This window comes from Mycobacterium sp. DL592 (assembly GCF_011694515.1).
Taxonomy (GTDB): domain Bacteria; phylum Actinomycetota; class Actinomycetes; order Mycobacteriales; family Mycobacteriaceae; genus Mycobacterium.
In genome coordinates this window covers 1,505,779-1,619,298 of the sequence record NZ_CP050192.1, presented here as the reverse complement: position 1 = coordinate 1,619,298, position 113,520 = coordinate 1,505,779, and the positions used below count along the sequence as shown (strand labels likewise).

General features: G+C 66.7%; 88 protein-coding genes, 2 tRNA genes, 3 pseudogenes and 1 riboswitch. Of the genes and pseudogenes, 44 read left to right on the top strand and 49 right to left on the bottom strand.

The window, feature by feature from the left end:
- Nucleotides 1–41: 41 nt before the first annotated feature.
- On the bottom strand, nucleotides 42–1,217 hold the full coding sequence (locus HBE64_RS07805) for an IS481 family transposase (RefSeq protein ID WP_243841529.1): 1,176 nt from the start codon (nucleotides 1,215–1,217) through the stop codon (nucleotides 42–44).
- A gap of 571 nt (nucleotides 1,218–1,788) precedes the next feature.
- Between HBE64_RS07805 and HBE64_RS07800 the strand changes: the two genes are divergently transcribed.
- Nucleotides 1,789–2,781 (top strand): hypothetical protein, encoded by a 993-nt coding sequence (locus HBE64_RS07800; protein ID WP_167099958.1) that lies wholly within the window; start codon nucleotides 1,789–1,791, stop codon nucleotides 2,779–2,781.
- A 492-nt stretch (nucleotides 2,782–3,273) separates the two neighbouring features.
- Here HBE64_RS07800 and HBE64_RS07795 read toward each other — a convergent pair whose 3' ends face one another.
- Entirely contained in the window at nucleotides 3,274–3,759 is a 486-nt protein-coding gene (locus HBE64_RS07795; RefSeq protein WP_167099956.1) for a peroxiredoxin family protein, read from the bottom strand.
- 86 nt (nucleotides 3,760–3,845) lie between these two features.
- A complete protein-coding gene (locus HBE64_RS07790) occupies nucleotides 3,846–4,319 on the bottom strand; it encodes a hypothetical protein (RefSeq protein WP_167099953.1) in 474 nt (157 codons plus the stop codon).
- Nucleotides 4,320–4,509: 190 nt separating this feature from the next.
- Between HBE64_RS07790 and HBE64_RS07785 the strand changes: the two genes are divergently transcribed.
- A complete protein-coding gene (locus tag HBE64_RS07785) occupies nucleotides 4,510–5,157 on the top strand; it encodes a TetR/AcrR family transcriptional regulator (RefSeq protein WP_208300585.1) in 648 nt (215 codons plus the stop codon).
- Here the strand turns inward: HBE64_RS07785 and HBE64_RS07780 are convergent.
- Complete coding sequence (locus tag HBE64_RS07780) at nucleotides 5,146–6,258, bottom strand: HoxN/HupN/NixA family nickel/cobalt transporter (protein WP_167099950.1); 1,113 nt, start codon at nucleotides 6,256–6,258, stop codon at nucleotides 5,146–5,148. The genes HBE64_RS07785 and HBE64_RS07780 overlap by 12 nt on opposite strands.
- A 31-nt stretch (nucleotides 6,259–6,289) precedes the next feature.
- Nucleotides 6,290–6,437: riboswitch (cobalamin riboswitch) on the bottom strand.
- Nucleotides 6,438–6,550: 113 nt separating this feature from the next.
- Between HBE64_RS07780 and HBE64_RS07775 the strand changes: the two genes are divergently transcribed.
- Entirely contained in the window at nucleotides 6,551–7,228 is a 678-nt protein-coding gene (locus tag HBE64_RS07775; RefSeq protein ID WP_167099946.1) for a YcnI family protein, read from the top strand.
- Nucleotides 7,225–7,728, top strand: coding sequence for a copper resistance CopC family protein (locus HBE64_RS07770; RefSeq protein ID WP_167099943.1), 504 nt, complete (start codon nucleotides 7,225–7,227; stop codon nucleotides 7,726–7,728). Before HBE64_RS07775 ends, HBE64_RS07770 begins: the two co-directional genes overlap by 4 nt.
- 44 nt (nucleotides 7,729–7,772) lie before the next feature.
- Here HBE64_RS07770 and HBE64_RS07765 read toward each other — a convergent pair whose 3' ends face one another.
- From HBE64_RS07765 to HBE64_RS07735, 7 genes are all read right to left on the bottom strand, one after another.
- Nucleotides 7,773–8,099: a hypothetical protein gene (locus HBE64_RS07765; RefSeq protein ID WP_167099940.1), complete on the bottom strand. Its 327-nt coding sequence runs from the start codon at nucleotides 8,097–8,099 to the stop codon at nucleotides 7,773–7,775.
- 470 nt (nucleotides 8,100–8,569) lie between these two features.
- A complete protein-coding gene (locus HBE64_RS07760; protein WP_167099936.1) occupies nucleotides 8,570–9,061 on the bottom strand; it encodes a hypothetical protein in 492 nt (163 codons plus the stop codon).
- The gene (locus HBE64_RS07755) at nucleotides 9,058–10,308 is read right to left on the bottom strand and encodes a DUF58 domain-containing protein (RefSeq protein WP_167099933.1); all 1,251 of its coding nucleotides are present in this window, start codon (nucleotides 10,306–10,308) and stop codon (nucleotides 9,058–9,060) included. The genes HBE64_RS07760 and HBE64_RS07755 overlap by 4 nt, the downstream gene beginning before the upstream one ends.
- Nucleotides 10,305–11,270, bottom strand: a complete 966-nt coding sequence (locus HBE64_RS07750) for a MoxR family ATPase (RefSeq protein ID WP_167099929.1) — start codon at nucleotides 11,268–11,270, stop codon at nucleotides 10,305–10,307. Before HBE64_RS07750 ends, HBE64_RS07755 begins: the two co-directional genes overlap by 4 nt.
- Nucleotides 11,267–11,743: a hypothetical protein gene (locus tag HBE64_RS07745; RefSeq protein ID WP_243841528.1), complete on the bottom strand. Its 477-nt coding sequence runs from the start codon at nucleotides 11,741–11,743 to the stop codon at nucleotides 11,267–11,269. Before HBE64_RS07745 ends, HBE64_RS07750 begins: the two co-directional genes overlap by 4 nt.
- Before the next feature lie 113 nt (nucleotides 11,744–11,856).
- Nucleotides 11,857–12,063, bottom strand: coding sequence for a hypothetical protein (locus HBE64_RS24460; RefSeq protein WP_208300584.1), 207 nt, complete (start codon nucleotides 12,061–12,063; stop codon nucleotides 11,857–11,859).
- A 330-nt stretch (nucleotides 12,064–12,393) separates the two neighbouring features.
- The gene (locus HBE64_RS07735; protein ID WP_167099922.1) at nucleotides 12,394–13,812 is read right to left on the bottom strand and encodes an SDR family oxidoreductase; all 1,419 of its coding nucleotides are present in this window, start codon (nucleotides 13,810–13,812) and stop codon (nucleotides 12,394–12,396) included.
- Between the two features lie 56 nt (nucleotides 13,813–13,868).
- On the opposite strand from HBE64_RS07735, the gene HBE64_RS07730 reads away from it, so the two are divergent.
- Complete coding sequence (locus HBE64_RS07730; RefSeq protein WP_167099919.1) at nucleotides 13,869–14,306, top strand: nitroreductase/quinone reductase family protein; 438 nt, start codon at nucleotides 13,869–13,871, stop codon at nucleotides 14,304–14,306.
- A gap of 29 nt (nucleotides 14,307–14,335) precedes the next feature.
- Here the strand turns inward: HBE64_RS07730 and HBE64_RS07725 are convergent, their stop codons facing one another.
- The gene (locus tag HBE64_RS07725) at nucleotides 14,336–15,433 is read right to left on the bottom strand and encodes a diguanylate cyclase (protein ID WP_167099916.1); all 1,098 of its coding nucleotides are present in this window, start codon (nucleotides 15,431–15,433) and stop codon (nucleotides 14,336–14,338) included.
- A gap of 120 nt (nucleotides 15,434–15,553) precedes the next feature.
- Between HBE64_RS07725 and HBE64_RS07720 the strand changes: the two genes are divergently transcribed.
- Nucleotides 15,554–15,907, top strand: a complete 354-nt coding sequence (locus tag HBE64_RS07720) for a VOC family protein (RefSeq protein ID WP_167099913.1) — start codon at nucleotides 15,554–15,556, stop codon at nucleotides 15,905–15,907.
- A 12-nt stretch (nucleotides 15,908–15,919) separates the two neighbouring features.
- On the opposite strand, the gene HBE64_RS07715 is transcribed toward HBE64_RS07720, so the two are convergent.
- From HBE64_RS07715 to HBE64_RS07690, 5 genes are all read right to left on the bottom strand, one after another.
- Complete coding sequence (locus HBE64_RS07715; protein WP_167099910.1) at nucleotides 15,920–16,960, bottom strand: FkbM family methyltransferase; 1,041 nt, start codon at nucleotides 16,958–16,960, stop codon at nucleotides 15,920–15,922.
- 259 nt (nucleotides 16,961–17,219) lie between these two features.
- On the bottom strand, nucleotides 17,220–18,587 hold the full coding sequence (locus HBE64_RS24455; protein ID WP_208300583.1) for a carbamate kinase: 1,368 nt from the start codon (nucleotides 18,585–18,587) through the stop codon (nucleotides 17,220–17,222).
- A gap of 2 nt (nucleotides 18,588–18,589) precedes the next feature.
- Entirely contained in the window at nucleotides 18,590–19,999 is a 1,410-nt protein-coding gene (locus HBE64_RS07700) for a DUF1116 domain-containing protein (protein ID WP_167099907.1), read from the bottom strand.
- Entirely contained in the window at nucleotides 19,996–21,555 is a 1,560-nt protein-coding gene (fdrA, locus tag HBE64_RS07695) for an acyl-CoA synthetase FdrA (RefSeq protein ID WP_167099904.1), read from the bottom strand. Before fdrA ends, HBE64_RS07700 begins: the two co-directional genes overlap by 4 nt.
- Nucleotides 21,556–21,560: 5 nt before the next feature.
- A complete protein-coding gene (locus tag HBE64_RS07690; protein WP_167099901.1) occupies nucleotides 21,561–22,220 on the bottom strand; it encodes a cysteine hydrolase family protein in 660 nt (219 codons plus the stop codon).
- Between the two features lie 131 nt (nucleotides 22,221–22,351).
- Between HBE64_RS07690 and HBE64_RS07685 the strand changes: the two genes are divergently transcribed.
- Together HBE64_RS07685 and HBE64_RS07680 are read left to right on the top strand one after the other, a co-directional pair.
- Nucleotides 22,352–24,466 (top strand): acyltransferase family protein, encoded by a 2,115-nt coding sequence (locus tag HBE64_RS07685; RefSeq protein WP_243841621.1) that lies wholly within the window; start codon nucleotides 22,352–22,354, stop codon nucleotides 24,464–24,466.
- Between the two features lie 33 nt (nucleotides 24,467–24,499).
- Entirely contained in the window at nucleotides 24,500–25,246 is a 747-nt protein-coding gene (locus HBE64_RS07680; RefSeq protein ID WP_167099898.1) for an enoyl-CoA hydratase, read from the top strand.
- A gap of 2 nt (nucleotides 25,247–25,248) precedes the next feature.
- Here the strand turns inward: HBE64_RS07680 and HBE64_RS07675 are convergent, their stop codons facing one another.
- Nucleotides 25,249–26,532, bottom strand: coding sequence for an HNH endonuclease signature motif containing protein (locus tag HBE64_RS07675; RefSeq protein ID WP_167099895.1), 1,284 nt, complete (start codon nucleotides 26,530–26,532; stop codon nucleotides 25,249–25,251).
- A 73-nt stretch (nucleotides 26,533–26,605) separates the two neighbouring features.
- Between HBE64_RS07675 and HBE64_RS07670 the strand changes: the two genes are divergently transcribed.
- Entirely contained in the window at nucleotides 26,606–28,657 is a 2,052-nt protein-coding gene (locus HBE64_RS07670) for an Ig-like domain-containing protein (protein ID WP_167099892.1), read from the top strand.
- On the opposite strand, the gene HBE64_RS07665 is transcribed toward HBE64_RS07670, so the two are convergent.
- The 8 genes from HBE64_RS07665 to HBE64_RS07630 all read right to left on the bottom strand — a co-directional run bounded on the left by HBE64_RS07665 (nucleotide 28,654) and on the right by HBE64_RS07630 (nucleotide 37,953).
- Complete coding sequence (locus tag HBE64_RS07665; protein WP_167099889.1) at nucleotides 28,654–29,754, bottom strand: dihydrolipoamide acetyltransferase family protein; 1,101 nt, start codon at nucleotides 29,752–29,754, stop codon at nucleotides 28,654–28,656. The two genes, HBE64_RS07670 and HBE64_RS07665, sit on opposite strands and share 4 nt — an antisense overlap.
- The gene (locus HBE64_RS07660; protein WP_167099886.1) at nucleotides 29,751–30,767 is read right to left on the bottom strand and encodes an alpha-ketoacid dehydrogenase subunit beta; all 1,017 of its coding nucleotides are present in this window, start codon (nucleotides 30,765–30,767) and stop codon (nucleotides 29,751–29,753) included. The genes HBE64_RS07665 and HBE64_RS07660 overlap by 4 nt, the downstream gene beginning before the upstream one ends.
- Before the next feature lies 1 nt (nucleotide 30,768).
- Nucleotides 30,769–31,821 (bottom strand): pyruvate dehydrogenase (acetyl-transferring) E1 component subunit alpha, encoded by a 1,053-nt coding sequence (gene pdhA, locus HBE64_RS07655; RefSeq protein ID WP_167099882.1) that lies wholly within the window; start codon nucleotides 31,819–31,821, stop codon nucleotides 30,769–30,771.
- Between the two features lie 104 nt (nucleotides 31,822–31,925).
- Entirely contained in the window at nucleotides 31,926–32,744 is an 819-nt protein-coding gene (locus HBE64_RS07650; RefSeq protein WP_167099878.1) for a CoA ester lyase, read from the bottom strand.
- A complete protein-coding gene (locus tag HBE64_RS07645; protein WP_167099875.1) occupies nucleotides 32,744–33,223 on the bottom strand; it encodes a MaoC family dehydratase in 480 nt (159 codons plus the stop codon). Before HBE64_RS07645 ends, HBE64_RS07650 begins: the two co-directional genes overlap by 1 nt.
- A complete protein-coding gene (locus HBE64_RS07640; protein ID WP_167099872.1) occupies nucleotides 33,220–34,383 on the bottom strand; it encodes an acyl-CoA dehydrogenase family protein in 1,164 nt (387 codons plus the stop codon). The genes HBE64_RS07645 and HBE64_RS07640 overlap by 4 nt, the downstream gene beginning before the upstream one ends.
- A complete protein-coding gene (locus tag HBE64_RS07635) occupies nucleotides 34,376–36,400 on the bottom strand; it encodes an acetyl/propionyl/methylcrotonyl-CoA carboxylase subunit alpha (RefSeq protein WP_167099869.1) in 2,025 nt (674 codons plus the stop codon). The genes HBE64_RS07640 and HBE64_RS07635 overlap by 8 nt, the downstream gene beginning before the upstream one ends.
- Before the next feature lie 2 nt (nucleotides 36,401–36,402).
- A complete protein-coding gene (locus tag HBE64_RS07630) occupies nucleotides 36,403–37,953 on the bottom strand; it encodes a carboxyl transferase domain-containing protein (protein ID WP_167099866.1) in 1,551 nt (516 codons plus the stop codon).
- A gap of 95 nt (nucleotides 37,954–38,048) precedes the next feature.
- On the opposite strand from HBE64_RS07630, the gene HBE64_RS07625 reads away from it, so the two are divergent.
- On the top strand, nucleotides 38,049–38,684 hold the full coding sequence (locus HBE64_RS07625; protein WP_167099863.1) for a TetR/AcrR family transcriptional regulator: 636 nt from the start codon (nucleotides 38,049–38,051) through the stop codon (nucleotides 38,682–38,684).
- Here the strand turns inward: HBE64_RS07625 and HBE64_RS07620 are convergent.
- The 3 genes from HBE64_RS07620 to HBE64_RS07610 all read right to left on the bottom strand — a co-directional run bounded on the left by HBE64_RS07620 (nucleotide 38,672) and on the right by HBE64_RS07610 (nucleotide 40,977).
- Nucleotides 38,672–38,827, bottom strand: a complete 156-nt coding sequence (locus tag HBE64_RS07620; protein WP_167099861.1) for a DUF6131 family protein — start codon at nucleotides 38,825–38,827, stop codon at nucleotides 38,672–38,674. The two genes, HBE64_RS07625 and HBE64_RS07620, sit on opposite strands and share 13 nt — an antisense overlap.
- A gap of 44 nt (nucleotides 38,828–38,871) precedes the next feature.
- Nucleotides 38,872–39,081, bottom strand: coding sequence for a hypothetical protein (locus tag HBE64_RS07615; protein ID WP_167099858.1), 210 nt, complete (start codon nucleotides 39,079–39,081; stop codon nucleotides 38,872–38,874).
- A 63-nt stretch (nucleotides 39,082–39,144) separates the two neighbouring features.
- The gene (locus HBE64_RS07610) at nucleotides 39,145–40,977 is read right to left on the bottom strand and encodes a S9 family peptidase (RefSeq protein WP_167099855.1); all 1,833 of its coding nucleotides are present in this window, start codon (nucleotides 40,975–40,977) and stop codon (nucleotides 39,145–39,147) included.
- A 137-nt stretch (nucleotides 40,978–41,114) separates the two neighbouring features.
- Here HBE64_RS07610 and HBE64_RS24980 point away from each other — a divergent pair, with 137 nt between their 5' ends.
- Nucleotides 41,115–41,462 carry a hypothetical protein gene (locus HBE64_RS24980; RefSeq protein ID WP_371744113.1) on the top strand — a complete coding sequence of 116 codons (348 nt, stop codon included), beginning with the start codon at nucleotides 41,115–41,117 and terminating at the stop codon, nucleotides 41,460–41,462.
- Between the two features lie 93 nt (nucleotides 41,463–41,555).
- Entirely contained in the window at nucleotides 41,556–41,882 is a 327-nt protein-coding gene (locus HBE64_RS24975; RefSeq protein ID WP_371744173.1) for an MmpS family transport accessory protein, read from the top strand.
- Here HBE64_RS24975 and HBE64_RS07600 read toward each other — a convergent pair.
- Complete coding sequence (locus tag HBE64_RS07600) at nucleotides 41,879–43,183, bottom strand: MFS transporter (protein WP_167099852.1); 1,305 nt, start codon at nucleotides 43,181–43,183, stop codon at nucleotides 41,879–41,881. The genes HBE64_RS24975 and HBE64_RS07600 overlap by 4 nt on opposite strands.
- 72 nt (nucleotides 43,184–43,255) lie before the next feature.
- Here HBE64_RS07600 and cmrA point away from each other — a divergent pair, with 72 nt between their 5' ends.
- On the top strand, nucleotides 43,256–44,062 hold the full coding sequence (gene cmrA / locus HBE64_RS07595; protein ID WP_167099849.1) for a mycolate reductase: 807 nt from the start codon (nucleotides 43,256–43,258) through the stop codon (nucleotides 44,060–44,062).
- Here cmrA and HBE64_RS07590 read toward each other — a convergent pair.
- Complete coding sequence (locus HBE64_RS07590) at nucleotides 44,059–45,639, bottom strand: helicase HerA-like domain-containing protein (protein ID WP_167099846.1); 1,581 nt, start codon at nucleotides 45,637–45,639, stop codon at nucleotides 44,059–44,061. The two genes, cmrA and HBE64_RS07590, sit on opposite strands and share 4 nt — an antisense overlap.
- Nucleotides 45,640–45,753: 114 nt before the next feature.
- On the opposite strand from HBE64_RS07590, the gene orn reads away from it, so the two are divergent.
- Together orn and HBE64_RS07580 are read left to right on the top strand one after the other, a co-directional pair.
- On the top strand, nucleotides 45,754–46,389 hold the full coding sequence (orn, locus tag HBE64_RS07585) for an oligoribonuclease (RefSeq protein ID WP_167099844.1): 636 nt from the start codon (nucleotides 45,754–45,756) through the stop codon (nucleotides 46,387–46,389).
- Nucleotides 46,390–46,417: 28 nt separating this feature from the next.
- A tRNA-His gene (locus tag HBE64_RS07580) sits at nucleotides 46,418–46,493 on the top strand.
- An 82-nt stretch (nucleotides 46,494–46,575) separates the two neighbouring features.
- On the opposite strand, the gene HBE64_RS07575 is transcribed toward HBE64_RS07580, so the two are convergent.
- Nucleotides 46,576–47,430 carry a hypothetical protein gene (locus tag HBE64_RS07575; RefSeq protein ID WP_167099842.1) on the bottom strand — a complete coding sequence of 285 codons (855 nt, stop codon included), beginning with the start codon at nucleotides 47,428–47,430 and terminating at the stop codon, nucleotides 46,576–46,578.
- Nucleotides 47,431–47,698: 268 nt separating this feature from the next.
- On the opposite strand from HBE64_RS07575, the gene HBE64_RS07570 reads away from it, so the two are divergent.
- Complete coding sequence (locus HBE64_RS07570) at nucleotides 47,699–50,062, top strand: MMPL family transporter (RefSeq protein ID WP_167099839.1); 2,364 nt, start codon at nucleotides 47,699–47,701, stop codon at nucleotides 50,060–50,062.
- Nucleotides 50,063–50,138: 76 nt separating this feature from the next.
- Here HBE64_RS07570 and HBE64_RS07565 read toward each other — a convergent pair whose 3' ends face one another.
- Nucleotides 50,139–51,356 (bottom strand): Ig-like domain-containing protein, encoded by a 1,218-nt coding sequence (locus HBE64_RS07565; RefSeq protein WP_167108863.1) that lies wholly within the window; start codon nucleotides 51,354–51,356, stop codon nucleotides 50,139–50,141.
- 170 nt (nucleotides 51,357–51,526) lie between these two features.
- On the opposite strand from HBE64_RS07565, the gene HBE64_RS07560 reads away from it, so the two are divergent.
- The 8 genes from HBE64_RS07560 (at nucleotide 51,527) to HBE64_RS07525 (ending at nucleotide 61,395) form a co-directional block, all read left to right on the top strand.
- Nucleotides 51,527–51,599 (top strand) — tRNA-Lys (locus tag HBE64_RS07560).
- Nucleotides 51,600–51,718: 119 nt separating this feature from the next.
- The gene (locus HBE64_RS07555; RefSeq protein ID WP_167099836.1) at nucleotides 51,719–52,645 is read left to right on the top strand and encodes a hypothetical protein; all 927 of its coding nucleotides are present in this window, start codon (nucleotides 51,719–51,721) and stop codon (nucleotides 52,643–52,645) included.
- A gap of 40 nt (nucleotides 52,646–52,685) precedes the next feature.
- Complete coding sequence (locus HBE64_RS07550) at nucleotides 52,686–54,842, top strand: acyltransferase family protein (RefSeq protein ID WP_243841527.1); 2,157 nt, start codon at nucleotides 52,686–52,688, stop codon at nucleotides 54,840–54,842.
- 343 nt (nucleotides 54,843–55,185) lie between these two features.
- Nucleotides 55,186–55,872 carry a rhamnosyl O-methyltransferase gene (locus tag HBE64_RS07545; RefSeq protein WP_371744112.1) on the top strand — a complete coding sequence of 229 codons (687 nt, stop codon included), beginning with the start codon at nucleotides 55,186–55,188 and terminating at the stop codon, nucleotides 55,870–55,872.
- 123 nt (nucleotides 55,873–55,995) lie between these two features.
- On the top strand, nucleotides 55,996–57,096 hold the full coding sequence (locus tag HBE64_RS07540; RefSeq protein ID WP_167099830.1) for a ferritin-like domain-containing protein: 1,101 nt from the start codon (nucleotides 55,996–55,998) through the stop codon (nucleotides 57,094–57,096).
- Between the two features lie 81 nt (nucleotides 57,097–57,177).
- Nucleotides 57,178–58,644 (top strand): APC family permease, encoded by a 1,467-nt coding sequence (locus HBE64_RS07535; RefSeq protein WP_167099827.1) that lies wholly within the window; start codon nucleotides 57,178–57,180, stop codon nucleotides 58,642–58,644.
- Nucleotides 58,628–59,995, top strand: a complete 1,368-nt coding sequence (locus HBE64_RS07530) for an FAD-binding oxidoreductase (RefSeq protein ID WP_167099824.1) — start codon at nucleotides 58,628–58,630, stop codon at nucleotides 59,993–59,995. The genes HBE64_RS07535 and HBE64_RS07530 overlap by 17 nt, the downstream gene beginning before the upstream one ends.
- A gap of 23 nt (nucleotides 59,996–60,018) precedes the next feature.
- On the top strand, nucleotides 60,019–61,395 hold the full coding sequence (locus HBE64_RS07525; RefSeq protein ID WP_167099821.1) for an FAD-binding oxidoreductase: 1,377 nt from the start codon (nucleotides 60,019–60,021) through the stop codon (nucleotides 61,393–61,395).
- Here the strand turns inward: HBE64_RS07525 and HBE64_RS07520 are convergent.
- Nucleotides 61,392–61,751: an Rv2640c family ArsR-like transcriptional regulator gene (locus HBE64_RS07520; RefSeq protein WP_167099818.1), complete on the bottom strand. Its 360-nt coding sequence runs from the start codon at nucleotides 61,749–61,751 to the stop codon at nucleotides 61,392–61,394. The two genes, HBE64_RS07525 and HBE64_RS07520, sit on opposite strands and share 4 nt — an antisense overlap.
- 57 nt (nucleotides 61,752–61,808) lie before the next feature.
- Here HBE64_RS07520 and HBE64_RS07515 point away from each other — a divergent pair, with 57 nt between their 5' ends.
- Entirely contained in the window at nucleotides 61,809–62,237 is a 429-nt protein-coding gene (locus tag HBE64_RS07515; RefSeq protein WP_167099815.1) for an ArsI/CadI family heavy metal resistance metalloenzyme, read from the top strand.
- Nucleotides 62,237–62,404, top strand: a pseudogene (locus HBE64_RS24655) (arsenical-resistance protein); the annotation flags it as partial. The gene HBE64_RS07515 and the pseudogene HBE64_RS24655, both read left to right, overlap by 1 nt.
- A gap of 396 nt (nucleotides 62,405–62,800) precedes the next feature.
- Here HBE64_RS24655 and HBE64_RS07505 read toward each other — a convergent pair.
- A complete protein-coding gene (locus HBE64_RS07505) occupies nucleotides 62,801–63,028 on the bottom strand; it encodes a DUF3618 domain-containing protein (protein ID WP_167099811.1) in 228 nt (75 codons plus the stop codon).
- 93 nt (nucleotides 63,029–63,121) lie between these two features.
- On the opposite strand from HBE64_RS07505, the gene bcp reads away from it, so the two are divergent.
- Both bcp and HBE64_RS07495 read left to right on the top strand, forming a co-directional pair.
- On the top strand, nucleotides 63,122–63,595 hold the full coding sequence (gene bcp / locus HBE64_RS07500) for a thioredoxin-dependent thiol peroxidase (RefSeq protein ID WP_167099808.1): 474 nt from the start codon (nucleotides 63,122–63,124) through the stop codon (nucleotides 63,593–63,595).
- Between the two features lie 101 nt (nucleotides 63,596–63,696).
- Entirely contained in the window at nucleotides 63,697–64,164 is a 468-nt protein-coding gene (locus tag HBE64_RS07495) for a cupin domain-containing protein (protein ID WP_167099805.1), read from the top strand.
- A 217-nt stretch (nucleotides 64,165–64,381) separates the two neighbouring features.
- Here HBE64_RS07495 and HBE64_RS07490 read toward each other — a convergent pair.
- Nucleotides 64,382–65,924 (bottom strand): annotated as a pseudogene (locus HBE64_RS07490) (IS1182 family transposase).
- A 64-nt stretch (nucleotides 65,925–65,988) separates the two neighbouring features.
- Complete coding sequence (locus HBE64_RS07485) at nucleotides 65,989–66,339, bottom strand: helix-turn-helix transcriptional regulator (RefSeq protein ID WP_208300582.1); 351 nt, start codon at nucleotides 66,337–66,339, stop codon at nucleotides 65,989–65,991.
- Nucleotides 66,340–66,489: 150 nt separating this feature from the next.
- On the opposite strand from HBE64_RS07485, the gene mgtA reads away from it, so the two are divergent.
- The gene (mgtA, locus tag HBE64_RS07480) at nucleotides 66,490–69,159 is read left to right on the top strand and encodes a magnesium-translocating P-type ATPase (protein WP_167099801.1); all 2,670 of its coding nucleotides are present in this window, start codon (nucleotides 66,490–66,492) and stop codon (nucleotides 69,157–69,159) included.
- Between the two features lie 329 nt (nucleotides 69,160–69,488).
- Here the strand turns inward: mgtA and HBE64_RS07475 are convergent, their stop codons facing one another.
- The 6 genes and pseudogenes from HBE64_RS07475 to HBE64_RS07450 form a co-directional block, all read right to left on the bottom strand.
- Nucleotides 69,489–69,971, bottom strand: coding sequence for a TetR/AcrR family transcriptional regulator (locus tag HBE64_RS07475; protein WP_243841526.1), 483 nt, complete (start codon nucleotides 69,969–69,971; stop codon nucleotides 69,489–69,491).
- A gap of 108 nt (nucleotides 69,972–70,079) precedes the next feature.
- Nucleotides 70,080–70,499, bottom strand: a pseudogene (locus HBE64_RS07470) (cytochrome P450); the annotation flags it as partial.
- 226 nt (nucleotides 70,500–70,725) lie between these two features.
- On the bottom strand, nucleotides 70,726–72,063 hold the full coding sequence (locus HBE64_RS07465) for a dipeptidase (RefSeq protein WP_167099798.1): 1,338 nt from the start codon (nucleotides 72,061–72,063) through the stop codon (nucleotides 70,726–70,728).
- A 118-nt stretch (nucleotides 72,064–72,181) separates the two neighbouring features.
- Entirely contained in the window at nucleotides 72,182–72,574 is a 393-nt protein-coding gene (locus tag HBE64_RS07460) for a holo-ACP synthase (protein WP_167099795.1), read from the bottom strand.
- An 11-nt stretch (nucleotides 72,575–72,585) separates the two neighbouring features.
- The gene (locus HBE64_RS07455) at nucleotides 72,586–81,843 is read right to left on the bottom strand and encodes a type I polyketide synthase (RefSeq protein WP_167099792.1); all 9,258 of its coding nucleotides are present in this window, start codon (nucleotides 81,841–81,843) and stop codon (nucleotides 72,586–72,588) included.
- Nucleotides 81,844–82,361: 518 nt separating this feature from the next.
- A complete protein-coding gene (locus tag HBE64_RS07450; RefSeq protein WP_167099789.1) occupies nucleotides 82,362–83,084 on the bottom strand; it encodes a DUF1906 domain-containing protein in 723 nt (240 codons plus the stop codon).
- Between the two features lie 118 nt (nucleotides 83,085–83,202).
- On the opposite strand from HBE64_RS07450, the gene HBE64_RS07445 reads away from it, so the two are divergent.
- From HBE64_RS07445 to HBE64_RS07430, 4 genes are read left to right on the top strand one after another with little or no spacing between them, the layout of a single operon-like run.
- Entirely contained in the window at nucleotides 83,203–84,234 is a 1,032-nt protein-coding gene (locus HBE64_RS07445; RefSeq protein WP_167099786.1) for an ABC transporter ATP-binding protein, read from the top strand.
- Between the two features lie 27 nt (nucleotides 84,235–84,261).
- Nucleotides 84,262–85,452 (top strand): ABC transporter substrate-binding protein, encoded by a 1,191-nt coding sequence (locus HBE64_RS07440; RefSeq protein WP_167099783.1) that lies wholly within the window; start codon nucleotides 84,262–84,264, stop codon nucleotides 85,450–85,452.
- Nucleotides 85,431–86,282, top strand: a complete 852-nt coding sequence (locus tag HBE64_RS07435) for an ABC transporter permease (RefSeq protein WP_167099780.1) — start codon at nucleotides 85,431–85,433, stop codon at nucleotides 86,280–86,282. Before HBE64_RS07440 ends, HBE64_RS07435 begins: the two co-directional genes overlap by 22 nt.
- Nucleotides 86,282–87,082: an ABC transporter permease gene (locus HBE64_RS07430; RefSeq protein WP_167099777.1), complete on the top strand. Its 801-nt coding sequence runs from the start codon at nucleotides 86,282–86,284 to the stop codon at nucleotides 87,080–87,082. The genes HBE64_RS07435 and HBE64_RS07430 overlap by 1 nt, the downstream gene beginning before the upstream one ends.
- A gap of 3 nt (nucleotides 87,083–87,085) precedes the next feature.
- Here HBE64_RS07430 and HBE64_RS07425 read toward each other — a convergent pair whose 3' ends face one another.
- Nucleotides 87,086–87,709 (bottom strand): MerR family transcriptional regulator, encoded by a 624-nt coding sequence (locus HBE64_RS07425; protein WP_167099774.1) that lies wholly within the window; start codon nucleotides 87,707–87,709, stop codon nucleotides 87,086–87,088.
- Nucleotides 87,710–87,948: 239 nt separating this feature from the next.
- On the opposite strand from HBE64_RS07425, the gene HBE64_RS07420 reads away from it, so the two are divergent.
- Complete coding sequence (locus HBE64_RS07420) at nucleotides 87,949–89,235, top strand: nitrate/nitrite transporter (RefSeq protein ID WP_167099771.1); 1,287 nt, start codon at nucleotides 87,949–87,951, stop codon at nucleotides 89,233–89,235.
- Nucleotides 89,236–89,729: 494 nt separating this feature from the next.
- The gene (locus tag HBE64_RS24650) at nucleotides 89,730–91,496 is read left to right on the top strand and encodes a PE family protein (protein ID WP_243841726.1); all 1,767 of its coding nucleotides are present in this window, start codon (nucleotides 89,730–89,732) and stop codon (nucleotides 91,494–91,496) included.
- Between the two features lie 187 nt (nucleotides 91,497–91,683).
- Here the strand turns inward: HBE64_RS24650 and HBE64_RS07410 are convergent, their stop codons facing one another.
- On the bottom strand, nucleotides 91,684–92,814 hold the full coding sequence (locus HBE64_RS07410; protein WP_167099767.1) for a hypothetical protein: 1,131 nt from the start codon (nucleotides 92,812–92,814) through the stop codon (nucleotides 91,684–91,686).
- Entirely contained in the window at nucleotides 92,811–94,319 is a 1,509-nt protein-coding gene (locus HBE64_RS07405; RefSeq protein WP_167099764.1) for an NAD(P)/FAD-dependent oxidoreductase, read from the bottom strand. Before HBE64_RS07405 ends, HBE64_RS07410 begins: the two co-directional genes overlap by 4 nt.
- Before the next feature lie 194 nt (nucleotides 94,320–94,513).
- Here HBE64_RS07405 and HBE64_RS07400 point away from each other — a divergent pair, with 194 nt between their 5' ends.
- Together HBE64_RS07400 and HBE64_RS07395 are read left to right on the top strand one after the other, a co-directional pair.
- Nucleotides 94,514–95,524: an AraC family transcriptional regulator gene (locus HBE64_RS07400; RefSeq protein ID WP_167099761.1), complete on the top strand. Its 1,011-nt coding sequence runs from the start codon at nucleotides 94,514–94,516 to the stop codon at nucleotides 95,522–95,524.
- A 114-nt stretch (nucleotides 95,525–95,638) separates the two neighbouring features.
- Nucleotides 95,639–97,051: a wax ester/triacylglycerol synthase family O-acyltransferase gene (locus HBE64_RS07395; RefSeq protein WP_167099758.1), complete on the top strand. Its 1,413-nt coding sequence runs from the start codon at nucleotides 95,639–95,641 to the stop codon at nucleotides 97,049–97,051.
- On the opposite strand, the gene ppsA is transcribed toward HBE64_RS07395, so the two are convergent.
- Nucleotides 97,052–99,331, bottom strand: a complete 2,280-nt coding sequence (ppsA, locus tag HBE64_RS07390) for a phosphoenolpyruvate synthase (protein WP_167099755.1) — start codon at nucleotides 99,329–99,331, stop codon at nucleotides 97,052–97,054. It lies immediately after the preceding gene.
- Between the two features lie 25 nt (nucleotides 99,332–99,356).
- Nucleotides 99,357–100,859, bottom strand: a complete 1,503-nt coding sequence (locus tag HBE64_RS07385) for an AAA family ATPase (RefSeq protein ID WP_167099751.1) — start codon at nucleotides 100,857–100,859, stop codon at nucleotides 99,357–99,359.
- Between the two features lie 144 nt (nucleotides 100,860–101,003).
- On the opposite strand from HBE64_RS07385, the gene HBE64_RS07380 reads away from it, so the two are divergent.
- From HBE64_RS07380 to HBE64_RS07355, 6 genes are all read left to right on the top strand, one after another.
- Complete coding sequence (locus HBE64_RS07380) at nucleotides 101,004–101,987, top strand: NAD(P)H nitroreductase (protein ID WP_167099748.1); 984 nt, start codon at nucleotides 101,004–101,006, stop codon at nucleotides 101,985–101,987.
- A 79-nt stretch (nucleotides 101,988–102,066) separates the two neighbouring features.
- On the top strand, nucleotides 102,067–104,106 hold the full coding sequence (locus HBE64_RS07375) for an erythromycin esterase family protein (RefSeq protein WP_208300581.1): 2,040 nt from the start codon (nucleotides 102,067–102,069) through the stop codon (nucleotides 104,104–104,106).
- A 16-nt stretch (nucleotides 104,107–104,122) separates the two neighbouring features.
- On the top strand, nucleotides 104,123–105,094 hold the full coding sequence (locus HBE64_RS07370) for a 1-phosphofructokinase family hexose kinase (RefSeq protein WP_371744111.1): 972 nt from the start codon (nucleotides 104,123–104,125) through the stop codon (nucleotides 105,092–105,094).
- A 118-nt stretch (nucleotides 105,095–105,212) separates the two neighbouring features.
- Nucleotides 105,213–106,073 (top strand): universal stress protein, encoded by an 861-nt coding sequence (locus tag HBE64_RS07365; RefSeq protein WP_167099745.1) that lies wholly within the window; start codon nucleotides 105,213–105,215, stop codon nucleotides 106,071–106,073.
- An 83-nt stretch (nucleotides 106,074–106,156) separates the two neighbouring features.
- Nucleotides 106,157–106,804, top strand: coding sequence for a response regulator transcription factor (locus HBE64_RS07360; RefSeq protein WP_167099741.1), 648 nt, complete (start codon nucleotides 106,157–106,159; stop codon nucleotides 106,802–106,804).
- A gap of 24 nt (nucleotides 106,805–106,828) precedes the next feature.
- Complete coding sequence (locus HBE64_RS07355) at nucleotides 106,829–108,562, top strand: GAF domain-containing protein (protein ID WP_167099738.1); 1,734 nt, start codon at nucleotides 106,829–106,831, stop codon at nucleotides 108,560–108,562.
- Between the two features lie 5 nt (nucleotides 108,563–108,567).
- Here the strand turns inward: HBE64_RS07355 and HBE64_RS07350 are convergent, their stop codons facing one another.
- A complete protein-coding gene (locus tag HBE64_RS07350) occupies nucleotides 108,568–109,455 on the bottom strand; it encodes a universal stress protein (RefSeq protein WP_167099735.1) in 888 nt (295 codons plus the stop codon).
- Nucleotides 109,456–109,585: 130 nt separating this feature from the next.
- Here HBE64_RS07350 and otsB point away from each other — a divergent pair, with 130 nt between their 5' ends.
- On the top strand, nucleotides 109,586–113,518 hold the full coding sequence (gene otsB / locus HBE64_RS07345) for a trehalose-phosphatase (protein ID WP_167099732.1): 3,933 nt from the start codon (nucleotides 109,586–109,588) through the stop codon (nucleotides 113,516–113,518).
- Nucleotides 113,519–113,520: the final 2 nt, after the last annotated feature.

Genomic DNA, 113,520 nt, shown 5'->3' with positions numbered 1-113,520 from the left:
GGGCGCTGTGTGATGTCTCAGGACATCGGCGACAGCCGGACCTACGAATGTAGGTTCGGCTGTTGTTTATTTGGGGGTTTTCGGGTGGGTCCTTTGGGTGCGCCGGTGGGTTGGTAGTCGCGGGTGGGGTCGAGGATTAATGCGCGGAGGAGGTCTCCGGTGGCGGCGTTGACGACTCGGATCTGGAGGTCGTGGATGAGCACGATGACGCAGGTTCCTGCGTGGGTTCGTCCGATGCCGATGTGGTGCAGGCGGCTGTTGTGGCGCAGTGTCACTGATCCGGCCTTGTCGATGATGTCGTGTCGGATTCGGTCGTGGGTTGTGGGGTTGGTGAGCGGGCCCGGCAGCGCTGTGGGCATCGAGTCGTAGAGCGTGGCTGGGGTGGCCCGGTGGGGCAGGGATCGGTGTGGTCGGCGGTGGTTGTATTCGTCGAGGAAGCGGTCGATGAGGGCTTGGAGTTCGGCGATCGTGGAGGGCTGGGCGGGTTGGGCGCGCAGCCATTTCTTCATCGTCTGCTGGAATCGTTCGGCCTTGCCGCATGTTGTGGGGTGGCTGGGGCGGGAGTTCTTCTGAACGACGTGGTGGCGGCGCAGCTCTGCTTCGAAGTTGTTGCGGCCACCGTGGCCGCCGGAGAGTCTGACGGTGTAGACCATCCCGTTGTCGGTGAGCGTGGAGGCAGGAATCCCGTGTTGGGCAATGGCTTTGCGGAAGGTGGTGACAACGACCGGCGTGGTCACCCGGGTATGGACGCTCACGTGCAGGGCATAGCGGGTGCAGTCGTCGAGCCAGCTGATGATCTCGACATCGGCGCCAGCTCGCCCGTCGGGGCGAGTGAGTCGGTAGTGAGTGAAATCCGATTGCCAGGTTTCGTTGGGCATCGAGGCCTGCAACCGGATGTAGGAGGACTTCGGGCGCTTCTTGGGCTCAGGGGTGATAAGCCCGGCTGCGCGCAAATGTCGGCTGATCGTCGAGCGCGACACGTGGTGGCCGTGGTGGTGGTGCAGGTGCCAGGCGATGGTGTCAGGGCCGGCGTCTAAGCCGGCAGCGGCCAGCTCGTTGCGCAGTCGCACGATCAGCTCGACAACGTCGGGTGCTACAGCGCCCGGAGAGGTCTTGGGCCGCCGTGAACGGGGCTCGAGCGCAGCCTGGCCCTCGGCTTCGTAGCGGGCTTTGAGTTTGTAGACCCAGGCGCGGTGCACGCCGTACCGGGCGGACACTTCAGCGGGACTCTGGCAGTCGACGAATAACGCGGTGATGACCAGACGGGCTTTCGAAGCGGTTGCGGCATGGCCGAGCATCACGCCCGGTCGCGGTGTCGCCGATGACCTGGGACATGTGTCGCCTATGTCGCGAGACATCTGTCGCCGATGTCCTGAACCAGCACACTGCCGGGGGCGCTGTGTGATGTCTCAGGACATCGGAATAGTTGTGAACCTGCATTAGGTTCACAGCTTTTCGGTTTGGGGCCGGGTGGGACTCCGCGTGGTTGGTAGTCCCTGGTGGTGTCGATGGTCAGTTCGCGGATGAGCTCTCCGGTAGCGGCGTTGATGATTCTGACGTTGAGGTCCTCGATGAGCATGAGCACCGGGGTGCGGGCGTGGGTTCGGCCGCCGGGGCACATCAAGGAGTCAACCAAACTGGGGGCAGTCCCCATCTGCTTGACAGGCTACTGTCCTTCCCCCGGTCACCATTTGGGTGCCCGGGGGTGTTGTGCGTTCGCCTCTCACCCGGTCTGGGTGTAGCACTGAAAGGCGGCCCCGACACCGCAGCACACCCACTTACTAGTGCGTGAATAATCCGCCGAAAAACCTTGGACCTCGCGATACCGGAGTAGCTTCCGATTCAGATACCCACCAGTGGTCGGGAGAAACCATGGTCGATCAGATTCGGGTAAAGGGTGGCGTGTTGCTCGGGGCGTTGGTGTCCGGTGCGCTGGCCGCCGGAACACTAACCGGTGCCCCCACCGCCAACGCCAACTGCGCGTCGTTCTTCGGCATCGGTAACACCGCCGACTGCACCAGCACCCTGACCACGATCGCGATCGCGATCGGCACCGGAGCGCAAGCGCACGCCGACGGATTGTTCGGCAGCGCGTTCGCGGTCGGCACCGGAGCTAGAGCCTTCACTGACGACGCCTTTACCTTCGCGACGGCGGTCGGCGACGGTGCGGTGGCGAATACTGACGGCTTGTTCGGAATCACCGCGGCACTAGGCCAAAATGCCTATGCCCTAACTGCTGGGTCCCACGCACTACCTGGTGGGTCGGGCCAGCTCGGCCTGAATATCGCCATCAATATCACCCCCGCCAGCCCGAATCTCGATGTGGTAGAGGCCACCGGTATTGCCGACATCGCCGTCAACCTGTTCGGCCCCGCGAGTAAATCCAACCCTTACGTTATAGCGAGTGGTTACTTCAATACCGCCGTGAACGTGCTGGGAACCGACAACACTGTTCTTGCCGGTGACAACAAAGCAACCGTGGCCACAGGCAGTTTGGCGTTCAACGCGTTCGGCAGCGGCAACGTTGTATCAGCGCAACCGGGTCCGTTCGCGATCGCAGGAGCGATCGGAGAGACTGGTCAATCCGTCACTAAGGCAGGCCCAGGCATCGCCATCGGAACAAGGGTCGGCGGGGCGGCAGCGGTCAAACCCAAGAACTCCGCTCCGACCGCGGCGGCGACACCCACCGGCAACACAACAGCCGCCCCAGCGACAGCCGCACACACCCCCACGCAGAAGAAAGCCCCCGCAGCGACAGCCACAAGTCGCGGGAATAGGTAAGACCGCGCCAGAGGACACGCGAAGGGTCCGGCGGCCAAAGGAACACACAGCGGTGGCCCGGCGGCTACAACCCAGGACGACTCCCCGGGGAACCATCGAGCCACCTCTCGCGGGCACCCCACCACACCAATAGAGACCCGCGAGTTTTCTTCCACGGATTGAAACCGCCGCATCCGTACTCAAGCGGTGACCACACTTCGGGCTGTGTGCGTGACCGTAGGTCAACGTCCTCCGCGACCAACATCGCGGCAACCTCGGAAACCTGTTCGCGTATGTCCCGCCCCGCGGTCGTCGCCTGACGGAGGTCGTAGACGAAACTGCATTCCACGCAGGGGATTCATCATCGCGCCATCATTTCAGGGTCGCCGCCCGGTCAGGGGCAAGAGGGCCCGCGCCGGGCTTCACCGGGTTGGCACGTTCGTCCGCCACCGCCGAAAGAGTTGCGTCCCAAGCCGATCGCATGGCTTAGCACGCAGCGCTAAACGAAGTCGCTCACCGTGTGTCCGGATGTGCGGACACATATTTGACGAAGCCGGCTACGTCTTCGGGGACGAGCCGTCCGATTGCCCCGCTCGAATACACAGCCAGACACACCGTCTCGTCCGGTGCGAGGATGACGCCGGTCGACTGCAGATAGTGCGGATCATCGTTGACGTAGGCACCTATCGCGGCGGCGACCTGGTCGACGTCAGCACCGTATCCGACCGGGAAATGCAGCTTGCGCTTGGCGACGAGTTCCGTGGAGGTGTCCTCGTCGTCGACAGAGAGGGCGACGACTTTGACATTGAGCTCGTTGAGGGTGTCAAGTGCGCGCGAGAACGAGCCGAGTTGTGCGTTGCAGTAAGGGCACCAGGACCCGCGATAGATCAGGATGACGCCGTAAGAGCCGGCGAGGTCGCCAGGCAGGCTGATCGTGCCGCCCCCCACGGCGGGGACGTCCAGAGGGGGGAACCGTTGGCCATTCTCGAGGCGCGACATAGAGGTCCTTTCATCGTGTTTCGTTGACAGCTGAGTGGCATGTCCGACCGCGAACTCATCGGAGTGAATCGAGCGCGATCACACCGTCATGACGAAGCCGATTGCGGTTGCGTGGTCTCGGTATGCCCTTCGAGCCGGCGGCTGTGGCCTCGATAGGCTTGATAGAGATTCACGACCGCCAAGAACATGACGAACAGCGGGATGTACGGGGTTTTGATCCCGAGGGGCAGGACGTTGGCTGGGACATTGGGTTGTAAGTGCACGTAGGTCGCAATTCCCATGTTGACCACGAGCCCGGCTGACGCGACAAACACGATTGGGCGGTAGAGGTTTGGGATCTTGTGGCTGAACCACGCCGGCAACAACAAGCCAAAGCCGATGGCCATTTCGCCGACTTTGCCCAGGGGGATGCTGAGTCGGGGCAGGCCACTTTCGGTGATCTGCACGTCGAACATGGTGCGAAAAGGCTCGAAGTATTTCAAGAAACCGAACATGAACATGAACAGGCCGAGAAACATCGAGTTGTATTTCAATATCCTGGCATCTTCGGTGCGAGTCACAATCCCTCTCAAATGTGTTAGCTACTAATTCAGACCGGTGATGTGGCAGTGGTTTTTGCCTCTCACCGGATTGACCGGGTGGGAACGGATCGCGCGATGTCGAACTCCGTCGCGGATGATGCGTTGACCACACTGGGATCATGCTGGGCGAAAAGTGGACTGACAATTCCAATTCGGCTACTGTCCGGCCGTGGTGACAAACGAGCGTCGTTCCGCCCCGCGGCTGACGGCCCGCGGAGCGGCCACCAAGGCTCGCATCGTGGCTGAAGCCACATCTCTGGTCCGAGAGCGCGGCGTGGCAGGGACGAGCCTCGACGCGGTGATGACGGCCAGTCACACCAGCAGGTCGCAGCTCTATCACTACTTCGCCGACAAAGACGCCCTTATCAGCGAGGTAATCAAGACTCAGCTCGGGCGAGTCATCGCCGCACAGGAGCCGCGCCTACGTGAGGTGACATCCTGGAGCGGCCTGCAGCGTTGGTGCGATCACCTCGTCGTTATGACGCGCACAACACAAGGTATCGGCGGCTGCCCCCTCGGCTCCCTCGTGAGCGAGCTCGCCGACAGATCCGACTCCGCGCGCATCGAGCTCGCGCGGTCGTTCGCCGAATGGCAGTCCTATCTATCCACCGGCTTCGCCATCATGCGCGACAACGGCGAACTCATCGTCGAAGCCGACCCGGACGAACTGGCGCTGACGATGATGAGCGCACTGCAGGGCGGCCTGCTCATGGCGCAGACCACACGCAGCGTCCGCCCCCTCGAATTGGCCCTCAACATGGCACTTGGCTATATCGGCGGATACCGGCCCAACCCGATCCGATCATCACCGGGCTGATGGACTGATTTCCCAACGCTTTTCGACTCCGGCGACCTTCCAGTAGGTGACGGCGCACAGCCAGGTAGCCGCAAACAGCCCGACGATCGCGAACCCGGCATTATTCAGGTTGATGGAGCTGACCCAAGTGGTCACCGGGTCAATCAGGCCGAGATCGTCATGTAGCACCGATACCAGCTCGATGGTGCCGATCAGCAGCGCGACCGCGACCGACAGCCCGGTGATCGTGAAGTTGTAATAGATCTTGCGAATCGGGTTGGCGAACGCCCAGTCGTAGGCCACGGTCATGAACAGACCATCGGCGGTGTCCATCACACTCATACCGGCAGCGAACAGCACCGGCAACACCAGCACGGCGTACCAGGGCAGACCGGCAGCCGCCCCCGATCCTGCGAGGGCGAGCAGCGCAACCTCGGTCGCGGTGTCAAAACCCAATCCGAAGAGCAGACCGACCGGAAACATGCCGATCGGGCGTTTGATGCGCTGCATGATCGGCCTGAGAACCCGTGCCAGGAACCCACGATTACCCAGCGCGGCGTCGAGTTCGCGCTCATCGAACGTCCCATTGCGCAGCGCAACGAACACCCGCCAGATACCGATCAGCGCCACGATATTGATGGCGGCGATCAGGTAGAGAAACCCACCCGATGCCAGCGTCCCAGCCAGGCCCAGGCCGTGGCGCGCCGGCGAGTCCGCATCAAGCAGCGTACTGACGGCCTTGGTTCCGGCGATCACCAACACCGCCATCACGAGCACCATCGCCGAATGCCCCATGGCGAACCAGAACCCGACCGATTTCGGCTTACTGCCGTCGGCCATCAGTTTGCGGGTGGTGTTGTCGATGGCCGCGATGTGATCGGCATCGAACGCGTGGCGCAGACCGAAGGTGTAGGCGGTGACACCCAGACCGACCCCGAAGACTTCCGCGCCAACCTGGTAGTGGTTCGGCGCGACGAACAGGATCAGCGCGCCGAAACCGACAACGTGAAGGGCGCCGATCACCGCAGCGAGAGCGCCGACCTCCAACCAATCCTGTCTGCTCCACGCGCCGAGTCGCCGTCGAAGCGCTGTGCTGCTGGCGGTGGGAAGTGCTTCCGGCATCAAACGCCCCTTCGAGGGAACTGCGCCCTGTCGTGGTTGATAGCGAGCGGCCGGGTCTGGCTCCCGCGGGCTCCGAGAAATCTCTCAGTTCCGACGGACACAGTGGCGCGACCGCACCGGAATAGCACCGGTTTCCGCAACCGCTCGCAATGAACGACAGCAACATATCCGACGGCGACCACAAAGCGGTAGCACACAGGTGATTGACAGGGAACCCCGCGCTCGGTTGGGCCGACTACTGATGCGGGACCTGAAACTCTCCACTGACCCAGGGAAGGCCAGCGCAACCGATATGAGAAGCAACAGCATCACTGCCAGGGCAGTGCACGTGGTCGCGTGCGCCTGCACTCTGGGCGCCGTCGCTGCAGCGGCCGCGGCACCTGCGTGGGCACACGTTCACGTCGATGCCGACCACACCACCCCGGGTGATGACGCCATTCTGACTTTTGAGGTCCCCAACGAGTCCGACAAAGGAGCGTTGACGACTGAAGTCACCGTCGCCCTCCCCGATCTGACCGAGGTAAGCGTCGAACAGATCCCTGGCTGGGCGGCTCGCCTAGACCGCAATATGGCGGCAGGGACCGTCAAGTCCATCACCTGGACTGCGGCGCCCGGCGCCGGCATTCCGCCCGACCAGTTCGCCCTGTTCCGGGTGGCGGCCACGCTGCCAACCGGTGCTACTGCCAGCTTCCCCACCACTCAGACCTATAACGACGGCACCGCCGTGCGCTGGGATCAGCCCACTCCCGCAGGCGGCGCCGAGCCCGAACACCCCGTTCCGACGCTGACTCTAGGCGGAACTCCGCACGCCGCAAACGAGCCGTCTCCAACCGTGTCAGCGAGCCCCGCGCCCGCGGCACCCACGGCGGCGCCTGCTTCGGACAACACCTCACGTTGGCTGGCCGGGTCCGCTCTCTTGATCGCCGCGGCAAGCGTGGCCATCACCTTGGTGACGCGGCGCCGATCATGAAATCGGCCGCGGCGTCGGTGTTCGCGGCGTTGGCGATCATTGCGCTCGCCAGTGCGCCGGCAGCTTCAGCGCACGCCGTGCGCATCGCCACCGACCCCGCCGTCGACGCGGTACTGACCACCGGGCCTACCCAGGTAAGCGCGACGTTCAACGAACCCCTTCAGACGACCTTTGCGGCGATGACGGTCGTCGGACCCGACGGGAATCTGTGGTCCACCGGGCAACCTCATCTACAGGGGGCCGTCATTTCCCTCGAAGTGCTGCCCCTTGGTCCGGTCGGCACCTACACCGTCAACTATCGGGTGACCTCCGCCGACGGACACGTCGTGTCCGGATCGTGGCCCTTCCACCTCAGCGTTGCCGGAACCGGTAAGCCCGGCCCACCCGCTGAGGCGGCTTCCCCTGCCTCCCAAGGCATTCCAATGTGGTCCTTCTTCCTCGCCGCCATCCTCGTCTTGCTCGGAGAAGGAACTTGGTGGGCCCTGAGAAGGCGGGACTGACTTCAACACCGGGACCGAAAGGCGGGCGACAGGGAGAATTCACGTCACCGGTCGATTCCATCCTTGTAGTAGCGGATGGTGCGGTGCGGTGCCGTCCGTCCGCGGGGCCAGACGGTGATGGCGACGAAGGAGTAGCCGTCCTGACTCCCGGGGTACGCAGTCGGTTGCCAGTCGAAATCCACGGTCTCGCCCTCAAACGCTTCACGGAAGCCGCCGGAGACCTCTACGAGTTCGCCGGAACCGGGCGCGGCAATGTCCTCGTGAAAGAGGTGGCTGAAGTGGACCCAGCAGCCCCCCGGGGTGTCGGGACAATCGACGACACCCCACCCTTCATCTGTATGCCACTCCCGGACCGTTCCTACCGACTGCACACCCCCAACCTAGCTTCATCCATAGGACGTCCTGCCTATTGAGCCAATCAGCGATTTTCTGCTCGCTCAACGATGACCATTGAGTGAAAGCATCCATCCGAGAGTGCATTCGCACAGAGGCGCTAAAACCAACTGGCTTATGGCGGATACCTTCTTCGCCGATCGAAGGCTCGCGGACTTGCAAACCCCTCGCCAAGGCAGGTAAATCGGTTGTGGCACAATGTAATCAGTGCGGCACAATTGTCTCTACCTGACGAGGATGCCACAGCACGCCCCGACCATGAACGCGACGGTTGCCGCCAGTGCGACAACCGCGACCAACAAACCCGTCGGGTGCACACCTTGCGAAGATAGGGCCGAACCCTGAGCTGTGACTGAGCCGGCTATTTGAATCGCCAACGACGCGCGATCTCGATAAACCTGGCCGCATACAACTGAAGTTAATGGCTACTGGTCGACTTCAGGACGGCTCATCTGGTGGCCACCGGGAGCTTACGTAAATCCGTGTCCCTCTTCGAACGTGCGACGGCTCCGTGGAAGAACGGTCGGACCGCCACTACGTAGGCCACAAACATGATCGGTGCGGCAAGGGTCGTCAGCCACGGGACATGGATCGGTAATGATGCGATAGCCACGGCAACGACGCTGGCGCACACGGCAGCAATGATCGGGGATCGGCCAACGCGTCCTCGCTCGGTGTGACGCAGCAACAGATAGCAGGCGCCGCACAGCCCTACCAGTCCTGCTTGCAGGGCAGATACATCGCTGAGCATGATCGCTGCGGCGGCGAGCAAAACGGCAAGCGTTGCAGCGTGCCGCTCACGAGTACCCACGCCCACAGCGAGAGCGCTGAGTAGAGCGGCGATGGTTGCAATTCCGGTGGTGTGGATTCCCCCAGTTGCTGCCATCATCAGCCCGACCAGGAGCGAGAGCAGACGCGTCTTGCTGTGGATGTACTTCATCGTGACCTTCGGCGTGGCCGTCGATGTTGTGGAACCAGCGCCATGGCTTGATCGAGGGTGTACTCCGGTGTCCAAGGCACGACGTCCACGCCGACGGTGGACATATTGCGGTGCATGAACGATCGTTGCAGCGCCCACAGGCGGTCGACCAACGGGTCATGGTCGTCGGTGAAGGGAGTTCCGACGAGCATGTCAATGGCCACGACCGCGTACCCGCGCTTTCGCAGGTCGATCAGCGCTAAGGCGAAATCGGTCTCCAGTAGCGTGGAGAACGCGATGACGATCCCTCCAGCGGGGACCGCCCCTGCGGGAACCAGTGTGCTGGTGCCAGTGTCGGGCCCGGGGCCCGTCGCGTCGAGAATGGTGTCGATGATCCGGTAAAACTGGGCCTTACCCATATCGGCGCCGAGCCATTGGATTCTCCGATTGCCGAGGGCGACGATACCGGCGCGGTCGCCGTGCCGTAACGCGGTTTGAGCCACTTGGACTGCGCCGCGCGCCATCCGGTCGGTGGCCTCTGCAGCGGGGCCGAGAGGTTGTGCATGGCTGTCGATGAGCACCACCACGTCAGCGGCACGGTCAGTGAGCCGTTCAGTCACGTGCAATGTGCGGCGCCGGGCGCTAACGGGCCAATTCACCGTGCGCAGTTGGTCGCCCGGCACGTAGGCGCGGATGTCGGCGAACTCGACACCAGGACCGCTTCGGCGGACGAGGTGGCTGCCGAGGCGGTCAGGCAGTTCCGTGATGGGCAGGCCGGTATCTTGCGGAGGCGCAATCGGAAACACACAGCAGTCCGCGGCTTCCACGATCGCCGCTCCGCGCAATAGCCCACCGGCAGCCCCAACCTCGACGTGGGCGTACACCACATACCGTCCCCAGCGCCGGGCCGAGACCGCGACTCTCCGCTGAGACGGCGTGCAGTCGAGGATCTCGACGCCCATTCCGTCTGTTGCCGAGATGGTCAGTGCAGCAACAGCATCGGATGCCAACGTCAAGGTTATCTGCGCTTGCTCGGATTCGAAGAAGTATTGTCGAGCTGCCGAGCTGCGAACCGAGACTGTGGGCTTATCCGACTCCAAGTAGATCGAGCACAACACGCCGAGAAGCGGCGCGGCGAGCGTAATCAGTTGCCAGCGTGCGCTGAACGCCGCTCCCGCGAGAACCACCGCCAAGCAGGTGGCGATCGCAAGTGTCAATGACGATGCGCGCCAAACAGGTTGGACGGCGATTTCGCGAGCTTCGCTCACGGCGTACCTCGATTGGGCAGGACGGGCATTTTCTCCAGAAGTTCGGCCAGAACGTCACCGGCCTGGATCCGCCGCACCCACATCTCCGGACGCAGAATGACACGATGAGCCATGGCTGAGACAGCGAGGGCTTTGACATCCTCGGCGATCACATACCCGCGTCCACGCAGCAGCGCGTGAGCACGGGCGAGTTGGACCAGGTCGAGTTCCGCACGCGGACTAGCCCCCACTGCGACCTGCGGGTGATGGCGGGTGGCGTCGGCCAGCGACACCACGTAATCCAGCACGTCGTCATCGACGGCGATCTGCTCCACGGATTCCTGCATGGCCAGAAGCTGATGCCGGTCAACGACCTGGCGGAGCTGTGGTTCGGCAGAGCCGCGATCGAGGCGGCGGCGCAACATCGACCGTTCTTCCGGTCTAGACAGGTAATGCAGTTCGAGGCGGATCGCGAACCGGTCCAACTGAGCTTCCGGCAGCGGATAGGTTCCCTCGTACTCGATGGGATTCTCGGTCGCCAGCACGATGAACGGGTCCGGCAGCGGATGCGTGGTTCGGTCGATGCTGACCTGCCGCTCGGCCATGGCCTCCAACAGGGCTGCCTGCGCCTTAGGAGGTGTCCGATTGATCTCATCGGCCAGCAGCAGATTGGTGAAAACGGGTCCTTGGCGGAACTCGAAACGCCCCGATTGCATGTCGTAGATGGTCGACCCGAGCAGATCGGCCGGCAGCAGATCCGGAGTGAACTGCACGCGCGTGAAATCCAAGCCCAACGTCGCGCCGAACGACCGGGCGATCAACGTCTTCCCCAAGCCCGGGAGGTCCTCGATGAGCACATGCCCCCGGGCGAGCACGGTGGTCAGAATCTGCGTCAGCGCCTCGCGCTTACCCACCACGGCGCGTCCGATCTCATCGAGAATCGCTTCGCAGAGGTTTGCTGTCGACTTCACCGGCAGTGTCACACGCGCTCCAGACGCTCGATAATGTGTACGAACACCTCCCGGCCTGGCCCGCGTTCCTGGGCGCCGGTGCGCGAAATGTTCTCGGGATCGACCCAGCGCCACAGGTCATCTCCGAACAGGATGCGGCCTGTGTTCGCGAATGCTGCTGGGTTTCTGTTCCGTGGTTGCCTGGTGGCGATTTCGAATTGCCGGGCCAGCGCGGGCCGAAGACGGCGATCCCAGTCCGCCCGAGTGGAGTCTGACCACGCGATCTCAGACTCGGTCCGCTCCACCCATCGTTTGATCGTCGTCCCGGTCTCGTCGGCGCCGCCGTCTGCTGGTCTGGATTCTGGTCGACGGCCCAGCGACCATCGGACTGCGACGAGCGCCATAGCCAGCGCGACACCTGAAAACCAGGACATCGCATGCCGTTCGGGTATCAACAGCGAAGACGCCTCTGCGGCCAGCACGCCGCATACCCCAATCAGACCCACGACAACTGTCCTCATGGCGAAGCCAAGGCCTGGGGGCGCAACCGTCGCATCACCCGAAGCAGCACCACGACACCCCCTGCCGATCAGATATGTCCGAGGTGCATTCTCGCGTATCAACCTCGCTGGCCGGCGCGTTCGGCGAAAGCATCGAGGGTGGCGAGTACGTCGGGAGAACGCCACACTCGGTTGCGGGCTCCGCTGGTCACCTCGACGAGGATGCCCGCCTCGGTGAGCGGTTCGAGGTAGCGGTGCGCATTGGCGGACTTGAATCTCAGTTCCTCCGCCCGCAGTGCGGCGTCCCCGTCGCCAAAACTCGTCAACGCAGCGACGTAGGCATCGGTGTCGGCCAGGAGCCCGCCGACACCGACACCGTGAACCGGCGTGTCAGTTCCTTGTTGCGCAGCACTGCTTGCACGAGTGCCACGCCCGTGCGTCCATTGCCCTCCCAGCTCTGGTAGCCGCTACTCGGCGAGGCTCTGCAGGCGCCTAATCGATTGTGTCGTCGAATTTTTGGCGCAATGTTTTAATCTCGTCCCACGTCAGGTCGGGAAACACCTCGTCGCTAGTTTCCTGCACCCAGGCCCGCGTTTCCGGGCCAGCAGCCACGCCTCGGCCGCAACACCGAAATCCATGCACGACAAACACACTTGCTACCAGTTACTCGGCGCGTAGTCCTTCAGGAAGCAGCCGTACAGATCCTCGCCGGCCTCGCCACGCACGATCGGGTCGTACACCCGCGCGGCGCCGTCGACCAGATCCAGCGGGGCGTGGAAGCCCTCGTCGGCCAACCGCACCTTGGTGGGATGCGGCCGCTCATCGGTGATCCAGCCGGTGTCCACGGCGGTCATCAGGATGCCATCGGTCTCGAGCATTTCGCCAGAACTGGTGCGGGTCAACATGTTCAGCGCGGCCTTGGCCATGTTGGTGTGTGGATGCCCCGGCCCCTTGTAGCGCCGGCTGAACTGGCCTTCCATCGCCGACACGTTCACCACATACTTGCGTCGCGCCGGCGAGGCCGCCATGGCCGGGCGGAGCCGGCTCACCAGAATGAACGGCGCGGTCTGATTGCACAGCTGCACCTCGAGCAACTCCATCGCATCGACTTCGTGGACACGCTGCGTCCAGCTGTTCACCGCGCTGGTGTCAGGCAGCAGTCCCCCCGCGTCGATGGCCGTCCCGGCGGCGATCCGCTCCGGTGAGGCACTGCGGGCCTGCAGCGCCAGTTCGGTGACGGCGTGCGCGTCCGGATGCTCGCCGAGGCTGCCAGCCAACGCATGTGGATGCGCATCGCTGACGTGGTCGAAAGTGATGACGTCCACGAGTTCCGGCGGTGCCGCACGCTCGGCTTCGACCAGGGCGCTGTACGAGCCCGGCGGCCGGCGGACCGTCTGCGCGGCGTTGTTGATCAGGATGTCCAGCGGTCCCCGGCCGGCGACCTCGTCGGCCAGCGCGAGCACCTGGGCTGGGTCGCGCAGATCGATGCCAACGACGCGCAGCCGGTGCAGCCAGTCGGCGCTGTCGTCCATCGCTGCGAACCGGCGGACCGCGTCGTTGGGGAATCGCGTGGTGATCGTGGTGTGCGCGCCATCGCGCAGCAGCCGAAGCGCGATGTACATGCCGATCTTGGCGCGACCGCCGGTGAGCAGCGCGGTGCGGCCGGTCAGGTCGGTGCGGGCGTCGCGCTTGGCCCGGTTCAGCGCCGCGCAGTCCGGGCAGAGCTGATGGTAGAAGGCGTCGACGACGGTGTAGTGGTTCTTACAGATGTAGCAGGCCCGGGATCGGATCAGGGTGCCGGCACTGGCGCCGACGGCCGTGGACACCAGCGGCAGACCCTGGGTTTCGTCGTCGATCCGCCCGGGCGCCCCGGTGGCTGTGGCCGCGACGACGGTTCGGTCGGCGGCGGCCACGGCGTCCCGTTTGGCGTGCCGGCGGGCCAGCTTGACCGACTTGAAGATGCCCGCGGTGGCGCGGCGGACCCGCACCGCGTCAGGATGCTCGGGTGGTAGGGACCGGACCTCTTGGAGCACCTGCAGACAGGTGGCGAGCTTGTCCGGGTCGATCTCAGTCACCGTCAAAGGGTACGGGCCGCTTGTCCCTGCTCCACACCGCAGCGCAAGGTGGTCCCATGCAGAAATCCGATCGCGTCGCCGAGGCCGGCGCCTGGCTCCTCGAAAACGGTCACCGCCTGGTGCTGGCCCTGACCGGCGGACGGTTCCCGCGCACGGTGATGGGAATGCTTCCCGTCGAGTTGCACACAGTGGGCCGCAAATCGGGCAAGCCGTACGCGAACTTGTTGACCAGCCCGATATACGACGACAAGCGCATCGTCGTCGTCGCCTCCAAGGGCGGGCATCAGGACCATCCCGACTGGTACAAGAACGCCGTCGCCAACCCGGACGTGAAGGTGACGGTGAACAACACGACGACACCGATGCGAGCGCGCACGGCCACCCCCGAGGAACGCGCCGAGCTGTGGCCAAAGGTGGTGAAGGCCTACAAGGGATATGCGGGATATCAGCGCAATACGCCGCGCGAGATTCCGTTGTTGATCCTGGAGCGATAACGACAGAATCAGGCGATCGAGACGGGCCGCTACACCGCGGGCTGAGCATCCCCGGCATGCGGCGGCGCAACAACCACGGCCGTCCCGCCGCCGACCCGCTTGGCGCTGTACATCGCCTCGTCGGCGCGGTGCAGGGTGGCGGGAAAATCGAAGTCGGCGGCGCCACCGGGCTCCCAGGTGACGCCCACGCTGGACCCCAGCGCCACCCCCACATGGTTTCGTAGCGTCAACGCCCGCACCCGCTCGACAAAGCTGTCGAGGTCGACCTCATCGGAAAGTGCCGCGACAAGCACGAATTCGTCGCCTCCGAAGCGGCCGACAAGATCGTTGGGCCGGATGGCCTCCGTCAGTTGGTTGGCGACCGCGCACAACGTCGCGTCCCCCACACCGTGTCCGTGGTCGTCGTTGAGTTGTTTGAACCCATCGAGGTCGATGACGACGACCGCGATCACCGCATCGCGCGGACACCGGGCGAGCATCAGACCGGTCTCGGCGTAGAGCCCGCGCCGGTTCAGCAGCCCGGTCAACGGATCCCGATTGGCTGCGTGCGCGGTGGCGCTCAGCCCGCGGCGAGTGCCTTCGACGACCATCCCCGCGATCACCGGCATGACCACCACCGTCGTCAGGGCCGGCAGAAAGTACAGCGACAGCTCCGCCAACGGGGCACCGTCGTAACGGACGCCGACCCAGGTGAAGGCCACGATGGTCGCTGTCGCGAAGGCGCAATGAACCATCAGCAGCCGATACCCCAGCAGCACGGCGACGAACACGCCGATCAGGCACATGTAGACGGTGGCCGACAGGCGCGCTTCGGGCGCGGTGAGCGTGGCGGCCGACGCCGCCAGCGCGACGTCGCCCCAGATTGCGAACGCGATGGCCCGCCGGTACCCAGGCCATGGCGTAACCAGCCACCACACGCCGATGATCAGAGCCGATACCAACAGTGTCAGATGGATGGCCCGGGCCACCGATCCGTCCGGCCCCAGCGGCTGAATGCTGTGGAACTGTTCGATAGCACTGAGCAGTCCCAGACCGATGCAGGCCAGACCGGAGAAGATCCTGAGGGCCTCCAGGTAGCCGGTGGCACGCAGTACCGCGGTAGCGATGGCGAACTCGCGTTCCCCCATGCGGCTGCCTCAGATCGTGGACGGTACGAGTGGGGATGCTAGCGGGCGCCGCCGACACCGGCCTCATTGCCCTGCGCGACGAGCCTACGATGAATCCACCCATCACACCGGAGGCACGAAGTGAGCGACCACGAAGTCAAGATGATCATCCTGTCGACCGATGACCTGGATGAGTCCATCGCCTTCTACAGCGACACCCTGGGGATGGCGGTGAAGTTCCGCGACGGCACGCATTTCGCCGCGCTCGACGGCGGTGCGGTCACCTTGGCCCTGGCCACCGAGATCGACCATCCCATCCCCGGGCAGGTCGTGGTCGGGATCAAGACCGCCGATGTGGACGCCGCGGCCAAGGCCGTCGAGGAGAGTGGCGGAGGCATCGTCAAGGGCCCGTACGACGACGCCCACGAACGCCGCGCCGTCGTCTACGACAACAAGGGCAACGGCCTGGTGTTCTACAGCCCGCTCAAGCGCTGAGCCGGTTCGGCGTCAGCCGAACAGCCGCACGAAGCGGTGCGAGTCGATCGGCAGGCTGTCCGCATCGACGCGCGAGAGCACCAGGTCCAGGCGCGCGACCCGCTTGGTCAACGGACGCCGGACTCGAACGGCGTCGCTGACGTCGTTGGGCCACAGGTAGCGCCACACCGTGTAGCTGTTGCGCATCTTGTAAACGTGAAATCCCGCGTCGAGGAACGGGCGAAGCACGTCGATCGGACGTAATGTCTTGTCGCCCCACCACTTCGGCGACAATTCGATGACGACCTCGGCGTCGGGGCGCAGCGCCGGTATCAGTGGCGCCATCCCGGCCACCACGTCGGGTTCGGCACCCTCGACGTCGATCTTGATCAGCCGGGTGGCCGCGATGTCATCGGCCGACAGCATCGAATTCAGCGGCAGCGCTTCGATTTCCGCCTCGGCATGCATACCGTGCGATTGCACGGTGGTGGTCATTCCCACGTTGTGGGCCGGACCCGCATAGATGGTCAGGGTGCCCGGTTCGGCGGAGGCGGCTTTGTTCAGGACGCGGATCCGGTTCTCAGTCTGGTTGATCGCCACGTGATGACGCAGATCGGCGGCGACCACGGGCGACGCCTCGACCGCCACCACCGTGCCGCTCGGGCCGACGCACTCGGCGGCCAGCAGCGAGTAGTAGCCGACGTTGGCACCGACGTCGACGAACGTGTCACCGTCGCGCAGCCGTCCGGCAATGAACCGGGTGAGATCCGGCTCCCACTCGCCGAACATCCAGATGTAGGTCTGGACGAGGTCGGGTAGCCGGCAGGTGAACAGGGCACCGAAGTCCGCGCGGCCGCTCACCACCGTCGGCCGGCGCAGGAGGACCCGCGGAGCCAACAGGATCACGTAGGCCAGGTAGGGCGGCATGAGCAGCACGGCCCGCAGCAGTTTCTCCAGCACGAACAGTCGGCTCTTGGTTGACCGAAGTCGACGGATCGCTCCGCGCATCCGCGCCGCGGACGGCGCAGCCGTCTCATCGAAGCTCGGTGCGGGCAGCTCATACCGAACAGCCATTGGTTCCCCCCAAAACCTGTTGCAAACGAGACTAAATATTCTGACCCTCGCGACAGTTTACGGCCTCGGCGGCCATTAGTTCCCGACCAGAGGCCGGAATCGGGTCGACGCTGAACGCGACTTAGCCTGTGCTAACAGTGTTTTTGGGCGATCACACCGTCGTGTGCGTCCGATACTGGCTACTGCAGAATTCCATCCAGCAAATTGGATTCCATCGCTGTTCGGTCCGCGCATCCGGCTTCAGCAAACCAGGAACAGATCAGGACGAGATGCCCTCCGCGGCGATATAGGCGCGCCAGCCGCCGTGCCGGCTGATCTCCCGCTGACCCTCGACCAGAGCAGGCTCGCCGAGCACACCGAGAACCGTCGACCCGTCAGCGAGGTTGACTTTGCCGATCGACAACCCGGGTGGCTCGTTCAACAAGATTCCGGCCAGCCCGGCGGCGGGTACCGACCACACCTCGACCGCGACGGCCACTCCCGACCCGTCGGTGACCCGGATCATGGCGGGGTGGTCGTCGTTGATGGTCCAGATCCGGTACACCGGTTCGGTGGTGGTCTCCTGGACGAACGTGGCACCGGCGGCCGCCATGTTGGGCGAGAGTTTGAGTCCGCGCATCAGGGTGCCGTTGACCGCCAGCAGCACGGCCCCCGAGCCGCTGCGCGCCGGCTGCGGTGCTGCGGCTGCGCCGACGATCCGGGTGCCCGATGTGCCGGCCAGGATCGCAGGGATCTCCTCGGCTGCCCCGATGATGCCGGTGCCTCCGGGAGTCGTGGCGGCGAAGTCGGCGACGGCCTCGACCTTTGGTTCCATCGACCCCTTGCCGAATTGGCCGGAGGCGATGTACTGCCGGGCTTGTTCGACGGTGATGGTGTCGAGCCACTTCTCCTCGGGTGTGCCGAAGCCGATCGCCACGCGCGGCACCCCGGTCGGGATCATCAACAGATCCGCGGCCAGGTCGTGGGCGAGTAGACCCGAGGCAATGTCCTTGTCCACCACAGCTTCCACGCCGGTGAGCGTCCCGTCGGCCGAGACGCTCACCGGGATGCCGCCACCGCCGACCGCGACCACGATCGCCCCGTCGTCGAGGAGCTTACGAATCAGATCGGTCTCCAGGATCGCCGTCGGCCGCGGCGATGCGACGGTGCGGCGCCAGCCCCGCCCGGCGTCCTCGGCGATCGTCCACCCCAGCGCCGCAGCCATCTTCGTGGCCTTGGCTTCGTCGAGGAACGAACCGACCGGCTTGGTCGGGTTCTCGAAGGCCGGATCGTCGAGACTGACCACCGAATGGGTGACGACCGCCACCACCGGGTGCGACAACCCCCTGCGGGCCAGTTCATTGCGCAGCGCCTTGACGAACATGTAGCCGATCGCGCCCTGGGTGTCAGCGACAGCGTAGTCGACGGGCACCGGGTCGACCTCGTCGGAGGCCAGCTCCGAGCGGCGCAGGATGAAGCCGACCTGGGGTCCGTTGCCATGGGAGACAACGAGTTTCCAGCCCTGCTCGACCATGTCGATCAGGGGTGGGACGGTCCGCCTGACGGTGTCGTACTGCTGCGGGATGGAGTCGTGCTCGGCGTCGGTGACCAGAGCATTGCCACCGAAGGCGACGATTGCGGTTCCCACGCTCACTCCAGTCCCGCCGCGAGCGCGGCCAGTGCGTCGTTGAAGCATTCCATCGGCGCGGTGGTGATACCCGCTCCGATCTGACCGACACCGGCTTGGCGGTGGGCGATTCCGGTGTTGATGATCGGCAGGACTCCGGAGTCGACCACCAGCCGGGCGTCGATTCCCGCCGGTGTGCCGCCGAAGTTCAACGGCGGCAACGTGAATGCGGGGTTGGCGCCCAGTGTGATGGCCAGCATGCGGCGGCTGTTGGCCGTCGCATCCGCAGGGGTGCCGCCGACGAACTGCACGATCGCGGGCGAGGCCGCCATCGCAAACCCACCGAGGCCGTTGGTCTCGGTGATTGCCGAGTCGCCGAGGTCGGCGGCCGCGTCGTCGACGGTGTAGCCCGGGAAGTACAGTCCGTCAACAGGATTGGCTGGTGCCTGGAACCACTGGTCGCCGGTGCCGCTGAGCTTGATGCCGAAGTTCACGCCGTTGCGTGCCATCACCGTCACCATGCTGCTGCCCGGCACATTGGCCGCGGCGTCGGTCATCGACTTGCAGGCCGCCATCGACACGTTGAGGAAGAAGTGGTCGTTGCCGGCCACGAACTCCAACGCGCGGCGCACCGCATCCGAGGGCAGATCAGCGCCCATCAGCGACAACGTGAGGCGCTTGAACAGCAGCGCGGAGGCGGCGGCGTTGCGGTTGTGCAGTTCGTCGCCCATGTGCAGCGCCTGTGCCATCAGGGGTTTGAGGTCCGGGTCGACCAGCCCGCGCACCGCGACCTGCATGGTGTCGAAGAAGTCGCTGCCCAGCCAGCGCAACCGGTCGAGGACCTCGGGCGAGTTGGCGCCGAACCGCAGCACCTTGCCCAGCCCCTCGTTGAGGTTGCAGTAGGCCCGGTTTCCGGCGGCGGTGTTCTCCACCACCCACACCGGCATCGACGGGCTGATGATGCCGGCCATCGGCCCGACCGCGCTGTGCTCGTGGCACGGTTCCAGTGACACCGCACCACTTTCGGCGAGCTTCTCGGCCGCGTCGAGATCGTCGGCCCAGCCCTCGTAGAGGATCGCCCCGGCGATCGCGCCGCGCTGCGGTCCGCACATGTCTGGCCACGCGATCGGCGGACCCGAGTGCAGAATGCGCCGCTCCCCCGGACCCAGGCCGGCGATCGCTTCACTGGCGCGGACGAGGTCGATCAGGCGGGGTTGGGCAGCCAGGTAGCGGTCGTAAGCCGTTCGGTTGGCATCCTCGATACGCGGGTCGCCCACCAGAGTGGCCAGCGTCCAGCCCAGTGCCGCATCGGCTCCCGCCGGGGGTGCCCACGTGAGATTGGTGACCTGCCCGCCCGCCGCGGTGACGTTGTTGGCGAAGCCCTGCAGGCCGATGTTGACGACCTTGATGTCTTCGTCGAAGAGTTTCTTCACGCGGTGACTCCTTCGCGCTCGGCGATCAGCGCCGCCGACCAGACGGCCGCCTCGGCATTGCTCGACGCGACCAGGACACCGGCCGCCTTGAGACCGGCGACGGCCTTTGCACGGTCCTGGGGATCCAGATCGGTGCCGCACACGTAGCCGATGAACGCGACGGTGCGGCCTTCGGCGCGGGCCTTGGCCTTCGACGTGCCGATGACCGAAATCAGTTCAGCGGTCGGATCATCGGCGGATCCGTAGCCGAGCACCACGTCGAACAGCACGACCGCCGTCGTCGGATCGGCCACCTCGTCGCGGATGCGGGCGTCCTTCTGGGACGGGTCGATCATGGGATGCGGTCTGCCCTGGGTGAATTCGTCGTCGCCCATGTCGACGATGGTGTTCTGCAGGCTGATCCGGATGTCGTCGAGTGCGCTGTTGCCCGTGACCGGGGTGTTGGAGTAGGCGGAGATGCCGCGGGCGCGGTGCACCAACTGGGCTTCGTAGCAGAAGGTGCCGCCGGAGAAGATGCCCCGCACATAACGTTGGCTGGGCGCCATCGAGCCGGCCAGATCGCCCAGGACCCGGCGCATCTCGTTGGAGATGGTGATCTCCCCGCTCTGCGGCTTCTGCCCGCGCGCCAGTTCGACGGCCATGTCGGCGGCTTGCGCGAGATAGGCGGCGCCGTACACACCGTTGCGGGTGATCGAGGCCGGGTCGGCGCCGAGGAAGATGACGACGACGGGTTTGTCGCTGGCTTCGGCGGCAGCCAGCACAGTGGCCGCGACATCGGGTGACGGTGGTTTGGAGACCAGCACGATCACCGACGTCCCGGGATCGCCGTCGAGGGCGGCCAGGCCGTACAGCATGGAGATGCCGCCGATGGCGTCGGCCAGGTCGTGGCCGCCGGTGCCGAGTGCCTGCGAGATACCCGAACCGTTCTGGTGCACCCGCACGGTGACCTCCTGGGTGCCCGTGCCCGAGGCACCGACAACACCAATCGGGCCGCGCCGCACCACATTTGCGAACCCGAGCGGGATGCCATTCACGATCGAGGTGCCGCAGTCCGGGCCCATCACCATCAGGTCGACCTCGCGGGCGTATTGCTTGAGGGCCAGCTCCGCTTCCGGGCTGACGTTGTCGCTGAACACCATCACGTCCAGGCCCAGCCGCAGCGCCTTCATCGCCTCGGCGGCGGCGTAGTCGCCGGGTACCGAGATCAGCGCCAGGTTCAGCGCCGGGTCCTTGGCGACGGCCATCTGGATGCTGGTGACCGGTGCGGCCGAAACGGTGTCGTCACCGCCCCCGGGTGCGGCAGACAGCAATGAGTCGGCCAGGGCCAGCGCTTCTGCGCAGGCGTCCTCGGTGCCTGAGACCGCGACGACGAGGTCGTTGGGCCGGACGTCGAAGGTGCCCAGGCCGGCCTGGGCGAGGTTGTCGACGTTGGTGGCCGAGGCCATTGCGACCGAGGCGGCTTCGATGCCCGGTACCGACGTCAGCTGCGCCGACACCGTCATCAAGGACACCGAGTCCTTGTAGAGGTTGGGGTAGAACCGGGAGTTCGTGGTCATGCTGACTAGGACACCGCGGCCAGGAAACGCTCGGAGTCCGAGACCCAGCCGAAGATGCCGCCCTGGGCCTTGATCATGTCCAGGGCGACGCGCTGGAACACCGGGAAGTAGGACGCCACCCCGTCGGACAGCACCACACATTCGTAGCCGCGATCGTTGGCCTCGCGGACGGTGGTGTGCACGCACACCTCGGTGGTCACCCCGCACACCACCAGGGTCTTGATGCCGCGATCGGACAGGATCTGGCCGAAGTCGGTGGCGTGGAAGGTGCCCTTGCCGGGTTTGTCGATGACCGGCTCACCCTCGATCGGGTACAGCTGGTCGATGATGTCGTGGCCCTGCTCGCCGCGGATCAGGATGCGGCCCATCGGCCCGGGCTCACCGATGAAGGTCTGCCCGCCGCGGTGGAGTTTCGCCGAGGGACAGTCGGACAGGTCGGGACGGTGTCCCTCTCGGGTGTGGACGACGAACATGCCGATCTCGCGCGCACGGTTGAGTACCCGCTGAATCGGCTCGACGGCGGCCAGCAGCAGAGAGGTGTCGTTGCCGAGCGCCTCACCGAAGCCGCCGGGCAACACGAAATCCCGTTGCATGTCGATGATGACCAGCGCTGTGCTGTCCACATCGAAGTTCAGGGGAAAAGGCTCTGCAACGATCGTGGGCATCAAACGTCCCTTCTGACGAGCACGGGGCGGGGCCGCTCAATTGAATCGCAACAATCAAATCTGCGCCTGTCGTCGACTTTTGCCTGGCGTGGCACCACGGCCACCGGGCGGCTGACGGCAACAATGAGCCCATCCTGTCCCCCACTACGACCAGAACGCGACGACGCACGTCGCGCGCTGACTTTCGCCCTGACATCGAAGGATTGCGGGCCGTCGCGGTGGTCGCCGTGGTGGCCTTTCACGGCCACCTGGGGCTGGGCGGCGGGTTCGTCGGCGTCGACGTCTTCTTCGTCATCTCCGGGTTCCTCATCACCCGCCTGTTGATGGCGGAGGTGTCGGGCACCGGCGGGGTGAGTCTGTACCGGTTCTACGCGGCGCGGGCCAGGCGGCTGTTGCCGGCGGCGGGCACGGTCCTGGTGATCACGGCGGTGGCGGCGGCCACCCTGTTACCTCCGCTGCAGGCCCGCTCGGCGTTGGGTGACGCACTGGCCAGTGCGCTGTATGTCGGCAATTACCGATTCGCGATACACGGCACCGACTACCTCGCCGACAACCTGCCCTCGCCGTTCCAGCACTACTGGTCGCTGGGGGTGGAAGAGCAGTTCTATCTGGTGTGGCCGCTGCTGATCCTGGCGACCGCATGGGTGATTCGCCGCCGCCGGATCAGGTCGCGGTCGCCGTACGTCGTGGCCCTGCTGGTGGTCGCGGGCGCGTCGTTGGCCCTGGCACTGACGTGGACGACGTCCGCGCCGCCGTGGGCGTTCTTCGCCCTGCCGTCGCGGGCGTGGGAACTGGCCGTCGGCGGTCTGGTCGCGCTGTCGGTGCGGGTGTGGCGGCGACTCGGGCCGGGATCGTCGGCGGTGGCGGGGTTCGCCGGGCTGGCTCTGGTAGTCGTCGCGTCTGTGCAGTTCGACGAACGCACGCCGTATCCGGGCACCGCGGCGCTGCTTCCGGTGCTCGGCACCGCGCTGGTGATCGCCGCAGGCTGCGGCACCCCGGTGCGCGGCGTGGGCCGCTGGCTTGCCTCGCCGTGGCTGCGGGACCTCGGCCGGCTGTCGTATTCGTGGTACCTGTGGCACTGGCCGGCGCTGGTGTTCGCGCCGCTGCTGGTCGGTCATGAGCTGGGGCTCGCCGGTCGCATCGTGGCGGTGTCGGCGTCGTTCGCGCTGGCGGTGCTCACCTTGCGCTACGTCGAGCGGCCGGTGCGGCACTCGATTCGGCTGCGCCGGTCTGCGGGCCGCAGCCTCGTGCTCGGCAGCGCGGTGACCGCGGTCGCGGTCAGCGCGGCCCTGCTGTTGCCGATGTTCGTGCCGACCTCGGTCGGGCATGGCAACCCCGCTCCGGCGGCGCTGACCGAGGCGCGCGGGGTCACCGCAGCCGATCCGCTGGCCGATGCGATCGGGAAGATCGCCGCCGCGGTGGCCGCCTCCGCGCAGCGCCACGACGTTCCGTCGAACCTGACTCCCCCGCTTTCCGAGGCCGCCACCGACAAGCCGGCGGTGTTCGTCAACGGGTGTGTGCGGTCCTGGCGCGACGACGGAGTCCCGGACTGCGCATCCGGGGACCTGTCGAGCAAGACCACGGTGGCACTCGTCGGTGACTCGCACGCCGCGATGTGGCTACCGGGGTTGGAACCTGCTGCCCAGCAACGGCATTGGCGGCTCGAGACGATGGCCAAGATCACCTGTCCGCTGCAGGACGTGGGCATCAGCAGCCCGTACCTGGGCCGCGAGTACACCGAATGCCAGACCTGGCGCGCGCAGGTGATGGACCGGTTGCAGGCCGAGCGCCCGAAACTGGTGGTGCTCGACATGTCGCGGCGCTACGGCGCGGACTTCGGTTTCACCGCCTACGACCGGGCCTGGCTGGACAGCCTCAAGGCTTTGGTCATGGAACTGCGCACGGCCACCGGTGGCCGGGTGCTGGTGCTGGGACCGGTGCCCGACCCGCACGCCGTCGTGCCGGTGTGCCTGTCCGATCATCTGGCCGATACCCGCGACTGCACGCCGGCGCGTTCAACAGCCCTCAACGCCAACGGTATTGCGACCGAGTCGGCGGCGGTTCGCTCGGCGGGCGGGTGGTATGCCGACCTGTCGTCGTTGTTCTGCACCGACACCGTCTGCCCGGTGATCATCGGCAACGACCTGGTGTTCCGCGACGACAACCACGTGACCGTCAGCTACGCCCGCACCGTGGGGCCGGTGCTGGCGATGCTCGCCGACGAGGCGATCTCGCCACGCAGCTGAGCTGGGCCGGCCACCATTGCTAGCCTCAGTTCCGTGCCAGATTTGGTCCTCTATGAGGTGCGCGACCGTGTCGCGCTGATCACCGTCAACGATCCGGACCGCCGCAACGCGGTCACCGATGCGATGTCCGAGCAGCTGCGGGCCGCTGTCGAGGCCGCCGAAGCCGAGGCCCACGCCGTCGTCGTCACCGGGGCAGGTAAGGCGTTCTGCGCGGGAGCCGACCTGTCGGCTCTCGGGGCGGCCGCCCGCGAAGGCCTCGAACGGATCTATGCCGGCTTCATGGCGGTCGGCCGGTGCACGCTGCCGACCATCGCGGCGGTGAACGGCGCCGCCGTGGGGGCAGGCCTCAACCTGGCGCTGGCGGCCGACGTCCGCATCGCCGGACCACACGCCCTGTTCGACCCGCGGTTCCAGAAGCTCGGCATCCACCCCGGTGGCGGGGCCACCTGGATGCTGCAGCGAGCCGTCGGCCCTCAGGTGGCGCGCGCCGCGCTGCTGTTCGGCATGCGGTTCGACGCCGAGGCCGCGGTGCGCCACGGGTTGGCACTGGAGATCGCCGATGATCCCGTCGCGGCCGCGCTGGAACTGGCCGCCGGCCCTGCGTCGGCGCCGCGCGATGTCGTGATCGCGACGAAGGCGTCGATGCGCGCCACGGCGATTCCCGGATTCCTCGACACCGACCATCACGCGGCCGCCAAGGACATCGAGCTCGGACCGCAGGCCGACTCGATCGAGGCCCCCGAGTTCAAAGCCCGGCTGGCTGCCGCTCAGCGCAAATAGCGTCAGGCGACAACCAGCTCAACCAGCCGATTGTTGAGCCACACCTCGACCTCCGTGGGCTCCGTCTTGGGTGTGCCCGGCACCGGCGGGGCCACCGAGTGGTAGTGCGCACCGGTAGGAGTGGTGAATTCGGCAGTGTGCCTGCCATTTTCACTGATTCCCGTGCCGACCTTCCAACCTGCGGCTTCCTTGGTGTAGTTGCATCCAGCACACGTTCCCAGCCCGTTGATCGCACTGGTCCGCCCACCCCGGCGGTGCGGCTTGGCATGGTCGCGGTGCCGGATCGGCGCGTCGCAGTACGGCATCCGACAGCGATGGTCACGCACCTCGATAAGGTCGGCCAGCCCCTTGGGAAACAACCTCGACCGCGACTCCATCGCGACCAGCGCCCCTCCCGCGGGCCGGGCATATAACCGGCGGAGCGTGGCGCGCGACCGCTTGTCCGCCACGGCGTCCAAGACCAACTTCTGCGCAACGGCCGAAGGCACCGAGCCGTAGCCGACGATTGCCGCGGACCCGCACTCGGCACCGAGCAGTGCCTGGTCGGAGATCACCACATTCACCGATACCGGTACGGGTACGTCCGCAGGCCGCCCGGTCACCCGCTCGACGAGAGTGTCGGCCATGACCTGCCCGCGGGAACGCCCGTCGAAGCAGACGTCGGCCTCTCGCTTGAGAGCGGCATACACGGCCACACCCTGAGCCACCGGCAATAGCGCGGTCAGATACGTCATCGTGTCCGGCGCGGGCCGGATCGTCACCGTGCGCTCACCGGCCGCCTTGGCCGCCCGGTCCACCACTGCGTGCGGGTCGAGGCGATAAGCGATCGCCCTTGCGGCGGCCGTCAGTGCCGCATCCCCGACACCGTCCAGCGTGGTCGGGTCAGCGCACAGTTCCTCGTCGAGCCGGTTTCTGTCCTCGACGGCCAGGCAGGCCGACTCCCGCACAATCAGAGTTGCCCGCCACTCTGACAACACACCGCTTTCCAGCGCTGCCAGGGTGTGGGGCATCTCGTTGACCAGCGCCTTGGCGAAGCCCAGATGCCGGCCACCACGAGCCGGCGAGTCCCGCCGCGCCAGCGCCACCTCGGTAGCCACACCCTTACCTCGTCGTGCGGCCGGAATTCCGGCGGCCTCCTCGGCGTTTCGACGCGCCGTATCCAGAGCGACTGCCAGACGAGCCTGCCTGGCGGCGGCCGCCGCCTTGAGCCGCTCGAGGGCGGCAATACGCTCGACCAGCGCCGACTCCTCGACGGCAGGGCCGATATCCCACATTGATTCGCACATATGTTCGATACTAGTCGGCACCCCAGACAATTCGGGGCCGCACGGTCATCTGATCCCCTACAGTCCGCATGTGATGCAGAACACACCTGGCCGATGTTCTCCCACTATCGGACGGGTCGGGGCGCTCGCCTTCGCCCTCGGCATCGGGCTGGCCGTCGCCAACGCTCCCGGAATCGCGGCTGCCGACACCGGAAGCTCCACAGCGCACTCCGCGCGGCAGCCCGCCAAGTCCACCGATAACCGGGCAGCACCCAACCGCACCCGTGTCATTCAGGTGACCGCGCGCCCGAGCGCCGCCGTCGCCAGCCCGGGCCGCCCGGTGGTCCCGACGACCGCGACATCCTTGACCGATCTCGTCGGTTATGCGCGCCGAGAAGTCGAACAGGCCCAGACCGCCAGCCAACCCCCTCCGAGCATCGGCAACACGTTCTTCGCGCAGACCCCGGTGCTCGCCTACAACGCGGCCCAGAACGTCCAGGCCCCCGACGGCGTCATCACCGGCACCCTCAACGCATCCCAGGCCAACGGCTACGCCCTGACCTACACCGCCAGCGGCGCTCAGCACGGCAATGTCCAAATCCATGCCGACGGGACGTTCACCTACTCCCCCGACCCGGACTTCACGACACTCGGCGGAACCGACACCTTCACCGTGACCGCTGACGACCGCCCGGGCAACGCGCCGCATTGGCACGGGCTGGCAACGCTTTTCGCACCCGGCGGCGGCGCCACCGCCACACAACAGGTGACCGTGCTGCAGAACCCGGGAAGTACACTTCCGAACACTGTGCTCGCCACCGCCGATCAGCTCCAGGCTGAGAAACTCGTCGCCCAGATCGCGAATTCGCCGATCATGCAGGTGGCCAAGATCGTCCTCAAAGCGGGGTGGTGGCTGGCGGCTCGGAAGAACTTCGCCGCCGTGGGCGGTGCTGATCAGGTCAATATGGCCCAGCTGGACCAGGCTGTCACCGAGTACGCCAACCAGGCGGCTATCGAAGTGCTGCTGCTCAATTCGAACAGTCCGAAGATCCTGCAGCAGGTCAATCCGCCGCACGACTGGTACATGCAGAGCTTCTCCGGTGCGCGGATCTGGTACGACAACCCCGACACGATCTACCGCTTCGTCGGGGTGAACAACGCCTCGAAGTACGTCATCACCGGACGGTTCGACGGGTCGCTGCCTGCCGACACCAACTTCAGCGTGCTGACCGGATTGAGCGGGACGACCGCCGACAACCTCAATGGTAAAGACCTCGTCGTCGGTTCGGACGGTTCGTTCACCATCACCGTCGATTCCACGCCCACCGCCCCGGGCCAGACCAACCATCTGTACCTGCCGCCCGGCACAACACTCATCACGACCCGAAACACGTTGGCGGACTGGAACAACGAACAACCGATGAGCCTGTCGATCCTGCGGGTCAGCGGCCCGCCGGACAGCCTGTTCAGCCAGATCGGCGGCTTCGCCATCCCGGGGATCGGACCCTTGGTATCGTCCAACCCGCTTCTGACACAGCTGGTTTCACTCATTCCGCCGCTGTCCGCACCCCGCATCCTGCAGTCCGTGGAGGCCGCCACGATCATGCTGCTGCTCGGGATCAGCGGCGAGGACAAGTACATGGGGGTGGCCACCCAGAAGGCGCCGAATGTGCTCACCGATCCCGCCCACAATGCGGAGTTCCTGTCCACTCAGTTGCAGAGCACCGGTTACTTCCAGCTCGGCAACGACGACGCGTTGGTGATCACCATCAAGCCCAACAACGCGAAGTACTTCGTGGTGCCGGTGACCAACGACTGGACGATCACCAACAACTACTGGGACGAGCAGACCAGCCTCAACGCCAGCCAGGCGGTCGCCAACGGCGACGGTAGCTACACCATCGTGGTCTCGCCCTCCGACCCGGGCTTCGTCAACTGGGTGTCCACCGGCGGCCTGAATCAGGGGACGATCTCCATCCGATTCCAGGACTTCGACCCCGCCAACACCACCGACCCGAACGTCAGCTCATACGTCGTGCCCATCAGCGCGCTCAACCTGCCGGCGATCCCGTACGACCGCCAGGCCCAGATCGCGGCGCGTCAGCTCGGCTACAACAAGCGCTACTGGCCGTATCCGCAGGCCTAACAATCCAATAGCGCGGTCTCCGGCGCTTCGATCAGTCCGCGCAGATCGGTGAGAAACGCCGCGACCTGAGCGCCGTCGGCGACCCGGTGATCGAAGGCGCACGTCAGCGTCATCGTCGGGCGGGCCACCACCTCGTCGTCGATCACGACCGCGCGTGGCCGCAGGGAGCCGACGCCCAGGATCGCCGCCTCGGGATAGTTGATGACCGGCACTCCTTCGTCGAGGCCCAGGGCGCCGAAGTTCGACACCGTGAACGTCGAATTGCCCAACTCGGCCGGGGACAACGACCCGCTTCGCGCGTTGTCGACGAGCTGTTCGACGGCGGCGGCAAGCCGGCGCGTGGTGAGCCGGTGCGCATCCGCGATCACCGGCACCACCAAGCCCCGCTCGGTAGCCACCGCGACCCCCAGCCGGATATCTGAGTGCAGCCGGATCTGCGCGCCACCATCACCGTCCACCCAGGTCGCATTGAGCAACCGATGCCGGCTCAACGCGATGAGCAGCATCCGCAGTGTCAGCACGAACGGCGTCACCGCCAGCCGGTCGCGCAACCGGAGCAGCGCCGAACACTCCACCTGCACACTTGCGTGCGCATCGGGAATTCGGCTGCGCGACAACGACATCTGCGTGGCCATCCGCGCCCGAACACCCTGCACTGCAACCGTTTCCGCACCCACAGCGGCTTCGATGTCGTCGCGGGTGACGATCCCATCGGCACCTGATCCCGGTGCCAGGCTCGCCAGGTCCACAGCAAGTTCAGCCGCCAGCTTGCGCACCTTGGGCGCCGCCCGTACCCGCCTGCTGCGATCCATGCCATTGTCGGTGCCGTAACCGACGAGGACCGGTGTGCGCGGCTCCGGCGCACCGGTGTCGATGCGGACCAACAGCGTTCCCACGGGCAGTGTTTCGCCTTCGGCACCGCCGAGAGCGACGATCCGGCCCGAGTATGGGCTGGGTATCTCGACCTCGGCCTTGTTGGTCTCGACGGTGCACAGGGTCTGGTTGAGTTCGACGACGTCACCCACCGAGACCGCCCAGCCGGTGATCGTGGCGTCCGGTAAGCCTTCGCCGAGGTCGGGAACCAGGAAGTCGCTCATGGCCGTCGCGTCGCTTTCTCGACACAGTCCAGCAGCCGGTCGACGCCGGGCAGCCACACCTTCTCCATCCGGGCCGGCGGGTAGGGGGTGTCGAATCCGGTGGCCCGCAACACCGGAGCTTCCAGGTCGTAGAACAACTCCTCGGAGATCCTGGCGGCCAGCTCGGCCCCGAAGCCCAATGTCCGCGGCCCTTCGTGCATGATCACCGCGCGCCCGGTCTTGGTCACCGACGCTGCGACGGTCTCGAAGTCCAAGGGGTTCAACGACCGCAGGTCGATCACTTCCAGATCGGCCTCGGCGATCTCCGCGGCACCAAGTGCGGTGGCGACCAGCCCGCCGTAGGTCAGCACCGTGACGTCACTACCCGCCCTGCGCACGACGGCGCGCCCGATCGGGGGCGCCGGTTCGACGAGGTCGACGGCCTCGCGGCCCCAGTAGCGGCGTTTGGGTTCCAGGTAGATCACCGGGTCGCGGGACGAGATGGCATGGCGCAGTAGCCAGTAGGCGTCCGACGGAGAAGACGGCACCACCACTTTCAGCCCCGCCGTGTGCGTCCAGTACGTCTCGGTGGACTCCGAGTGATGTTCCACCGCACCGATACCGCCGAACGACGGGATACGAACCGTCACCGGCATGTCCACCTCGCCCCTGGTGCGGGTGCGGTACTTGGCGAGGTGACTGACCACCTGGTCGAACGCCGGGTAGGAGAAGCCGTCGAATTGGATCTCGGGCACCGGGACGAACCCGCGCAGGGCCAGGCCGACCGCCATTCCGATGATCGCCGACTCGGCGAGCGGGGTGTCGAAACACCTCTGTGCTCCGAAGGTTTCGGTCAAACCCTCGGTGATGCGGAAGACCCCGCCGAGTTGGGCGACGTCCTCGCCGAAGACCAGGACGCGGTCGTCGGCCGCCATCGCATCGTGTAGTGCACGGTTGATCGCCTGCGCCATGGTCAGCGTGGTGACCTCGGGCAAGGTGCTCATGAACGCCGGCGGCTCGATGATCTGGGTCATCTCAGTTCTCCTTCGCCATTTCGGACAGCAGTTGCGCGCGCTGGGTGGCCATCAGCGGCGTCGGCTCTGCGTAGACGACGTCGAAGAGCTCCCCTACATCCGGCTCGGGAGCATCGACCACCGCGGCACGAAGCTCGGCCCGCAGCCGCGCCGAGCGGGCCGCCACCCGGTGTTCCAGCCGCTCGTCGAGCACTCCGAGGCACTCGAGGTAGATGCGGTAGCGAGTGATCGGATCGCGGGCCGCCCACAGGGCGACTTCTTCTTCCGGCCGGTATCGGTCGGCGTCATCGGAGGTGGTGTGCGGGCCCATCCGGTAGGTGATGGCCTCGATCAGGGTCGGTCCTCCGCCGGTGCGGGCACGTTCAGCGGCCTCGCTCATCACCCGGTAACAGGCCAGGACGTCGTTGCCGTCGACGATCACCCCCGCCATCCCGTATCCGGCGGCGCGATCTGCGATCGACGGCCCGGCGTACTGCCTGCTGGCCGGCACCGAGATCGCCCACTGGTTGTTCTGGACGAAGAACACGCACGGTGCGTTCTCGACGGCGGCCAGGTTCATGGCCTCGTGGGTGTCGCCTTCACTGGTGGCGCCGTCACCGAGGAACGCCACTGTGACGGTCTTCTCGCCGAGTCGCTGAGCGGCCATCGCGGCACCGACGGCATGCGGGGCGTGGGTGGCGATGGGGATCGTAATCGGCGCACAACATTTCGCCGTGAAGCCGAGGCCGCCGTGCCAGGATCCTCGCCACACCGCCGCGACCTGCCCCGGTGCGATACCGCGCACCAGGAAGACGCCGAGCTCACGAAATTGCGGGAACAGCCAGTCGGTCTTGCGCAGGCACGCCGCGGCACCGACCTGGGCGGCTTCCTGCCCGCGACATGAGGCATACAGCGCCAATTCGCCCTGGCGCTGCAGGTTGACGAACTCCCCGTCGAGGTCGCGGGTGAGGACGAGGTGTTCGTAGAGCCAGGCCAAGGTTTCTGGCGGCAGCCGGTAGTCGGAGTCCGCCGTAGCGGTTCCGTCGGGTGCGATGAACTGCACCAACTGACCCATGCCGCCTCCTTGTGGCCACGCGGACGGCATGTTCGGCCGTCACGACCTCAGGTCTGCTCAGCGCGGAGGCGGTCAGAGCAAAATCCGTTGTGGCGGAGTGCCAGCTAACGGCCGGGTTCGGGCGAGAGCTGGACGATACGCTCTGCTCGCCGCAGCACCGGGGCATCTACCATTATGCCCTCGTACTGGAAGACACCGCGCTCATCGCGCGCTGCCGCCAATACGTGTCGCGCCCAACGTACTTGCTCGGCGGTGGGATGGTAGGCCTTCCGTATCTCGGCAATCTGGCTAGGGTGGATCGCTACCTTTGCGTCGAATCCGACGGCGACGGCGTCATCGGCCTCGGCGCGCAGCCCGTCGAGGTTCTTGATGTCGAGGAACACCGAGTCCAGCGCGAGCTTGCCGTAGGCCTTGGCGGCCAGCAGGCTCTGCGAGCGCACATGGCGGGCCACCTCCCGGTAGCTACCGTCCGGGTAGCGGTTGTCGGTGCCGCCGAGGACCGCGAACAAGTCCTCGGCGCCCCACATCACCGCGTAGGCGTTGTCGACCCGGGCGGTCTCGGTAACGGCGAGTGCACCGATCGGGGTCTCGACGAGGACCACCACGTCCAGCGGGGCCAGCGCTGCGACCTGCTCGGCGGATTCGGTTTTGGCCAGCATCACGGTGGTGTACGGGGTACGGGCTAAGACTTCGAGGTCGCGTGCGTGATCGGCGGTGGTCGACGGGTTGATGCGCACGACGGTGCGGCCCGGGTCCAGCAGGGTGCTCACCAGCGCCTCCCGCGCGGCCTCGCGGTCGTTGGCCGCGACACCGTCCTCGAGGTCGAGGATGACGACATCGGCTGCAGCCGCTGCCTTTTCGAAGCGTTCGGGGCGGTCGGCGGGGCAGAACAGCCAGCCCGGCCCGGGTTCGGTCAGCGTCATCAGACCGGCCTCTTACGGACCATGGTCTTGCGGGCAGCCGTCGCGACGATGTCGCCGTGCTGATTACGCCCCGTGTGCGCAAAGGTCACGATGCCTTCACCGGGGCGGCTTTTGGACTCCCGCTTGTCGGTGATCACCGTCTCAGCGTAGAGAGTGTCACCGTGGAACAGCGGTTTGGGGAAGGCGATCTCGCTGAACCCGAGGTTGCCGACGATGGTGCCCTGGGTCAGCTGCGCCACCGACAGGCCCACCAGCGTCGACAGCGTGAACATCGAGTTCACCAGCCGCTGATGGAACGGCGGCAGCGCATCGGAGAACGCGGCGTCCAGATGCAGCGCCTGGGTGTTCATCGTCAGCGTGGTGAACAGCACGTTGTCGGCCTCGGTGATGGTGCGCCCTGGCCGGTGCAGGTAGCGCACCCCGAGTTCGAATTCCTCGAACCACAGCCCGCGCTGTTCGACGATCCGTTCCTCCGTCATGCCACACCCAACTCCCGGGCGATCAGCATCAGCTGCACTTCGGTTGTCCCTTCACCGATTTCGAGGATCTTGCTGTCGCGGTAGTGGCGGGCGACGGGATACTCGTTCATGAAGCCGTAGCCGCCGTGGATCTGGGTGGCGTCGCGCGCGTTGTCCATCGCGGCTTCACTCGCGACGAGCTTGGCGATCGCGGCTTCCTTCTTGAACGGCTTGCCCGCGAGCATCAGCGCGGCGGCGTCGTAGTAGGCGGTGCGGGCGGCATGGGCGCGGGCCTCCATGCGGGCGATCTTGAACTCGATGGCCTGGTAGCGGCCGATCGGCTGGCCGAAGGCGCTGCGTTCCTTGGCGTACTTGACGCTCTCGTCGACACATCCCTGCGCCGCACCGGTGGACAGCGCGGCAATGGCGATCCGGCCTTCGTCGAGGATGCGCAGGAAGTTGGCGTAGCCGCGACCGCGTTCACCGAGCAGGTTCTCTGCGGGCACCCGGACATCCTCGAAGGTCAGCGGATGGGTGTCGGAGGCGTTCCAACCGACCTTGTCGTAGGCCGGTTCGGCGGTGAATCCCGTTGTGGGCACTGGCACCAGGATCGAGGAGATCTCGCGGCGATCGCCGACGGTTCCGGTGACGGCGGTGACGGTGACCAGCTTGGTGATCTCGGTTCCGGAGTTGGTGATGAACTGCTTGGAGCCATTAATAACCCAGGTTGACCCATCCAACCGGGCGGTGGTCTTGGTGGCACCGGCGTCGGTGCCACCGCCGGCCTCGGTGAGACCGAACGCACCCAGGGCCTGCCCACTGGTCAACTGCGGCAGCCATTCCCGCTTCTGGGCCTCGGTGCCGAACCGGTAGACGGGCATCGCGCCGAGCGACACCCCGGCCTCCAGGGTGATGGCGACGCTCTGGTCGACCTTGCCGAGTTCCTCCAGCGCCAGGCACAGGGCGAAGTAGTCGCCTCCCATGCCGCCGTACTCCTCGGGGAACGGCAGGCCGAACAAGCCCATGTCGGCCATCCCGGCGACGACCTCATAGGGGAAGGAATGCTCGGCGTCGTGTTTGGCCGCCACCGGTGCGACGACGTTGCGCGCGAAGTCGCGGACCGTCTTGGCCAGTTGCTGATACTCGTCGGGAAGGGTTCCCGTGGACAGGAAGTCACTCATCGGACGTGGCTTTCTCTTGTGTGGTGGCTGTGATCGTGGCGAGCAGCTGACCCACCTTCACCTGGTCGCCGACGGCGACCAGAAGTTCTACGACGCCGTCGACCGGGGCGGTGAGCGAATGCTCCATCTTCATCGCTTCGACGACGACCACGACGGTGCCGGCGGGCACAGTCTCACCGTTTCCGACGTTGACCGCGACGACGGAACCCGGCATCGGGCTGACGAGTTCGGCGTCGCCGCTGTGCGCGTCGTCGGCGCGGACCGAGGCCTCGCGCATCTCCTCGACCGCGACCGTCCGGCCCGCACCGGCCAGCCAGATCCGGTGACCGTCGACGGCGGCGAGGTAGGTGGCGCGGATGCCCCCGACCGTCACGGTGAGCTCGTCGCCGTCCAGTTCGGCTGCAAGCGAGACACTTTCACCGTCCTCGACGCGGGCGGTGGCGGCCCCTGGTGTGCCGGTGATGTGGACGTGGTCGGTGCGCGGCCCCGAGCGCAGCCGGATTCTCGTGGGGGCAGGTTCACCGGCCCGCCAGCCGGACGGGACATCCCAGAGGTCTGCCGGTGTCGCAGGCCATCGCTGCAGCCAGCGGTAGGCCGCCGCGGCGATCAGGACCGCGTCGTCGACGGGTTCGGCGGTATAGACCAGCCGGTCGATCAGCCCGGTGTCGAGGCGGCCCGCGGCCACGTCGCCGTCGGCCAGCAGGAACCGGAGGAACTCGACGTTGGTGCCCACCCCCAGCACCGCTGTCTGCGACAGCGCCCGGTCCAGGGTGCGCAGCGCGGTCGAGCGGTCCGCCCCATAGGCGATCACCTTCGACAGCATCGGGTCGTAGTCACTGCCGACCGTCGTCCCGACCGCCAGGCCCGAATCCACTCGCACGCGTGAGTTGAACCCCGAGTCGCTTCGCTCCTGCCCGCCGACACCGGCCGGCTCCCGCAGTCCCAGCACCGGCCCGCCGGTGGGCAGGAAGCCCGCCGCCGGGTCTTCGGCGTACACCCGGGCCTCGATGGCGTGGCCGGTCATGGTGATGTCGTCCTGGGTCGCGTGCAGCTTCTCCCCCGCAGCGATGCGGATCTGCCATTCGACCAGATCCCACCCCGTGACCAGTTCGGTCACCGGGTGCTCAACCTGCAGCCGGGTGTTCATCTCCAGGAAGAAGAACTCGTCGGGACGGTCGGCGGAGACGATGAACTCGACGGTGCCCGCGCCGCGGTAGTCGACGCTTCGGGCGGTGTTGCACGCCGCGGCGCCGATGCGTGCGCGGGTGGCAGCGTCCAGCAGTGGCGACGGGGCCTCCTCGATGACCTTCTGATGGCGGCGCTGCAGGCTGCACTCCCGCTCACCGAAATGCAGCACGGTGCCGTAGCTGTCGGCGAGCACCTGAACCTCGATATGCCTGGGCCGCAGGACGAATCGTTCGAGGAACAGGGTGTCGTCGCCGAACGCCGCGGCCGACTCGCGCCGCGACGCAACCAGCGCGGCAGGCAGATCGGCGGCGTCGTCGACGCGGCGCATCCCCTTGCCGCCGCCGCCCGCGGACGGTTTCACCAGGATCGGGTACCCGATGTCTTCGGCGGCCTCGATGAGCTCGGCGTCGGCGAGCCCGGGCCGGGCGATTCCGGGCACCACCGGCACGCCGAACGCCGAGACCGCCGCTTTGGATGCGATCTTGTCGCCCATGGTGCGGATGGCGCCACTGGGCGGCCCGATGAACGTGATGCCCGTGCTCTCCAGCGCTGCGGCGAAATCGGAGTTCTCCGAAAGGAATCCGTAGCCGGGGTGAACGGCCTGGGCGCCGGTCTGCAGCGCAGCACCAACCACCGCGTCGATGTCCAGATAGCTCTGCCGGGCCGGCGGCGGGCCGATGCGGACGGCGACGTCGGCCTCGGCGACGTGGCGTGCACCCGCGTCGGCGTCGCTGTAGACCGCCACCGATTCGATGCCGATGGCCCGCAGGGTACGCATGACCCGCACCGCTATCTCGCCCCTATTGGCGACAAGGACTCTGGTAAACATCGTCACATCCTGAAGACGCCGTAGGACACCGGTTCAACGGGAGCGTTGGCGGTGACCGAAAGTGCCAGCCCCAGAACAGTTCTGGTGTCAGCCGGATCGATCACGCCGTCGTCCCACAGCCGGGCGGTCGAGTAATACGGGTTGCCCTGGTGCTCATACTGTTCGCGGATCGGGGCCTTGAACGCCTCTTCCTCTTCCGGCGTCATCTCGCCGCGGACGGTGGCCAGCACCGAGGCGGCCTGCTCGCCCCCCATCACCGAGATACGAGCGTTGGGCCACATCCACAGGAACCGCGGCGAATACGCGCGCCCACACATCGAGTAGTTGCCCGCCCCGTACGAGCCGCCGATGACGACGGTGAGCTTCGGAACCCGCGCACATGCCACCGCGGTCACCATCTTGGCGCCGTGCTTGGCGATGCCGCCGGCCTCGTAGTCCCGGCCGACCATGAAGCCGGTGATGTTCTGCAGGAACACCAGCGGCACCATCCGCTTGTCGCACAGCTCGATGAAATGTGCTCCCTTGAGGGCGGATTCGCCGAACAGCACACCGTTGTTGGCGACGATGCCCACCGGGTGGCCGTGGATCCGGGCGAATCCGGTGACCAGCGTGGTGCCGTACTCGGCTTTGAACTCGGTGAACTCGCCGCCGTCGACGATGCGGGTGATGACCTCGTGGACGTCGTAGGGCACCCGGGCATCGACGGGCACGACGTCGTAGAGCTCGTGCTGATCGGCGATGGGCTCGACGGTCGGGCGGACCTCCCACGGCCGCGGCTCGCGCGGGCCCAGGGTGTCGACGATGCGACGCACGATGCGCAGCGCGTCGCGGTCGTCGTTGGCGAGATGGTCGGTGACACCGGAGGTTTTGGAGTGCAGGTCGCCGCCGCCGAGCTCCTCGGCGGTGACGACCTCGCCGGTCGCCGCCTTCACCAGCGGGGGGCCGCCGAGGAAGATCGTGCCCTGGTTGCGCACGATGACGGCTTCGTCGCTCATCGCCGGAACGTAGGCGCCGCCGGCGGTGCACGACCCCAGCACCGCGGCGATCTGGGCGATGCCCGCGGCGCTCATGGTGGCCTGGTTGAAGAAGATCCGCCCGAAGTGATCGCGGTCTGGAAACACCTCGTCCTGGCGTGGCAGGAACGCTCCGCCAGAGTCCACCAGATAGATGCAGGGCAGCCGGTTCTGCAGCGCGATCTCCTGGGCGCGCAGGTGCTTCTTGACGGTCACCGGGTAGTAGGTGCCGCCTTTGACCGTCGCGTCGTTGGCCACGATCATGCATTCGCGCCCGGCGACCCGGCCGATGCCGGTGATGATCCCCGCGGCCGGGCAGTCATCGTCGTACATGCCGTCGGCGGCCAGCGGTGCGATCTCCAACAGCGGGCTGCCCGGGTCGAGCAGGCCGTCGACCCGATCTCGCGGGAGCAATTTGCCGCGGGACACGTGCCGTTCGCGAGCGCGTTCGGGGCCGCCGAGCGCGGCAGCTGCCAGCTTCGCGCGGAGCTGCTCGACGAGCTGCGTGTGCGCCTCGCGGTTGGCGGCCGGTGAAGTCATCGTCGAGGTCCCGTCGCAATTGAGTTAATGACGACTAACTCGTGTTAGGTTAGTGAAGATTAACCGAAACGTCCAGACGTGTCCCGGAGGGTTCCATGCCCGAGGCGCCAAGCCGCCGCAGCAGGCAGAAGTCGGATCGACGCTCCGCTCTGCTGGCGGCCGCCGAACGACTGATGGCCGAGAAGGGCTTCCTGGCGGTGCGGCTCGAGGACATCGGCTCGGCCGCCGGGGTCAGCGGCCCGGCGATCTATCGGCACTTCCCCAACAAAGAAGCGCTGTTGGTCGAGCTCCTGGTGGGCATCAGCACCCGGCTGCTGGCCGGCGCCCAAGCGGTGGTGGCGGGGGCCGATACCGCGGCAGGGGCGCTGGAGGGTCTGATCGAGTTCCATCTCGACTTCGCGCTGGGCGAGTCGGACCTGATCCGAATTCAGGACCGCGACATGGCCAACCTGCCTGCGGCCGCGCAGCGACAGGTGCGCCGGGCCCAGCGCAGCTACGTCGAAGTGTGGGTGTCGGTGCTCCGCGAACTCGACCCGGCACTCGATGAATCCGAGGCGCGCCTGATGGCGCACGCGGTGTTCGGTCTGCTCAACTCCACCCCACACAGCATGAAGCCCCTGGCGGCAAAGGCCGACCCGGGGCGTTCACGCGATGTCCTGCGGGCGATGACGGTCGCCGCGTTGTCAACAACGGGCGACCGTCAGCGCCGCGCAGTCGGTCAATACCAGTAGCGGCGACCCGCGACCGGCCGTCCGACGGCACCCAACAGCCACAGGACCGCACCGACAACGAGCAGGATGATGCCGATGGTCCACAGGATCTGGATCTTCAGCACGAATCCCAGGATGAGCAGAATCGCTCCGAACACAATCATTGTTTCTCCTTCAAAACGTTGCTTGCTGAACTTCTTTCGCCCTACTACTGGCTGGGCTGCGGCAGGTTGCAGTCCGCCACTTTGGGATTGACGCCGCCGTAGTTCAACGGTCCGGCAACGACAGTCAAAGCGATGGACCCTGCCGTAGCGCAGTTGGCTTGGGTGTTCGAAAAGTAGCCGCGCTGCCAGGTAGCGAATACTCCGATCAGCAGCCAGACGATCACGATCACTCCCAGAATTCCGCGGCCTCGCATGGTGAGCCTCCCTCGATAGTCCGCACCACTTGGCGGACAGGGGTTTACCCGTCCGACAGTTCCCTAAACATTTGAGCCAAAAGAGGTCTTCAGCCAGTCGGCCACCGCGCCGGCCAGGACAGTGTGGTTCTCGCGTCGGGTGATCTCGTGCCCGTCATCGGCGAAGAGCAGATAGCGCACCTTTCGGCCGAGTCTGTGCAGCGCCTCGACCATCTGCTCGGACTCGCTGACCGGCACGTTGGTGTCGTTGGCGCCGTGAACGACCAGCAACGGCGCGGTCAATGACTGCACTCGGCGCAGCGGGGAAAGTGCCTCCAGAAGCGCGCGATCGGCAACCGGATGCCCGTATTCGGCATAGGAGGCGGCGGCGATCCACGGTTCGGTATTGCGGTAGAACGTCGTCAGGTCACTCATTCCGCAGATGCTGACCCCCGCGACGAACAGTCCGGGATGAAACGCCAATGCTGCCATCGTCAGATAGCCGCCGTAGGACCAACCGGCACACGCGATGCGACCGGGTTCGGCATGGTTTTGCGAGACAAGGTATTGGGCGCAGTCGGCGACGTCGTCGATCGCGGCGAAGCGCTTGTCCCGGTCGTCGGCGTGGCAGAACTCGCGGCCGAAACCACCCGAGCCCCGCACGTTCACGGCGAACACCGTCACTCCCTCGTCGAGCAGGTGCGGGAAGATCTCGCTGTAACCCGGCCGCGCCTGCCCCTCCGGTCCGCCGTGCAAGTAGACGAGCGCACCGATCTGTTCGACCTGCGGCGCCGGGCGATACAACCAGCCCGACAGTCGGCGGCCGTCGCGTGCCATCAGGGTGTGCAACGCCGGTGCGGACGAGACCGGGCCACTGCTGGGCTTGCGGTCGATGCGCTCCCACTGCCGTGACCGGGGGTCCACCACTTCGACAGTGCGCGGCAGATCCGGTCCCTGCACCGTCATCGCGACCAGTGACCCGCCCGCGCTGATGGAGAGTTCACCGGCCACCATGTTGGGTAGCGGGATCGGTTCGGTCAGCGTGTTGTCGGCGTACTCCAGAATCTGTAACTCACTGCAGCCGTTGATGTTCCACAACAGGGCCACGGTCGACAGGTCGTCGCTGACGACGAACTCATCGAGATCGTGCCCGGCCCGTTCGGCGACGACGTGGTAGGCGACGCCGTCCGGGGTGACAGTGACCTCGAGCAGGCGGGCGTGCGAGGCACCGTTGTCGCTGCGAATCAGAGCGCGCACGTATTCGCCCGGCGGGTAAAGGGTGGTCAGCTCACCGTCGGGACCCGAGCGGAGCCGACGGGGTACGTGGTCGTCGAGAATGACACCCGACTCGGTGCTCGATCCGGGATCCGAAGGGAGCAAAGCGATTTCGGTCGTCCCGCGCAGCATGATCAACTCGCGGTAGCCGCGCGGGCCGACTCTGATCAACGCCGAATCGGCCCACGCGTCGATCAGCCTGCCCCCGGAGCGGCGATCCAGCACGCTCACCGCACCGTCGGCCGGGTCGATCAGCGTGGACTGGCCCACTCCGTCCTGCCCGGTGAGGATCGCGCACACCCGGGTGCCGTCCCAGGCGATCAGCTCGGCGGTGCCGGTGTCCATCCGATCGATCCGCCGCGCCATCCGGTCGTCGGGGTCGGTGGTGACCACCCAGATCTGGGTGCGGGTGCCACCGTCGGGGGCAACCTGGCAGGCCAGCCAGTGGCCGTCGGCGGAATGGATCACCTTGGTCACCGGCCCGTCGACAGGCAGCTCAACGTCCCGCGAGGCGCTGGCATGCCTGCCGCGCAGGAACCGCTGGACTGCGCGCGGGTAACCGCCGTCGTCGACGAGATGGGCGAAGGCGGTGCCATCGGGTGAGACCGAAGCGCCGTATGTCGCCCGAACGTCCCGCTCCACGTCACCTCACTCGTCGCTGACCACGCAGTTACCCGGTACCACGTTCCACGCGGCCCACCGGTGGTAAACACGGTGCTGAGCTTTCGGGGGAAACCAGGGGCTGCCGAGACTCGGTACCCTGCAGGCATGAGGTGGCAATGAGCGATCCGCGTCGAACAGAGTGGTCAGACCCGACGCAGCAGGCGGGTACCGGCTACCCGCCGAACGGCGACCCCGCCTACGCGGGGCAGTACTACGGCTACGGGTCGGGATACGTTCCGCCGGCGACGCAACCCACCGAGCAGCTGCCCACATACTGGCAGCCCGGCACCGGCTACCCACCTGCGGACCCGCCTCCCCCGCAACCGCCCAAGTCGCCGCGCTGGTTGTGGATCCTGGCCGGGGTGGCCGTGTTGCTCGTGGTCGGGCTCGTCATCGCGCTGGTGATCGTCACCAGTTCGTCGAGGGAGTCCACGGTTGCGGTGCTGTCTCTTAGCCACATCTGACGCTGCCGAAGAAGATGATCGTATAGATCTCGGTGTGCTCCGTAACATTCAGAACAGAAAGAAGTAGAGCAACGTGTAGATGTAGTCGCCACGCTGCCGACACCCAGCGGCGCCCCGACCGCGCCGCTTCCCGGCGAAACCACCAGCCCGACGGGCACCGATACCGTCGTCTACAAGGTCGACGGTGACGGCCGGGCCATCAACATCACCTACGTCGACACCGGCGGGGTCATGCAGACCGAGTTCAACGTGATGCTGCCGTGGAGTAAGGAAGTCAGCTTGTCCTCACCGGCGCGCGGGTCCGCCAGCGTCGCGGTGGTCAACGTCGGGCGTGACGTGACGTGCAGCGTGTCGGTCAACGGCGTTCAGGTGCGGCAGCGCTCCGGGCGGGGGCTGACCATCTGCACCGGCGCCGCCTAGCGCGGAACCTTCACCGCCAGCATCCCGATCAAGCCGGCGGCCAGCACCACGCAGATGCCGCCCAACCCGGCGCGGTCGGCGTTGAAGGCATCGACGAAGACGAAGAACAGCCACGGGGCCAGGAAGGCCGCGGCCCGCCCGGCCATGGTGAACAGGCCGAAGGCGACCGCCTCCTTGCCGTGGCTGGCCATCCGCAGCAGCAGGGTGCGCGACGCCGACTGGATGGGTCCGATGAACAGGCACAGCAGCAGCCCGCACACCCAGAAGGCCACCGGGCCGGACAGGCTCAGCAGGGTCAGCCCGACGACGATCATGGCCGCCAGCGAGCCAACGATCACCCGCTTGCCGCCGATCCGGTCGTCGAGCAGGCCGCCGACCACCGCGCCGGTGGCCGCGACCGTCGAGGCCACCACGCCGAAGATCAGCACGTCGGACTGCGAGACTCCGTAGACGCCGACACCGAGCACCGCGCCGAAGGCGAAGACACCGGCCAGCCCGTCCCTAAAGACGGCGCTGACCCCCAGGTAGTAGACCAGGTTGCGGTCACGGCGCCACTCCGACTTGAGGTCGAGCCACAGCTGCCGGTAGCCGCCCAGCACGCTGACGGGTGCAGGCTCGGGCTCACCGACCGGGTTGAGCGTGTGCGCGGTCCGCAGGAGCGGCAGTGCCATGACCGCGTAGCAGCCAGCCGTCACGAGCATGGCCACGCGGATGTTCTGGCCGTCTTCGACCGGGACACCGAACAGGCCGCGGGTGGGGCCGGTGCCGCCGACGAAACCAACGTAGACGATCGCCAGCAGAGCCACGCTGCCGAGGTACGCGGCGCCGGCGCCGAAGCCGGAGATACGCCCGGCGTTCTGCGGGGTGGTCAGCTGCTTGAGCATGGAGTTGTACGGGACGCTGGCGATATCCCCGCAGGCGCTGGTGAACGCCAACAGCAGCAGTCCGGCGGCGAAGTAGGCGGGCTGCGCCCGGATCAGGCTCATCGCACAGGTCGATAGCACCACCAGCGTGGTCAGCAGGGTCAGCGCGGCCCGGCGTCGGTTCGGAGCCTGAACCAGCACCCCGGTCAGCGGCGCCAGCAGCGCCACTGTTATCCCGGCGATCGTCAGCGAACGGCCCAGCCAGCTGGCCGCCGAGGTGCCGCCCGGCAGGTTCGCGCCGACCGTGCTGGTCAGGTAAACCGGATAGACGAAAGTGGCCACGATGGCGATCAAGCCGACGGCACCGAAGTCCCACAGTGCCCACGCCACGATCTTGGACCGCCCGGCAATCGGTGAACCCAACGCGGGGGTGCTCATGCGGGCCAGACTAGCGACCTCCCCAAGTCGCTCCGCTCCTGCCCGCCGGGCCTCCCCCCTTACGATGGCCGCATGCCAGTCCCCGCACCCTCACCGGACAGTCGCGCCGTCGTCACCGGAGCCTCCCAGGGCATCGGTGAGGCGCTGGCCACCGAACTCGCCGCCCGCGGCCACAGCCTGATCGTCACCGCCCGCCGCGGCGAGGTGCTCTCCGAGCTGGCCGCCCGGCTGACCGATCGCTACGGCGTGACCGTCGAAGTGCGGGCCGTAGACCTCGCCGACCCGGCGGCACGGGGCGCGCTGGCCGACGAGCTGGCCGCCCGGGACATCTCGATCCTGTGCGCCAACGCGGGCACGGCGACATTCGGTCCGGTGGCCAAGCTCGATCCCGAGGGCGAGAAGGCCCAGGTGCAGCTCAACGTGCTTGGCGTGCACGACCTGGTGCTCGCGGTGCTGCCGCAGATGGTGGCCCGCAGGTCCGGCGGCATCCTGATCTCCGGGTCGGCGGCAGGCAACTCCCCCATCCCGAACAACGCGACCTATGCGGCGACCAAGGCGTTCGCCAACACGTTCAGCGAGTCGCTGCGCGGGGAGGTCAAGAGTGCCGGGGTGCACGTCACGTTGCTGGCGCCCGGCCCGGTGCGCACCGAGCTGCCCGACCCGGCCGAACAGTCATTGGTGGAGCGGTTGATCCCCGACTTCCTGTGGATCGACACCGAGTACACGGCGCGGATTTCACTGGATGCCTTGGAGCGCAACAAGATGCGCGTGGTTCCGGGGGTGACGTCCAAGGCGATGTCGGTGGCTTCGGGGTATGCGCCGCGGTCGATCGTCACGCCGATCGTCGGCGCGGTGTACAAGAAGCTGGGCGGGGACTAGCGCCCCCGGCGGCCCGTTCCGAAGATACTGCGGGTGATCTCGCGCCCGATGACCGTGCCCGCCGAGCGCATGGCGCTCTTGAACGCCGGGCTGTTCATCACCTGGTCGAGCACACCGGGCTCGGCCTTCTGAACCGGCGCGGGCATCGGCGGAAGGTCGATGCCGGTCGGCAGGATCGGCGGCAGGTCGGTGCCCACGGACTCCTCGGGCGGCGGGGCCATCTTGGCTGCCAGCATCTCGTAAGCCGACTCGCGGTCGATGGTCTGGCCGTACTTGAGGAACAGCGGGCTGGCCTGGGCGCTGGCCTTGATGTAGTCCGGGCCGATGCTGGCCATCAGCGACTGCGGCGGGCGCAACCGGGTCCACGCTACCGGCGTCGGGGCGCCCCGCTCGGAGAGCACGGTGACGATCGCCTCGCCGATGCCGAGTGCGGTCAGGTCCGTCGCCAGGTCGTAAAACTGGGTCTTGGGGTAGGTGCGGACGGTCTTGGTCAGCGCCGCCTGGTCGTCGGGGGTGAAGGCGCGCAGCGCGTGCTGGATGCGGGCGCCCAGCTGGGAGAGCACGTTGTTGGGCACGTCGGTGGGCAGCTGGGTACAGAAGAAGACGCCGACGCCCTTGGAGCGGATCAGCTTGACAGTCTGTTCGACCTGCGACAGGAAGGCCTTGGAGGCGTCGTTGAACAGCAGGTGGGCCTCGTCGAAGAAGAACACCAGCTTGGGCTTGTCGACGTCGCCGACCTCGGGCAGATAGGTGAACAGGTCGGCCAGCACCCACATCAGGAACGTGGAGAACATCACCGGCCGGGCCGCCTGGTCGCCCAGCTCGAAGAGCGTGATCACGCCGCGGCCCTGGGCGTCGACCCGCAACAGGTCGGCGGGGTCGATGGCGGGCTCACCGAAGAAGGTGTCGCCGCCGTCGGCTTGCAGGTTGACCAGTGCGCGCAGGATGACGCCCGCGGTCTGCGAGGACACCCCACCGATGGTCTTGAGCTGTTCTTTGCCCTCGTCGCTGGTGAGGTAGGTGATCACCGAGCGCAGATCCTTCAGGTCCAGCAGGGGCAGGCCCTGCTGGTCGGCCCAGTGGAAGATCAGCCCGAGCGTCGACTCCTGGGTTGCGTTGAGCCCCAACACCTTTGACAGCAGGATCGGACCGAACGCGGAGATCGTCGCGCGCACCGGAACCCCGATGCCTTCGGTGCCCAGGGACAGGAACTCCACCGGGAACGGTGCGCCGACCCAGTTGTCGTCGCCGGTCTCCGTGGCGCGCTGCGACGTGCGCTCACTGGCTTCGCCGGGCCGGGACAACCCGGAGAGGTCACCCTTGATGTCGGCCATCACCACGGGAACGCCGGCGGCGGAGAGCTGCTCGGCGATGACCTGAAGGGTCTTGGTCTTGCCGGTGCCCGTCGCGCCGGCCACCAGGCCGTGACGGTTCATCATCGACAGCGGGATGCGGACCTGCGCGGCGGGATCGACGACGCCGTCGACGACGACGGAGCCGAGGTCGAGCGTCTGCCCGGTGCTGGCGTAGCCGGCGGCGATCTGCTGGGCAGGTGTCGCTGTCGATTCGCTCGTCATGGCCCGAACCTCCGTCATTTCTTGCGTGTTAGCCGGTAAGACACTACTTGCCATCGGAGCTCCGGGGCGGGTGGAACCGCGCCGCGATGCGCCGTGGGCTTACTGTGGATCGCTGTGCGTGAAGAATTGGTGTGGATCGACTGCGAGATGACGGGCCTGGACCTGCGGACCGACCGTCTCATCGAGATCGCTGCTCTGGTGACCGACGCCGACCTCAACGTCCTGGGTGACGGCGTCGACGTCGTCATCCACGCCGATGACGAGGCACTGGGCGGCATGGTGGAAGTCGTCGCCAAGATGCATCACCGGTCGGGGCTTACCGAAGAGGTGCGGGCCTCGACCATCGACGTGCCCGCCGCCGAGCAGCTGGTGCTCGACTACATCCGCACGCATGTGAAGTCGGCCAAGACCGCGCCGCTGGCCGGGAATTCGATCGCCACCGACCGCGGTTTCATCTGCCGGGACATGCCCGCGCTGGACGAGTATCTGCACTACCGGATGATCGACGTCAGTTCCATCAAGGAACTGTGCCGGCGCTGGTATCCCCGGATCTACTACGGGCAGCCGGAGAAGGGGCTCGCGCATCGCGCGCTGGCCGATATCCGCGAGTCGATCCGCGAGCTGAAGTACTACCGGCGGACCGCCTTCGTGCCGCTGCCGGGGCCGACTACCAGCGAGATCGCCGCCGCGGCGGCCGAGATTGACAAGGTCGGCGATACCGATTCGGCTGTCGAGGGCGAAAGCGGCTAGTATCGACGACGCCGGTTTTCCGGCAATGGTGGCTGTAGTTCAGTTGGTAGAGCACCAGGTTGTGATCCTGGCTGTCGCGGGTTCGAGTCCCGTCAGCCACCCCAACTAGGTCAGGGGCCCTTTCGAGGGCCCCTGACTTTTTTCGTGGGCGCGTTACCGCCTCGCATCGCCGATCGGTCTGAGCGGCTACACCGTCGGGCGGTCCACCGCGACGGTGACGACGGCACCGTTGGGGCGCTGCGGCTGCCCGGTACGGCGGTTCATCGGTAACGGCAACGGCGCCAGGGGATGGCGCCGGATCTCGAAGATTTGGTAGACCACCAGCACCACCAACGCGGCGATGAGGATCGCGGAGGCGCCAGCGTTGCCCAAGCCCAGGCCGCCGCGATCGTGGCTCCTGCTCAAGATGTTCCCCACCTCGGCGCCCCAGGGCCGAGTGAGGATGAAGGCGATCCAGAACAGCAGCATGGTGTTGATGTTGGTGAAGTAGTGCGCGGCCAACAGCACCAGCATGGCCGCGGTGAGCATCAGTGCGGCGGGTCGCAGGCCCGCACCCAGGCCGCCGGCCAAGTAGTCGCCGGTGGAGGTGCCGAGGCTGTTGGAGAAGACGACGGCGATCCAGAACAGCACCTCACCGGTGAGGGTGGCGACGTTCTCGACGTTGAGGGTCTGGCCGCTGCGCCACCAGATCAGCATCACCACAGCGAGTCCACTGCCGAGGATCGTCACGCCGGCGAGCTGCCCGAGGTGCGACGTGTAGTTGATGTAGTCCGAGATCGTGGTGCCTGCCGTACTGGTGAGGACCACCACGATCCAGAACAGCGCCGGATTAAACCGGCTGGCGCGCAACTGAATTGTCACCGCGACAAGAAAGATGGCGAGCAGCAGCCCAGCGGAGAGAAGGGTGCCCAACCCCAGGGTCTGGGAGAAGTAGTCGCCGGCCGTCTCCCCCAGTGTGGTGGCCAAGATCTTCTGCGCCCAGAACAGCGCGGTGATGTGCGGCAGCTTGCGCAAGACGTATTGACCGGGAGGCAATGGCATGTCCGAAGTGTCTCAGGCTCCAGGCGCGAGCACCGTGCGGAAGCGGCGCACCACCGCTGAACACAGGGAGTTCCCAGCATGTCCCAAGCAACTCCTGCCCGGAGTGGGCCACCCGCTGCGGCGGAATAGCTTCCGGGAGAACGCACTTGAGCGGCGATGGGGCCAGCCGCGGCTGCCTGTGAGCGCCGGGGGCGCCGCCTCGCATAAGCCTCGGAACACTGCGAAGTACTGATACGTTGGCCGGGTTCAAACCGAAAGGGTCTGCGAGGTGTTGCACCGCATTGCCCGACTGGCGATCGCAGCTCCCCGGCGGGTGTTGCTGGCAGCAGTGACGTTAGCCATCGTCGCAGCGATCTTCGGGATTCCCGTCGGAAAGGCCCTCTCCGCTGGAGGCTTCGACGACCCCTCCTCGGAATCCTCCGAAGCCGACGGGCTGCTCGCCGACAGGTTCCATCAAGGCGACATGAAGGTCCTCATCGCTGTGACCTCTGATCGCGGTGTCCAAAGTGACACCGCCCGCGCCGCGGGCGCGGACATTGTGGCGAAGTTGGAACAGTCCCCCCACGTGGCCGACGTGACCTCACCGTGGACGGTGTCCTCCGACGCGGCCGGTTCGCTGATCAGCAAAGACGGCAAGACCGGCCTGATCATCGCTGGTATCACCGGCGACGACAATGCGGCGCAGCGGTACGCGGAAACTCTCGATGAGGAGCTGACGCAGGACCGAGATGGCGTCACGGTGAGGTTCGGCGGACCCGCTGCGGTCTACGCACAGATAAGCCGCCAAACGGAGCATGATCTGCTCAGCATGGAGGCGATCGCCATTCCGCTGAGCTTCCTGGTGTTGGTCTGGGTCTTCGGCGGTCTGCCGTGCGCGGCGGTGCCGTTGATGGTCGGCATCCTGGCGATCGTCGGAACGATGGCCGTGTTGCGGGCCGTTGCTTCATTCACCGATGTATCGATCTTTGCGCTGAATCTCAGCGTGGCTATGGGGCTTGCTCTAGCGATCGACTACACCCTCCTGCTGGTGAGCCGATTCCGTGACGAGCTGGCTGCCGGCGAAGAGCGTGACACCGCATTGGTTCGCACCATGGTGACCAGTGGCCGGACTGTGGTGTTCTCTGCCGTCACGGTCGGACTGGCGATGCTGCCAATGGCACTGTTTCCGATGTACTTCCTGAAGTCGTTCGCCTACGCCGGAGTTGCGGTGGTGTCCTTCGCCGCGCTCGCGGCCATCGTGGTGACTCCCGCGGCGATCGTCGTCTTCGGGCCGCGGCTGGATGCGTTGGACCTCAGGCGGCTCACCTGGCGTTCCCGCAAACGAACTGCGCTCCCGCCGGCGATGGTTCGCTGCGGCCGCCATCGCATCCCAGACCGCTCCTGCCCCGATCCGGCAGTCGAAGACTCGTTCTGGTTTCGATCGGCCAATGTGGTCATTCGGCATTCGGTGCCGATCACCATTGTCGTCGTCGCCGTTCTCGTGCTGGCCGGCACGCCGTTTCTCGGGCTCAAGTGGGGCTCGCCCGACGATCGGGTACTGGCGACGACCGCTTCGGCGCGGCAGGTCGGCGACCGGATCCGGGACGACTTCGCCATGGACGTGGCGGACAACGTGACTGTCGTGATCCGCGATGCCGCGCGGGTCGGCGATCAGGAACTGGCAGATTACGCGGCACGGCTGTCTCAAGTGCCAAACGTGTTGTCGGTCTCGGCGCCCGCAGGTGCGTTCGCCGGCGGAACCTTGGTCGGTCCGGCAACCGGACCCACCGGAGTGGCCGACGGCAGCGCGTTCCTGACCGTCGCGAGTAGCGCCCCGCTGTACTCGGCGGCCTCCAACCGTCAGCTCGACCAGCTCCACCAGGTGCCGACGCCGGGCGGGACGAGAGTGGTTCTGACCGGGGATGCCCAGACCAATCGCGACAACGGCGACGCGGTCACGTCACGGCTGCCACTCGTACTTGGCCTCATCGGTGCAGTCACGTTCGTTCTGCTGTTCCTGCTGTCGGGCAGTGTGGTGATACCGCTCAAAGCGATACTGCTCAACGTCGTGTCTCTGACCGCCGCCTTCGGCGCGATCGTATGGTTTTTTCAAGAGGGCCATCTGGGCGGCTTCGGCACCACCGCCACTGGAACGCTGTCGGCGGCGATGCCAGTTTTGTTGTTCTGCATCGCATTCGGGATCTCGATGGACTATGAGGTATTCCTCGTTTCGCGGATCCGGGAGTACTGGCTGGCCTCCGACCAGACGCCGGCGGCGAACGACGAAAGTGTGGCGCTGGGGCTGGCGCGGACCGGACGGGTCATCACCGCGGCCGCAGTCATCATGTCTATTTCATTCGCCGCGTTGGCCGCGGCAGACGTGTCGTTCATGCGGATGTTCGGTGTCGGGCTGACACTCGCTATCTTGGTTGACGCGACAATCATCCGAACCATCCTCGTCCCGGCATTGATGCATCTGATGGGCAAGACGAATTGGTGGGCGCCCAAACACCTTGTCAGGTTGCATGATCGGATCGGGTTGAGTGAATCAGCGCCGAGACGGAATGACGAAATCGGTGCGAGCCGAGATGTTTTCGGGCAGATGAAGGACTGCAACCAGGCCGCGGCGGGTGCTGCTGAACCCCGCCGATGAGTGTGCTTAGTCCTGACCACGCCACTATCCCCGATGCGCAACACCCATCAGGGCGAGGAGCGCTTAGTCTCGCAAGTCACGCGTTGGCGTTGCCGGTTTTCCACTGCTTCCAGGGGATGTTCCAGTCGCCGAGGCCGTCGGTACCCGGCAACGTCGAGCCGACGGTGTTGCGGACTTCGACGATGTCGCCGCGCTTGGTGTTGTTGAAGAACCACTGCGCGTTACTCGGGCTGACGTTGAGGCAGCCGTGGCTGACGTTGGAGTAGCCCTGGCTGCCGACCGACCATGGCGCGGAGTGCACGTAGATGCCGCTGTAGGACATCTGGGTGGCGAAGTCGACCTCGGTGCGATATCCGTTGGGCGAGTTGGACGGAACACCGTAGGTCGACGAGTCCATGATCATGTGCGAGAAGTGGTCACCGATGATGTAGACGCCGTTGTTGGTCGGCGTGCTGTTCTTGCCCATCGAGATCGGCATCGTCTTGATGACCTCGCCGTTCTGGCGGATCGTCAGGGTCTTGGTGTTGTCGTCGGCGGTCGCGATCACCTCGTCGCCGATAGTGAAGTGCGATTTCAGGTTCTCCTGGCCGAACAGACCGTCACCGAGATCCACACCGTAGGTGTTGACCGCGACGTCGATCTTGGTGCCCGGCTTCCAGTAATTCTCTGGGCGCCAACGTACTTCACGGTTGTTCAGCCAGTAGAACGCGCCCTCGACGGGCGGGTCGGTGGTCACCTTGATCGCGCGCTCGGCGGCGACCCGACTGGGAATGTTCTCGTCGAACCGCACCGCGATCGGCTGACCCACACCCACGACCTCGCCGTCACCGGGCAGCAGGTAGGGCATCGTCAGGTTCTCCGGCGACTGCGTCTCGAAGGTGAGCTTTTCGGTGGTGACGCCGCCGAGGCCGAGCGAGCGCGCGCTGAGGGTGTAGCTCTTGTTGTAGCCCAGCGGCTCGGTGGTCTTCCACGTCACGCCGTCCGGACTGAGCTGGCCGGCCACTTCGCTGCCCGCGTCGTTGACCATCGTCACCGAACCCAGTACGCCGCCGGTGGCTGTGATGGTGACCGGCTTGTCGACGGGGACGTCGACAGCTCCGTCCTTGACCGAGGCCGCCAACTGAGGGATGAGGAGGTCGCCGTAGGGCGTGCCCTTGTCGGCGATCACCTTGACCGGCGCCGGCGCCGGATCGCTGCCGCATGCGCTCAGGACGAACAGCAGAGCGGGGATGAGAGCCAGCACCGCCAGCCGAACTCGCGACCGTTGCCGGGTTGCCGAGCCGACCTGCCTCATCACCGGGACTACCTCACTAGCTGTGTAAATGCTGGGAATCCCCAGTCTAAGGGCAGCCGCACAGTGGTGGCGAGCGCACAGGTCAGCGGCGTCACGACGGCAATCTGGCCGTCTTCGAGGGGATTTCTCACTACGGCGGGTGGCCTGTTAAAGTCATCGACGCAGTTCACGCGCCGTTAGCTCAGTTGGTAGAGCAGCTGACTCTTAATCAGCGGGTCCGGGGTTCGAAACCCTGACGGCGCACAGGTAGAGGGTGGCATTTTGCCACCCTCTCTTTTTGCCCATCTTGTGTTCATCGGCAATGGTGCGGTGGTGCCGCCGGAGATCTGTACAGGTGAGTTGCGTTGGCTACGCTAGCCGCCGTGAACCCCAGCCTGCGGATCGCTGCCGTCCTCGCGCTGCTATGCAACGCGCTCGTGTGCTGCTCAGCACCGGCCCAGGGGGCGACCTGCAGCCACGGTGAGGTTGTGGGTTGGGGCGACTCGCTGACCTACTCGTTGACGAAGACCGGGGACCAGTGGACCCAGGCCGATCCGACGTGGCTGCAAACCCTCGGCACGGATCTTGGGGTGGAGACGAAGAACTTCGGTGCGATGTCGCAGGGATCAGCGGAGATAGCGGTCCGCCAAGGCGGGCTGAAGCCAACGGTGACTTTGGCCGGCAACCAGCTGCCGGAGGGAACCACCGCCGCTTCCCAGGTGGTCGACATCAGCCCGAAGGACGGGTGGAGCCAATATCAGCAGGCCGGGGAGTTGAAGATGCACGGCACCCTCGGTGATATCCCAGGCACCCTGATCCACGACTTGGATGCGGGCGCCGAGAGTTTCTCCTTCACACCGGACACCGCACCTGGCACGAACCGCCAGGTCCCCCCTGGCACGGCCTTCAGCGGCGACGAGAGCGACGGCTACCGAGACTGCATCCAGATCATCTGGGCGGGCACCAACAACAGCGCCCAGCCGGCGGCGATTGTGCGGGATATCGCGGCAATGGTGAAGTGGGTCCCCGACCCCAAACGATTCCTGATCGTCGGCGCCACACCGGAGACCACCGCCGAGCTCAAAGCCGCCTACGGCAGAAAGTTTGTGGACCTGCAGGGCTGGCTGGGGTCGGATGGGCTTACCGCGGCGGGCATCACCCCCACCGCGGACGACACGAGAGCGATCGCGGCCGGTGAAGTTCCGCCTTCACTCCGGGTGGACGGCGCTCACCTCACACAGGCTGCATACACGGCTATCGGACACCATCTCGCCTTAATCGTGAAATCTGAATATTCAACAAAGCCCTGATAGTTTTGGCGGCGGGTTTCCAAGGTAGGGGGTATTTATGGTGTCCGTCCTGGACCGCTATGAGCGGATTTCCCATCGCCATCGCCGGCGCGCCCGACAAGCGCACAAACGCCTCGATATCCAGGGCCTACGCATGGTGGCGGTATTGACGGTGTTTGCCGACCATCTCTGGGGATGGCCCAACGGCGGCTATATCGGTGTCGACGTGTTCTTTGTGATCTCCGGATTCTTGATCACCGGCAACCTGATGCGGATGGCTGAGACCGACGGCAATGTGTCGTTCACCGCGTTCTATTGGAACCGGGTTCGGCGTATCGTGCCGGCCGCGACCGTCACCCTGGCAATAACCTGCGTGGCCGCTGTGTTTATCTTCCAGCCGTTTCGGGCGAAACAAGTCGGGCTGGACGCGTTCTACGCGTTCATATTTATGTCTAACTGGCGCTTCGCAATTCTGGGCACCGACTACTTCAGCCAGGGCGTCGCCGTGTCCCCGATCCGCCACTTCTGGTCGCTGTCGATCGAGGAACAGTTCTATTTCGTCTGGCCCGCACTCATCTTTGCAATCGGGGTGTTGGTAGCGCGGAAAGCGTGGCCGCATTCCAAGCGGATGTTCATCGCCGGCGTGGTCATGGCCGCGGTGGTGACGGCATCTCTCGGCTGGTCCATCTTCCAAACCGCAACAGCCCCGGCGTGGGCGTACTTCGACACGTTCGCCCGAATCTGGGAACTTGGCGCCGGCGCACTGCTGGCGACATCAACGGGCCTGTTGGCGAGGATCCCGAGCGCTGCCAAGCCGATCCTGTCGTGGATGGGGCTCGCTTTGATCGCCGCCAGCCTGTTCTTGTTGCACGACGCGACCGTCGGCTTCCCCGCACCGTGGGCGCTGCTCCCGGTTGTCGGGTCGGGATTGGTGATAGCCGCCGGTATCGGCCGGGAACCCCGCTACCAGGACTTTCTGCGCAATCCGATCAGCACCTACATCGGTGACATCTCGTACTCGCTGTACCTGGTCCACTGGCCGATCATCGTGTTCGTCGGTTCGCTGATGGAGCCCGGCGCCTATTACTCGGTTGTGGTCGTGGCGCTGAGCTTCGCGCTTGCGATCACCTCATACCACTGCGTGGAAAACCCTCTGCGACGGATTGATTCAGCGAAAATCCGGCAAACATTCAAGGATGTCAGACGGGGCCGCTACAGCCCGACACGATTCAGCCAGAAGATGATGGCCGCCGCGATGGGCCTACTGACGGTGGCAGTGCTCGCAATCGTGATGCAGCCGGCGAAACCATCGGCCGCACCACCAGATCTAGCGATCAACGACAACCCACTCACCCAATCTGGTGGCCATCAGCTTGGGCCTTCGGCGACTGCGCTGCAAGGTGACATCCTCGCCGCGTTGAAGGCCGAGCAGTGGCCGCAGTTCGCCCCACCCGCTGACACCATCATCAATGGCGACATTGTTGAAGCCGACGTGAAGGCTTGCGGGGCAGCGACATCCGACAAGCCCTGCACATGGGGCAACCCTGCCGCGCACACTCATGCCGTGTTAATCGGCGACTCCATCGCCATGTCCTATCTAGGCCCGCTGCATGACATCGCCAACACCACCGGTAGCCAACTCCAGGTGCACAACGAAGCTGAATTCTTCTGCTATTTCATTGACGTGGCCATCACCGGGAAAGACGAGAAACTGGCCGACGCCTGCCCAGCACGCAAAAAGCGCGCGGTGGACTACATCAACGCAAACAAACCCGACGTCGTGTTCATCTCCCACTCCTACGGCGCGAAACAGATCGCTGGAACTGACCGAAACATCACGGCCCAGGAGTGGGCTAAATCGATGCGGACGTTCATTGATTCGTTCCGGGGAAGCGTTAAGAAAATTGTATTCCTCGCTCCACCACCAGCCGACATCGTCATGAGCAAATGCTATGGAGTGGCAGCGAATAAGCCTCCCGACTGCATAGGCAAAGTCCTGAAAGACTGGAATCAGATGGCTGAGGCCGAACAGGATCTCGCCGCGGCTCTCGGCGGAACATGGGTGGATTCCCGACCGTGGTTCTGCGTTGAGGGACGCTGCCCCAGCTTCGTCGGCACCATTATCACCAAAGCCGACTGGGCACACATGTCGCCGCCCTACGCGAAACGCATAACACCGGTGATCGACGAATCACTGAAAAGCGCGGGCGTCTACTGACGCAGAAACTCGCCCCGCCACGCCCGAAAAGCCAAGTGGCCGATTCCCGCGAGGATGTCGGGCTACGAGGCGGCATGGCAGCGCGCTGCGCAACTCCTCGGGCTGCGTGACTCCCAACCCCACCTGAGATCCGCAATGCGGCTCGAACCCGGCTTGCCATTTATCCAGTTTGGACAGAACTGGCAAACAATGAAGGGCACAATATGGCCGTATGGTAGGAATCAGGACGTACAGGCCGACCAGTTGCCTGAAACCGTGCTTCCCGGGGAGGAATTCGCAGTTGACAGTGCTAAACAGGACCAGCAGTCCGCGGCCGAACGTGCTCAAAACGACGTTGGCGTCGGTGCGGAGCGTCGCCCGGTCAGCCCTGGCGGTCTTCGTGTATCAGCCGACGGGCGCAGAGCCCGAGGAATACAACAAGTGGTACTACAACACGTTCGTCTGGCGGAATACCTCATGGATGGGTGTGACCACCTGGAAGTCCGTCAGCGACATGTGGAACTACCAAGAGATTCTGTGTGAGCTGAAACCTTCCCTCGTGATCGAGTTTGGTAGCAACCAAGGTGGCTCAGCACTTTTCTTTGCCAGCGTGATGCGTCAGATCGGCCGGCCGTTCAAGGTGCTGTCCGTGGACATCACCCACAAACCGCTCGATCCTGCCGCACGCAAGGACCCGGACATCCTGTTCGTCGAGTCGTCGTCGACGGATCCGGCAATTGCCGAGCAGATCGAGCGCCTCAAGCGCGAGTACCCCGGCCCCATCTTCGCCATCCTGGACAGCGACCACACCAAGGACCATGTCCTCGGCGAGATGAAACTCCTTCGCCCACTGCTGTCCTCGGGTGACTACCTATTGGTCGAGGACTCGATCGTCAACGGTCACCCGGTCCTCCCCGGCTGGGGCCCGGGACCGTATGAAGCCATCGAGGCCTACGAAGCCGAATTTCCCGACGACTACGCCCATGACGTCGAGCGGGAGAACAAGTTCGGCTTCACCTTCGCGCCGAATGGATTCCTCATCCGCAAGTAACCCGTGTGGCGCTCCGATGCCACGCCCCTAATTGACGTACCCGTCAGGCTTGACCCCACCCCCCGGCACTGAAAGCATTGTGACGTCCGTCACGTGACGACGCCACAGCTTGAGGGGGCAGCCATGACCACAAAAGACCAGTACACCGAGGTCCCCGACCCCTACTTCTGGCAAGTGCCCAGCGCCGGCGACGCACGCTTCACCTGGGAGTACGACGAGGGACGCGCGCGGCTGCTGTCGCTCTACCAAAAGGGCAAGGACAAGCAGTGGGACGCCCAGTCGCGCATCGACTGGAGCCAGGACGTCGATCCGATGAATCCGGTCGGCCTGCCCGACGAGTTCCACCCACTCTTCGGCAGCCCGATGTGGGAGTCCGCCGACGAGGCACGCCGGGCCGAGATGCGCCAGCACGCCCAGGCCTGGCAGTTCTCCCAGTTCCTGCACGGCGAGCAAGGCGCAATGGTGTGCGCCGCCAAGATCGTCGAGGTGGTCCCGGACATGGACGCCAAGTTCTACGCGGCCACCCAGACCATGGACGAGGCCCGCCACGTCGAGGCGTTCTCACGATTCCTGCAGGACAAGGTCGAGCTGGTCTACCCGGTCAACAAGAACCTCACCGCACTACTGGAAGACACCCTGCACGACTCACGCTGGGACATGCCGTACCTGGGCATGCAGGTACTCATCGAGGGGCTGGCGCTGGCGGCCTTCGGCACGCTGCGCGACCTGGCGGCGCCAGACTCGCTGGCCAAGCAGCTGCTGGCCTACGTCATGCAGGACGAGGCCCGCCACGTCGCCTTCGGACGAATCTCCTTGAAGGACTACTACTCCGAGCTCACCGACGCCGAACGCGACGAGCGCGAAGAGTTCGTCGTCGACGCCTGCTACCTGATGCGCGACCGGTTCCGCGGCGAGGAGGTCTTCGACACGCTGGGCCTCGACGTAAAGGCGTGCACCGAATGGGTGGACACCTCGCCATTGATGGTCCAGTTCCGCTCGCACCTGTTCAGCCGCATCGTGCCGATCGTCAAAGACATCGGCCTGTGGGGTGACAAGGTGCAAAAAGCCTTCCGCGACATGGGTGTTCACGAACTGGGCGGTCTGGACATCGACGTGCTGATGAAGGCTGACGAAGACCAGGCCGAGGAACTGGACAAAGCACACGCCGAGATGGCGAGCCGCGTCATCGAGGTGGATCAGGCGATAGCCGCGGGCACCGGCTAGTCGAAAAAATCCATAAGACGATAAGTCGTCACACCGGTCGTTAAGGTCACACGATCTGACGCGACTATGGCGGGACCCGATATGACGGAAGTTTCGCCGGACGCAAACGACGCCGACGAGTTATGTGAAGACTGCGGCTACGAACCCGAACTGCAGCGAACACTCGGATCGTTTCAGGTGTTCGCGATCTCCTTCGCGTTCATCTCGGTCGCCGTAGGCATCTTCGGAACATACGACAATGTCTTGCAGAACTCCGGTCCGGTCGGCATCTGGCTGTGGCCGGTCGTAGCCGTCGGCCAGACGTTGATCGCACTGGTGATCGCCCAGTTCGCCGCCCGCATCCCGCTCAGCGGCTCGTCCTACCAATGGGCCTCGCGGCTGGCCAACCCGAAGATCGGCTGGTTCTTCGGGTGGTTGAGCTTCTGCTACTTGGTCATCGGCGTCGTGGCGGTCGACAATGCCCTGGCCAACACCGCACTCATGCCCCTGTTGGGGATGGCGGAGGACCAGACCACCGCCCGAGTGATCACGGTCGTGATGCTGCTCGCCCAAGCCGTCCTCGTCATCGCCTCCACCCGCATCGTCGGTCTGATCACCTCGGCTGCGGTAGGCCTCGAACTGATCATCGTCGTGGTGCTGGTAATCGCCCTGCTCATCGCCGTGGCCGTCACCGGTGATGGCTCGGTCGGCAACCTCACCTCACGCGGCGTCGCCGGCGGCGCCACCGACTACTTCGCCATCGGTGGCGGGTTGATGGCGGCGATGATCATGGGAATCGCCACGCTGGTCGGCTTCGACGCGGCGGCCAACATGGCAGAGGAAGCCAAGGACCCCTTCCGCAGCGTCCCGCGTGCCATCGTGGGATCCGTTGTCGCAGCTGGAGTTTTGGGCCTGGTGTTCGCGATCGCACTCACCGTCGCGATCAAGGACATCCCCCGCGTCACCGCCACCAACTCACCGGTCGCACTGATCCTTCGCGAACAGCTCGGTGTCGTCATGGAGCGCTCGCTGCTCGTCGCGATCGTCATCGCATTCTTCGGCGCCGGACTGGTGACGCTGGCCACCTGCGCCCGCATGGTCTTCGCGATGGCGCGCGACGACCGCTTCCCCGCCCCGAAGCTGATGCAGCGGGTCAATCCGCGCACGCACACCCCGATCCCGGCGACCATCCTGATCGTGGTGCTGGGTGTCGCGCTGATGGCCGCGGTACCCGGTGACGCTCTACTCGAACTGTTGACGGTGGGCGGCCTCATCGGGGCGGTCCTCTACGGCGCGATCATCGTCTTGTATCTGGCGGTGCGAAAGCGGTTGGGCCGCCAGGAGGACGCCTTCGACATCGGCCGCTTCGAGGTTCCGGTCGCCATCGGCGCGCTGGTGTGGTCGGCGATCGTTGTGTTCATCCTGGTCTCGCCACGGGAGGCCCGCACAGCGGTGTTCCTGGCGATCGGCATCCTGCTCGCCGGCGGCGTCTACTTCGCATACCTGTTCATCACCAATCGCGAGGTACTCGATACCGAGCCCGGGGACGCCGATGTCTTCAAACACTGACACTCTGACGGGTCATGTTGTGCGGCAGGGTGATTCGGAGTACGACACCGCCCGCACCGGCTGGAACCACTTGTACTCGAGCGTCCCTGAGGCGATCGTGTTCTGCGCCGACACCGCAGACGTGGTCAACGCCCTTGCCTGGGCGCGGCGCAACGACGTGCCGATCCGGGTGCGGAGCGGCCGGCACAGCCTGGAGGGTTGGTCGAATGTCGACGGCGGACTTGTCATTGACGTGAGCGGCATCAAGTCGGCCGAGATCGACGCCGCCGCAGGAACTGCCACCGTGGGCGCGGGACTGAATCAGCTCGAAGCGGTGACCGCACTGGGCGGGGCCGGTCTTGCCGCACCGACCGGCACCGAGGGCGGCGTGGGACTGGTGGGAGCCACCCTCGGCGGCGGCTTCGGCCTGCTCACTCGTAAGTTCGGGATGGCCGCGGACAATCTGCTGGCCGCCGAAGTGGTCGTCGCCCCCGCCGGCGGCGGTGCGACGGTGCTGGTCGCCGACGCATCGCAGAACACCGACCTGCTGTGGGCGCTGCGCGGCGCGGGCAACGGCAACTTCGGGATCGTCACGTCGCTGACCTACGCGGTGCACCCGTTGGCGCAGGCCACCTACCTCACCGCGACATGGCCCGGACTGGGCGAGCTGCCCGGTGTGTTCGAGGCCTGGCAACGCAGCGCACCGCACGCCGAGCACCGGCTCACCAGCCAACTCGAGATACGCCCGCACGAGATCATGCTGGTGGCCGCGCTGGCCCCGGGCACCGAACCCGAGGCGATGCACATGCTGGCCTCGATCCTCTCTGTCGGCGCACCCGTCGTCGCAACCCGTGACGCGAGCTGGGCTGACATCTACACGGGATTCCAGATCCCCACCGAGAACGAACCGGCGAACTGGAAGTTCCTGTCGCAGTTCATGACCGAACCCTTTCCCGCCGAGGCAATCCGGGTCGTGTGCGACTTCATGTCCCGTGCCCCGACCCCGGAGTGCAACTACTTCACCACCGCTTTCGGTGGCGCAGTCACCAGCAGCGAGCCCGCCGGCGGGTCAGTGTTCGCCCACCGCGACGCGCTGTTCTACGCCGAGCCCGGCGCAGCGTGGGGCCAACGCGGCGGCACCCCGGCATCCGCCGACCCTCTCACGGCACCGTGCCAGGCCTGGATCGCCGAGTTCGGTGAAGCGTTGCGCCCCTTCGCCAATGGCGCCTATGTCAATGTTCCCAATGCGGGCATGCCGCGCTGGGAGGCGGCCTACTGGGGCGCGAATGTCGATCGGCTGCGCACGATCAAAGCGACCTATGACCCTGACGGTGTTTTCAGCTACGAACAGGGATTGACCCTGCCGGCCTGAGGTTCGGACTATGCTGGGCGCACATGGGTGATCTCGCGACGAAGCTGTCGCACATCGTCGGCCCGTCGCACCTGCTGACCGGGGAGGCGATCTCCGAGGATTACTGCCACGACGAGGCGCTCAACGTCGCTCCGCAACGTCCTGGCTTCGTCGCCAAACCCGCGTCCGCCGAGGAGGTCGCCGCCCTGCTTGCGGTGGCCGCCGAGCAGCGGCTGCCGGTGACCGCCCGTGGGTCAGGCTGCGGCCTCTCGGCGGCGGCACGACCGATCGAAGGCGGCCTGTTGATCTCCTTCGAACGGATGAACGCCGTCCTGGAGGTCGACGCCGACAACCACGTCGCGGTGGTCCAGCCCGGTGTGACGTTGACCGAGTTGGACGCCCGTACCGCTGAGGTGGGCCTGAGCTACACGGTGTATCCCGGCGAGCTGTCCTCCAGTGTCGGCGGCAACGTGGGCACCAACGCCGGCGGCATGCGGGCAGTCAAGTACGGCGTCACCCGCCACAACGTGCTGGGGCTGCAGGCCGTGCTGGCGACCGGGGAGATCATCCGCACCGGCGGCAAGATGTCGAAGATCTCCAGCGGATACGACCTGACCCAACTGATCATCGGCTCGGAAGGCACCCTGGCGCTGGTGACCGAGGTGACGGTGAAGCTGGTCCCGCGGCTGGCGCACGGGGCCACTGTGCTGGCCCCGTTCGGCGATTTCGACCAGGTGATGGCGGCGGTGCCGAAGATCATCTCCAGCGGCCTGGGACCGAGCATCGTCGAGTACATCGACCGCGCGGTGATGACGGCGATCTCCGCCGCCGAGAATCTGGAACTGGGCATCCCCGAAGACATCCGGCAGTCATGTGAGGCCTACCTGGTGGTTGCTCTGGAGAACAATCACACCGACCGCCTCGACGAGGACGCCGAGCAGCTGTGCCAGGCACTCAGCGAGTGGGGCGCACTGGATGCCTATGTTTTGCAGGGCAATTCGGCCCGGCGGTTGATCGAGGCGCGGGAGAACGTGTTCTGGACGGCCAAAGCGCTGGGCGCCGACGACATCGTCGACGTCGTGGTGCCACGCGGCCTGATGCCGGAGTTTCTGCGGCGGGCGCGTGATCTGGCCGTGGCCTCCGGCGCGGCCATGAGCGGTTGCGGGCACGCGGGCGACGGCAATGTGCACGGTGTGCTGTTCTGTAAGGATCCAGAGGTGCGCCGCCGTGTGCTCACCGAGATCTTCGCGATGGGAATGGATCTCGGCGGTGCGATCTCCGGCGAGCACGGGATCGGGCGGGCCAAGGCGAGCTACTTCACCGAACTGGAGGACCCCGCGAAGCTGGCTCTGCTGCGCCGCATCAAGGACAGTTTCGACCCGGCGGGCATTCTGAACCCGGGCGTCATGCTGCCGGCTTAGCTGCAGCAGTTGGGGTCCAGCGCCGCGCACAGTGCCTGCAGCGCCTCGGGGCGGACCCGGTGGAAGACGTTCATGCCGCGCCGTTCGGAGTGCACCAGACCGGCCTTGCGCAGCTGGGTGAGGTGGTGACTCATCGTCGACTCGGTCAGATTGAGCACTGCGGCCAACTCTCCGGAGGATTCCTCCCCAGTAGCCGCGCTGAACAGGTGCGACACGATCTTGACCCGGGCGGGATCAGCCAGCGCCTTGAGTCGCAGCGCAACGTGCAGGGCGTCGTCGTCGCTCATCGGGCCGGCGGCCACCGGCGCACAGCACACCGGCGCGGTGGTGTCGATGACGGGCAGAGCCTTGGGCATGAAGACCAGTATGCACCAAAGATTGACATATATCGAAAAGGTGGCATGGTGTGTTCCATGTCCCGTGTACAGCTCGCGCTCAATGTTGATGACCTCGACGCCGCAATCGCGTTCTACTCCAAGCTCTTCGGCGCCAGGCCGGCCAAAGTGAAGCCCGGTTACGCCAACTTCGCCATCACCGAGCCGCCGCTGAAGCTGGTGCTGCTCGAGAACCCCGGTCAGGGCGGCACGCTCAATCACCTCGGCGTCGAAGTCGAGTCCAGCGACAAGGTGCGCACCGAGATCGCTCGACTCGCCGGCGAGGGGCTGTTCACCGAGGAGGAGATCGGCGCCACGTGCTGCTTCGCCACCCAGGACAAAGTGTGGGTCACCGGGCCCGGCGGCGAGCGGTGGGAGGTCTACACCGTGCTCGCCGACTCGGAAACCTTCTTCGGCGCGATCCCCGCCGACCAGCCGACCGAGACCGCCACCGGGTGCTGCGGGTAGTGACCACGTCGAAAACGGCCGACGATCCCGTCACAGCACGGCTGTCGACCGTCGACCGGTTCCTGCCGGTCTGGATCGGCGCGGCCATGGGCGTGGGACTGCTGCTGGGACGGCTGGTCCCCGGCCTCGGGAACGCGATCAGTGCCGTTGAGATCGACGGCATCTCGTGGCTGAACTCACCGAATCCTGAGAGCTGTCTCCGAGGTCGCTGCACGCTGCGGCAGCGACCTCCCGCAATGCCCGGCCCACCAAAGATGTGTTCAGTACATTCGATAACCGACCGACTACCGGAGTTTGAATATCACGGCAGTGGGCTGCGCCGATGTTAAGAATACTGTTATAGTCCTAGTTAGCTGATTCGTTCCGGGCGTTGGATCCGGGCCAGCATCCGGTGACGTAGTGAGGAATTTGCCAATGGCGACGGAGGGGCCCGCCCGCCATCCTGAGCGCGATGCCGCTTCGCCGGCCCCCGCACCACTGGTGCAGGTGAGCTGCAGCAGGCTGGGCCTGCAGGCCAATCCCCCCGGTTTTCGCCGCTCGTTCAGTAGCTGGCTGCGCCGGCGCTAACCGTTACGAATCCGGCGGACCACGAGGACGACGGTCACCACGCTGACACCGGCCAGCGTCGCGGTCACCGCGGGCTTCTTCACAAAGCGCAGCAGGGCAGCCTTGACGTCATCGGCCAAACGCTGGGGATTCGCGCGTTCGGCCAACGAATCGACAGTCAATGCCAGCCGATCGCGCGCCGCGTCGATATCGGCCTTGATGACCTCGGGATCCCGGTCCACCACTTCCGTCCTCCAAACTGCCGCTCTGCCGAACTACCCTAGATCAGCCCCGGCTAACCGGACGCACCGGCAACGGTTTTGGAGAAAGGACGCGAAGTGACCGACACAGCACGCCTGGAGGTTGGCGACACAGCACCGGCGTTCAGCCTGCTCGACGCCGACGGCAAGACCGTCAAACTCTCCGACTTCAAAGGCCGCAAGGTGATCGTCTACTTCTACCCGGCGGCGATGACGCCGGGTTGCACCAAGCAGGCCTGCGACTTCCGCGACAGCCTTGCCGAGCTGAACGGGGCCGGCATCGACGTCATCGGCATCTCCCCCGACAAGCCCGAGAAGCTGGCCAAGTTCCGCGACCGCGACGAGCTGACCTTCCCGCTGCTGAGCGACCCGGACAAGACGGTGCTCGGCGCGTGGGGCGCCTACGGGGAGAAGAAGATGTACGGCAAGACCGTGCAGGGCGTCATCCGCTCGACGTTCGTGGTCGACGAGAAGGGCAAGATCAAAGTCGCACAGTACAACGTGAAAGCCACCGGGCACGTGGCCAAGCTGCGCCGCGACATCGAGGTGTAATGACTGAACAGCAGCGCGCCTCGGTGATGGCGGCGCGCTGCAGCACACCCAACTGACCGCTCCGCGGGAAGTCGATCCAGCCGAAAGAAAAGGGATGGCTCATGAGTATGGCGTACCTGGCTCAGCCTGAGCAGCAGCAACAACTGGAATGGCTCGACGGCGGCACACTGGCAATCTTGCTCGACGGCAAGGCCACAGGTGGCCAGTTGATGATCGGTCGCTTCGATGTGAGCGAAGGCGAAGCCCCGCCCTACCACAAACATACGCGGGAAGATGAAGTGTTCATGTTGATCAAAGGAACCGCGCTGGTTTGGGTAGACGACCAGGAGACGGAGTTGACGGAAGGCGGAATTGTGTTCTTGCCCAAGAACATTCCACATGCCTACCGCATCACGTCAAAGACAGCAGATCTTCTGATGATCAACACGCCGGCGGGAATTGAAGGGATGTTCCGCTACTCCGGTCGCGACAAGGCGACGCCACGTCCGGAAGGCTTTGAAATCCCGCCCTCGCGTTTGGCCGAGGGCGCGGACAAGTTCGGACAGGTCATACTTGGCCCCCCGCGCTGACCGGGCCCCACGACGATCGCAGGTAGCTAGCGCTGCCCTGTCACGTAGTCCGCATGGGCCGTTCGATGCGTCGCGCAGTACGACGTGAAGGCCACCGGACACGCTCGACAGCGCGCTGCAAGCGTCTACGAGACTGCTGAAATTAGTGGGGTTTGGGGGGCGGGGCGTGTTAAGCGTTCATTGGCGCGGGTGTGTAGTCAGGCCCGGGGTGCTGGTGTTAGGCGATGGCCCAGGTGGTGCCGGTGTGGATGACTCCCATCGTGGCGAGGTGTCGTAGGTCTAGCTCGGCGGTGCGGTGGTGCAGCCAGTGATCGTTTCTGGCGACGCCGCGGTAGCGGAGTTGGCGGTTGCCTCGGGTTAGCCAGGCGATGGTTCGTTCGACCATGGGGCGGTATCGGCGATATTCGTTGAGCCAGCGTGGTTTTCGTGACCGTTCGCGGGCGGCGCGTTGGAGTGCGTCGTGCGGGCCGATTTTCAGACTCTGCCGTCTGGTGGTGCACCGTGTACGTCGTTCACAGCCCCGACACGCGGCCCCGAAAATGGCATTGCCCTGTGCGCTGATGGTCCGGGTCACCCCAGCCGGGCAGGTGACGCGACGGCCCCGGTGATCGACAGTGGAATCATCGATACTGAACCCGCCAGGCACCGCTGCACGCAGGGGCGCGGATTTGACCCGATCATGATGACGCGATCTTTTCAGATGAGCTCGGAAATCGCCTCTGCCGTAGGCCGAATCGGCCAACACGGTCACCGGTGCGGTCTCACCGGTCAGAAGTTGCGCAGCCACCACCGCGTCGTGGCTGCCCGGGCCGCTGGCTTTGCTCAGGGCACAGTCGGTGAAGATGCCGGTCTCGGGTTCCACCCGCGACGTGGGCTTTGAACCCGTCCTGGCGGCGATGCACAGATTTATGGGCGTGGCGGCCCTTAGGATCAACACCGGAGATCCGCCGATCCTGGGCAACACGCTGGGCGATACGCCAGCGCCCATCGGTGCCATCAGAATCCTCGAGCGGTTCGACATCCTGGCCGGCGATCAATGCCAACAACGCCATCGCCTCGGCCGCACGCGGCCCGGGTTCTTGATCAGGCGGATGACCCAGCACCCGATGAGCATCACCGACCAGGGCGTCCGCCAACGCTTCTCGGGCCGCGGCGTCATCCCAGGTGATCACGGGTTTACCCGGATCGTCATAGTCATGGGCGGTGCAGTGGATCGCGACCACATCGGCGGCGCCACGGACTTCACGGCGGACCCGCCGGATCGCGCCGACGAGCTGGGTGACGGTGTCCTGGATAGCGACGACGTCATCGAGGATCGTGGAGTCCAACGCCCGCCGGGTGCGCCCCGAGAGAGCACCAGTGGCGGCCACTACCGCTGTGACCGCCTCGAAAATCCGATTCGGCCGATCCGAGGCCGCCAACCGTCGCCGCCAGTAGGTCACCGTCGTCGAGTGAAACGCACCCGAGGTGATCGGCAGGCCACACGCCGCTTTCCACCGCAGATCGAAGGTCACCGCATCAACCGTCTCGTTGTCGGACAACCCGTGCAGGGCCTGCAACGTGATCACCGAGGCCATCACCTCAGCCGGCACGCTCGGCCGGCCACGGCGCGAGGGAAACAGATCGGCGAACATCTCCTCGGGAAACAACTCCGCCCGATGCGCCGCCAGGAACGCAAACACACTGTCGGACTTCAGAAGATGCCCCGCTACCGATTCGACATCCAACAACTCACGCTGATCATCAGAGCGACCCTGCACCCACCAATTGTCTCCAAAACCCCAACACAACCCACCCCGCCACGGGGTTTAATTCAGCAGTCGCCTAGGCGCGCCGCCGCGCCCGCGGCTGTCCGCTCTCCATCCGTTGGGAGATAGCCGCCACGACGACATCGACGACATGCTGGTCAGCGGCTGCGTAGAAGTGCCGCTTCCCGTGCCGGCGCAGTTCCACCAGGCCTGCGAGTTTGAGCTTGGACAGGTGGTGGCTGACCGTGGCCAGGCTCTGCCCGGTGGCCGCGGCCAGCGAGCTGACGTCGTGTTCCTGCTGAGCGAGCAGCCACAGAACATGGAGGCGTACGGTCGCCGACAGCAACGCGAACATAGCCGCGGTGTCGTACAGGATCTCCGACGTCACCGATTCGGACCGCGAGGGGGCCGGGGAGGTCTTCGGCACGGCGATCCTTTCACCAAATCGGGTCTAACTGTAGCCCGGTGGCAGCACTGCTGCGCGACGTCGATCTAAGACTTGCTGTCGCGCCGAATCGGCGTGCGGGGGAGAATGAGCTGCGTCCGGTTGGGCGCGGCTGAAGGCAGGATAGCGGCGATGGCCAGAATGGCTCTCAACGACGCCGAGGTGGCATTGCCCGGGCTGTCCCATGCCCCGGTGTTCACGATCCTGCAGCGACTGTCGGCTTCCCCGCGCGGCCTGACCGAACTCGAGGCCGCCGAACGGGCGCGCAGGTTCGGTCCCAACGATCCGCCAGGCCGGGACGTCGACCGCTTCGGTCTCCGGATACGCCGGGCGTTGCGCAGTCCCTTCGTGCTGTTGCTTACCTTGCTCGGAGTGGTCTTCGCCGCCGTGGGCGACCTCGATGGCGCCATAACGGTCCTGTTCATGGTCGGCGCCGCGATCCTACTGCGGATCTGGCAGGAGACCCGGTCGGCGAAGGCCGCCGCCAGGTTGCAGCGTTACGTCACGACGACGGCGACCGTGCGGCGCCGGGCCGATGACGGGTCACCGTCACGGCAGCGAGAGGTGCCCGTCGAAGAGTTGGTACCCGGTGACGTGGTGGAGTTGCGTCCGGGCGACTGGGTGCCCGCCGACGTACGGCTACTGTCATCGACCGATCTGGTGGTCGACCAGTCGGTGTTGACCGGCGAGTCGCTGCCGGTTCCTAAGTTCGCCGTTCAGTCGGGGATCGAGGCGGTGGAGTCGGACGCCGTCACCGGACTGCCGTCGCTGTGCTACTCCGGTACAGCCGTGGTGTCGGGCACTGCTGCGGCGTTAGTGCTCAGCACCGGGGATTCCACACACTTCGGTGCCCTGGCTCGGGCTGCGCGGCGGCGGAGACCGCCGTCGTCGTTTGATCGTGGCGTCCGGTCGGTGGGTTGGACATTGGTGCGGTTCATGCTCACGCTGACTCCAATCGTCTTCGTATGCAATGGGTCCGTCAGTGGCAACTGGGCGCAAGCCGGAATGTTCGCGCTGGCGGTTGCGGTGGGTCTGACCCCGGAGATGTTGCCGGTGATTGTCACCACCAACTTGGCGCGCAGCGCCATCCAGTTGGCGCATCGCAAGGTTGTTGTCCGGCGCCTCGATGCGATTCAGGATCTCGGCGCCATGGACATTCTCTGTCTGGACAAGACCGGCACCGTGACGGAGGGCCGGATCGTCTTTGGCCACGCTGTCGATGTGTGTGGGTCCAATGATCCGACCGTCGCCGAATTAGCCAGTGCCGCAGTGTACTTCCAGGACGGACCGCTCAACGCCCTGGATGAGGCAATCATGGAGATGGTCGCCGAACCAGACCACGCGCTGTTCGCCGAAGCCACTATGGACAAGGTGGATCAGATCGGTTTCGACATCCTGCGGCGGCGCACGACAGTGGTGGTGACCCGCAGGCGCGGACATCACATGCTCATCTGCAAGGGTGATCCCGCGCAGGTGCTGTCGCGATGCACCGGTGCGAGGGTGGCGGATGCCGTCCTGGCTTTCGATTCGGAATCGACTGGGGGGCTCGCGGATCGCATCGACGACATACTGGGTGATCTACACCGACGCGGCATGCGAGTGCTGGCCGTGGCTGTCCGCGAAACCACTGCCCGAATCGAGCCGTACACCGAGGCCGACGAGCGTGACCTGGTCCTCGTCGGATTCGTCGCATTCATCGACCCGATCCGGCTGAGTGCGCCGGATGCCGTGGCGTTGCTCGCCGATCACGGCGTAGGAGTCACCATGCTCACCGGTGATTCTTCGGCGGTGGCCCGGTATGCAGCGGAGCGTATTGGCCTCGGTGCAGACCGGCCCGTGCGCGGGCGAGAACTCGACGGTTGCACAGAGGCCGAGTTGTGCTCGCTGGTGACCCGCTACCGCGTCTTTGCCGAGCTCAGTCCAGCGCACAAGAGCCGCCTGGTGAGTGCTCTGCGTTCGGCGGGTCACGTTGTCGGCTTTCTTGGGGACGGCGTGAACGACGTTGCCGCACTCCGCGTCGCCGACGCGGGCATCGCCGCCGACACGGCAACCGACGTGGCGAAGGGCGCGGCCGATCTGATCTTGCTCGACCGCGATCTCGCTGTCATCGCCAGCGGTGTCGTCGAGGGACGGCGAACATTGGCCAATACCATGAAATACGTCAAGATCACCGCGAGCTCCAACTTCGGCAACGTGCTCTCCGTTCTGGTGGCCAGCGTGGTGTTGCCCTTCCTGCCCATGCTCCCGATCCAGCTGATGCTGCAGAACCTGCTCTACGACTCCGCTCAGCTGGCGCTGCCGTGGGACCGGGTTGATCCGGGTTACCTCAGGAATCCTCACGGTTGGGATGCTCGTGGCTTGGTCGGGTTCATGGTGTTGTTCGGAGCGGTGAGTTCGGTGTTCGACCTCGCCACGTTCGGTGCGCTGTGGTGGCTGTTCGGCGGGGACCAATCGCCCGCGGTCTTCCACACCGGATGGTTCGTCGAAGGTCTGCTCACCCAGCTGCTGGCGGTTCTGGTCCTACGCAGCCCAACTCTGCCCTGGCGCGAAGCTCGGCCCTCCACAGCGCTGCTGTGCGCCACAACACTCTGCGCCGGGCTGGGCGTACTGCTGGCCGTCTCGCCCGCCGCTCGCCTGTTCCACATGACCTCGCCACCGGCGCCGTACTGGCTGTGGCTTCTCGTGGTGAGTGGGTCCTACGCGTCGGCCGTGGAGCTGGTCAAACGGCGCTACGTGAATCGCTACGTGAATTCAGTGGCCGGCCAGCGTGGTGGTGATAACACCGACAGTCGCCCCCACTGACATACCGGGAACCTGGGGGGTCGAGTATGTCGGTGCAGGTGAATCCTGGTTCGAGCCGGCCATTACATTTCCTTGGCCCGAGTTGGACTCGACCACCGTCACGACGCCGAGTGTGGTCAGGGCCGCCACACCGAACGCGGCGGCTACGTAGTTGACTCGGACCCGCTCTTTGCGTGGTGTCCGCTGCATCGCAGTTCTCCTGTCGGTCGGTCCCCGCTTACCTCCCTACGACGATTGTAGAAGTATTTGAACGATGGCGCTTGTGGCGAGCTGCCCCCTTCATGAAACGCTCATGACTCGCACAGCTAGTTGGAAACTTCGGCAACGGGTCAGAATTCGCGCGTGCGCTCCCCGGCCGGGCACACCAACGGAACGACGAACTCCTCGAGCATGGCGCGCTCGTCGTCGGAGTCGTGGCCGGGAAAGATCAGCAGTGAGGTGAGCACCCGGACCAGCCAGCGGGCGCGCCGGTGCACGACGTCGGGATCGTCGGGTCTCAGCGAGAGCAGAAACGCCGAACTGAGCGCCTGGATGACCTCGGACTGTTCGGCCATCTCCGCCCCGATGGGCGAGTCGTTGGTGGCGAACCAAGAGGACAGGGCCGGGCTTTCGCGGACCAGCCGCATCGAGGTGGTCAGGCCCGCCAGCAGCCGTTCCCGCGGGTCGGCGATCCCGTCGATCAGCTCGCTGATCTGTTGGTAGAGCCGGTAGGCCTCCCGGTGCACGTAGGCGGTGTGCAGTGCCTCCCGGTTCTCGAAGTACCGGTACAGCGTCGCCCTGGAACATCCTGCGGCGCGGGCGATCTCGTTCATGCCGACTGCGGCGACGTCGGCCCCGGCGAACAGCTCACCGGCGGCGTCGAGAATGCGGTCGGTGGCGACGTCGGCGCGACGGGAGGCCAGCCAGTCCCTTGCCGGCCATCAGGGGGCCGCCCGGAACGGCACCGACAGGGGGCGGCGCACGTAGCTGCCGCCGGCCCACACCACGCCCGAGGTGTCGACCTCGTAATCGGGGCAGCGGGCCAGTAGCTCGGTCAGCGCCACCCGGGCCTGCATGCGCGCGGCCGCCGCACCCAGGCAATGGTGAGCGCCGTGGCTGAACGTCAGGATGTTGCGCGGCCGGCGTTGCACGTCGAGTTCGCCTGCGTCCTGGCCGTATTGGCGTTCGTCGCGGTTGGCCGAGCCGTAGAGCAGCAGCACCTTGCGGCCGGCGGCAAGTGTCTTGCCGTGTAGTTCGACGTCGTGGGTGACCGTGCGGGCCAGGCCCTGCACCGGGGAGGTCAGTCGCAGGAATTCCTCGACGGCGTCGGCGATGAGGCCGGGGTGCTCGACGAGCAGCCGCGCTAGACCTACGACACCTCGCCACGATGGGAGTCATCCACACCGGCACCACCTGGGCCATCGCCTAACACCAGCACCCCGGGCCTTGCCGCCCGCGACACCACATCCCACGCTCGATACCAGCGCGACGATCTCGTTTTCGCCGACCTCCGGGCCTGACTACACACCCGTGCCAATGAACGCTTAACACGCCCCGCCCCCCAAACCCCACTAATTCAGCAGTCTCCTACATGTGCAGTTCGCCCAGCTTGTCCAGAAGTAACGCCTCGGTGGTGGCTGCCCGCTCGAGAACGCCCAGGTGCAGGCTCTCGTTGATGCTGTGCGCCTGCGTGCCGGGATCCTCCACGCCGGTCACCAGGATGGTCGCATCCGGGAAGGCGGCGGCGAACTCGGCGATGAACGGGATCGACCCGCCCATGCCCATGTCGACGACGTCGGTGCCCCAGCCCTGCGCGAAGGCCGCGCGGGCCGCGTCGTACACCGGGCCGGTGGCGTCGATGACGTAGGGCTGGCCGATGTCGCCCGGGGTGACGGTGACGTGGGCCCCCCAGGGGGCGTGCTGCTCGAGGTGACGGCGCAGCGCGTCGAGATGGTCGGCCGCGTCCCCGCCGGGGGCGACGCGCATGCTGACCTTGGCGGCAGCGCGTGGGATCAACGTGTTGGACGCCTTGGCGATCGGTGTGGTGTCGATGCCGATCACCGTGATCGCCGGCTTGGCCCACATCCGTTGTGCGACTGTGCCGGAACCGATTTCGGTGACGCCGTCGAGCAGGCCCGACTCCTCACGCACCCACTGCGGGCCGCGGTCGACATCGGCGGCGCTGCCCTCGTGCAGGCCGGCGACCGCGACGTTGCCGTCGTCGTCGTGCAGGCTGGCCAGCAGGCGCACCAGCACGCTCAGCGCATCGGGCACCACACCGCCCCACAGCCCGGAGTGCAGGCCGTGATCCAGGGTGGCCACCTCCACCACGCAGTCGGCCAGGCCGCGCAGTGACACCGTCAGCGCCGGGATGTCCGGCGTCCAGTTGTCGGAGTCGGCGATCACGATGACGTCGGCGGCCAGCTTGTCCTTGTGCGCGGCCAGTAGCGCGCCCAGCGACGGGGAGCCGGACTCCTCTTCGCCTTCGACGAACACGGTGACGCCGACCGGCGGGGCACCGCCGTGCGCGCGGAAGGCCGCCAGGTGGGTGGCGATACCCGCCTTGTCGTCCGCGCTGCCGCGGCCATAGAGCCGACCGTCGCGCTCGACCGGCTCGAAGGGAGCCGAATGCCATTGGGCTGCATCGCCTTCGGGCTGCACGTCGTGGTGGGCGTACAACAGCACGGTCGGCGCACCCGGCGGGGCGGGATGGTGTGCGATCACCGCGGGAGCACCGCCCTCGGCCACGATCTCGACCTCGGTGAAGCCGGCGGCGCTCAACAGGTCGGCCACCGCCCGCGCACTGCGGTGTACCTCGTCACGGCGTGCCGGGTCGGCCCACACCGACTGGATGCGGACCAGGTCCTCGAGGTCGGCCCGCACCGAGGGCAGCACGGCCTGCACGCGTTCGACGAGATCGCTCATGGGCCAACCCTACCGAGGGGAGCAGCTGCCGCCCCGGCTCGGCGTGCATCGATTCTGCTGTGAGAGTGCGAAATCCTCACGGAAGGACACTCTCACCGCAGAATCGTCGCGAAGAAAACTACAGCGTCTCCAGGATGGCCACCGCCGCGGCGGTGTCACCCTCGTGGGTCAGCGAGACGTGGATGGTCACCTCGGCCAGGTGCTCGGCGATCGCGCCGGTCAACCGCACCTTCGGCCGGCCCCACATGTCGGTGATGACCTCGATGTCGCGGTGGATACCCTCCGGCAGCACCGGGCGCTGCGCGAATCGGGATCCCGACCACGCCTTGATGACCGCCTCCTTGGCGGCCCACCGGGCCGCGAGGTGCCGCGCCGCGACCGAACTCTTGTCGGCCGCGTCGCGGCGCTCACCGGGGGTGAACGTCTCGGCGAACACCGTGCCCGGCTGGTCGACCTGCTCGGCGAATTCCGGGATGGACACCACATCGATACCCACGCCGACTATCGCCACGCCGACAGACCCTACCGCACGTAAATATCGTCATCGCCGAGGCGCGAGGCCGGGTCGAGCAGCATCGCGGCCTCCTGGCGCTTCTCCGGCAGATCATGGTCGAACCGGCGATCCGCGGGCTTCTCGTACATCGGCCGCCCACCGGCAATGGCCGAGGCCAGCCGCCGCTGCCCGGCCAGCACACGCTGCTGGGCCCGGGCGAGGTAGTCGTCCCGATCCTGCTCGGACAGCGAGGCCAGGAACGCCTGCGGGTGCACCAGCGCGATCAGACCCGACACGTGGCCGAAGCCCAGGCTGGTGACCAGACCCGCCTTCAGCGGGAACTTGTCGCCCAGACGCAGGGTCTCGCGTGCCCACACGAAGTGCCCGGAGGTGGCCAGCTCGTCGTCGACGCAGTCCAGGCTGCGGTTGGGCGGGATGACGCCCTCCCGCAACACCTGGCACAGGCCCATCATCTGGAAGACCGCGGCACCGCCCTTGGCGTGGCCGGTCAGCGTCTTCTGCGACACGATGAACAGCGGCGCACCGGCGGAGCGGCCCATCGAGTCGGCCAGCCGCTCGTGCAGCTCGGTCTCGTTGGGATCGTTGGCCAGCGTCGAGGTGTCGTGCTTGGAGATCACCGCGATGTCGTCGGCCCCGACGCCGAGCTTGGCCAGCGAGCGGGCCAGCACCGAGTCCTTGCCGCCACGACCGGCACCCAGCGCGCCGAGTCCCGGAGCCGGGATGGAGGTATGCACGCCGTCGCCGAAGCTCTGCGCGTAACCCACCACGGCCAGCACCGGAAGACCCATCTTCAGCGCCAGGTCACCGCGGGCCAGCAGCAGGGTGCCACCACCCTGAGCCTCGAGGAACCCGAGCCGACGACGGTCGTTGGCGCGGGAGATCTTGGAGTCGCTGATGCCCTTGGCGCGCATCATCTCCGTGTCGGCGGTGGCCGACATGTCACCGAAGCCGGTAATGGCGTCCGAGGTCATGTCGTCGAAGCCGCCGGCGACCACCAGTTCGGCCTTGCCGAGCCGGATCTTGTCGACACCCTCCTCGACCGACACCGCCGCGGTGGCGCACGCGCCCACCGGGTGGACCATCGCGCCGTAGCCGCCTACATAGGACTGCATCACATGGGCTGCAACAACATTCGGCAGCACTTCCTGCAGGATGTCGTTCGGCTTGGCGGTGCCCAGCAGGTTGCCGTGGAACATGGTCTGCATGCTGGTGAGGCCGCCGATACCGGTGCCCTGCGTGCTGGCCACCAGGCTGGGGTGCACCCAGCGCATCAGCTCGGTCGGGGTGAAGCCCGACGACAAGAACGCATCGACGGTGGCCACGATGTTCCACAGCGCCACCCGGTCCGCGGAGCTGACCATGTCGGCGCCGATGCCCCAGACCGTCGGGTCGAACCCGGTGGGGATCTGACCGCCCACGGTGCGTGACAGCTTCGCCTTGCGGGGCACCCGGATCTCGGTGCCCGCCTTGCGGATCACCTGCCAGTCGCCGGAATCCGGAACCGGACGCACCACCGTGTGCTCGGGGTCGGCCTGCTCGAAGGCCCGCGCCTCGGCCTCGTTGGCCACCACGAAGCTGAAGTCCTTGTCCAGGAAGACACTGACCAGCAGCGGCGGGGAATGGTCGGCTCCGATGGCGCCGTCGTCGACGAATTCCCGGATGCCGCAACGCTCCACGACGGTGTCGTGATAGCGATCCACCAGTTCGGCCTCGTCGACCAGGTCACCGGAGGCGACGTCGTACCAACCCGGCTTGGGGTCGTCCTCCCACTTGATCAGCCCGGTGGTCCAGGCCAGCTCGAGGACACCGGCGGCCGATAGTTCGTTGTCGACCTCCATCTCGAAGCGGGTCCGCGACGAGCCGTACGGGCCGAGTTCGGCACCGCCGACGATGACCACCAGATCGGCCGGGTCGACGTCGATGTCGGCCCACTGCGGCGGAGTGGTCGCCTTCAGGCCGCGCGGCGGCGACGGCAGGGCCGCGATGGTGCCGGCCGCCGGTTCGTCGTCGGCCTCGGCAGCCTCGGCGCTCATCTCCTCGCGCGCCTTGGCGGCCAGCTCGGCCATGTCGAGCTGAACGTCGCCGAGACCACCGGTCAGATCGACCTTCAGCGGCGAGTTGGCCGCCGCGACCTTGGCGTCCACCGAGCACAGGTCGAGCAGCATCGCGGCCATCTCGGCGGTGGTGTAGGTGGTCACCCCGGCTTCCTCGACCGCGTCGACGATGGCGTCGTTGTGGCCCATCAGGCCGGTGCCCTTGGTCCAGCCGATCAGCGCATGAGCGAAGCTGACCCGCTGCGCCCAGGACGATTCGGCGTTCCACCGGTTGACCACCGCGTCCAGCGCGGACTTGGACTCGCCGTAGGCGCCGTCCCCGCCGAACATGCCGCGGTTGGGGGAACCGGGCAGCACGACGTGCAGGCGGCTGGCGATGTCGCGCTCGGCGCCGATGGACGACAGCCCGCCGATGAGCCGCTCGACGGCCCACAGCAGAACCTTCATCTCCATCTCCGAGCGCGAGCCGGCCTCGGACATGTCCCCGGCCACCCGCGGTGCGGCGAACGGGAACAGCAGCGTCGGGGTCTGGGCGTCCTTGAGGTGAATCGACTGCGGCCCAAGGCTTTCGGTCTGCTCACTGCCGACCCACGACACCAGCGCGTCGATGTCGGCGTAGGACGCCATGTTGGCGGGCACGATCCACAGCGCCGCCCTGTAGCGGGCGTGGTCGCGGTAGAGATTCTTGTAGAAGTCCAGCCGGTCGTCGTCGAGCCTGGACGTGGTGGCCACCACCGTGGCTCCACCGTCGAGCAGCTGGGCGACCACCGACGCGGCGATCGATCCCTTGGAAGCGCCTGTGACTACGGCGATCTCGTCGCTGTAGCGGCCCTTGTCGGGGCTCTCCGCACCCGCGGCGATACGCCCGTACAGCGAGGCGTGAATGGTCCGCCCGGCGGCCAGGGCCCTGCCCTGCCACCAGCTGGCCTGGGTCGCGACCACGTGGCCGGCACCCTCGAACCGCTCGGAGAGCTGCGCCCAGTCGGCGTCGATATCGCCCTCGTCGGCCAGCCAGAGCTTGACCAGATCCTCACGCGCGCTGGCCCAGCGGTCGTCGAGCAGCACCGCCTTCTTGCCGTCGAACGCCGGGGCGACGAGCCGGGGCCAATCCGAGCCGAGCTCGGTGGTCACCAGGTCGATCAGCTCAGCGTCGGTGGCCGCGGACGGCACCGTGACCGGGGTGTCCAGGCCGAGCTGACCGAGCACCATGCGGGCAGCCGAGGCCAGCACACCGTCTCGGCCGGTGACCTTTTCGGCGAACTCGCCGAGCGCGGCCGAGTCGACCACACCACCGGCGGCACCGCCGGCCGACGGCAGCGAAACCGCAACGCCCTTGCGCCCGGCCACCGCGGTGACCGCGGTGTCAATGGCCTTGTCGACCGCACCGGCGTCGGCCAGCGCGCCTTCGTGTAGGCCGCCGAGCGCGCCGCCGCGCACACTGCTGCCCTCACGGGTGCCCAGGGCGAGTTCGACGGTGACGTGCTTGGCCCAGCCGTCGCCGAGCTCCCAGGTCTTCTTGACGCGTTCGGCGATGGCCGCCGGCCGCTTGCCGGACGGGCCGAGCACGGTGCGCAGCTGGTCGTTGATGGCGTCGGAGAGCACCGGGCCGAACGGCTTGTAGGTGCGCGCCAGCTTGGTGACCTGACCCTTCAGCGACGACAGGTCCGCCTCGGCGGCACCGTCGATGGCGCCGAGGTTGAGCTCGGAGCCCAGGTCGACGAGCAGCTGGTTGCGCCGCGAAGACGCACCGTCGGTGATCGACTCGATGGAGTCCAGCGGCTCGATCTGGTCGATGCGCATCTTGGCGCTCAACGCGATCAGCGCCAAGGTCGCGTCGCCGGCGTCGAAGGCGATGTCGTCGGGGCGCGGAGCGCCAGCGGGCGCGGCCGGTGCCGCGGCAGGCGCGGGTGCGGCGGCCGCTGTGGGTTCAGCCGCCACCGGCTCCGCCGGGGCGGCAAGGTCTTCCTCCGGTTCCGGATCGGTGTCGGTGGCGAACAGCACCTGCGCGTCGCGCTCGGTGTTGAGCACTTCGACTGTGCTGTGGGCGTATTCGGGCAACTTCAGGGTGTTGCTCGCCAGGCCCGCGACGGTCGGTGCCGACTTCACGCCGACCTCGACGAACCGCTCCACGCCCAGACCGCCCGCGGCCTCCTCGATGAAGAGCAGGTCCTGGGTTTCGATCCAGCGCACCGGGCTGGCGAATTGCCAGGCCAGCAACTCGATGACGATCTTGCGGCACAGTTCGCGCGGCTTCTCGTTGCGCCAGGTGTCGTAGTCGGCGAGCACCTCGTCGAGCGGCTCGGCGGGCACCAGGTCGCGGATCTCCTGGACGAAGTCGCGGTCCAGGGTGAACGGCCGCGGCACCAGGTTCGGGATGTAGCGGCCGATCAGCAGGTTGGGGTCGGCGTCGCGCGGCATGACCCGCTCCAGCGAGCGACGGAAGTCGTCGACGCCGACGCGCAGCACGCTGGAGTGGAACGGCACGTCGATACCGGGCACCAGGATGAACGAGCGCTTGCCGCCGGTGATCTCGCGGCGCCGCTCGACCTCCTCCTCGAGTGCCTCCAGACCTCGCACCGTCCCCGCGATCGCGTACTGCGAGCCGCGCAGGTTGAAGTTGACGATCTGCAGGAATTCACCTGTGCGCTCGGCGATTTCGGCGACGAAGTCGTTGACGAGTGCATCGTCGAGGTCGATCTGGGACGGCCGGATGGCGGCCAGCCGGTAGTCCGAGCGGCCCATCTCGTCACGCGGGACGATGTCGTGCATCTTGCTGCCGCGGTGGAACACCACCTCCAGCAGCGCCTCGAGCGGATAGACGCCCGACACGCACGCCAGGGCGGTGTACTCGCCGACGGAGTGACCGCAGGCGATCGCGCCCTCGACGAAGGCACCCTGCTCGCGCATCTCGGCGACCTGCGCGGCGGCGACGGTGGCCATCGCGACCTGGGTGAACTGCGTCAGGTACAGCACACCTTCGGGATGCTGGTAGTGCACACCGGAGGCGATCAGGCTGGTCGGGTTGTCGCGCACCACGTGCAGCACCGAGAAGCCCAGCGTTTCGCGGGTGAACTTGTCGGCGCTGTCCCACACCTTGCGGGCGGCCTTGGACTTGGCACGGACCTCCATGCCCATGCCCTTGTGCTGAATGCCCTGGCCGGGGAAGGCGTAGACCGTCTTCGGCGCGGCCAGCCGAGCCGTCGCGCTCATCACCAGATCGGTGCCAACCTTGGCTGAGACCTCCAAAACCTCTGCGCCCAAGTCGATTCCGACGCGGTCGACCCGGAAGTCGATCTCGTCGCCCGGCTTGACCATGCCCAGGAAGCGGGCGGTCCAGCCGATCAGCTTGGCCGGCGGGACCGGCTTGCCGTCGGTGGCGGTGACGACGTGCTGGGCCGCGGCCGACAGCCACATTCCGTGCACGATCGGCGATTCCAGTCCGGCCAGCAGCGCGGCCGCCTGGTCGGTGTGGATCGGGTTGTGATCGCCGGAGACGACAGCGAACGGACGCATGTCGACCGGCGCCGGGATGGCGACGTCACGGCGGCGGCGGCGCGGGGTGTCGGTGGCGTTCTCCGACACCGCTCCCCCGGCCCGAACCGGGTCGGTCAACTCGGCCGCACCAGTGCGCCCGCGGATCGCGAAGCGCTCCTCGAGGACGGCCAGGATGAGCCCGTTGGCATCGGTGACGTTGACGGTGACCGGCACGACGCGGCCGACCTCGGTGTCGGTGGCCACCGAAGCCGTTGCGGTGACGGTCAATTGGGTCTTGTCCGTGGGCAGCGGCTTGAGCAGCTGCGCGGCGTGGTCGAGGTGCACCAGGCTCAGCAGGCCCTCGACGACCGGGAACCCGGTGTCGGTGGCCGCGCTGCCGATCGCGGCGAACACCGCGGGCCAGCAGCGCCCGACGAGTGCGTCGGGAACGATCGACAGCGTCGGTGCCAGCGGCGAACCGAAGGTGGCGGTGACACCGGTGTGGTCGGCGACGCGCTCGGGATCCCACTCGACGGTGACCGTGGTGGACCCGTTGACCACCGGGGGCAGGGCGTCGGGTCCGTCGACTCCGGCGGCGATGGCCAGCACGGCACGCATCGCGGCGGCGGCGTCCTCGGTGCGCACCACCGGGGCTCCGCCGTCGACGACGGTGGCCGGCAGCGTGTAGGCGATGTCGATCCAGGTGCCCGACAGCGGCACGCTCAGCACCACCCGGTCGGACGCGGTGACCTCCAGGCGCGCACCGGTGGAATGGTTTGTCGCGCTGGTGAATTCCCGGGTCGCTGCGCTCCTGCCCTCCGGCCGATTATCGTGCACCAGCCACGCCGACGGCGGCGCGATCCGATGCACCGGGTTGGTCGCGATACGGCCGGCCCACAGCACGTCGGGCGCGTCGAGCACGATGGCCAGCGGACCGGCGGCGTCGGTGCGGACCTGCAGGCGTGAGGCGACCGGCTCCGGGCGGGCACCGGCGGCCAGCACCTGGTCGACGGCGGCCTTCTCGAAGCGGTCGAGCAGGTCACCGACCGGCTCGTCGACGCGGGTGATGCCCGCGACGGCCTCGGTGCCGGGGATGACGCACACCTGATCGGCGGTGTAGCGGGCGTCGTGGGCCTGCCACAGCGAGTCACTGCGCCACCAGCGGCGCACGTCCTTGTCGATCACCGGAACGAAGTTGACCGGCTTGCCGGGGGTCTTGCACAGCTGGACGAAGAACGGCACGTCGGCCGGGTGCAGCAGCACGGTCTCGGCGTCCGGGTAGGCCTCGGTCAGCGCCGCGATGGCCGCGTCGGGGTTCTCCAGCAGTGCCGTGTCGTCGAACAGCGTCGGGATCGGGCCGCTGTCGGCGACGTTCAGGCGCGCCTCGGCGCGCTGCAGCATCTCGGCGAACCGGTCGCGCCAGGTGCCGTCGAGCCACGGCGAGTCCTCGGTCTTGGTGTCGGCGGTGGAGTCGCCGTCACCGATGGCGAGCTCGACGTAGCGGGCCAGCCACTGCGCGTAGGTCATGTCGGCGACGTCACCGAAGTACGGTTTGGCCGTCGGCGCCATCGCGGCGATGATCTCGTCGCGGCGCTCGGCGACGGCGTCGGCGTCACCGGCGACCTCGTCGAGCAGCCGGCCGCAGCGCGAGGCGGCGTTGTCGATCTCGTGGATGTCGGCACCGAGCTGACTGCGCCCGGATGCCATGCCGTTCAAGGCTTTTCCGGCGCCCACCCACTCGTCGGTGCCCACCGTGTCGACCAGCAGCTGCTTGACCGACGGCGACGTGGTGGCCTCCAGGCACGCCATCGCCGCGGTGCCGACCAGGATGCCGTCGACCGGCATCAGCGGGTAGCCGTAGGTCTCCGACCACTTGCCGGACAGGTATTCGGCAGCCCGCTCCGGGGTGCCGATGCCGCCGCCGACGCAGACGGTGATGTTCGAGCGGCCGCGCAGCTCCGAATAGGTGCTCAGCAGCAGGTCGTCGAGGTCCTCCCAGGAGTGGTGGCCACCGGCGCGGCCGCCCTCGATGTGGACGATGACGGGCCGGGTGGGCACCTCGGCGGCGATCCGGATGACCGAGCGGATCTGCTCGACGGTGCCGGGCTTGAAGCAGATGTGGGTCAGGCCGGCGTCGTTGAGTTCCTCGATCAGCTCCACGGCCTCGTCGAGTTCGGGGATGCCGGCGCTGATCACCAGGCCGTCGAACGGCGCGCCGGACTGACGCGCCTTCTGCAGCAGCCGCTTTCCGCCGACCTGCAGCTTCCACAGGTAGGGGTCGAGGAACAGCGCGTTGAACTGCACGGCGCGGCCCGGCTCGAGCAGCTCGGTGAGCTCGTCGACACGACGCTCGAAGATTGGTTCGGTGACCTGGCCGCCGCCGGCCAGCTCGGCCCAGTGCCCGGCGTTGGCGGCCGCGGCGACGATCTTGGCGTCGACGGTCGTCGGCGTCATTCCGGCGAGCAGGATCGGTGAGCGCCCGGTGAGGCGGGTGAACTTCGTGGCGAGCTTGACCGAGCCGTCGGGCAGGCTGATCACCGATGGGGCGTAGCTCGACCACGGCCGGGCCACCTCGGGCACGGCGCCGACGGTAAACAGGTTGCGCTGGCCGCCACGGGTGGCGGCGGGCACGATTCCGATGCCCAGGCCGCGGATCACCGGGGCGGTCAGCCGGGTGAGGATGTCGCCGGGTCCCAGGTCGAGAATCCAGCGGGCGCCGGCGTCGTGCAGGGCGCCGACCTCGTCGACCCAGTCCACCTGCTGGACCAGGATCGCCTCGGTCATGGCGCGGGCCAGGTCGACGTCCAGGCCGACGGCCTGCGCCCAGCGGCCGACGATGTCGATGCCGTCGGCCAGCCGCGGGGTGTGGAAGCCGACCTCGACCGCAACCGGGTCGAACACGGGTGAGAAGACCGCCCCGCCGCGCACCTTGTTCTTACGTTCGGCCGCTTCGGCCTCGGCGATCTGTTCGCAGTACAGCTCGAAACGGGACAGCTGTTCGGGCGTCCCGGTGATGACGACCGAGCGCCGGCCGTTGCGGATCGACAGCACCGGAGGCAGCACGGTGCGGACATCCTGAGCAAACTCTTCGAGCAGTTCGTAGATGCGTTCGGGCTCGGCATTGGTGACCGACACCATCGGCGGGCGGTCGCCGAGGACCGAAATGCCGCGGCGGCGGGCCACCAGCGTGCCGGCGGCGCCGATCAGCTGGGCCAGCGCCAGCAGCTGGACGTCCTTGGCGCCGGCAGCCTTGAGGGCTTCGACGGCCAGAACACCTTGTGAGTGGCCGGCCACCGCGACCGGTGGGGTTGCGGTCAGGTCCATGCCCTGGCGGGCCAGTGCGCGCACAGCGGCGATCTGGGTCAGCAGCACGCCCGGCACCGAGACCGCGGCCGAGGTCAGCTGCTTGGCCGACGGCACGGGCTCCTCGGCGGCCAGCGCGCGCACCCAGCGCAGCGGCTCGAAGCCGATCGGGCGGACGACCACCAATTCCCTGGCCACCGGCTCCAGCAGCAGCTCAGCCTCACCGGCAAGCGTGGCCAGCTCGGATTCGATACCGGCCGAGGTCACCAGCTCTTCGAGGGTGTCCAGCCAGGCGGCACCCTGGCCACCGAACGCGACGGCATAGGGCTCGCCGGCGCTGAGCCGGTCGACCAGTGCGTGGGTGGGAGTCTGCTTGGCCTCGCCGCGTCGTGATCCGTCACCCGTGGACAACCTGTCGTGTTCGTGGATCGTCACCTTGTCTGATCTCCTCGGTGCTCGTCGTCGCGTCTCGCGCTGCGTTTCGTATGTCGGCGTCTGGGACCTGCGCTGCCCTGCGAAGGTGTTGTCTTGGCGATTCCCCGTCGAATCACGGTGTCCGGCGTGCTCCCCCGCCCTACGCAGAGCGGGGTCTGCGGACATACCGGATGTACTAAGAGTGGCATAAGAACGGGGTCCATTTTTGCGCCGAAGTTGGTTACTGATGAGTTCTACGCACGGGTAACCACATGGTCGGTAACGCGGGGCCGAAGTGCCACCGAGACGAACCGGGACAAACGTCCTGCAAGCGGGTGGTTACGGTGGAGTAGGAACAACTTCCCTGATCAAGGCACGATTGTTATCGAATCGTTATGTAAGAATTTCCTGTCAGCCGCGGCGCGCGCCGACGCTCGGCCAAGCACTTGCTCGGTCATTCAGTCCACGATCGTTCACCAAAATGGCGTTGTGATGTTTGCTGGCAAATCCTTACCGGTCGGTAAGTTTGTCCGAATTTGTCAGTCCCACTGCCCGAAACTGGGCTTCAACACAGAGTTGACGTCAACCCCGATGCCGGCGACCTTGCGGCTGTCGATCTCGACCTGGTGCAGATGCGCGGCCGGGTGGGTGTAGCCCGCCGGCGAGCCCCAGTTGTGCTGCCAGAACCACGAGCCGATGCCGTCCTGGAGCGCCCAGTCGATGATCTTGGAGTTCCCGTAGATGCCGACGCGCTGGTGGCCCAGCACCGACTCCCAGGCCCGCAGATAAGGCGCGACCTGCTCCTTGTACTGATCCAGGGTGGGGTCGTCGTCGATGGAGACGTAGATCGGGGCACCCACCGGCCCGCCGGCCGCGGTGTGCAGCTCCCAGCCCCGCTTGGCGTGGGTGATGCCCGCCTGCTCGCCGCCGAGCCAATCCGCGGTGTCCTGCTTGCCGTACTGATAGTTCGACACGATCTTCAGACCCGCCTGGTAGAGGTCGCGGGCCTCGGCCAGCTGGATCGGCTTGCCCAGCATCCAGTCACCACCGGGCCTGCGATCGGAGACGTAGCGGATCGCCCCCAACGCACCGGAGGCTTTCAGATCGCTGGCGCTGATGACACCCGCGGCGTAGTCGAGCAGCACCCCCAGCGGTTCGGCAGCCGCCGCCGGAGCGGTGAGCGCCGACGCCAGCGCCCCGAGACCGAGCGCGGCTGGAGTTGCGGCGGCCAGTTTCAGCACGTCGCGGCGCGACACGAACACGGGGCCAAGACTACGACACATGTGAAGCACTTCGCGGTATCGGTGGCCGAGCACTGCAACCACCGGCGAAAACCGCGATGGGGCTGCGATCCGACAACGCAATCCGTACGATCCGTGCATGCCATCTGCCCCTCCACAGATCGAGTTGCGTGGGGTGCGGAAGGTTTTCGGCGACGTCACCGCCGTCGAAGGCGCCGACCTGAGCGTCGGTGACGGCGAACTGTTCGCGATCCTGGGCCCGTCAGGGTCCGGCAAGACCACGGTGCTACGCATGATCGCCGGCTTCGAGCAGCCCACCGCCGGCAGCATCCACCTCGGCGGAGTCGACGTGACCGCGCTGCCACCGGCCAAGCGCGACACCAACACCGTCTTCCAGGACTATGCGTTGTTCCCGCACATGACGGTGGCGCAGAACGTCGAGTACGGGCTGAAGGTCAAGGGCGTCAACAAGACGGAACGCCGCGATCGCACCGGCGCCGCCCTGGAGATGGTGCGGCTGTCCGGTTATGGCGATCGCAAGCCCGCCCAGCTGTCGGGCGGCCAGCAGCAGCGCGTGGCACTGGCCCGCGCACTCGTCGGCCGGCCCAAGGTGCTCCTGCTCGACGAGCCACTCGGCGCGCTGGACCTCAAGCTGCGCGAGCAGATGCAGGTGGAGCTCAAGGCAATTCAGCGCGAGGTCGGGATCACGTTCGTCATCGTCACCCACGACCAGGACGAAGCCCTGACACTGTGCGACCGGCTGGCGGTGTTCAACAACGGCCGCATCGAGCAGATCGGCGCCGCCCGCGAGGTCTACGAGAATCCGGCCAACAGGTTCGTCGCCGACTTCGTCGGCACCTCCAATGTCTTCACCGGCGACGCCGCACAGTCCCTGCTGGGCCGGCCCGGCACCTTCGCCATCCGCCCCGAACGCATCCTGCTCCTGCAACCCGACGACGCGGTTCCGGCCGGAATGCGCAGCGCCCCAGCCGAAGTCGCCGAGGTGGTCTACGCAGGCCCGATCACCCGGGTGGCCGCCGACGCCTCGGGCGCACGGCTGACGGCGACGCTGCTGTCCGCGGATGCGTCCACCGACATCAACCACGGCGCCCAGGTCGTACTGGCCTGGCCCGACAGCGCCGTGCGAGCCCTGTCCGATCAATCCACGTAGTCCGATCAGCACCAACAAGGAGCCCGCATGAGAACCACCACCCGCCGCATCGGCGTCGTCCTGGCCGCCTGTGCGGCACTCGTTGCCGGCTGTTCGAGTTCGACGAACTCCAGTGGCGGCAGTTCGACCGCTCCGCCCAAGATGGAACCGCTTGCGGCACTGGGCAACGGCGAAGGTCAGCTGAACCTCATCGCCTGGCCCGGGTACGCCGAGGACGGCTCCAACGACCCCAAGGTCGACTGGGTGCACCCATTCGAGGAGAAGACGGGCTGCAAGGTCAACATCAAGATCGGCAACACCTCCGACGAGATGGTGCAGCTGATGCGCACCGGCCAGTACGACGGCGTGTCCGCCTCGGGCGACGCCACGCTGCGGCTGATCTACGCCGGCGACGTCGCGCCCGTCAACACCAAGTTGGTGCCGAACTACGACACCATCTCCTCGTTCCTCAAGGACAAACCGTGGAACGCCGTGAACGGCCAGATGTACGGCATTCCGCACGGCTGGGGCGCCAACCTCCTGATGTATAACACCGACGTCGTCAAGAACGCCCCCGATTCGTGGGCCGCGGTGTTCCCCGGCGCCGAGCACAAGGGCAAGCTCACCGCCTACGACTCCCCCATCTACATCGCCGACGCCGCGCTGTACCTGTCGAAGACGAAACCCGAACTGGGGATCAAGGATCCGTACTCGCTGACCGAAGATCAGCTCAACGCGGCGGTGGACCTGCTCAAGGAGCAGCACGCCAACATCGGGGAATACTGGTCGGACTACACCAAGGCGGTGCAGGCCTTCGAGTCGGGCACCTCGGTGATCGGCACCAGCTGGCAGGTGATCGCCAACATGCTCACCAGTGACAACAAGGTCAAGATCGCCACCGTGCTGCCCAAGGAGGGCTCCACCGGCTGGTCGGACACCTGGATGGTGTCGTCGAAGGCCAAGAACCCGACCTGCATGTACAAGTGGATGGACTGGATCACCTCCCCGGAGATCAACGCCCAGGTCGCCGAATACTTCGGTGAGGCCCCGGCGCAGACCAAGGCCTGCGAGTTCACCAGCGACAAGAGCTTCTGCCAGACCTATCACGCCACTGACGCCGCCTATGCCGAGAAGATCAGCTACTGGACCACCCCGCAGAAGCAGTGCGTGGACGGCAGCGGCGACAACTGCACGGCCTACAGCGAGTGGGTCGACAAGTGGCAGCAGATCAAGGGTTGACCCACGAGGTGGGCCGACGGATCCGTCTCGCCTTCCTGCTCGTCCCACCCCTCGGGTGGCTGGTTGTCGCGTACCTGGGTTCGCTTGCGGTACTGCTTCTTTCAGCCTTCTGGAGCACCGACACCTTCACCGGTGCGGTGGTGCGCAGCTACACCAGTGACAACATCGTCCGGGTCCTCACCGACACGGTGTTCCGCACGGCCACGCTGCGCACGATCGGCATCGCGCTGACCGTCACCGTCATCTGTATCGTGCTCGCCGTCCCGCTGGCGCTCTACATGGCCAAGGTGGCCTCGCCGCGGGTTCGGCTGGCACTGGTGGTCGCGGTGACCACGCCGTTGTGGGCGAGTTATCTGGTCAAGGCCTACGCCTGGCGGATGCTGCTGTCCCCGGAGGGTCCGCTGCACTGGGCGGCGGGCTACACCCCGGGCTACGGGCTCATCGCGACGACGCTGACGCTGGCATACCTGTGGTTGCCCTACATGGTGATCCCGGTATTCGCCGCGTTCGAACGGGTGCCGAACGCGCTGATCGACGCCAGCTCGGATCTCGGCGCCCCGGACACCACGACACTGCGAACGGTTGTGGCGCCGTTGGTCTTCCCCGGCATCGCCGCCGGATCGATCTTCACGTTCTCGTTGTCGATGGGTGACTACATCGCCGTCACGATCGTCGGCGGCAAGACCCAGATGCTGGGCAACATCATCTACGGACAGCTCGTCACCGCGAACAATCAGCCGCTGGCCGCGGCGTTGTCGTTGATCCCGCTGACCGCGATCGTGCTCTACCTGTTGGCCATGCGGCGAACCGGTGCATTGGAGAACGTCTGATGCTCTCGGGTGCGATGCGCCGCTTGGTGCGCGGCTGGACCTGGATGGTTCTGGTGTTCCTCTACGCGCCACTGGTTCTGGTGGTGGTCAACGCCTTCAACTCCTCGAAGACGTTCGCCTTCCCGCCCACCGGGTTCACCGTGAAATGGTGGGCTGACGCCTGGGCCAGCAGCGGCATGTGGCACTCACTGGGCAACTCGGTGGTGGTCGGCCTGTGCGCGACGGCCATTGCGCTGGTGCTGGGAACGATGGCGGCCTTCGCGGTGCAGCGGTACAGCTTCTTCGGCAGGCAGACGATCAGTTTCCTTGTGGTACTGCCGATCACGCTGCCCGGCATCGTCACTGGTATCGCGCTGAATGCCACCTTCACCTCGGTGCTGGGGGTCATGCTGGGGCTGGCGACGGTGATCATCGGGCATGCGACGTTCTGCATCGTCATCGTGTTCAACAACACCCAGGCACGGCTGCGGAGGCTGGGCACCGGGCTGGAGAACGCCTCGGCCGATCTCGGTGCATCCACCTGGCAGACGTTCCGGTACGTGACGTTCCCCATGATGCGGGGCGCCCTGGTGGCGGGCGCGATCCTGGCCTTCGCGTTGAGCTTCGATGAGATCGTGGTGACGACCTTCACCGCGGGTCCCACCGTGCAGACCCTGCCGATCTGGATCTTCGGCAACCTGTTCCGACCCAACCAGGCGCCGGTGATCAACGTCGTCGCGGCAGCGCTGACCCTGATCGCGGTGATCCCGGTATGGCTGGCCCAACGATTCGGCGGCGACCCCGCCACCACGCGGGTGTAGCGGCTAGGAGGCTTCGTACTCCGCGACTTGCTGCGTCACATGCTTGTCGAACGTCGACTGCAGACGACTGAGCAGGGCGCGTTTGGTGATGTGCTCGATACCGTCGCGGTCCGAACCGGAGACCGCACCGCTGCGCAGCACCGCGACGGTCCGCAGCGCCAGATCGTCGATGACCTCTCCGGTGGTGTCAAGCACCTCGGTCATCACCGTCAGCCAATACTCGGGGTCGTCAGCCGTCGCCAGAGCGCGGGCGATCGCGGGGTCGGTGATCACCACCCGGCCGTCGACCACCCGGCCCAGTCCATACCGCACCGCACGCTGGGCGGCGGTGGTGAAAGCATCGAGGGCGACCTCACCCGCGGGCGCCACGGGCGGCACCCCGAGGACTTCCGAAAGATCCTGTCCCTGCCGGATACCGTCGATGAAGGTGGCGATGTGCACCGAGGTGAATCCCTTGGCCAGGAGCTGATTGATCACCTCGAGCTGAGCGAGATGGCGGTCGTCGTAGTAGGCCTCCCGGCCCTGCCTACGCGGCGGGTCCAGCAGACCCCGTTCCCGGTACGCGCGGATGTTGCGCGACGTGACTCCGGACACGCGCGCAAGGTCGGCGATTCGATACTCCGTCATGAGAGCAAAGAAGAGGCGATGTTTCGACAGGACAGCATTTCGAGATATTTCTACCACCTCATCTGCATAAATGCCACGCCGCTAGCTGTGAAACTGTCATGAATGTGCGATTTCAGCCAATAGCGACGCACCCTTGCTAACCGTGTATGCCCCGGTCACGGCAGGAATGGATTTGCATGGGCACGCGATGATGGGTGCGGACGTAGGCGGACACGAGCGACCGAGAGACGAGGGATTCAGTGCGGGCCTGGGTGGTGTGGTCGACGGGCCTGCTGGCCTACGTCGTGGCCGTCCTGGACCGGACCACCATGGGCGTCTCCGGCCTCGACGCCGCCCACCGCTTCTCGGCAAGCCCGGGCGTCCTGTCGACGTTCGTCGTACTGCAGGTCATCGTCTACGCCGGCGCGCAAATCCCCGCCGGCCTCTTACTGGACCGCTTCGGTTCCAAGGTGATGATCATGTCGGGTGCAGCCCTGATGGTGGCCGGCCAACTGACGCTGGCCTTCACCGAGTCGCTGCCCACCGCAATCGCCGCGCGGGCCGTCGTCGGCCTCGGTGACGCGTTCACGTTCATCTCGGTGCTGCGTCTTGTCCCGTACTGGTTCCCGCCGCGCCAGATACCCCTGGTCACTCAGTTGACGGGCTTGTCCGGCCAGCTCGGGCAGGTGCTGTCGGCGGTGCCGTTCCTCGGGCTGCTGATCGGGTCCGGCTGGACGACGGCGTACAGCTCGGTGGCCGCGCTCGGCGTGTTCTCGCTGGTGCTCACCCTGCTGCTGGTGCGCAACGCACCCAGCGGGGTCGAGGTCACCAAGCAGGTGACCGGGTTACGCGAGACCCTGGGCAGCGTCAAAACGGTGTGGATGCGGCCGGGAACCCGGCTGGGCTTTTTCACCCATATGGGCACCCAGTTCTCGGTCACGGTCTTCGCCCTCATGTGGGGGGTGCCGTATCTGACTGCAGCACAGGGACTTTCCCGCAGCGCGGCCGGGACGTTACTGATCATCTCGGTGGTATCAGCCATCGTGTCGGGGATCGTCATCGGCATCTTCACCGGCCGCGCGCCGCACCGTCGCTCGTGGGTGGTGCTGGGCATCATCGTCTCCAACGCCGCGATCTGGACCGTCGTGCTGACATTGCCCACCCCCACCCCGCACTGGCTGCTGGTGGTGCTGATCGTGGTGATCTCGGTGGGCGGGCCGGGCTCAATGGTCGGCTTCGACTTTGCGCGCACCTTCAACCCCCAGCCCACCCTGGGCACCGCGCAGGGCGCGGTCAACGTCGGCGGCTTCCTGGCCTCACTGCTGGTGATGCAGGCGATGGGTCTGATCATCGGCGCGACGGGCGGCTACTCGTTCGAGTCGTTCCGGTTGGCGTGGTGCGTGCAGTACGTGGTGTGGGTGGTGGCCGTGGTCGGCATCCTGGTCACCCGCAAGAAAGCGCGTCGCACGATCGGCGATATCGAGGAGAGTAAGTACCTGCTGGAGTTCTTCTCAGACTCCGAACTGCAGCCGGCGACGCGTCGCTAGTCAACGATTGCCGCTGACGTGAGCAACACACATATTCAAAATATGACGTTAATTATGAGATTCTCAGCATTTCGTTGACGTAGTCCAACAAACAAGCTTATGGTTCGAGTATCAATTTTTGACTGATTAAATCGATCAGCTGCCGTCGGAAATTGCAATATCAAGTAGGACGGCTCCAGTGACAGTTTACGTAAAGCCAGGATTTAACGGGCACGTTGTGCCTGCGGCCCAGCGGCGATTCTCGCCCCTATAACTGATCACGGCCATGACCTCGCACCAGGCGGCACACGCCCGGTAGCGGCTTCCGCGAGTTCTTTCGCGGCCATCAGGGTGACACTCGAGGCCCGTTCCCATTTTTGCGGCCGGCCCGCGGTCAGCCCCTCAACGCTTCGCGTTTGAAAAAATCCGGGCGTGAATTCAAGTGATGTCTCTCCACATCACTCTCTAAATCGATGCCAAGTTTTTTGGCAACCCCTTGAAAAGGAAATAGAAAAATGAGAAATTACCTCTACCCGTGCGCGACTGGAATCGCTGTGGCCGGCGCGGGTGTCGCGTTGGCCTTCGGAGCCGGTGCCGCGCAGGCAGCACCTGCGCTCGCCCCGCCGCTCTCACCATCGTCGAGTCTTGAGTCGACGAGCTCGCTGCAGTGCCTGATGTTGGCCGGCTGCTCGACCGCCAACAGCGCCAGCGCACTGCCGGTCGGCCTGGTCACACCCACGCCGACCGCACTGGCGGTCGCGGCACTCAGCCCCGCCGCCATGAACCAAGCCCTCTACAACGTCATCGGATTCGTCGGGCAGATACCGATCATCAACATCTTCATCGCCAACGGCACCAATGGTGCGGCTGGCTCAGGCGTCAATGGCGGTAATGCCGGGCTGCTGATCGGTTTCGGCGGTCTAGGAGGATCCGGAGCGGCCGGATTGGCCGGCGGCAACGGCGGTAACGGTGGGCTGTTCATCGGCGGTGGTGGCGACGGCGGAGTCGGCGGGACCGGCGCGGCGGGCGGTAACGGCGGCAACGCCGGCGCATTGGCTCTGTTCGGGCAGGGCGGCAACGGTGGGACCGGCGGAGCCGGTACTGCAGGTACGGCGGGCACAACGGGTTCGGGCACAGCCGCGAACGGCGTAACCGGGTCGACGGGCACGACGATCGGGACGACCGGGCTCGACGGTGTGAACCCGACGCCGAGCGGCCCCGCAGGCATTCCCGGCACGGCTGGGACGACCGACACCGTCACTGGTGGTAACGGCACGGCCGGTACCGATGGCAACAACGGCGGAGCGGGCGGGGCGGGCGGCGCAGTCGCCGGCACAGCGCTCGTCGCGACCGGCGGTAACGGAGCAGCGGGCGGTAACGGAACACCAGGCGCCAACGGTGGCGAAGGTGGCGCAGGCGGTACCTCGGCGACCACAGCGGCCGGCGGCGTGGCGATCGGCGGCAACGGCGCCAACGGCGGCAACGGCGGAACCGGCAACACCGATGGCGGGGCAGGCGGAGCCGGCGGGGCAGCAGTCAGTGTTGGCGGTGGCGCGACCGGCGGCAACGGCGGCAACGGCGGCAACGGCGGCACCGGCGCAGGAGGTCAAGCCGGCGGCACCGGAAGCGCAGGTGGAGCCGGAACCAATGGCGCCAACGCCACCAACGTCGGCGGCAACGGCACCGCAGGCGGAACCGCGGGCGCCGGCGGTAACGGCGGCACCGGCGGACTACTCGGTAGCGGTGGCGCTGCGGGTGACGGCGGCACCGGCGGCACCGGTGGGGCCGGCGGAACCGGCCAGGCAGGCGGCAACGGCGGCACTGGCGGTACAGGCGCAGCAGGCGGCACTGGCGGCAATGGTGTCGCAGGCGGTAATGGAGGCGTCGGCGGAGCCGGCGGATCCGGCACCGGGGCTGGTGGAACCGGCGTCGGAGGTACCGGCGGAACCGGTGGTTCAGGCGCCAGTGGTGGCGCGGCAGGTACCGGTGGTGCAGGCGGCACCGGCGGTGCCGGTGGAACCGGTGGAACCGGTGCCGCGGGCGGAACCGGCGGAACCGGCGGAACCGGCGGAGTAGCCGGCACTCCCGGGGGTGGCGGTCTGCTCGGGCGTACCGGACACACCGGCACCGCTGGAAGCAATGGCGCCACCGGCGGCAACGGAGCAACCGGAGCAACCGGAACCACGGGTACGGCGGGTAACACCGGCGCTACCGGCAGTAGCGGCACTGCCGGTGCCCACGGCACAAACGGTGCCCACGGCGCTCCCGGAGCATCGTCATAACCGGAGCGACACTGCCCCAGTAGGGGCTAACAGTTAGAACAATCGGGGCGTCGGCTTAGGCCGGCGCCCCGATTGCGTCGCTGACCGGCTCCGAGACGTCGCCGGTAACGCCCGCGGTCCCGGTGTCGATATCCCAGTCAGCCCCGTGCTGCCGAGCCACCGACTCCTCGGCAGCCCGGGCTTTTTTCTAGAACAGCTTTGCCCAGGACAGAATCCCGAGGCTGTCCGCGAAGTTCGCCAGCGCCGTGAGGCCACTGCCGATGACGACGGCCGTGGCGCGGTCGAAACCGATGCCCGCGATGGCGGTGCCGTTGTTGCCCACGACGGCAGCGAAGTTGTGGTTGCCCGATGTTCCGTTCGCCCCGCCTGCGATGGGCCCGTATCCGTACGGCGTGACGGCACCGTCACCATTGTTGCTGCCCAGCTGGACGGCGACGTTGCCGTTGCCCTGGCCGGCTTGGGCTCCTCCGCCGAACTGCTGGGAGGTTCCGCTGTTGGTGTTGTTCCCGATCGTGATCGCGAGATTGCCGTTTCCGTAGAAGGCTCCTGCTCCGCTGGCCGAACCGGTGTTGTTGCCGAAGTTGACGGCGGTGTTGAAGTTTCCGGTGAAAGCCAATGCGCCGAGCAGGAATCCACTGTTGTCGCCGATGTCGATGGCGGTGTTGAAGTTGCCGAGAGTGGCGGCGGCACCGTTGAGGCTGCCGGTGTTGTTGCCGATGTCGACAGCGAGGTCGAAGTTACCGACTCCATCATTGCCGAGGCCGTCCTTACCACCGGCACCGGCGGTGCTGTTACCGCCAGCGGCCAGCGCGACATTGAAAATGCCACCAACCGCATAGGCGGTGCTGTTGGGTCCGATCGCGATGGCGATACTCCAGTCGCCCGCGACGGCCGTGGCACTGCCGGACTGAATCAGCGTGTGCCCGAACAGGGCGACAGCCACGTCCGGTCCGCTACTCACCGAAAAAGCATGTGGCACAAACGCATTAGTTGAATTCGATACCGTCGAACTCCCGACCGCAGAAGCCGGACGGCGCTGCGATGCAGCAGCCGGGGTCGCGTGAACACTGCCGTGCCGTGCGGACTCCGCGCCGTGCGCCCCGCCGGCCCGCGCTGTCGACCCGGTGGCCTTCGGCGACGACGAATGGGAGTCGCCGCCGGCGGTATCCGCATGCGCCACTCCGGATCCGCTCGCCAGCGCAGCACCGACACCGAGCGTCAGAGCACCGGCCCCCAACCACATCTGTACCCCGCCGCAACGCCGCGCGGTGCGCGCCTTCTCGACAGGGTGTGCGCTCTCGGCGACGGACTCGGTCATGATCGGACTCCTTCTGGTTGGTGCGCCGAGGCGCTGAATTGGTAGTCGCTCAACGGAAATCGTCGGCTGCGCCAATAGACCTCGACGGTGCTGGCGGGACGCAGCGGGACATCACCGTGTTTGTCGAAGTAGTAGCTGTTGGACAGCCGACAGCTGTCCTGCCAGAAGATCTGGCGGCGCCGCTTGCGCAGCATCTCGGCAAAGAAGCGGTCATTGGCCTCCCCGGTCACCTCGACGCGGGTAGACCGCATGCGCCGGGCACGCTTCAAACACCGCACGATGTGGTGGGTCTGGGCTTCGATCAACGTGAAGTACGACGAACCGACGAAGCCGTACGGCCCGAAAACCGTGAAGAAGTTGGGGAAGCCCGGCATGCTGACACCCTCGTAGGCCTGCAGCCGGCTGGTGTTCCAGAACTGCGCGAGGGGCCGGCCGCCGACGCCGGTCACGGGATAGGTCGGCAACTCGTCAGGATCGAGGACCTTGAACCCGGTGGCCAGGATCAACACGTCGATGTCACGGCAGCGGCCGTCGGCGGTGACGACAGCCGAGCCGGTGATCTTGTCGATGGGTTCGGTGACCAGTTCGACGTTGTCGCGGTTGAACGTCGACAGATAGGTGTTGTGGAATGCCGGGCGCTTACAGCCCACGGCATAATTCGGCGTGAGCTGAGCGCGGACCGCCGGGTCTTTGACCTGGCGCCGCAGGTAGGCCTTGCCCGCCTCCGCCATGTGCTTGACGGTGGGATTGACCGTGAAGTAATGCGTCACCAGCGGGAAGGTCAGTTCGACGTAGGCCTGACTGATCAGCCGCTGGATCGACTTCACCCCGGGTATCCGCATCGCCAACCGCTGGCGGGCCGTGAGCGGTCGGTCGGCTTTGGGGAAGCACCAGATGGGGGTGCGCTGAAAGACGGTGAGCTGGTCGACGACGGGAGCGATTTCGGGGATCAGCTGCACCGCTGATGCGCCGGTTCCGATGACCGCCACCCGTTTGCCCGCCAGATTCTGACTGTGATCCCAGCGCGCGGTGTGGATGGTCACCCCGGCGAACGAGTCGACGCCGTCGATATCGGGCAGATTGGGCGTGGTCAGGATTCCGCTGCCGTTGATGAGGAACCTGCTGGTGAGGGTCGCGCCGGAGTCGGTCTCGACGCGCCACACGTCGTTGTCCTCGTCGAATGTCGCGGCACGCACCACGGTGTTGAACGCAATCCTGGGACGCAACCCGTACTTGTCGACGCAGTGCTCGGCGTAGGCCCGCAGCTCGCGGCCCGGAGCGTAGGTGCGCGACCACTGGGAACTCTGCTCGAAGGAGAACTGATACGAGAACGACGGGATGTCCACCGCAATGCCCGGATAGGTGTTCCAGTACCAGGTGCCGCCCACGCCGTCGGCGGCCTCGAGGATCCGGTAGTCACGCAGGCCCGCCTTGTCGAGCGCGATGGCAGCGCCGACCCCCGAAAACCCGGCCCCGACGATCAGCACATCATGGTCAGGCTTCATCGCGGCGACGCTAGCAGTCGAAAGTGCCACGGCGACAGCGCAATCGACGTATGGAGGTGCCGTTTGTCCCGCAAAGACAAGAAAAAGTCGCCGCAGGTCAACAGAGCGGGCCGGTTCGATGTCGCGGTCGCCGGTAAGAATCGATCGCGCCTTAATACCTTGACATCTCCACGGCGTCGGCTGACTGTCTCCACATGTACGTGATTCGGGGAGCGGCTCTGACCGGGTACGTGGGCCTCGTCCGTCAGCTCGGCGGCGATCCGGAGTCCTTGCTGCGCGACGTCGGCATCTCGCCCGACCACGCCGGGGACGCCGGCGTGGTGTTGCCTGCGGCCGGTGTCGTGGGCGCCATCGAGTCCGCAGCGGTTGCCACCCAGACCGCTGATTTCGGCCGTCAGCTCGCGGACCGCAACGCTGCCGAGATCGTCGGCCCACTGGTGGTTGCGGCACGGTCGGCCACCACGGCGGCCGACGGGCTCGCTGTTCTGAGCAGGTTCACCGCGGCGCACTGCAACGGAATCTCCCTCGACCTCATGCCGGGCCCGCACGCTGACCTGGAATTCCTGGCAGTCAATGTGGTGCGGGATCCGGCGCATCCTCAGCACCACTCGATCGAAGGCTCGCTGACCGTCGCGTTCCGCGTCCTGCAGGCTGTCATGGGCCAGGACTTCTCCCCCCGCACAGTGCACATCCCGCACCCGCCGTTGACCCCGGCCAGGGATTACGAACGGTTCTTCGGCTGCCGGGTGCTCTTCGGCCAGCCGGTGCCGGGGTTCGTGTTCACCTCGGCCGACCTGATGCGCCCGACAAGTCCCGACGCCCTCGTTCACGACACTGCTGTGCGCTACCTGTCGATGCTCACCGACAAGCCCGCGTTCAGCGCAGTGCAGACCGTCAGCGATGTCCTGCGCGCGATGCTTCCGCTCGGGACGCCACGGATAACCGCGGTGGCGCGTCATTTCAACGTCCATCCCAAAACGCTGCAACGCCAACTCGCGGCGGAGGGCACGACGTTCGCCGACGTGCTCGACCAGCTTCGGCGGGAGACCGCCGCGCGGCACCTCAGCGACACCACCATCTCCCTCGGCGGTGTTGCCCGCCAGCTCGGCTACGCCGATCAGAGCGTGTTGACCAGAGCCTGCCTTCGATGGTTCGGCTTGACTCCGAGTCAGTACCGCGACCGGCACCGGCGCCACGCCGGATGACGCGCCTGGTCCTCGCCCCGCCGCGCCGATAAGCCCACCGAGCAGGGACTTCCGGCCCTGCCCGCGACCGGCCGAGGGCCGCAGACTGGGATGAGGGCAGACGGAAGGCCGGCGATGACGCACCACTTGACGACGCTGGACGCGGGGTTCCTGCAACTGGAAGACGCCGACGAACACGTCAGCCTGGCCATCGGGGGAGCCGCCATCCTGGCCGGGCCCGTTCCGGACTTCGCGGATCTGCTCGACACCATCGGGGCGCGATGCCTGGCCGACCCGCGGAGCACTCAGGTGCTGCGGACCCACCCGTTCGATCTGGCCGCACCGGAGTGGGTGGACGACCCGACCTTCGACCTGAGCCGGCACGTGCGCCGCACGGCGCTGCCGGCCCCGGGTGACGACGCGGCCTTGCACGCCGAGATCGCTACGATCATGGAGCGACGACTCGACCGGCATCGTCCGCTGTGGGAATGCTGGGTGATCGAAGGACTGGCGCGCAACCGCTGGGCGCTGCTGGTCAAGGTGCACCATGCGCTGGCCGACGGGATCGCCGCGTCTAACCTGCTCATCGGCTTGTGCGACGACACCGGTGTGGCCAGCTTCGCCAGCTCCATCGGCGCCGCCCAGCATCCGGACCGCCGGGCGTCGCTGCCGGCGCCCAGCCTCAATCCGATTGACTGGATCCAGGATTCGATCGCGCTGAGCCGTAGCGTCGGCAAGGTCGCGCTGCGGGCAGCCGGGGGCACCGCCGGGCTGGCCGTCGGCCTGCTGCGGCCCGCGTCGCGGTCGTCGTTCAACGGTCCGGTAGGCGACCTGCGCCGCTACGGTTCGGCGACCGTGTCCATCCACGACGTCGAACGGATCGCGCATACCTTTGGGGTCACGATCAACGACGTCGCACTGGCGGCCGTCGCCGACAGCTATCGAACTGCGCTGCTGCGGCGCGGAATACAGCCGCGCGCGGATTCGCTGCGCACCCTGGTGCCGGTGTCGGTGCGCGGTGCCGACGCGATGGACGTCTCCGACAACCGGGTGTCGCTGATGTTGCCGCTGCTGCCCGTCGACATGGCCGATCCGTTGCGGCGGCTGCGTACCGTGCACGCCCGCCTGACGGCGGCCAAGTCCAGTGGCCAACGCCAAGCTGGCAGCCTGCTGGTGTGGGCGAGCAACCTGGTGCCGTTTCCGGTGACGGCATGGACTGTGCGGCTGCTCTCCCGGCTGCCGCAACGCTCCGTCGTCACGGTGGTGACCAACGTGCCCGGCCCGCGTACCCCACTGACAGTCATGGGCCACAAGGTGATTCGGCTATTGCCGATACCGCCGATCGCGGCCGGCTTCCGCACCGGTATCGCCATCTTCAGCTATGCCGACGAACTGACGTTCGGGCTGCTCGTCGATTTCGACGCCGCCCCGGACATCGACGAGCTGGCCCGCGGCCTCGAGCGCGGCGTCGATCGGCTGATCCGGTTGGCCGACACCCGGGGCCGCCGCAAGGGCAAAGGTGGCCTGCGGCTGTTGTCCAACGCCTGACTAGCCGCGGCCGGACCTCGCCGATTCCAGCAACAGCCTGCGCTCGGCTGCCGCCACGTTGCGCCGGGTGCGCGCAGCCACGTCGGGAGTGACCGAGATCGACGTGATGCCCATGCGGACAAGGTGCTCGGCGAAGTCGGGCCTGCTCGACGGCGCCTGACCGCACAGTGACGCGGTGACACCCAGCCGCCGGGCCGTGGTGATGATCTGACCGATGGCGTCCAGGACGGCACCGTCGGATTCGTCGTAGAGTTCGGCGCACAGGTCGGAATCGCGGTCCACACCGAGCATCAGCTGGGTCAGGTCGTTGCTGCCGATGGACACCCCGTCGATACCCAGACCGACGTATTCGGGCAGCCAGTACACCACCGAGGGCACCTCGGCCATCACCCAGCGGTGCAGGCCGCGCTGGCGGCCCAGCGGGCTGGCGTCGACCAACTCGAGGCAGCGCTCCAGTTCCCACTTGGTCCGGACGAACGGAATCATCAAGTGCAGGTTGGGATTCTGCTCCCGGACCCGGGCCAGTGCCTGAAGTTCCAGACCGAACAGGTCGGGGTTGCTGACGTAGCGGTAGCAGCCCCGGTATCCGATCATCGGGTTGTGCTCTTCGGGTTCGTAGAGGTCGCCGCCCTTGAGGTTGTGGAACTCGTTGGTCCGGAAGTCCGACGCCCGGTAGACCACCGGGCGCGGTGCGAACGCGGAGGCGATCCGGCCGACGGCGGTGGCCAGGGAATCGACGAGGCTGTCCTGCTCGCCGTGCGCGATCAGGTCGCGCGGATGCCGGTTCTGCAGTGCGTCTTCGAGGATCAGCTCCGCGCGCAGCAGGCCGACACCGTCGACGTCGAGTTCGGCGGCCTGCTCGGCCTTGTCCGGCATGGCCACGTTGACGTAGATCTTGGTGGCGGTGACCTCGACGGCAGCTGCCGGCGCCGGTGCTGCCGCCGGCGCGGTCTGCGCACCGCCGACCGCCGCCCGCCCGGCCAGCACCCGGCCGTGGGTGCCGTCGACGGTGACCACGGTGCCGTCCTTGAGGTCCCGGGTCGCGGTGCGGGCGCCGACGATGCAGGGCACCCCGAGTTCACGGGCGACGATGGCTGCGTGGCAGGTCATTCCGCCGGTGTCGGTCACCAACGCCGACGCGCGGCGCATCGTGGGCAGCCAGTCCGGGTTGGTCATCTGGGCGACGAGCACCTCACCGTCCTGCAGGCGGCCGCCGTCCTTGACGTCGGCCAGCACGCGCACGATGCCGGATGCCTCGCCGGGGACGGCGGGCAGGCCCTGCAGCAACACCTCGTGGGTCTCCGGGACCGGCTTGCCGACGCGATGCAGGGTGGTGATCGGGCGGGTCTGAACAATCCAGGTCTTGCCGCCGGCGATGGCCCACTCGGTGTCCTGCGGGCAACCGGCGTGCCGCTCGCTGCGGACGGCGATGTCGGCGATGGTGCGTACCTCGTCGTCGTTGAGGACCTGAGCCTGCGCCTCCGCCTCACTGAGGTCGATGTTCTGGTCGGTGCCGTCAGCGCCGCGGACGATCTTGAACTGCTTGTAACCGATTCGGCGGGAGAGGATTTCACCGGTCTCCTTGGACACCACGTAGGTGTCGGGCTCGACCGAGCCGGAAACCACCACCTCGCCCTGCCCGAAAGCGCCCTCCACGACCACCCGGTCGGTGGCATCGGTGGTGGGGTCGGCGGTGAATGCCACCCCGGATCGCTCCGAGGCGATCATCTGCTGGACGACCACCGCCATTGCCGGGTCGGCGGAGAAGCCCCGGCTGGCGCGGTAGGCGACCACCCGGGCGCCGAACAGTGATGCCCAGCACCGCTGCACGGCGTCGATCAACTCGTGCTCACCGGAGATGTTGGTGAACGTCGCGTTCATCCCCGCGAACGACGCGTCGGCGCCGTCCTCGCCGGTGGCCGAAGACCGCACGGCGACATTGATATTCGTGCCCATCTTGCGATAGGCGGTCAGGATTCTGTCCCGCACCGCATCAGGTATGCCCGCCTTGAGCACCAGCGCCTGCATGCGCTGGCACAGGTCGTCGAATGTGGTCGGATCACCAGATCGCAGAATCGCCTCGCGGTGGGCGGTGTTGAGATCGTCGGCCACCCCGGCGGCCGCCATCGATTCCAGGTAGCTGTCGCGCAGGACCACGAATCCGGGCGGCACCGGCAGCCCCGCGGCCACCATCTCCCCCATGTTCGCGCCCTTGCCGCCGGCTACCTCGGCGTCGGGCATTCCCAGGTCGGCAATGTCTTCGACGTAACGGCTCGGCATCGGGTTCCTCCAGTGATCGGTCTTCTCAAACGGTGTTGCGGCAGCCCTCGCGCGCCTCGGCGACGGATTCGGCCAGCGGCCGGGTGGTGTCGATTCGGTGGGCTCCGGGCCAGGTCTGGTCGGCCCGTTCGGCCAGCGCGGTGGCGATCTCGGGGGTCACCTGTGAGGTCGTCCCGGTGCGGTCCTGGATGCGCTTGGTCGCGGCTTCCGGTGATGCGACACAAGCGATCTCGACCAGCCGAGCCGCCGCCTCCTGTGCCACCTGGCGAGCACGGTCGCGGTGGGCCGGGTCCAGCCAGGTGCCGTCGACGATGACGGTGCGGCCCTCACACAGGCTCAGGTGAGCACGCCGCAGCACTGCCTCGTAGACCGCGTCGACGTTCGCACGGGTGTACAGACCCTCGTCGAGAGTTCCCGGCTCGCCGGTGAGTTCACCGCTGCGGACCAGCTCAGCGCGCACGTCGTCCGTGGAGACGACTTGGGCGCCAAGGCTTTCGGCCAGCGCACGGGCCAGTGTCGTCTTGCCTGTTCCCGGGCCGCCACCGACCATGACCAGACGGACCGCACCGGCCCGCAACCGGTCCCGGGCGATCTCGAGGTGCCGGACGGCGTCGGCTGCCGCATCGGCCACCCCCTGGCCGTGGCGTACACAATCCACCTTGGCCCGCACCACCGCGCGGTAGGCGATGTAAAAGTCACGCAGCGCGGCGGGGGCGTCGTCGTCGGCCAGGCGGGCATAGGTCTGCAGGAAGTGTTCACCGAGGTCGGGCCGGCCCAGGAACTCCAGGTCCATCGCCAGGAACGCGGCGTCGTCGATGGCGTCGACAAAGCGCAGCTGGTCGTCGAACTCCAGGCAATCCAGCAGTTCCGGGCCGCCGTCGAGGCAGAAGATGTCGTCGGCGAGCAGGTCGGCGTGGCCGTCGACGATCCGCCGCGCTGCGATACGGCTGGCGAACAGCACCGCGCGTCCGGCGATGAAGTCAATTGCCAGTCGGCGGATTTCGGCCACCGCATCCGGGTCGAGCCCGGGCACCAACCCGTCGGCGTAGCGTTCGAGCTCGCCGAGGTTCTCCTGCCAGCGCGCAGTGACGGCATCCACCCGGGACTCGGCGTCAACGTCGCGGCCCCGCGCGGCGCTGTCGTGGAAGCGGGACAGCACCAGCGCCACCGCTGTCAGCTCATCGGTGACGGGTTGACCGCTGCGCACCAAGGTGGCCAGCCGCGTCTCGTCGGGGTGGCGGCGCATCACGATGACCGGCTCGGGCATGCCGCCCGGCGCGGCGAAATGGGCGATTCCCAGATAGCTGTTCGGGGCCAGCCGGCTGTTGAGGGCCAGCTCGCGCGCGCAGGCGGTCTCGCGGCGGTCCAGGGTGGAGAAGTCGAGAAAGTCGGTGGCGACGGGCTTCTTGACCTTGTAGGCGCGGTCGCCGACCAGGAAGACCAGACCGGTGTGGGTCTCGGCGACCCGCGGGCGCAACTCGCCGTCGAAGGGTGCAGGTGCGGCGGAGTTCGTCGGTACCGATCCCATGTCACGATCCTCACCCGTCAGGCCCGATCCGCCCAGAGTCCAAAGACCCTCGCCGCTCGGCCCGCAAAACCGGTGACTTAGGGCCCCTTTCGCGGGGACCGCGGCGACCTATCGTTGAGACGAGAACAGAAGGCGGTGTTGGCCGTGGCGAGATCAGCGCTCGATCCCCAGGTAGTGGCGAACGTGGTGGAGTTGGCCTGCCGTGCGCCCTCGGTGCACAACAGCCAACCGTGGCATTGGGTGGCCGAGGGCCCCGAGCTCAGGTTGTTCGTCGAGCCGCACCGGATACCGCATGCCACCGATGTCTCGGGCCGCGAGGCGATCATCAGCTGCGGTGCGGTCCTGGACCACCTGCGGGTGGCTGCCGCGGCCGCCGGTGCCATCGCCGTGGTCGACCGGTTCCCGAACCCCAATGACCTCGACCACCTGGCCACCATCTCCTTTGCCGCAGCCGAACTCGTCACCGACGCGCACCGGGCCCGGGCCGACGCGATCCTCGACCGCCACACCGACCGACTGCCGTTCGCCCCGCCGCCGAACTGGGCCGCGTTCGAACCGGTGCTGCGCAGCACGATCGATTCCGACAAGGCGGTGCTGCACGTCCTGCCCGCACAGGCGCGCGCCGATCTGGCCGAGGCGTCCCGGCTGACCGAGTCGCTGCGTCGCTACGACAGCTCCTATCACGCCGAATTGCAATGGTGGACAGCGCCTTACGAGGTCTCCGACGGCGTGCCCTACAGCAGCCTGGTGTCGGTGTCCGAGCGGGAGCGCGTCGACATCGCCCGCGTGTTCCCGGCGGGCGAGCATCCCGACCGCAGACCCGAAGTCGACCACGACCAATCCACCATCCTGGTGCTCTCGACATACGGCGACACCCGCCGCGACGCACTGGGCTGCGGCGAGGTGCTCTCCGATGTCCTCTTGGAAGCCACCCTGGCCGGGTTGGCCACGTGCCCGCTGAGCCACATGACCGAACTCGAGGCCAGCCGCAACATCATCCGCGCCCTCATCGGTGGCGGCTACGACCCGCAGCTGCTGATCCGGGTGGGACTGGTGCCCTCGATCGCCTCGGTACCGCCCGCCACACCGCGCCGTCCGCTGGCCGACGTGCTCGAGATCCGCGGCTGAGCGGCCCTCAACCGAGGACTTCGGTCCCTACCGGCAGGTCATCGCAGGTGGTCGGATCGAGAGGTAGCTAGGGGGCGATATGACACGGTCCACGGGAATCCGCCGCCACCGACCGCGCCGGGTGTTCAAAGACCGGCACGAGGCCGGGCAGGTGCTGGCCGGATTGCTGCACGCCTACCGCGGCCGTCCGGATGTGGTGGTGCTCGGTCTGGCCCGCGGCGGCGTTCCGGTTGCTTACGAAGTGGCCCGGTCGTTGGGCGCGCCGCTGGATGCGTTCATTGTGCGCAAGCTCGGCGCGCCAGGGCACGAGGAGTTCGCCGTCGGAGCGCTGGCCAGCGGCGGTCGCGTGGTCGTCAATGACGACGTGCTGCGGGGCCTGCAGGTCAGCCCGGAGCAGTTGCGCGAGATCGCCGAACGCGAGGGCCGCGAGCTGGCCCGCCGTGAAGCGGCCTACCGGCAGGGCCGGCCACCACTGCCGGTGACCGGCAAGACGGTCATCCTCGTCGACGACGGTCTTGCGACCGGGTCGAGCATGCTGGCGGCGGTGCAGGCGTTGCGCGAATCCGAGCCCGCCGAGATCGTCGTCGCGGTGCCCGCCGCACCCGAGTCCACCTGTCGGGAGTTCGCCGGCATCGTCGAGGACGTGGTGTGCGCATCGATGCCGACACCGTTTCTGGCCGTCGGTGAGTCGTTCTGGGATTTCACCCAGGTCTCCGACGACGAGGTCCGCGACCTGCTGTCGCGCCCCACGGCGGGGGTTGCGATGCCACCGGCCGCGCCGAGTCCGGCCGAGCTGGTAGCCCATGCCGCGATCGACGCACCGGGCGGTGTTCCCCCTGCCGACGTGCTCGACGACCTGATCGGTGACGCCCGGGTGGTGCTGATCGGCGAGAGTTCCCACGGCACCCACGAGTTCTACGAAGCCCGTGCCGAGATCACCAAATGGCTGATCACCGAGAAGGGCTTCAATGCTGTTGCCGCCGAGGCAGATTGGCCGGATGCCTACCGGGTCAACCGCTATGTCCGCGGCCTGGGCGAGGACCGGACGCCCGAGGAGGCGTTGCGGGGTTTCCAGCGCTTCCCGGCCTGGATGTGGCGCAACACCGTGGTGCGCGACTTCGTCGGATGGCTGCGCTGGCACAACGGCCGCTGCGCCGCCGACGACAGGCGCCAGACCGGCTTCTACGGGCTGGATCTCTACAGCCTGCACCGTTCGATGCAGGAGGTCATCGCCTACCTCGAGACCGTCGACCCGAAAGCTGCCCAGCGTGCCAGGAGCCGCTACGCCTGCTTCGACCACTCCTCGGGTGACGACGGCCAGGCCTACGGCTACGCCGCGGCCTTCGGGGCAGGGCCGAGCTGCGAACGGCAGGCCGTCGAACAGTTGGTGGAACTCCAGCGAAACACCGTGCAATACCTCAGTTCCGACGGGCCGCTGGCGCAGGACGAACTGTTCTACGCCCAGCAGAACGCCGTGACCGTGCGCAATGCCGAGGCCTACTACCGCGGCATGTTCAGCAGGCGGGTCACGTCGTGGAACATGCGCGACAAGCACATGGGCCAGACCCTCAACGCGCTGCTGGCCCATCTCGACGCGCACAGCACAGGACAGCCGGCCCGGATCGTGGTGTGGGCACACAACTCTCATGTCGGCGACGCCCGCGCCACCGAAGTTTCCGCAGACGGCCAGCTGACCGTGGGCCAACTGGCCCGCGAACACTACGGCAAGGACTGCCGACTGATCGGGTTGTCCACCTACAGCGGCACGGTCACCGCTGCCAGCGACTGGGGTGGCATCGCCGAGCGCAAGGTGGTACGCCCCGCGCTGGCCGGCAGCATCGAAGAACTACTGCATGGGGCCGGGCGGCCGTCGTTCGTCCTGCCGATGCATGACCGGTCCCCCGCCGCGGCGGCGCTGGACGCGGTCCGCCTCGCCCGCGCGATCGGGGTGATCTATCTGCCGCAGACCGAACGCCAGAGCCACTACTTCCACGTCCGCCCGTCGGACCAATTCGACGCGATGATCCACATCGACCACACCCGTGCACTGGAACCACTCGAACCGACCAGCATCTGGATCGCCGGGGAAACCCCGGAGACCTATCCGAGCGGTCTGTAAACCGAAAGGGTTGTCGTTGAACGAACCTGCCGTCACCGGACATCGCATCGTCACCTTGACGATGAACCCGGCGCTCGACATCACCACCAGTACCGACGTGGTGCACTCGACCGACAAACTGCGCTGCGCGGCCGCCCGTTACGACCCGGGCGGGGGTGGCATCAATGTCGCCCACGTCGCCGACGTACTCGGCGCATCGGCCACCGCGATCTTCCCGGCGGGCGGACCGGCCGGCGAGATGGTCGACAAGCTGCTGGTCGCCGAGGGCCTGCCCGTACACCGCATCAAGATCGGCGGCTCCACCCGGGAGAGCATCACCGTCAACGAGCGATCCACCGACAAGCAGTACCGGTTCGTTCTGCCGGGGCCGGAGCTGACGCTGGCCGAGCAGACCGAATGCCTGCTGCAGGTGCGCCGCGCAGCGGCGTCGGCGTCGATCGTCGTGGCCAGCGGCAGCCTGCCACCCGGGGTGCCGCCCGACTTCTACCAACAGGTGGCCAATGTGTGCGCCGACATCGGGGCGGTGTTCATCCTGGACACCTCCGGCGGGCTCACCCACGTCAAATCCGGGGTGTTCCTGCTCAAGCCCAGCGTGCGGGAGCTGCGGGAGTGCGTCGGGGCGCCACTGGCCAACGAGGCCGACCAGCTGGCAGCGGCCCGCGGGCTGATCGAGCAGGGTTGCGCCGAGTATGTGCTGGTGTCCCGCGGCGACCAGGGCGCGCTGCTCGCGACCCGCCACGGCGGGCAACGATTCGCCCCGGTAGAGGTGCCCGCGGGCAGCGGTGTCGGCGCCGGTGACGCGATGGTGGCCGGCGTGGCCGTCGGGCTTACCCGGGGCTGGCCGCTGACCAAGTCGATCCGGCTCGGCATCGCGGCCGGGGCCGCGAGCCTGCTCACTCCCGGTACCGCGCCGTGCACCCGGGAGGACACCGAGCGGCTGTTCGAGCAGAGCGACCACCCCGTCGACATCGAACTGGTCAGCGGCTGATCGGCGGGTGAGGTTACGTTCGAGGCGAAATCCGAGGACTTTCTGCTCTCAGAGCGGCCACGCGGCAGCGATAACGTCGGCACAATAGAAGTGCCACCCCTGGGGGGAGTCCCAAGAAATGCCCGAATCCAGCACAGCCCCGTCGGTCGTCGTCGGCGTCGACGGATCGCGAGGAGCGCTGCGGGCCGCACTGTGGGCCGTCGACGAGGCACTCAGCCGTGACATCCCGCTGCGCCTGATCGCTGCGATCAGCCCACACGATGCCGACCCCGACGAGGACGCCCGGCTGCTTGCCGGCGCCGAATCAGCCACCCAGCACGCGGCCAACGCCGTCGAGGCGACCGAGCGGCCGGTCAAGATCGAGGTCGAAATCCTGCGCGGCAAGCCGACGGCCACCCTGGTCGAAGCCTCGCGGACCGCGGCGATGATCTGCGTGGGCGCGGTCGGGATCAAACACTTCGACCACAACCGGATCGGTTCGACCGCGGTCTCCCTGGTCAGCTCCGCGCACTGCCCGGTGGCCATCGTCCGCGGCTCGGACCGCGCCGCACCACCGAAACCGGGCTGGATCGTCGTCGACCTCGACGAAACACCGGACAGCGCGGCGGTGCTGGCGTGCGGTGTCGAAGAGGCACGGCTGCGCGGCGCCTCGTTGCGGGTGCTCGGCTCGTGGCAGTCGCGCTACACCGATGTCCACGACACCCACGCGGTGGCCGACGGCAACCGGATGGTGCGCGCCCAGCTGGACCGGCGGATCACCCGGTGGAAGCACCGCTACCCCGACCTGGACGTCAAACCGGTCGCCGTGCACGGCAGCGTGCTGAACTACCTGGCCAAGCACGGGCCCGACATCCAGCTCGTGGTGGTCGGTGCCCGCAACGCCGAGAGCATCGAGGAACTGCTGGGACCGACGGGCTCGGCGGCCCTGCACAACACCGATTGCTCAGTACTGGTCGCCGACCGGCAACGCTTGTTGTGACAATCCGGGCCTATCTGCGGATATCGTTGCCGTAAGGGGTGCGGAATCCGTGCCGCGCCCTGCGCCGACCCGGAAGGCACACCATGGTCAAGGTGTTTCTCGTCGACGACCACGAAGTCGTCCGCCGTGGTCTGATCGACCTGCTCGGCGCCGACCCTGAACTGGACGTCATCGGCGAGGCCGGTTCCGTGGCGCAGGCGCTGGCCCAGATCCCGGCGCTGCGACCCGACGTGGCGGTGCTCGACGTGCGGCTGCCTGACGGCAACGGCATCGAACTGTGCCGCGACCTGCTTTCCAAGATGCCCGACCTGCGCTGCCTGATGCTGACGTCCTTCACCTCCGACGAGGCGATGCTCGACGCCATCCTGGCCGGCGCCAGCGGATACGTGGTCAAGGACATCAAAGGTATGGAGCTGGCCAAGGCGATCAAGGACGTCGGGGCCGGACGGTCGCTGCTGGACAACCGCGCGGCGGCGGCGCTGATGGCCAAACTGCGCGGCGCGGCCGAGCGCTCCGACCCACTGTCCGGGCTGACCGAACAGGAGCGGGTGCTGCTCGGCCTGCTCGGTGAGGGCCTGACCAACAAGCAGATCGCCGCCCGGATGTTCCTGGCCGAGAAGACCGTCAAGAACTACGTGTCGCGGCTGCTGGCCAAGCTGGGAATGGAGCGTCGCACGCAGGCCGCGGTGTTCGTCTCCAAGCTCGGCCAGGGCCATCACGCCGAAGACTGAACCCGCCGGTAACTATCTGGCACGATGGCTCCTGTGACCGACCACGTCGGCTCGGAGGGGGACCACGCAGCTGCACCGCCGCTGCGCGACACTCTGTCCCAGCTGCGGCTCCGAGAGCTGCTCGTCGAGGTCCAGGACCGGGTGGAGCAGATCGTGCGGGGCCGGGACCGGCTCGACGGCCTGGTCGAAGCCATGCTGATGGTGACCTCCGGACTCGAGCTCGACGTCACCCTGAAAACCATCGTGGAGACCGCGATCGACCTGGTCGACGCGCGCTACGGCGCGCTCGGCGTGCGCGGCCAGGACCACGAGCTGGTCGAGTTCATCTACGACGGCATCGACGCGCAGACCCGCACGACGATCGGGCCGCTACCCTCGGGCCGCGGCGTACTGGGCCATCTGATCGACGAGCCCAAGCCCATTCGCCTCGACAACATCCTGCAGCACCCGGCCTCGGTCGGCTTTCCGCCGAACCACCCGCCGATGCGGACCTTCCTGGGTGTGCCGGTGCGCATCCGCGACGAGGTGTTCGGCAACCTCTATCTGACCGAGAAGGCCGACGGGCAGCCGTTCAGCGAGGACGACGAGGTTCTGGTCGAGGCGCTGGCCGCCGCGGCGGGTATCGCGATCTCGAACGCCCGGCTCTACGAGGAGTCCCGGGTGCGCCAGTCCTGGATCGAGGCGACCCGCGACATCGGGACCCAGCTGCTGGGCGGCGCCGACCCAGCGCAGGTGTTCCGGCTGATCGCCGACGAGGCGCTCGAATTGACCGCGGCCGACGCGGTTCTGGTCGCGGTGCCGACCGACAGCGAGCTGCCGGTCTCGAAGGTCACCGAACTCGTCATCGTCGAGACCGCAGGCGCAGCGGGCCCCGCCGGACGTGCCAAGCCGATCCCGGTGACCGGCACGGTGATCGGGGCCGCCTTCGCCGGGCGTGCTGCCCGCCACCTCGACGCCCTCGACGACGGGCTCGACGTCATGCCGGACGCCGGCCCGGCCTTGGTGCTGCCGCTGCGCACCACCGAGACCGTGGCAGGCGTGCTGGTGATCCTGCGCCGCCGCGGCGCCCGCCGGTTCACCGACGAGCAGCGCGACATGATGGCGGCGTTCGCCGATCAAGCCACGCTGGCCTGGCAACTGGCCAGCACACAGCGGCACCTACGCGAACTCGACGTACTTTCCGACCGGGACCGCATCGCCCGCGACCTGCACGACCATGTCATCCAGCGGTTGTTCGCACTCGGGCTGACGATGCAGGGCACCATTCCGCGTGCACACTCGGCCGAGGTGCGGCACCGACTGACGGACGCCGTCGACGAGTTGCAGGACGTGATCCAGGAGATCCGCACGGCGATCTTCGACCTGCACGGCGGTGCGGTGGGGACGACCCGGCTCCGCCAGCGCCTCGATGAGGCCATCGGTGCGTTCGCCGGTGCGGGCCCGCGAACGACGGTGCAGTACATCGGTCCGCTGTCGGTGGTCGAGGCCGAGTTGGCCGACCATGCCGAAGCGGTGGTCCGCGAGGCGGTCAGCAATGCAGTGCGCCACGCGGACGCCCGGACCCTGGCGGTCACGGTGCGGGTCGAGGACGAGTTGCAGATCGAGGTGGTCGACGACGGGTGCGGCATGCCTGCCGACGTCACCGCCAGTGGGCTGACGAATCTGCGGCGTCGGGCCGCCGACGTCGGCGGTGCGTTCAGCGTCGGCGCCGGGCCGGACGGCGGCACGGTGCTGCGTTGGAGCGCGCCGCTGCCCTGAGCCCGCTAGGAACTGCGCGCGATGATCACCGGCATCCGGACCCCGTGCAGTACCGCGGTGCTGACCGAACCCAGCAGCATTCCCGCGAATCCGCCGCGGCCATGGCTGCCGACGACGACGAGTTGCGCGGACTCGGATTGCTCGATGAGCTGACGCGCGGGCCGGTCGGCGACGACGACCCGGCGCACCGGCACGTCGGGATAACGCTCCTGCCAGCCGGCCAGCCGCTCGCTGAGGGTCTCCTCGCCGAGTGCCTGCATGGTCGACCAGTCCACCCCGGGGAACTCGAAGACCCCGGTGTCACTCCAGGCGTGCACGGCCAGTACATCGACTCCGCGGAAACTGGCCTCCTCGAACGCAATTGAGGTGGCCAGCTCGGAGGCGGGCGATCCGTCGATTCCCACCACCACGGGTGCTTTCGACGGGTGGGCCATCAGTGGGTCCTCGTCGTGGATGACCGCCACCGGGCAGTGGGCATGGTGGGCCAGTCCGGTGCTGACCGATCCGAGCAGGCTGCGGGCCAGCGCGCCGCGGCCGCGGCAGCCGACGACCACGAGCCCGACGTCCTTGGTCTGCTCGACCAGGGTCGGCACGGTGGGGCCTGCCACCATCTCGCTGGTGATCTCGATCGGATGGTCCCGGGTGGCCTCGGCGGCCGTCCGGACCGCGGCGTCGAGGATCTCCTGTCCCGATTCCTCCTGCCACTGCAGATATCCCGGCGGCAACGGAACCTCGGGGAAGGTCATCACCACCGGTGGGTTGAGAATGTGGACCAATTTCAGTGGCGCGCCGTACATCGCCGCGTCGCGTGCGGCCCAGTCCACGGCGACCTTGGACTCCGGCGATCCGTCGACGCCGACCAGAATTCCGCGATGAGTTGTCGGAGTTGACATTTCATTCTCCTTCTTCTGCGCTGTCTCCAACGCTAGGTCTAACGGTCCCCGTGATCATGAGGCCTTGGTCACCTACCGGATGGCCACAAGGCCCTGATCGCGCGGGTGCGCTTGTGGCAGGGTCGCAGCTATGGGCATCGACAGTGCGGACATCGGCCTGCCGGTGGCAATCGACCCGCGCTACCACGACGCGGTGTTGTTCGACCTCGACGGTGTGATCACCGACACGGCGGCGATACACGAGCAAGCGTGGGCCGAACTCTTCTGCGACTACGACTTCACCCCCACCGATTACCGGCATTACATCGACGGTAAACCGCGCTACGACGGGGTGCGGGACTTTCTGGCTTCTCGCTCGATCACACTGCCGTGGGGCTCACCGGCCGACGAGGGCTCCGACACCATCTGCGGGCTGGGCAACCGAAAGCAGCAGCTCTACCTCGCGCGCATCGCCGACGGGGTGCCGACCTTCGAGTCCACGGTGGCGCTGGTGCGCCGCCTCGACGAGCTCGGGGTGGGTACGGCGGTGTACTCGGCGAGCCGCAACTGCGAACGCGTGCTGGAATCCGCGGGCATCGGTAGCTATTTCGCGGTCCGGGTCGACGGCATCACCGCCGAGCGGTTGGGACTGCCGGGCAAGCCCGACCCGGCCATGCTGCTGGAGACCGCCCGCCGGCTGGGCGCCAGGCCCGGACGGTGCGTGGTGGTCGAGGACGCCGAGGCCGGGGTGGCGGCGGGGCGGGCCGGCGGGTTCGGGCTCGTGATCGGCGTCGACCGCAGCGGCCAGGCTGCCGAGAGTCTGCTGAGATACGGCGCCGACACGGTGATCGGTGATCTCGCCGACGTCACCGTGCGCGCCATCGACCGGCGGATGTCGGCACTGCCCGATGCGCTGCTGTCCTTCGGCCAGATCGCCGGTGTGGTGGCCGCCCGCCGCCCGGCACTGTTCTTCGACTTCGACGGCACCCTGTCGGACATCGTCGACGATCCGGGCGCGGCCACGCTGGTTCCCGGCGCCGACAAGGCACTGCAGTCGCTGGCCGCGCTGTACCCCGTCGCAGTGCTCTCCGGTCGCGGGCTCGACGACATCCGCGACCGGATCGGGATCCCGGGCCTGTGGTATGCGGGCAGTCACGGGTTCGAGATGGTGGGCCCCGACGGGGTCCACCGCGAGAACGAGACCGCCGCGGCGGCCGCACCGCTGCTGGCGCAGGCCGCCGACGAACTGCGGGCAGAACTCGCCGACATCACCGGAATCTTCGTGGAGCACAAGCGGTTCGCCGTCGCGGTGCACTACCGCAACGGCGGCACCGATGCCGAAGCGGTGGCCACCGCCGCGGTACACCGCGCCGGTGTGCGGCACGGCCTGAAGGTGACCTCGGGCCGCAAGGTCGTCGAGTTGCGGCCGAACATGGACTGGGACAAGGGCAAGACGCTGGAGTGGATCGTCGACCAGGTGGCCGGCCAGGAACCCCTGCTGCCGATCTACCTCGGCGACGACCTGACCGACGAGGACGGGTTCGACTCGGTGCTGCACGACGGCATCGGCATCGTGGTGCGCCACTCCGAGGACGGCAACCGCTGCACCGCCGCCCGATACTCCCTCGACGACCCGACGCACGTCCGCGAGTTCGTCGAACGACTGGTCGAGCAGTGTGACGTCGACCGTCAGATTCTCTCCAGCCCTTGGTCGTTCACCTTCGGCGGCTATATCCCCGAGCAGGAGCGGCTGCGTGAGGCGCTGTGCACCGTCGGCAACGGATACCGGGCCACCCGGGGCTGCGCGCCGGAGGCCGACGCCGGCACGTTCCACTACCCCGGCACGTACTCGGCCGGGCTCTACAACCGCCTCACCGACGAGGTGTCCGGCGTTCGCATCGAGAACGAGAGCCTGGTCAATCTGCCGAACTGGCTGTCGCTGAAATTCCGCATCGACGGCGGTGACTGGTTCGACATCGACTCGGCCAACCTGCTGTCCTATCGGCAGAACATGGACCTGCGCCAGGCCGAGCTGTACCGGGAGTTCCGGTTCCGCGACCCCGGCGGGCGCACCTGCCGGGTCGCGCAGCGGCGTATCGCGGCCATGCACCTGCCGCACGCCTGCGCCCTGGAGACCACCGTCTGGGCCGAAGACTGGTCGGGCACAATCGAATTCCTGTCGCTGATCGACGGCGATGTGCGCAATTCGGGGGTGGACCGCTACCGGGACCTCTCCGATGACCACCTCGTGGCCACCACCACCCGCGAGCTGTCCCCCGACTCGGTGCTGCTGGTGTGCCAGACGGTGCAGTCGCGGATCCCGATCGCGGTGGCCGCCCGCACCACCGTGTGGCGCGGCGAGGACGCACTCGAGATCGACAGCCGCTTCGTCGACGAGGAACGCCGCACCGGTCACGACTTCGTGGTGTCGGTGTCACCGGGTGAGTCGGTGACCGTGGAGAAGATGGCGACCATCTTCACCGGCCGCGACCACGCCATCTCCGAACCGGGTGAAGCCGCGCACCGGCTGCTGAGCCAGCTCGGCCGCTACAGCGATCTGCGCGACGGGCACGTCCGCGAATGGGCGCACCTGTGGGAGCGTTTCGACATCGCCTTCGACGACAATCCCGATGCCATGCGGGTGGTGCGTCTGCACCTGCTGCAGCTGTTGCAGACGGTGCCCAACCGTGCCGTGGACCTCGATGCCGGGCTGCCGGCACGTGGCCTGCACGGCGAGGCCTATCGCGGCCACATCTTCTGGGACGAGCTGTTCGTGTTCCCGGTGCTCAACCTGCGCTTCCCGGCGATCACCCGCTCGCTGCTGCGCTACCGCTACCGCCGGCTTCCCGAGGCGCGCCGCGCCGCCGCGGAGGCGGGCTACGCCGGGGCCATGTTCCCCTGGCAGTCCGGCAGCGACGGGCGCGAGGAGAGCCAGAAGCTGCACCTCAACCCGAATTCGGGGCACTGGAATCCCGATGCCAGCGCCCGCGCCCACCACATCGGTATCGCCGTGGCCTTCAACGTCTGGCAGTACTACCAGGTCACCGGTGACCTGGAGTATCTGATCGAGAACGGCGCAGAGATGCTGGCCGAGATCGCCCGTTTCTGGGTGAGTCGCGCCGAGTACGACGAAGCGTTGGGCCGCTATGTGATTCGGGGGGTGATCGGGCCCGACGAGTTCCATTCCGGCTACCCTGACCGGCCCTACGACGGTATCGACAACAACGCCTACACCAACGTGATGGCGGTGTGGGTGATCGTGCGCGCCCTCGACGCCCTAGATGCGTTGCCGCTGCGCGACCGCCTGGACCTGATGGAGACCATGGGCATCCATGGCCGCGAACTCGACCGGTGGGACGAGGTGAGCCGGCGGATGTATGTCCCCTTCCATGAGGGTGTCATCAGCCAGTTCCAGGGCTATGACCAACTGGCCGAACTCGATTGGCACGGCTACCGCGAGCGCTACGGGAACATCCAGCGACTCGACCGCATCCTGGAGGCCGAGAACGACAGCGTCAACCGCTACCGCGCCTCCAAGCAGGCCGACGTACTCATGCTGTTCTACCTGCTGTCGTCCGACGAACTTCGGGAACTGTTCGCCCGCATGGGCTACCGGCTCACCCCGGAGCAGATCCCCAAGACCGTCGACTACTACCTGCACCGCACCTCGCACGGTTCGACGCTGAGCGGTGTGGTGCACGCCTGGGTGCTGGCCCGCGGTGACCGCGAACGGGCGATGCGCTACTTCCAGCAGGTCCTGATGTCCGATGTGGCCGACATCCAGGGCGGCACCACGGCCGAAGGAATCCACGTCGCCGCCATGGCCGGAAGCATCGACCTGCTGCAGCGATGCTTCACCGGGCTGGAGACCCGCGCCGACCGGTTGATCCTGAGCCCGATGTGGCCGGAAAGTCTTGGGGCGCTTCGCCTGCCGATCTTCTACCGCGGCTACCGGTTGCACCTGACGATCCACGGCCGCAGCGCCGAGGTCAGTGTCGATCCGGCCGACCATCCCGCGATCGAGATCGAATGCCGCGGGCAGGTGCAAACTCTTACGCCGGGAACGACGCTGCGCTTCCCGTGAGG

Coding starts and splice junctions, on each gene's coding strand:
- HBE64_RS07375 (WP_208300581.1), top strand. CDS start 102,067: ATGACACGGTCCACGGGAATCCGCCGCCACCGACCGCGCCGGGTGTTC.
- HBE64_RS24980 (WP_371744113.1), top strand. CDS start 41,115: ATGAGCGATCCGCGTCGAACAGAGTGGTCAGACCCGACGCAGCAGGCG.
- otsB (WP_167099732.1), top strand. CDS start 109,586: ATGGGCATCGACAGTGCGGACATCGGCCTGCCGGTGGCAATCGACCCG.
- HBE64_RS07565 (WP_167108863.1), bottom strand. CDS start 51,356: ATGAGGCAGGTCGGCTCGGCAACCCGGCAACGGTCGCGAGTTCGGCTG.
- HBE64_RS07795 (WP_167099956.1), bottom strand. CDS start 3,759: ATGTCGCGCCTCGAGAATGGCCAACGGTTCCCCCCTCTGGACGTCCCC.
- HBE64_RS07355 (WP_167099738.1), top strand. CDS start 106,829: ATGGCTCCTGTGACCGACCACGTCGGCTCGGAGGGGGACCACGCAGCT.
- HBE64_RS07395 (WP_167099758.1), top strand. CDS start 95,639: ATGACGCACCACTTGACGACGCTGGACGCGGGGTTCCTGCAACTGGAA.
- fdrA (WP_167099904.1), bottom strand. CDS start 21,555: ATGACCACGAACTCCCGGTTCTACCCCAACCTCTACAAGGACTCGGTG.
- pdhA (WP_167099882.1), bottom strand. CDS start 31,821: ATGGGTCAGTTGGTGCAGTTCATCGCACCCGACGGAACCGCTACGGCG.
- HBE64_RS07770 (WP_167099943.1), top strand. CDS start 7,225: ATGAAATCGGCCGCGGCGTCGGTGTTCGCGGCGTTGGCGATCATTGCG.
- HBE64_RS07730 (WP_167099919.1), top strand. CDS start 13,869: ATGCAGAAATCCGATCGCGTCGCCGAGGCCGGCGCCTGGCTCCTCGAA.
- HBE64_RS07665 (WP_167099889.1), bottom strand. CDS start 29,754: ATGAGCGACTTCCTGGTTCCCGACCTCGGCGAAGGCTTACCGGACGCC.
- HBE64_RS07535 (WP_167099827.1), top strand. CDS start 57,178: ATGACGGAAGTTTCGCCGGACGCAAACGACGCCGACGAGTTATGTGAA.
- HBE64_RS07670 (WP_167099892.1), top strand. CDS start 26,606: ATGCAGAACACACCTGGCCGATGTTCTCCCACTATCGGACGGGTCGGG.
- HBE64_RS07400 (WP_167099761.1), top strand. CDS start 94,514: ATGTACGTGATTCGGGGAGCGGCTCTGACCGGGTACGTGGGCCTCGTC.
- HBE64_RS07405 (WP_167099764.1), bottom strand. CDS start 94,319: ATGAAGCCTGACCATGATGTGCTGATCGTCGGGGCCGGGTTTTCGGGG.
- HBE64_RS07690 (WP_167099901.1), bottom strand. CDS start 22,220: ATGCCCACGATCGTTGCAGAGCCTTTTCCCCTGAACTTCGATGTGGAC.
- HBE64_RS07520 (WP_167099818.1), bottom strand. CDS start 61,751: ATGCCCAAGGCTCTGCCCGTCATCGACACCACCGCGCCGGTGTGCTGT.
- HBE64_RS07495 (WP_167099805.1), top strand. CDS start 63,697: ATGAGTATGGCGTACCTGGCTCAGCCTGAGCAGCAGCAACAACTGGAA.
- HBE64_RS07540 (WP_167099830.1), top strand. CDS start 55,996: ATGACCACAAAAGACCAGTACACCGAGGTCCCCGACCCCTACTTCTGG.
- HBE64_RS07635 (WP_167099869.1), bottom strand. CDS start 36,400: ATGTTTACCAGAGTCCTTGTCGCCAATAGGGGCGAGATAGCGGTGCGG.
- HBE64_RS07425 (WP_167099774.1), bottom strand. CDS start 87,709: ATGACGGAGTATCGAATCGCCGACCTTGCGCGCGTGTCCGGAGTCACG.
- HBE64_RS07360 (WP_167099741.1), top strand. CDS start 106,157: ATGGTCAAGGTGTTTCTCGTCGACGACCACGAAGTCGTCCGCCGTGGT.
- HBE64_RS07625 (WP_167099863.1), top strand. CDS start 38,049: ATGCCCGAGGCGCCAAGCCGCCGCAGCAGGCAGAAGTCGGATCGACGC.
- HBE64_RS07600 (WP_167099852.1), bottom strand. CDS start 43,183: ATGAGCACCCCCGCGTTGGGTTCACCGATTGCCGGGCGGTCCAAGATC.
- HBE64_RS07675 (WP_167099895.1), bottom strand. CDS start 26,532: ATGTGCGAATCAATGTGGGATATCGGCCCTGCCGTCGAGGAGTCGGCG.
- HBE64_RS07365 (WP_167099745.1), top strand. CDS start 105,213: ATGCCCGAATCCAGCACAGCCCCGTCGGTCGTCGTCGGCGTCGACGGA.
- cmrA (WP_167099849.1), top strand. CDS start 43,256: ATGCCAGTCCCCGCACCCTCACCGGACAGTCGCGCCGTCGTCACCGGA.
- HBE64_RS07385 (WP_167099751.1), bottom strand. CDS start 100,859: ATGGGATCGGTACCGACGAACTCCGCCGCACCTGCACCCTTCGACGGC.
- HBE64_RS07410 (WP_167099767.1), bottom strand. CDS start 92,814: ATGACCGAGTCCGTCGCCGAGAGCGCACACCCTGTCGAGAAGGCGCGC.
- HBE64_RS07590 (WP_167099846.1), bottom strand. CDS start 45,639: ATGACGAGCGAATCGACAGCGACACCTGCCCAGCAGATCGCCGCCGGC.
- HBE64_RS07660 (WP_167099886.1), bottom strand. CDS start 30,767: ATGACCCAGATCATCGAGCCGCCGGCGTTCATGAGCACCTTGCCCGAG.
- HBE64_RS07780 (WP_167099950.1), bottom strand. CDS start 6,258: ATGCCGGAAGCACTTCCCACCGCCAGCAGCACAGCGCTTCGACGGCGA.
- HBE64_RS07630 (WP_167099866.1), bottom strand. CDS start 37,953: ATGACTTCACCGGCCGCCAACCGCGAGGCGCACACGCAGCTCGTCGAG.
- HBE64_RS07645 (WP_167099875.1), bottom strand. CDS start 33,223: ATGACGGAGGAACGGATCGTCGAACAGCGCGGGCTGTGGTTCGAGGAA.
- HBE64_RS07620 (WP_167099861.1), bottom strand. CDS start 38,827: ATGATTGTGTTCGGAGCGATTCTGCTCATCCTGGGATTCGTGCTGAAG.
- mgtA (WP_167099801.1), top strand. CDS start 66,490: ATGGCCAGAATGGCTCTCAACGACGCCGAGGTGGCATTGCCCGGGCTG.
- HBE64_RS07640 (WP_167099872.1), bottom strand. CDS start 34,383: ATGAGTGACTTCCTGTCCACGGGAACCCTTCCCGACGAGTATCAGCAA.
- HBE64_RS07465 (WP_167099798.1), bottom strand. CDS start 72,063: ATGAGCGATCTCGTCGAACGCGTGCAGGCCGTGCTGCCCTCGGTGCGG.
- HBE64_RS07715 (WP_167099910.1), bottom strand. CDS start 16,960: ATGGCTGTTCGGTATGAGCTGCCCGCACCGAGCTTCGATGAGACGGCT.
- HBE64_RS07615 (WP_167099858.1), bottom strand. CDS start 39,081: ATGCGAGGCCGCGGAATTCTGGGAGTGATCGTGATCGTCTGGCTGCTG.
- HBE64_RS07525 (WP_167099821.1), top strand. CDS start 60,019: ATGGGTGATCTCGCGACGAAGCTGTCGCACATCGTCGGCCCGTCGCAC.
- HBE64_RS07445 (WP_167099786.1), top strand. CDS start 83,203: ATGCCATCTGCCCCTCCACAGATCGAGTTGCGTGGGGTGCGGAAGGTT.
- HBE64_RS24650 (WP_243841726.1), top strand. CDS start 89,730: ATGAGAAATTACCTCTACCCGTGCGCGACTGGAATCGCTGTGGCCGGC.
- HBE64_RS07350 (WP_167099735.1), bottom strand. CDS start 109,455: ATGTCAACTCCGACAACTCATCGCGGAATTCTGGTCGGCGTCGACGGA.
- HBE64_RS07440 (WP_167099783.1), top strand. CDS start 84,262: ATGAGAACCACCACCCGCCGCATCGGCGTCGTCCTGGCCGCCTGTGCG.
- HBE64_RS07760 (WP_167099936.1), bottom strand. CDS start 9,061: ATGAAGTACATCCACAGCAAGACGCGTCTGCTCTCGCTCCTGGTCGGG.
- HBE64_RS07575 (WP_167099842.1), bottom strand. CDS start 47,430: ATGCCATTGCCTCCCGGTCAATACGTCTTGCGCAAGCTGCCGCACATC.
- HBE64_RS07650 (WP_167099878.1), bottom strand. CDS start 32,744: ATGACGCTGACCGAACCCGGGCCGGGCTGGCTGTTCTGCCCCGCCGAC.
- HBE64_RS07725 (WP_167099916.1), bottom strand. CDS start 15,433: ATGGGGGAACGCGAGTTCGCCATCGCTACCGCGGTACTGCGTGCCACC.
- HBE64_RS07430 (WP_167099777.1), top strand. CDS start 86,282: ATGCTCTCGGGTGCGATGCGCCGCTTGGTGCGCGGCTGGACCTGGATG.
- HBE64_RS07515 (WP_167099815.1), top strand. CDS start 61,809: ATGTCCCGTGTACAGCTCGCGCTCAATGTTGATGACCTCGACGCCGCA.
- HBE64_RS07475 (WP_243841526.1), bottom strand. CDS start 69,971: ATGAACGAGATCGCCCGCGCCGCAGGATGTTCCAGGGCGACGCTGTAC.
- HBE64_RS07775 (WP_167099946.1), top strand. CDS start 6,551: ATGAGAAGCAACAGCATCACTGCCAGGGCAGTGCACGTGGTCGCGTGC.
- HBE64_RS07530 (WP_167099824.1), top strand. CDS start 58,628: ATGTCTTCAAACACTGACACTCTGACGGGTCATGTTGTGCGGCAGGGT.
- ppsA (WP_167099755.1), bottom strand. CDS start 99,331: ATGCCGAGCCGTTACGTCGAAGACATTGCCGACCTGGGAATGCCCGAC.